General features: G+C 60.8%; 93 protein-coding genes, 1 tRNA gene and 2 riboswitches (1 of these 96 running past the window's edge). Of the genes, 70 read left to right on the top strand and 24 right to left on the bottom strand.

Translation table 11 applies throughout. The annotated features are described in order from the left end of the window. The 44 genes from tuf (NCCP436_RS05835) to bfr all read left to right on the top strand — a co-directional run. Positions 1-1,179, top strand: a 1,179-nt coding sequence (gene tuf / locus NCCP436_RS05835; protein ID WP_220802906.1) for an elongation factor Tu, incomplete at its 5' end; no start/stop codon positions are given. Between the two features lie 53 nt (positions 1,180-1,232). After that, positions 1,233-1,308 (top strand) — tRNA-Trp (locus NCCP436_RS05830). 44 nt (positions 1,309-1,352) lie between these two features. Continuing rightward, positions 1,353-1,721 carry a preprotein translocase subunit SecE gene (gene secE / locus NCCP436_RS05825; RefSeq protein ID WP_220802905.1) on the top strand — a complete coding sequence of 123 codons (369 nt, stop codon included), beginning with the start codon at positions 1,353-1,355 and terminating at the stop codon, positions 1,719-1,721. Between the two features lie 9 nt (positions 1,722-1,730). After that, positions 1,731-2,264: a transcription termination/antitermination protein NusG gene (gene nusG, locus NCCP436_RS05820; RefSeq protein ID WP_024309662.1), complete on the top strand. Its 534-nt coding sequence runs from the start codon at positions 1,731-1,733 to the stop codon at positions 2,262-2,264. Between the two features lie 116 nt (positions 2,265-2,380). Further along, the gene (gene rplK, locus NCCP436_RS05815) at positions 2,381-2,812 is read left to right on the top strand and encodes a 50S ribosomal protein L11 (RefSeq protein WP_220802903.1); all 432 of its coding nucleotides are present in this window, start codon (positions 2,381-2,383) and stop codon (positions 2,810-2,812) included. Beyond that, positions 2,812-3,507 (top strand): 50S ribosomal protein L1, encoded by a 696-nt coding sequence (rplA, locus tag NCCP436_RS05810; RefSeq protein ID WP_220802901.1) that lies wholly within the window; start codon positions 2,812-2,814, stop codon positions 3,505-3,507. The genes rplK and rplA overlap by 1 nt, the downstream gene beginning before the upstream one ends. 214 nt (positions 3,508-3,721) lie before the next feature. Next, positions 3,722-4,222 carry a 50S ribosomal protein L10 gene (gene rplJ / locus NCCP436_RS05805; protein WP_220802899.1) on the top strand — a complete coding sequence of 167 codons (501 nt, stop codon included), beginning with the start codon at positions 3,722-3,724 and terminating at the stop codon, positions 4,220-4,222. An 80-nt stretch (positions 4,223-4,302) separates the two neighbouring features. Further along, positions 4,303-4,674 (top strand): 50S ribosomal protein L7/L12, encoded by a 372-nt coding sequence (gene rplL / locus NCCP436_RS05800; RefSeq protein WP_220802897.1) that lies wholly within the window; start codon positions 4,303-4,305, stop codon positions 4,672-4,674. Positions 4,675-4,894: 220 nt separating this feature from the next. Continuing rightward, positions 4,895-8,968, top strand: a complete 4,074-nt coding sequence (gene rpoB, locus NCCP436_RS05795) for a DNA-directed RNA polymerase subunit beta (protein ID WP_220802895.1) — start codon at positions 4,895-4,897, stop codon at positions 8,966-8,968. A gap of 63 nt (positions 8,969-9,031) precedes the next feature. After that, positions 9,032-13,231: a DNA-directed RNA polymerase subunit beta' gene (gene rpoC, locus NCCP436_RS05790; RefSeq protein WP_220802893.1), complete on the top strand. Its 4,200-nt coding sequence runs from the start codon at positions 9,032-9,034 to the stop codon at positions 13,229-13,231. 140 nt (positions 13,232-13,371) lie between these two features. Beyond that, positions 13,372-13,743 carry a 30S ribosomal protein S12 gene (gene rpsL / locus NCCP436_RS05785; RefSeq protein WP_220802891.1) on the top strand — a complete coding sequence of 124 codons (372 nt, stop codon included), beginning with the start codon at positions 13,372-13,374 and terminating at the stop codon, positions 13,741-13,743. A gap of 101 nt (positions 13,744-13,844) precedes the next feature. Then, a complete protein-coding gene (gene rpsG / locus NCCP436_RS05780; protein ID WP_068830793.1) occupies positions 13,845-14,315 on the top strand; it encodes a 30S ribosomal protein S7 in 471 nt (156 codons plus the stop codon). Between the two features lie 30 nt (positions 14,316-14,345). After that, positions 14,346-16,481 carry an elongation factor G gene (gene fusA / locus NCCP436_RS05775; protein ID WP_220802889.1) on the top strand — a complete coding sequence of 712 codons (2,136 nt, stop codon included), beginning with the start codon at positions 14,346-14,348 and terminating at the stop codon, positions 16,479-16,481. Positions 16,482-16,511: 30 nt separating this feature from the next. Beyond that, the gene (gene tuf, locus NCCP436_RS05770; RefSeq protein ID WP_220802887.1) at positions 16,512-17,702 is read left to right on the top strand and encodes an elongation factor Tu; all 1,191 of its coding nucleotides are present in this window, start codon (positions 16,512-16,514) and stop codon (positions 17,700-17,702) included. Between the two features lie 207 nt (positions 17,703-17,909). Then, a complete protein-coding gene (gene rpsJ / locus NCCP436_RS05765) occupies positions 17,910-18,221 on the top strand; it encodes a 30S ribosomal protein S10 (protein WP_003243886.1) in 312 nt (103 codons plus the stop codon). A gap of 83 nt (positions 18,222-18,304) precedes the next feature. Beyond that, a complete protein-coding gene (rplC, locus tag NCCP436_RS05760) occupies positions 18,305-18,934 on the top strand; it encodes a 50S ribosomal protein L3 (RefSeq protein WP_220802885.1) in 630 nt (209 codons plus the stop codon). A gap of 13 nt (positions 18,935-18,947) precedes the next feature. Beyond that, the gene (gene rplD / locus NCCP436_RS05755; RefSeq protein WP_220802883.1) at positions 18,948-19,550 is read left to right on the top strand and encodes a 50S ribosomal protein L4; all 603 of its coding nucleotides are present in this window, start codon (positions 18,948-18,950) and stop codon (positions 19,548-19,550) included. Further along, complete coding sequence (gene rplW / locus NCCP436_RS05750; RefSeq protein WP_220802881.1) at positions 19,547-19,846, top strand: 50S ribosomal protein L23; 300 nt, start codon at positions 19,547-19,549, stop codon at positions 19,844-19,846. Before rplD ends, rplW begins: the two co-directional genes overlap by 4 nt. A 14-nt stretch (positions 19,847-19,860) precedes the next feature. Beyond that, on the top strand, positions 19,861-20,685 hold the full coding sequence (gene rplB / locus NCCP436_RS05745; protein ID WP_220802879.1) for a 50S ribosomal protein L2: 825 nt from the start codon (positions 19,861-19,863) through the stop codon (positions 20,683-20,685). 16 nt (positions 20,686-20,701) lie between these two features. Then, positions 20,702-20,977: a 30S ribosomal protein S19 gene (gene rpsS, locus NCCP436_RS05740; RefSeq protein ID WP_220802878.1), complete on the top strand. Its 276-nt coding sequence runs from the start codon at positions 20,702-20,704 to the stop codon at positions 20,975-20,977. 12 nt (positions 20,978-20,989) lie between these two features. Continuing rightward, positions 20,990-21,322 carry a 50S ribosomal protein L22 gene (gene rplV / locus NCCP436_RS05735; protein WP_015475325.1) on the top strand — a complete coding sequence of 111 codons (333 nt, stop codon included), beginning with the start codon at positions 20,990-20,992 and terminating at the stop codon, positions 21,320-21,322. A 13-nt stretch (positions 21,323-21,335) separates the two neighbouring features. After that, positions 21,336-22,022: a 30S ribosomal protein S3 gene (rpsC, locus tag NCCP436_RS05730; protein WP_003243898.1), complete on the top strand. Its 687-nt coding sequence runs from the start codon at positions 21,336-21,338 to the stop codon at positions 22,020-22,022. Between the two features lie 12 nt (positions 22,023-22,034). Continuing rightward, complete coding sequence (gene rplP / locus NCCP436_RS05725; RefSeq protein ID WP_220802876.1) at positions 22,035-22,448, top strand: 50S ribosomal protein L16; 414 nt, start codon at positions 22,035-22,037, stop codon at positions 22,446-22,448. Continuing rightward, positions 22,448-22,639 (top strand): 50S ribosomal protein L29, encoded by a 192-nt coding sequence (gene rpmC / locus NCCP436_RS05720; RefSeq protein ID WP_220802874.1) that lies wholly within the window; start codon positions 22,448-22,450, stop codon positions 22,637-22,639. The genes rplP and rpmC overlap by 1 nt, the downstream gene beginning before the upstream one ends. Positions 22,640-22,641: 2 nt before the next feature. Continuing rightward, positions 22,642-22,908 (top strand): 30S ribosomal protein S17, encoded by a 267-nt coding sequence (gene rpsQ / locus NCCP436_RS05715; protein ID WP_220802873.1) that lies wholly within the window; start codon positions 22,642-22,644, stop codon positions 22,906-22,908. Between the two features lie 23 nt (positions 22,909-22,931). Continuing rightward, positions 22,932-23,300 carry a 50S ribosomal protein L14 gene (gene rplN / locus NCCP436_RS05710; protein ID WP_045484118.1) on the top strand — a complete coding sequence of 123 codons (369 nt, stop codon included), beginning with the start codon at positions 22,932-22,934 and terminating at the stop codon, positions 23,298-23,300. A gap of 11 nt (positions 23,301-23,311) precedes the next feature. Continuing rightward, positions 23,312-23,626: a 50S ribosomal protein L24 gene (rplX, locus tag NCCP436_RS05705; protein ID WP_220802871.1), complete on the top strand. Its 315-nt coding sequence runs from the start codon at positions 23,312-23,314 to the stop codon at positions 23,624-23,626. Between the two features lie 19 nt (positions 23,627-23,645). After that, the gene (rplE, locus tag NCCP436_RS05700; protein ID WP_220802870.1) at positions 23,646-24,185 is read left to right on the top strand and encodes a 50S ribosomal protein L5; all 540 of its coding nucleotides are present in this window, start codon (positions 23,646-23,648) and stop codon (positions 24,183-24,185) included. A gap of 14 nt (positions 24,186-24,199) precedes the next feature. Next, positions 24,200-24,505, top strand: a complete 306-nt coding sequence (rpsN, locus tag NCCP436_RS05695) for a 30S ribosomal protein S14 (protein ID WP_220802868.1) — start codon at positions 24,200-24,202, stop codon at positions 24,503-24,505. 184 nt (positions 24,506-24,689) lie between these two features. Then, positions 24,690-25,082: a 30S ribosomal protein S8 gene (gene rpsH / locus NCCP436_RS05690; protein ID WP_220802866.1), complete on the top strand. Its 393-nt coding sequence runs from the start codon at positions 24,690-24,692 to the stop codon at positions 25,080-25,082. Between the two features lie 14 nt (positions 25,083-25,096). Next, the gene (rplF, locus tag NCCP436_RS05685; RefSeq protein WP_220802865.1) at positions 25,097-25,630 is read left to right on the top strand and encodes a 50S ribosomal protein L6; all 534 of its coding nucleotides are present in this window, start codon (positions 25,097-25,099) and stop codon (positions 25,628-25,630) included. An 11-nt stretch (positions 25,631-25,641) separates the two neighbouring features. Next, positions 25,642-25,992, top strand: coding sequence for a 50S ribosomal protein L18 (gene rplR / locus NCCP436_RS05680; protein ID WP_220802864.1), 351 nt, complete (start codon positions 25,642-25,644; stop codon positions 25,990-25,992). A gap of 3 nt (positions 25,993-25,995) precedes the next feature. Next, positions 25,996-26,496 carry a 30S ribosomal protein S5 gene (gene rpsE, locus NCCP436_RS05675; RefSeq protein ID WP_220802863.1) on the top strand — a complete coding sequence of 167 codons (501 nt, stop codon included), beginning with the start codon at positions 25,996-25,998 and terminating at the stop codon, positions 26,494-26,496. Positions 26,497-26,498: 2 nt separating this feature from the next. Further along, positions 26,499-26,678, top strand: coding sequence for a 50S ribosomal protein L30 (rpmD, locus tag NCCP436_RS05670; protein ID WP_159973761.1), 180 nt, complete (start codon positions 26,499-26,501; stop codon positions 26,676-26,678). A 2-nt stretch (positions 26,679-26,680) separates the two neighbouring features. After that, positions 26,681-27,115 (top strand): 50S ribosomal protein L15, encoded by a 435-nt coding sequence (gene rplO, locus NCCP436_RS05665; RefSeq protein WP_220802862.1) that lies wholly within the window; start codon positions 26,681-26,683, stop codon positions 27,113-27,115. Continuing rightward, entirely contained in the window at positions 27,116-28,444 is a 1,329-nt protein-coding gene (secY, locus tag NCCP436_RS05660; protein ID WP_220802861.1) for a preprotein translocase subunit SecY, read from the top strand. It begins immediately after the preceding gene. Between the two features lie 28 nt (positions 28,445-28,472). Continuing rightward, a complete protein-coding gene (gene rpmJ, locus NCCP436_RS05655) occupies positions 28,473-28,589 on the top strand; it encodes a 50S ribosomal protein L36 (RefSeq protein WP_220802860.1) in 117 nt (38 codons plus the stop codon). 133 nt (positions 28,590-28,722) lie between these two features. Further along, the gene (gene rpsM / locus NCCP436_RS05650) at positions 28,723-29,079 is read left to right on the top strand and encodes a 30S ribosomal protein S13 (protein ID WP_220802858.1); all 357 of its coding nucleotides are present in this window, start codon (positions 28,723-28,725) and stop codon (positions 29,077-29,079) included. Between the two features lie 30 nt (positions 29,080-29,109). Then, a complete protein-coding gene (rpsK, locus tag NCCP436_RS05645; RefSeq protein ID WP_003243933.1) occupies positions 29,110-29,499 on the top strand; it encodes a 30S ribosomal protein S11 in 390 nt (129 codons plus the stop codon). 17 nt (positions 29,500-29,516) lie between these two features. Further along, the gene (gene rpsD / locus NCCP436_RS05640) at positions 29,517-30,137 is read left to right on the top strand and encodes a 30S ribosomal protein S4 (protein WP_220802856.1); all 621 of its coding nucleotides are present in this window, start codon (positions 29,517-29,519) and stop codon (positions 30,135-30,137) included. Positions 30,138-30,159: 22 nt separating this feature from the next. Next, a complete protein-coding gene (locus NCCP436_RS05635; RefSeq protein WP_220802854.1) occupies positions 30,160-31,161 on the top strand; it encodes a DNA-directed RNA polymerase subunit alpha in 1,002 nt (333 codons plus the stop codon). A 43-nt stretch (positions 31,162-31,204) separates the two neighbouring features. Next, positions 31,205-31,591: a 50S ribosomal protein L17 gene (gene rplQ, locus NCCP436_RS05630; RefSeq protein WP_220802852.1), complete on the top strand. Its 387-nt coding sequence runs from the start codon at positions 31,205-31,207 to the stop codon at positions 31,589-31,591. Between the two features lie 225 nt (positions 31,592-31,816). Next, on the top strand, positions 31,817-34,033 hold the full coding sequence (katG, locus tag NCCP436_RS05625) for a catalase/peroxidase HPI (RefSeq protein ID WP_220802850.1): 2,217 nt from the start codon (positions 31,817-31,819) through the stop codon (positions 34,031-34,033). 122 nt (positions 34,034-34,155) lie between these two features. After that, positions 34,156-34,620 (top strand): bacterioferritin, encoded by a 465-nt coding sequence (gene bfr / locus NCCP436_RS05620; protein ID WP_220802848.1) that lies wholly within the window; start codon positions 34,156-34,158, stop codon positions 34,618-34,620. A gap of 47 nt (positions 34,621-34,667) precedes the next feature. On the opposite strand, the gene uvrA is transcribed toward bfr, so the two are convergent. Further along, positions 34,668-37,502, bottom strand: a complete 2,835-nt coding sequence (gene uvrA / locus NCCP436_RS05615) for an excinuclease ABC subunit UvrA (protein ID WP_220802846.1) — start codon at positions 37,500-37,502, stop codon at positions 34,668-34,670. 133 nt (positions 37,503-37,635) lie between these two features. Between uvrA and NCCP436_RS05610 the strand changes: the two genes are divergently transcribed. The 4 genes from NCCP436_RS05610 to NCCP436_RS05595 are packed head-to-tail and all read left to right on the top strand — an operon-like array spanning position 37,636 to position 41,344. Then, the gene (locus tag NCCP436_RS05610; protein WP_220802844.1) at positions 37,636-39,021 is read left to right on the top strand and encodes an MFS transporter; all 1,386 of its coding nucleotides are present in this window, start codon (positions 37,636-37,638) and stop codon (positions 39,019-39,021) included. A gap of 18 nt (positions 39,022-39,039) precedes the next feature. Next, positions 39,040-39,525 (top strand): single-stranded DNA-binding protein, encoded by a 486-nt coding sequence (locus tag NCCP436_RS05605; protein ID WP_220802842.1) that lies wholly within the window; start codon positions 39,040-39,042, stop codon positions 39,523-39,525. An 18-nt stretch (positions 39,526-39,543) separates the two neighbouring features. After that, the gene (locus tag NCCP436_RS05600) at positions 39,544-40,428 is read left to right on the top strand and encodes a sugar nucleotide-binding protein (RefSeq protein WP_220802840.1); all 885 of its coding nucleotides are present in this window, start codon (positions 39,544-39,546) and stop codon (positions 40,426-40,428) included. Next, on the top strand, positions 40,421-41,344 hold the full coding sequence (locus NCCP436_RS05595) for an NAD-dependent epimerase/dehydratase family protein (protein ID WP_220802838.1): 924 nt from the start codon (positions 40,421-40,423) through the stop codon (positions 41,342-41,344). Before NCCP436_RS05600 ends, NCCP436_RS05595 begins: the two co-directional genes overlap by 8 nt. Positions 41,345-41,416: 72 nt before the next feature. Here NCCP436_RS05595 and NCCP436_RS05590 read toward each other — a convergent pair whose 3' ends face one another. After that, on the bottom strand, positions 41,417-42,100 hold the full coding sequence (locus NCCP436_RS05590) for an OmpW family protein (protein WP_220802836.1): 684 nt from the start codon (positions 42,098-42,100) through the stop codon (positions 41,417-41,419). Positions 42,101-42,282: 182 nt separating this feature from the next. On the opposite strand from NCCP436_RS05590, the gene NCCP436_RS05585 reads away from it, so the two are divergent. From NCCP436_RS05585 to NCCP436_RS05560, 6 genes are read left to right on the top strand one after another with little or no spacing between them, the layout of a single operon-like run. After that, a complete protein-coding gene (locus NCCP436_RS05585; RefSeq protein ID WP_220802834.1) occupies positions 42,283-43,062 on the top strand; it encodes a DUF3450 domain-containing protein in 780 nt (259 codons plus the stop codon). Further along, positions 43,059-44,408 carry a MotA/TolQ/ExbB proton channel family protein gene (locus NCCP436_RS05580; RefSeq protein ID WP_220802832.1) on the top strand — a complete coding sequence of 450 codons (1,350 nt, stop codon included), beginning with the start codon at positions 43,059-43,061 and terminating at the stop codon, positions 44,406-44,408. Before NCCP436_RS05585 ends, NCCP436_RS05580 begins: the two co-directional genes overlap by 4 nt. Beyond that, the gene (locus NCCP436_RS05575) at positions 44,401-44,952 is read left to right on the top strand and encodes a MotA/TolQ/ExbB proton channel family protein (protein WP_220802830.1); all 552 of its coding nucleotides are present in this window, start codon (positions 44,401-44,403) and stop codon (positions 44,950-44,952) included. The genes NCCP436_RS05580 and NCCP436_RS05575 overlap by 8 nt, the downstream gene beginning before the upstream one ends. An 11-nt stretch (positions 44,953-44,963) precedes the next feature. Further along, positions 44,964-45,374, top strand: a complete 411-nt coding sequence (locus NCCP436_RS05570; protein WP_220802828.1) for a biopolymer transporter ExbD — start codon at positions 44,964-44,966, stop codon at positions 45,372-45,374. Continuing rightward, positions 45,374-46,066: an energy transducer TonB gene (locus NCCP436_RS05565; RefSeq protein ID WP_220802826.1), complete on the top strand. Its 693-nt coding sequence runs from the start codon at positions 45,374-45,376 to the stop codon at positions 46,064-46,066. Before NCCP436_RS05570 ends, NCCP436_RS05565 begins: the two co-directional genes overlap by 1 nt. Positions 46,067-46,068: 2 nt before the next feature. Further along, the gene (locus tag NCCP436_RS05560; protein WP_220802824.1) at positions 46,069-47,166 is read left to right on the top strand and encodes a hypothetical protein; all 1,098 of its coding nucleotides are present in this window, start codon (positions 46,069-46,071) and stop codon (positions 47,164-47,166) included. Positions 47,167-47,208: 42 nt separating this feature from the next. Here NCCP436_RS05560 and NCCP436_RS05555 read toward each other — a convergent pair whose 3' ends face one another. The 4 genes from NCCP436_RS05555 to NCCP436_RS05540 form a co-directional block, all read right to left on the bottom strand. Then, positions 47,209-47,730: a DUF3299 domain-containing protein gene (locus NCCP436_RS05555; protein WP_220802822.1), complete on the bottom strand. Its 522-nt coding sequence runs from the start codon at positions 47,728-47,730 to the stop codon at positions 47,209-47,211. A gap of 57 nt (positions 47,731-47,787) precedes the next feature. Further along, a complete protein-coding gene (locus NCCP436_RS05550) occupies positions 47,788-49,194 on the bottom strand; it encodes an FtsX-like permease family protein (protein WP_220802820.1) in 1,407 nt (468 codons plus the stop codon). Position 49,195: 1 nt separating this feature from the next. Then, entirely contained in the window at positions 49,196-49,903 is a 708-nt protein-coding gene (locus NCCP436_RS05545) for an ATP-binding cassette domain-containing protein (protein WP_220802818.1), read from the bottom strand. A 65-nt stretch (positions 49,904-49,968) separates the two neighbouring features. Next, positions 49,969-50,526 carry a DUF2796 domain-containing protein gene (locus NCCP436_RS05540; protein WP_220802816.1) on the bottom strand — a complete coding sequence of 186 codons (558 nt, stop codon included), beginning with the start codon at positions 50,524-50,526 and terminating at the stop codon, positions 49,969-49,971. Positions 50,527-50,636: 110 nt separating this feature from the next. On the opposite strand from NCCP436_RS05540, the gene NCCP436_RS05535 reads away from it, so the two are divergent. Further along, positions 50,637-50,978 (top strand): hypothetical protein, encoded by a 342-nt coding sequence (locus NCCP436_RS05535; RefSeq protein ID WP_220802814.1) that lies wholly within the window; start codon positions 50,637-50,639, stop codon positions 50,976-50,978. A gap of 27 nt (positions 50,979-51,005) precedes the next feature. On the opposite strand, the gene trxA is transcribed toward NCCP436_RS05535, so the two are convergent. The 3 genes from trxA to NCCP436_RS05520 are packed head-to-tail and all read right to left on the bottom strand — an operon-like array spanning position 51,006 to position 52,911. Beyond that, entirely contained in the window at positions 51,006-51,878 is an 873-nt protein-coding gene (trxA, locus tag NCCP436_RS05530) for a thioredoxin (protein WP_220802813.1), read from the bottom strand. Positions 51,879-51,931: 53 nt separating this feature from the next. Further along, positions 51,932-52,591: a methyltransferase gene (locus NCCP436_RS05525; protein ID WP_220802811.1), complete on the bottom strand. Its 660-nt coding sequence runs from the start codon at positions 52,589-52,591 to the stop codon at positions 51,932-51,934. Continuing rightward, positions 52,588-52,911, bottom strand: a complete 324-nt coding sequence (locus NCCP436_RS05520; RefSeq protein WP_259651446.1) for a hypothetical protein — start codon at positions 52,909-52,911, stop codon at positions 52,588-52,590. Before NCCP436_RS05520 ends, NCCP436_RS05525 begins: the two co-directional genes overlap by 4 nt. A 210-nt stretch (positions 52,912-53,121) precedes the next feature. On the opposite strand from NCCP436_RS05520, the gene nrdR reads away from it, so the two are divergent. The 11 genes from nrdR to NCCP436_RS05465 all read left to right on the top strand — a co-directional run bounded on the left by nrdR (position 53,122) and on the right by NCCP436_RS05465 (position 61,565). After that, complete coding sequence (gene nrdR / locus NCCP436_RS05515) at positions 53,122-53,586, top strand: transcriptional regulator NrdR (protein ID WP_220802807.1); 465 nt, start codon at positions 53,122-53,124, stop codon at positions 53,584-53,586. Next, a complete protein-coding gene (gene ribD, locus NCCP436_RS05510; RefSeq protein ID WP_220802805.1) occupies positions 53,586-54,698 on the top strand; it encodes a bifunctional diaminohydroxyphosphoribosylaminopyrimidine deaminase/5-amino-6-(5-phosphoribosylamino)uracil reductase RibD in 1,113 nt (370 codons plus the stop codon). The genes nrdR and ribD overlap by 1 nt, the downstream gene beginning before the upstream one ends. 90 nt (positions 54,699-54,788) lie before the next feature. Then, positions 54,789-55,046, top strand: a riboswitch (FMN riboswitch). A 122-nt stretch (positions 55,047-55,168) separates the two neighbouring features. After that, complete coding sequence (locus tag NCCP436_RS05505; protein WP_220802803.1) at positions 55,169-55,831, top strand: riboflavin synthase; 663 nt, start codon at positions 55,169-55,171, stop codon at positions 55,829-55,831. A 12-nt stretch (positions 55,832-55,843) separates the two neighbouring features. Beyond that, positions 55,844-56,923, top strand: coding sequence for a bifunctional 3,4-dihydroxy-2-butanone-4-phosphate synthase/GTP cyclohydrolase II (gene ribBA, locus NCCP436_RS05500; protein WP_220802802.1), 1,080 nt, complete (start codon positions 55,844-55,846; stop codon positions 56,921-56,923). A 153-nt stretch (positions 56,924-57,076) separates the two neighbouring features. Further along, complete coding sequence (gene ribE, locus NCCP436_RS05495) at positions 57,077-57,553, top strand: 6,7-dimethyl-8-ribityllumazine synthase (RefSeq protein ID WP_220802800.1); 477 nt, start codon at positions 57,077-57,079, stop codon at positions 57,551-57,553. After that, positions 57,550-58,029: a transcription antitermination factor NusB gene (nusB, locus tag NCCP436_RS05490; RefSeq protein WP_220802799.1), complete on the top strand. Its 480-nt coding sequence runs from the start codon at positions 57,550-57,552 to the stop codon at positions 58,027-58,029. Before ribE ends, nusB begins: the two co-directional genes overlap by 4 nt. A 57-nt stretch (positions 58,030-58,086) precedes the next feature. Then, the gene (thiL, locus tag NCCP436_RS05485) at positions 58,087-59,040 is read left to right on the top strand and encodes a thiamine-phosphate kinase (RefSeq protein ID WP_220802929.1); all 954 of its coding nucleotides are present in this window, start codon (positions 58,087-58,089) and stop codon (positions 59,038-59,040) included. A 15-nt stretch (positions 59,041-59,055) separates the two neighbouring features. After that, the gene (locus NCCP436_RS05480) at positions 59,056-59,583 is read left to right on the top strand and encodes a phosphatidylglycerophosphatase A (protein ID WP_220802797.1); all 528 of its coding nucleotides are present in this window, start codon (positions 59,056-59,058) and stop codon (positions 59,581-59,583) included. 180 nt (positions 59,584-59,763) lie between these two features. Next, positions 59,764-60,408 (top strand): TIGR02281 family clan AA aspartic protease, encoded by a 645-nt coding sequence (locus tag NCCP436_RS05475; protein ID WP_220802795.1) that lies wholly within the window; start codon positions 59,764-59,766, stop codon positions 60,406-60,408. Between the two features lie 120 nt (positions 60,409-60,528). Next, positions 60,529-61,146: a GTP cyclohydrolase II gene (gene ribA, locus NCCP436_RS05470; RefSeq protein WP_220802793.1), complete on the top strand. Its 618-nt coding sequence runs from the start codon at positions 60,529-60,531 to the stop codon at positions 61,144-61,146. Continuing rightward, complete coding sequence (locus NCCP436_RS05465) at positions 61,143-61,565, top strand: hypothetical protein (protein ID WP_220802791.1); 423 nt, start codon at positions 61,143-61,145, stop codon at positions 61,563-61,565. The genes ribA and NCCP436_RS05465 overlap by 4 nt, the downstream gene beginning before the upstream one ends. On the opposite strand, the gene NCCP436_RS05460 is transcribed toward NCCP436_RS05465, so the two are convergent. From NCCP436_RS05460 to NCCP436_RS05405, 12 genes are all read right to left on the bottom strand, one after another. Beyond that, positions 61,520-62,080, bottom strand: coding sequence for a hypothetical protein (locus NCCP436_RS05460; RefSeq protein WP_220802790.1), 561 nt, complete (start codon positions 62,078-62,080; stop codon positions 61,520-61,522). The two genes, NCCP436_RS05465 and NCCP436_RS05460, sit on opposite strands and share 46 nt — an antisense overlap. 4 nt (positions 62,081-62,084) lie before the next feature. Next, positions 62,085-62,813 (bottom strand): ABC transporter ATP-binding protein, encoded by a 729-nt coding sequence (locus NCCP436_RS05455; RefSeq protein WP_220802789.1) that lies wholly within the window; start codon positions 62,811-62,813, stop codon positions 62,085-62,087. Beyond that, complete coding sequence (locus NCCP436_RS05450; RefSeq protein ID WP_220802787.1) at positions 62,804-63,790, bottom strand: iron ABC transporter permease; 987 nt, start codon at positions 63,788-63,790, stop codon at positions 62,804-62,806. Before NCCP436_RS05450 ends, NCCP436_RS05455 begins: the two co-directional genes overlap by 10 nt. Next, on the bottom strand, positions 63,778-64,530 hold the full coding sequence (locus NCCP436_RS05445; RefSeq protein WP_259651445.1) for an ABC transporter substrate-binding protein: 753 nt from the start codon (positions 64,528-64,530) through the stop codon (positions 63,778-63,780). The genes NCCP436_RS05450 and NCCP436_RS05445 overlap by 13 nt, the downstream gene beginning before the upstream one ends. A 104-nt stretch (positions 64,531-64,634) precedes the next feature. Continuing rightward, complete coding sequence (locus NCCP436_RS05440; protein WP_220802783.1) at positions 64,635-66,542, bottom strand: TonB-dependent receptor domain-containing protein; 1,908 nt, start codon at positions 66,540-66,542, stop codon at positions 64,635-64,637. 105 nt (positions 66,543-66,647) lie between these two features. Continuing rightward, a riboswitch (cobalamin riboswitch) is annotated at positions 66,648-66,862 on the bottom strand. A gap of 65 nt (positions 66,863-66,927) precedes the next feature. Then, positions 66,928-67,476, bottom strand: a complete 549-nt coding sequence (gene cobC / locus NCCP436_RS05435) for an alpha-ribazole phosphatase family protein (protein ID WP_220802781.1) — start codon at positions 67,474-67,476, stop codon at positions 66,928-66,930. Continuing rightward, positions 67,461-68,237, bottom strand: coding sequence for an adenosylcobinamide-GDP ribazoletransferase (locus NCCP436_RS05430; protein ID WP_220802779.1), 777 nt, complete (start codon positions 68,235-68,237; stop codon positions 67,461-67,463). The genes cobC and NCCP436_RS05430 overlap by 16 nt, the downstream gene beginning before the upstream one ends. Beyond that, positions 68,234-69,280, bottom strand: coding sequence for a nicotinate-nucleotide--dimethylbenzimidazole phosphoribosyltransferase (gene cobT / locus NCCP436_RS05425; protein ID WP_220802778.1), 1,047 nt, complete (start codon positions 69,278-69,280; stop codon positions 68,234-68,236). Before cobT ends, NCCP436_RS05430 begins: the two co-directional genes overlap by 4 nt. Before the next feature lie 150 nt (positions 69,281-69,430). Continuing rightward, on the bottom strand, positions 69,431-71,320 hold the full coding sequence (gene dxs, locus NCCP436_RS05420) for a 1-deoxy-D-xylulose-5-phosphate synthase (RefSeq protein WP_220802775.1): 1,890 nt from the start codon (positions 71,318-71,320) through the stop codon (positions 69,431-69,433). Between the two features lie 222 nt (positions 71,321-71,542). Continuing rightward, positions 71,543-72,430, bottom strand: coding sequence for a (2E,6E)-farnesyl diphosphate synthase (gene ispA / locus NCCP436_RS05415; protein ID WP_220802773.1), 888 nt, complete (start codon positions 72,428-72,430; stop codon positions 71,543-71,545). Continuing rightward, positions 72,427-72,669, bottom strand: coding sequence for an exodeoxyribonuclease VII small subunit (locus tag NCCP436_RS05410; protein ID WP_220802772.1), 243 nt, complete (start codon positions 72,667-72,669; stop codon positions 72,427-72,429). Before NCCP436_RS05410 ends, ispA begins: the two co-directional genes overlap by 4 nt. Positions 72,670-72,757: 88 nt before the next feature. Beyond that, entirely contained in the window at positions 72,758-73,525 is a 768-nt protein-coding gene (locus tag NCCP436_RS05405; protein WP_220802771.1) for a sulfite exporter TauE/SafE family protein, read from the bottom strand. Between the two features lie 143 nt (positions 73,526-73,668). On the opposite strand from NCCP436_RS05405, the gene NCCP436_RS05400 reads away from it, so the two are divergent. Then, entirely contained in the window at positions 73,669-74,232 is a 564-nt protein-coding gene (locus NCCP436_RS05400; protein ID WP_259651444.1) for a nucleosidase, read from the top strand. A gap of 58 nt (positions 74,233-74,290) precedes the next feature. Here NCCP436_RS05400 and NCCP436_RS05395 read toward each other — a convergent pair whose 3' ends face one another. Continuing rightward, complete coding sequence (locus NCCP436_RS05395; protein WP_220802769.1) at positions 74,291-75,070, bottom strand: TatD family hydrolase; 780 nt, start codon at positions 75,068-75,070, stop codon at positions 74,291-74,293. A gap of 313 nt (positions 75,071-75,383) precedes the next feature. On the opposite strand from NCCP436_RS05395, the gene NCCP436_RS05390 reads away from it, so the two are divergent. Continuing rightward, positions 75,384-77,564, top strand: coding sequence for a hypothetical protein (locus NCCP436_RS05390; protein WP_220802768.1), 2,181 nt, complete (start codon positions 75,384-75,386; stop codon positions 77,562-77,564). Positions 77,565-77,613: 49 nt separating this feature from the next. Here the strand turns inward: NCCP436_RS05390 and cobB are convergent, their stop codons facing one another. After that, positions 77,614-78,321 carry a Sir2 family NAD+-dependent deacetylase gene (cobB, locus tag NCCP436_RS05385; protein ID WP_220802767.1) on the bottom strand — a complete coding sequence of 236 codons (708 nt, stop codon included), beginning with the start codon at positions 78,319-78,321 and terminating at the stop codon, positions 77,614-77,616. Between the two features lie 211 nt (positions 78,322-78,532). On the opposite strand from cobB, the gene NCCP436_RS05380 reads away from it, so the two are divergent. Both NCCP436_RS05380 and NCCP436_RS05375 read left to right on the top strand, forming a co-directional pair. Beyond that, a complete protein-coding gene (locus tag NCCP436_RS05380; protein ID WP_259651443.1) occupies positions 78,533-78,913 on the top strand; it encodes a hypothetical protein in 381 nt (126 codons plus the stop codon). Positions 78,914-79,112: 199 nt separating this feature from the next. Next, complete coding sequence (locus NCCP436_RS05375) at positions 79,113-80,456, top strand: DEAD/DEAH box helicase (RefSeq protein ID WP_220802766.1); 1,344 nt, start codon at positions 79,113-79,115, stop codon at positions 80,454-80,456. 201 nt (positions 80,457-80,657) lie between these two features. Here the strand turns inward: NCCP436_RS05375 and NCCP436_RS05370 are convergent, their stop codons facing one another. Next, a protein-coding gene (locus NCCP436_RS05370) for a DUF1631 domain-containing protein (RefSeq protein ID WP_220802765.1) crosses the window boundary here: on the bottom strand, positions 80,658-80,869 show its 3' end. The gene runs 2,077 nt beyond the window's last position; only the last 212 of its 2,289 coding nucleotides appear in the window; the start codon falls outside the window, past its right edge; the stop codon is at positions 80,658-80,660.

The raw sequence follows: 80,869 nt of genomic DNA, 5'->3' as shown, positions 1-80,869 counted from the left end.
AAATTTGAACGTAACAAACCGCACCTCAACGTTGGCACCATCGGTCACGTTGACCACGGTAAGACCACTCTGACCGCTGCCATCGCGACCGTCTGCGCCAAGACCTGGGGCGGTGAGGCCAAAGGTTACGACCAGATCGATAACGCGCCGGAAGAGAAGGCTCGTGGTATCACCATCAACACCTCGCACGTAGAATACGACTCCCCTGTTCGTCACTACGCGCACGTTGACTGCCCCGGCCACGCCGACTACGTGAAGAACATGATCACCGGTGCTGCCCAGATGGACGGTGCGATCCTGGTTTGTTCGGCTGCTGACGGCCCCATGCCGCAAACTCGTGAACACATCCTGCTGTCCCGTCAGGTTGGTGTTCCGTACATTGTCGTGTTCCTGAACAAGGCCGACATGGTTGACGACGCTGAGCTGCTGGAGCTGGTCGAGATGGAAGTTCGCGACCTGCTGAGCACCTACGACTTCCCGGGTGACGACACCCCGATCATCGTGGGTTCGGCTCTGAAGGCTCTGGAGGGTGACGAGTCCGAGATCGGTGCTCCGGCCGTGCGTAAGCTGGTCGAGACCCTGGATTCCTACATTCCTGAGCCGGAGCGCGCCATCGACAAGCCGTTCCTGATGCCGATCGAAGACGTGTTCTCGATTTCCGGTCGCGGTACTGTGGTAACCGGTCGTGTCGAGCGTGGCGTGATCAAGGTTCAGGAAGAGATCGAAATCGTTGGTCTGCGCGACACTGCCAAGACTACCTGTACTGGCGTGGAAATGTTCCGCAAGCTGCTGGACGAAGGGCGTGCTGGTGAGAACTGCGGTATCCTGCTGCGCGGCACCAAGCGTGACGAAGTAGAGCGTGGTCAGGTTCTGGCCAAGCCGGGCACCATCAAGCCGCACACCAAGTTCGAAGCAGAAGTGTACGTGCTGTCCAAGGAAGAAGGTGGTCGTCACACCCCGTTCTTCAAGGGCTATCGTCCGCAGTTCTACTTCCGTACCACTGACGTGACCGGTAACTGCGAACTGCCGGAAGGCGTAGAGATGGTAATGCCGGGTGACAACATCAAGATGACTGTCACCCTGATCAAGCCGATCGCCATGGAAGACGGCCTGCGCTTCGCTATCCGCGAAGGTGGTCGTACCGTTGGTGCTGGCGTGGTAGCCAAGGTTATCGAATAAGGTCTTGATCTGTTTCTCTCAGGCCGGCATAATGGTCGGCCTGATTCCCCTCTAGGTCAGTAGCTCAATTGGCAGAGCGGCGGTCTCCAAAACCGCAGGTTGGGGGTTCGATTCCCTCCTGACCTGCCATTTTCTTAAACGAATCTGGCGTGTCTTTCACAGGATCCACTCGCATGAATGCTAAGGCTGAAGCCAAAGATTCCCGCTTTGATCTGTTCAAGTGGCTGCTCGTTGCTGTTCTGGTCGCGGTAGGTGTCGTTGGTAATCAGTACTTTGCTGCTGAGTCGGTGCTCTATCGTGTCATTGGTGTTCTGGTGCTTGCTGTTGTGGCTGGGGCGGTCGCTCTGCAGACGGCTCGCGGTCAGGCATTTGCCGTTCTGTTGAAAGAAGCGCGTGTAGAGATTCGTAAAGTTGTTTGGCCGACCCGTCAGGAAACCAGTCAGACAACTTTGATTGTTGTGGCTGTAGTCCTGGTAATGGCGCTGCTGTTGTGGGGGCTTGATTCCCTGCTTGGTTGGCTTATTTCCCTGATTGTTGGTTGAAGGTGTCTCGTGGCTAAGCGTTGGTACGTGGTGCATGCATACTCTGGTTACGAGAAGCATGTAATGCGCTCGCTCATCGAGCGCGTCAAGCTGGCTGGTATGGAAGACGACTTTGGCGAGATTCTCGTTCCCACTGAGGAAGTGGTCGAGATGCGCAATGGTCAGAAGCGCAAGAGTGAGCGCAAGTTCTTCCCTGGCTACGTCCTGGTACAGATGGAGATGAACGAGGCGACTTGGCACCTGATCAAGGATACGCCGCGGGTCATGGGCTTCATTGGTGGTACTGCCGACAAACCGGCACCTATCACAGAGAAAGAAGCTGAAGCCATTCTGCGTCGCGTTGCTGATAGTGGCGACAAGCCAAAGCCGAAGACTCTGTTTGAACCCGGTGAAATGGTTCGCGTGATCGATGGCCCTTTTGCCGACTTTGGTGGCGTTGTCGAAGAAGTAAATTACGAAAAGAGCCGGATTCAGGTTGCGGTGACCATTTTTGGTCGCTCAACCCCGGTCGAGTTGGAGTTCAGTCAGGTCGAAAAGGCGTAGCTGAAATAGGCATCCCATACCCCGCAGCCGCAGGTTGCGGGGTTTTGTTGTCACTGGGATAAAGGCGTAATAACCGGGGAGCCGTCAGGCGTTGGAACCCGAAACTGGAGTAGCTAATGGCTAAGAAAATTCAGGCTTATATCAAGCTGCAGGTCAAGGCTGGTCAGGCCAATCCGTCGCCACCCGTTGGCCCGGCTCTGGGTCAGCATGGCGTGAACATCATGGAGTTCTGCAAGGCGTTCAACGCCAAGACTCAGGGCGTCGAGCCCGGTCTGCCGACTCCTGTGATCATCACCGTTTACAGTGACCGCAGCTTCACTTTTGAAACCAAGAGCACCCCGGCTGCCGTACTGCTGAAGAAGGCTGCTGGCCTGGCCAGTGGTTCTGCACGTCCGAACACCGTTAAGGTTGGTACCGTTACCCGTGCTCAGTTGGAAGAGATCGCCAAGACCAAGCAGGCTGATCTGACTGCCGCTGATCTGGAAGCGGCCGTGCGCACCATCGCCGGCTCCGCTCGTAGCATGGGCCTGAACGTGGAGGGTGTGTAATGGCTAAGTTGACCAAGCGCCAGAAGGCTATCGCTGCCAAGGTAGAGGCCGGCAAGGCCTATTCGTTCGAAGATGCAGCCAAGCTGCTGGCCGAACTGTCCGCTGTCAAGTTTACCGAGTCGTTCGACATCGCCGTGAATCTGGGTGTTGATCCGCGTAAATCCGATCAGGTCGTGCGTGGTGCTACCGTTCTGCCGAACGGTACCGGCAAAACCGTTCGTGTTGCCGTGTTCACCCAGGGGCCGGCTGCCGAGGCCGCACTGGCTGCCGGCGCCGACAAGGTCGGTATGGACGATCTGGCAGCTGAGATGAAGGCTGGCGATCTGAACTACGACGTAGTCATCGCTTCCCCGGATGCCATGCGTGTCGTCGGTCAGCTGGGCCAGGTGCTCGGTCCGCGGGGTCTGATGCCGAACCCGAAGGTTGGCACCGTGACTCCGGATGTGGCCACCGCTGTGAAGAACGCCAAGGCTGGTCAGGTGCGTTTCCGTACCGACAAGAACGGTATCATCCACACCTCCGTTGGCAAGGTGGGTTTCGAACCTGCTGCGCTTAAGCAGAACGTGGAAGCCCTGTTGGCTGACCTGAAGCGCTTGAAACCGTCCACCTCGAAAGGTGTGTACGTCAAGCGTGTGACCCTGAGCACCACCATGGGCCCTGGTCTGCTCATCGATCAGGCTTCGCTCGACGCGTAACAAATTAGGCCGGTGGTGGAAGGCTGCCGGCCTTGCAGATTGGGGTCCCTGCCTGGCGGGGGCTGTCCAAGACCGTAGGCGACAGTGCTCTTAAACCTAGGGAAGCGATTCTCTGGAGCCTACGCAGATGGTGCTCCCGATTCGTTACCGAATCAGACACCAAAACGCCGCCGGGCTATGGCTCGGCGAAACGGTAAAATCCAGGAGTAAACCCGTGGCAATTAAACTCGAAGACAAGAAGGCCATCGTCGCTGAAGTCAACGAGGCTGCCAAAGCCGGTCTGTCCGCTGTCGTGGCTGATGCCCGTGGCGTGACCGTCGGCGCAATGACCGGACTCCGTAAAGAGGCCCGTGAAGCTGGTGTGTACGTGAAAGTCGTGCGTAACACCCTGCTCAAGCGCGCTGTTGAAGGCACTCAGTTCGACGTGCTCAACGACGTGTTCAAGGGCCCGACCCTTATCGCTTTCTCCAATGAGCACCCGGGCGCTGCTGCTCGTCTGTTCAAGGAGTTTGCCAAGGGTCAGGACAAGTTCGAGATCAAGGCAGCTGCGTTCGAGGGCAAGTTCCTCGCAGCAAACGAGATCGACGTACTGGCAAGCCTGCCGACCCGCGAAGAGGGCATTGCACAGCTGATGAGCGTGATTCAGGGCGCCACCAGCAAGCTCGCCCGTACGCTGGCGGCCATTCGCGATCAGAAAGAAGCTGCTGCTGCCTGAGGCTGCATAGGCGCTTTCGAATTCACATGTTTAATTTGATGGCCGTATAAGCCATCACCCCAATACAGGAATTGATAGTCATGTCTCTGACTAACGAGCAAATCATCGAAGCGATCGGCCAGAAATCCGTAATGGAAATCGTTGAACTGATCAAGGCGATGGAAGAAACCTTCGGCGTGACTGCTGCCGCCGCCGTTGCTGCTGCCCCGGCTGCCGGCGCTGCTGCCGCTGCTGAAGAACAGACCGAGTTCAACATCGTTCTGGCCGAAGCCGGCGACAAGAAAGTAAACGTGATCAAGGCTGTTCGCGAGCTGACCGGTCTGGGCCTGAAAGAAGCCAAGGCTCTGGTCGACGGCGCTCCGAGCGTAGTCAAGGAAGGCGCTTCGAAAGAAGAAGCCGAAGCTGCCAAGAAGGCACTGGAAGAAGCAGGCGCCAAGGTCGAGCTCAAGTAAGTTCGTCCCTTGCGTCAACAGCCCGCGCTACTCGCACAAGGCTGACGGCTGGTGGCTTTTGCCACCGGCCTTTTTCCGTTCTAGGTCGATGAATGTCACGCAGGCCTGGAACCGAAAGATCCCGTCCCGAGGACGGCTGCAAACACAAGGTTTGCAAGATTTTCTGGTCGTCGCCGCCGGCGTTGACCAAACAAGCAGGTGACCAAGCTGGGGAACGCTGATGGCTTACTCATACACTGAGAAAAAACGTATCCGCAAGGACTTTAGCAAGTTGCCGGATGTCATGGATGTGCCTTACCTCCTGGCCATCCAGCTGGATTCGTATCGTGAATTCCTGCAGCAAGGGGTGAGCAAGGAGCAGTTCCGCGATGTCGGCCTGCATGCGGCCTTCAAATCGGTATTCCCGATCATCAGCTATTCCGGTAACGCTGCCCTGGAGTACGTCGGCTATCGCCTGGGCGAGCCGGCTTTCGATGTCAAGGAATGCGTTCTGCGCGGTGTGACCTATGCCGTGCCGCTGCGAGTCAAGGTGCGCCTGATCATTTTCGACAAAGAATCGTCGAACAAGGCGATCAAGGACATCAAAGAGCAGGAAGTCTACATGGGCGAGATCCCGCTCATGACCGAGAACGGTACCTTCATCATCAACGGTACCGAGCGTGTGATCGTTTCCCAGCTGCACCGCTCCCCGGGTGTGTTCTTCGACCACGACCGTGGCAAGACCCACAGTTCGGGCAAGCTGCTGTACTCCGCCCGTATCATTCCCTACCGCGGCTCCTGGCTGGACTTCGAGTTTGATCCGAAGGATGCTGTATTCGTGCGTATCGACCGTCGCCGCAAGCTGCCGGCATCGGTACTGCTGCGCGCACTGGGCTACAGCACCGAAGAGGTGCTGGATATCTTCTATGACACCAACGTATTCCATGTGAAGGGTGAGACCCTGACCCTGGAATTGGTGCCTCAGCGCCTGCGTGGCGAAGTTGCGGTTCTCGACATCAAGGATGCCAGCGGCAAGGTCATCGTCGAGCAGGGCCGTCGTATTACCGCTCGCCACATCAACCAGTTGGACCGCGCCGGTATCAAAGAGCTGGAAGTGCCGCTGGACTACGTTATTGGCCGTACCACTGCCAAGGCAGTGGTGCATCCGTCCACCGGTGAGATCATCGCCGAGTGCAACACAGAACTGACCGCCGAATTGCTGGCCAAGATGGCCAAGGCCAATGTCGTGCGTTTCGAGACGCTCTACACCAACGACATTGACTGCGGTCCGTTCATCTCCGATACCCTGAAGATCGACAGCACCACCAATCAGCTGGAAGCGCTGGTCGAGATTTACCGCATGATGCGTCCTGGCGAGCCGCCAACCAAGGATGCCGCCGAGACCCTGTTCAACAACCTGTTCTTCAGTGCCGAGCGTTACGATCTGTCCGCAGTTGGCCGCATGAAGTTCAATCGTCGTATCGGTCGTACCGAAATCGAAGGTTCCGGCGTGCTGTCCAAGGAGGACATCGTCGATGTACTGAAGACCCTGGTCGATATCCGTAACGGCAAGGGCATCGTCGACGACATCGACCACCTGGGTAACCGCCGCGTGCGTTGCGTCGGCGAGATGGCCGAGAACCAGTTCCGTGTTGGCCTGGTGCGCGTTGAGCGCGCGGTCAAGGAACGTCTGTCGATGGCAGAAAGTGAAGGCCTGATGCCGCAGGATCTGATCAACGCCAAGCCGGTTGCGGCGGCAGTGAAAGAGTTCTTCGGTTCCAGCCAGCTTTCGCAGTTCATGGACCAGAACAACCCGCTCTCGGAAATCACCCACAAGCGCCGCGTCTCCGCACTCGGCCCAGGCGGTCTGACCCGTGAGCGTGCCGGCTTTGAGGTGCGTGACGTACACCCGACCCACTACGGTCGTGTGTGCCCGATTGAAACACCTGAGGGTCCGAACATCGGTCTGATCAACTCGCTGGCCGCCTATGCCCGCACCAACCAGTACGGCTTTCTGGAAAGCCCGTACCGCGTGGTCAAGGCAGGCAAGGTGACCGACGAAATCGTCTTCCTCTCCGCCATCGAAGAAGCCGATCACGTGATTGCCCAGGCTTCCGCTGCGCTGAATGAGAAAGGCGAGCTGGTCGACGAACTGGTGGCTGTGCGTCACCTGAACGAATTCACCGTGAAAGCGCCGGAAGACGTCACCCTGATGGACGTTTCGCCCAAGCAGGTGGTTTCCGTTGCGGCTTCGCTGATTCCGTTCCTTGAGCACGACGACGCCAACCGTGCACTGATGGGTTCGAACATGCAGCGTCAGGCTGTACCGACTCTGCGTGCTGACAAGCCGCTGGTGGGGACCGGCATGGAGCGCAACGTTGCCCGTGACTCCGGCGTCTGTGTGGTGGCCCGCCGTGGCGGCGTGATCGACTCGGTCGATGCCAGCCGTATCGTTGTGCGCGTCAATGACGATGAAGTTGAAACCGGTGAAGCCGGTGTTGATATCTACAACCTGACCAAGTACACCCGCTCCAACCAGAACACCTGCATCAATCAGCGTCCGCTGGTGAAGAAAGGTGATCAGGTAGCGCGTGGCGACATCATGGCCGACGGTCCGTCCACCGATATGGGCGAGCTGGCGCTGGGTCAGAACATGCGCGTGGCGTTCATGCCGTGGAACGGCTTCAACTTCGAAGACTCCATCTGTCTGTCTGAGCGCGTGGTACAGGAAGACCGCTTTACCACTATCCACATCCAGGAGCTGACCTGTGTGGCCCGTGACACCAAACTCGGCCCGGAGGAAATTTCCTCGGATATCCCGAACGTTGGTGAGGCTGCGCTGAACAAGCTGGATGAGGCCGGTATCGTCTACGTCGGTGCTGAAGTAGGTCCGGGCGACATCCTGGTTGGCAAGGTCACGCCGAAGGGCGAGACTCAACTGACTCCGGAAGAGAAACTGCTGCGCGCGATCTTCGGTGAGAAGGCCAGCGACGTGAAGGACACCTCCCTGCGCGTGCCGACCGGCACCAAGGGTACTGTCATTGACGTGCAGGTGTTCACTCGTGATGGCGTGGAGCGCGACAGCCGCGCCCTGGCCATTGAGAAGCAGCAGCTCGACGAGATCCGCAAGGATCTGAACGAAGAGTTCCGCATCGTCGAAGGCGCTACCTTCGAGCGTCTGCGTTCGGCTTTGGTCGGTGCTACTGCCGAAGGCGGTGCCGGCCTGAAGAAGGGCACTGTGATCACTGACGAGATCCTCGATGGTCTGGAGCGGGCTCAGTGGTTCAAGCTGCGCATGGCCGACGACGCGCTGAACGAGCAGTTGGAGAAGGCTCAGGCCTATCTCTCCGACCGCCGTCAGTTGCTCGACGACAAGTTCGAGGATAAGAAGCGCAAGCTGCAGCAGGGCGACGACCTCGCTCCGGGCGTGCTGAAGATCGTCAAGGTCTATCTGGCCATCCGCCGTCGCATCCAGCCGGGTGACAAGATGGCCGGGCGTCACGGTAACAAGGGTGTGGTCTCGGTGATCATGCCGGTCGAGGACATGCCCTATGATGCCAACGGCACGCCGGTGGACATCGTGCTGAACCCGTTGGGCGTACCGTCGCGTATGAACGTCGGTCAGATCCTCGAAACCCACCTGGGTCTCGCGGCCAAGGGGCTGGGTGAGAAGATCAACCGCATGCTCGAAGAGCAGCGTAAGGTTGCCGAACTGCGTCAGTTCCTCAACGAGATCTATAACGAGATCGGTGGCCGTCAGGAAAACCTCGACGAGCTGTCCGACAACGAGATTCTCGAGCTGGCGAACAACCTCAAGGGCGGTGTGCCGATGGCCACGCCGGTCTTCGATGGTGCCAAGGAGAAAGAGATCAAGGCCATGCTCAAACTGGCCGATCTCCCGGAGAGCGGCCAGATGCGCCTGTTTGACGGCCGTACTGGCAACCAGTTCGAGCGTCCGACCACTGTCGGCTACATGTACATGCTCAAACTGAACCACCTGGTGGACGACAAGATGCACGCGCGTTCCACTGGTTCCTACAGCCTGGTTACCCAGCAGCCGCTGGGTGGTAAGGCGCAGTTCGGTGGTCAGCGTTTCGGGGAGATGGAGGTCTGGGCGCTGGAGGCCTATGGTGCTGCCTACACCCTGCAGGAAATGCTGACTGTGAAGTCGGACGATGTGAACGGCCGGACCAAGATGTACAAGAACATCGTGGATGGCGATCACCGCATGGAGCCGGGCATGCCCGAGTCCTTCAACGTGCTGATCAAAGAAATCCGTTCGCTCGGCATCGACATCGATCTGGAAACCGAATAACACGACGTGAATCGGCAGCGGGGCTAGTCCAGCTCGCTGCCTGCTCCGCCAGGAGGAAAGGCCTTGAAAGACCTACTGAATTTGCTGAAAAACCAGGGTCAGATCGAAGAGTTCGACGCCATCCGTATCGGACTGGCTTCGCCCGAGATGATCCGTTCGTGGTCGTTCGGTGAAGTTAAGAAGCCGGAAACCATCAACTACCGTACCTTCAAGCCTGAGCGTGACGGCCTGTTCTGCGCCAAGATCTTCGGCCCGGTGAAGGACTATGAGTGTCTGTGCGGCAAGTACAAGCGCCTCAAGCACCGCGGTGTGATCTGCGAGAAGTGCGGCGTGGAAGTTGCGCTGGCCAAGGTGCGCCGCGAGCGCATGGCTCACATCGAGCTGGCCTCGCCGGTCGCCCACATCTGGTTCCTGAAGTCGCTGCCGTCCCGTATCGGCCTGCTGATGGACATGACCCTGCGTGATATCGAGCGCGTGCTCTACTTCGAGAGCTACGTAGTGATTGATCCGGGCATGACCACCCTCGAGAAGGGCCAACTGCTGAACGATGAGCAGTACTTCGAAGCCCTTGAAGAGTTCGGTGACGACTTCGATGCCCGCATGGGCGCCGAGGCCGTGCGTGAGCTGCTGGCGGCGATCGACCTGGATCACGAGATCGCCCGTCTGCGCGAGGAGATTCCGCAGACCAACTCCGAGACCAAGATCAAGAAGCTGTCCAAGCGCTTGAAGCTGATGGAAGCCTTCAAGGACTCCGGCAACCTGCCGGAGTGGATGGTGCTGACCGTTCTGCCGGTTCTGCCGCCGGATCTGCGTCCGCTGGTTCCGCTGGATGGTGGCCGCTTTGCGACCTCGGATCTGAACGATCTGTATCGCCGCGTGATCAACCGTAACAACCGTCTGAAGCGCCTGCTTGATCTGTCTGCGCCGGACATCATCGTACGCAACGAAAAGCGCATGCTGCAGGAAGCTGTCGATGCCCTGCTGGATAACGGCCGTCGTGGCCGTGCCATTACCGGCTCGAACAAGCGTCCGCTGAAGTCGCTGGCCGACATGATCAAGGGCAAGCAGGGTCGTTTCCGTCAGAACCTGCTCGGCAAGCGCGTGGACTACTCCGGTCGTTCCGTAATTACCGTGGGCCCGACCCTGCGCCTGCACCAGTGCGGTCTGCCGAAGAAGATGGCCCTGGAGCTGTTCAAGCCGTTTATCTTCGGCAAGCTGGAAGCCCGTGGCCTGGCGACCACCATCAAGGCCGCCAAGAAGATGGTTGAGCGCGAGCTGCCCGAGGTCTGGGACGTTCTCGCCGAGGTGATTCGTGAGCACCCCGTGCTGCTCAACCGTGCGCCGACCCTGCACCGTCTGGGTATCCAGGCGTTCGAACCCGTACTGATCGAAGGCAAGGCCATCCAGCTGCATCCGCTGGTGTGCGCCGCATACAACGCCGACTTCGACGGTGACCAGATGGCCGTGCACGTCCCGCTGACCCTCGAGGCCCAGCTGGAAGCGCGTGCGCTGATGATGTCGACCAACAACATCCTCTCGCCGGCAAACGGTGAGCCGATCATCGTGCCGTCGCAGGACGTGGTTCTGGGGCTGTACTACATGACCCGCGAGGCAGTGAATGCCAAGGGCGAGGGGCGTGTATTCGCTGACCTGCAGGAAGTCGACCGGGTATTCCGTGCCGGTGAGGCCTCCCTGCATGCCAAGATCAAGGTGCGTATCAACGAGACCATCAAGCACAAGGACGACAGCATCGAGAAGCGCACGCGCATCGTCGATACTACTGTCGGCCGTGCACTGCTGTTCCAGATTGTTCCGGCCGGCCTGCCGTTCGATGTGGTCAATCAGCCGATGAAGAAGAAGGCGATCTCCAAGCTGATCAACCAGACCTACCGAACTGTGGGTCTGAAAGACACCGTGATTTTCGCCGACCAGCTGATGTACACCGGCTTTGCTTACTCGACCATCTCCGGTGTTTCGATCGGCGTGAACGACTTCGTCATTCCGGATGAGAAGGCGCGCATCATCGACGCCGCCACCGAGGAAGTGAAGGAGATTGAGTCGCAGTATGCTTCCGGTCTGGTAACCCAGGGTGAGAAGTACAACAAGGTGATCGACCTCTGGTCGAAGGCCAACGACGAAGTTTCAAAAGCGATGATGGCCAACCTCTCCAAGGAGAAGGTGGTTGATCGTGACGGTAATACCGTCGAGCAGGAGTCGTTCAACTCCATGTACATGATGGCGGACTCCGGTGCGCGTGGTAGCGCCGCGCAGATTCGTCAGTTGGCTGGTATGCGTGGTCTGATGGCCAAGCCGGACGGCTCGATCATCGAGACTCCGATCACGGCGAACTTCCGCGAAGGTCTGTCGGTTCTGCAGTACTTCATCTCCACCCACGGTGCTCGTAAGGGTCTGGCGGATACCGCACTGAAGACCGCGAACTCCGGTTACCTGACTCGTCGTCTGGTGGACGTGGCCCAGGATCTGGTCGTGACCGAAACCGACTGTGGTACCGAGCAGGGTCTGCTGATGACTCCGCACATCGAAGGCGGCGACGTGGTCGAGCCGCTCGGCGAGCGTGTGCTGGGTCGAGTGATCGCCAAGGATGTGTTTAAGCCGGGTACTGATGAGGTTATCGTGCCGGCCGGTACTCTGATTGATGAGAAGTGGGTTGAGTTCATCGAGCTCAACAGCATCGACGAAGTCGTCGTGCGTTCGCCGATCACCTGTGAAACCCGCTACGGTATCTGCGCCAAGTGCTATGGCCGCGATCTGGCCCGTGGTCACCAGGTCAACATTGGTGAGGCGGTCGGTGTTATTGCTGCCCAGTCCATTGGTGAGCCGGGTACCCAGCTGACCATGCGTACCTTCCACATCGGTGGTGCTGCCAGCCGGACTTCGGCTGCCGATAGCGTCCAGGTGAAGAACGGCGGGGCAGTGCGCCTGCACAACCTGAAGTATGTCGAGCGTGTCGACGGTAACCTGGTGGCCGTATCGCGTTCCGGCGAACTGGCAGTGGCCGACGAGTTCGGTCGCGAGCGTGAGCGCTACAAGCTGCCATACGGTGCCGTGATCTCGGTGAAGGAAGGCGATAAGGTTGAGGCTGGCGCCATTGTGGCCAAGTGGGATCCGCATACCCACCCGATCGTGACCGAGATGAAGGGTACCGTGACCTTCGTCGGCATGGAGGAAGGCATCACCATCAAGCGTCAGACCGACGAACTGACCGGCCTGACCAACATCGAAGTAATGGATCCGAAGGATCGTCCGGCTGCCGGCAAGGACATTCGTCCTGCCATCAAGCTGGTCGACGACAGCGGCAAGGAGCTGCTGCTGCCGGGTACCGACGTACCGGCCCAGTACTTCCTGCCGGCTAACGCTCTGGTTGGTGTGGCTGACGGTGCGCAGATTGCGGTTGGCGACGTTATCGCCCGTATCCCGCAGGAAACTTCGAAGACCCGCGACATTACCGGTGGTCTGCCGCGCGTTGCCGACCTGTTCGAAGCCCGTCGTCCGAAAGAGGCTTCGATCCTGGCAGAAGTCAGCGGCACCATCAGTTTCGGCAAGGAGACCAAGGGCAAGCGTCGTCTGGTCATTACCCCGAACGATGGCAGTGAGCCGTACGAAGAGCTGATTCCGAAATGGCGTCACCTGAACGTGTTCGAAGGTGAGCAGGTCAACCGCGGTGAGGTAATCTCCGACGGTCCGAGCGATCCGCACGACATTCTGCGCCTGCTGGGTGTCAGCGCGCTGGCCAAGTACATCGTCAACGAGATCCAGGACGTGTACCGCCTGCAGGGCGTGAAGATCAACGACAAACACATCGAGACCATTCTGCGTCAGATGCTGCGCAAGGTGGAAATCACCGAGGCGGGTGATTCGTCCTTCATCAAGGGCGATCAGGTTGAGTTGACTCAGGTGTTGGTTGAGAACGAGCGCCTGGCTGAAGAGGACAAGTTCCCGGCCAAGTACACCCGCGTACTGCTGGGTATCACCAAGGCCTCGCTGTCGACCGAATCGTTCATCTCCGCGGCATCCTTCCAGGAAACCACCCGCGTGCTCACCGAAGCAGCGGTTACCGGTAAGCGTGATTACCTGCGCGGCCTGAAGGAAAACGTGGTGGTGGGGCGTCTGATTCCGGCTGGTACCGGCCTGGCCTATCACAGCGAGCGCAAGCGCAAGCGTGATGCCGACAAGCCGGTTCGTGTCAGCGCCAGTGAGGTGGAAGCCGCGCTGACCGAAGCCTTGAACTCAAGCGGAAATTGAGTCGAAGCCCGTCAGGTGACTGGCGGGCTTCGCCTTGACTGGGGGCTTGAGTCTCTTTAGACTCATGCACCCCTAAATTTGGCAGGGCGTTTGGCTCTGCCATCTTTGTTTATGTCGAAAGACAACAGTGGAGCTAGTAGATGGCAACTATCAACCAGCTGGTGCGTCAGCCGCGCAAGCGCGTCGTCGACAAGTCCGACGTGCCTGCGCTGCAGAACTGCCCGCAGCGTCGTGGCGTGTGCACCCGCGTGTACACCACCACGCCGAAGAAACCTAACTCGGCACTGCGTAAGGTGTGCCGTGTGCGTCTGACCAACGGTTACGAAGTTTCTTCGTACATCGGTGGTGAAGGCCACAACCTGCAGGAACACAGCGTGGTGCTGATCCGTGGCGGTCGTGTAAAAGACCTTCCGGGTGTGCGTTACCACACCGTGCGTGGTTCGCTGGATACCTCCGGCGTCAAAGACCGTAAGCAGGGTCGTTCCAAGTACGGTACCAAGCGTCCGAAATAAGGCCGTTTGATTCTTTTATTCTGTTGAGTCGATAAGAGTAAGGTCGGGCGCGGCATGGTCGTTGTCCCGGGCTAACCTGAAGACCGTTTGAGGGCTTATCAATGCCAAGACGTCGTGTAGCAGCAAAGCGTGAGATTCTGGACGATCCGAAGTATGGATCTCAGATTCTCGCCAAATTCATGAACCACGTGATGGAAAGCGGCAAGAAGGCCGTAGCCGAGCGCATCGTTTACGGCGCTCTGGAGACGGTTAAGGCACGCAAGAACAGCGATCCCCTGGAGATCTTCGAGAAAGCTCTCGACGCCATCGCTCCGCTGGTCGAAGTCAAGTCCCGCCGTGTAGGCGGTGCTACCTACCAGGTTCCGGTCGAGGTTCGTCCGTCCCGTCGTAACGCCCTGGCCATGCGCTGGCTGGTGGACTTCGCTCGCAAGCGTGGTGAGAAGTCCATGGCTCTGCGTCTTGCGGGCGAGCTGCTGGATGCTGCTGAAGGCAAAGGTGCTGCGGTCAAGAAGCGTGAAGACGTTCACCGTATGGCTGAAGCCAACAAGGCTTTCTCGCACTACCGCTTCTAATCTCAGCGACATTAACCTTGCGAGGGCTATATGGCTCGTACTACACCGATCAATCTCTACCGTAACATCGGTATCTGCGCGCACGTGGATGCAGGCAAGACCACGACCACCGAGCGCGTGCTGTTCTATACCGGTGTTAACCACAAGATGGGTGAGACCCACGATGGCGCTTCGACCACCGACTGGATGGTTCAGGAGCAAGAGCGTGGTATTACCATTACCTCTGCTGCTGTAACGGCCTTCTGGGCTGGTTCGCAGAAGCAGTACAAGAACCACCGCATCAACGTCATCGACACTCCCGGCCACGTTGACTTCACCATCGAAGTAGAGCGCTCCCTGCGCGTGCTCGACGGTGCCGTCGTTGTGTTCTGTGGTACTTCCGGTGTTGAGCCGCAGTCCGAAACCGTATGGCGTCAGGCCAACAAATACGGCGTTCCGCGTATCGTTTACGTGAACAAGATGGACCGTCAGGGTGCCAACTTCCTGCGCGTTGTCGAGCAGATCAAGAAGCGCCTTGGGCATACTCCGGTTCCGCTGCAGCTGCAGATCGGTTCCGAAGAGAATTTCGTAGGCCAGGTCGACCTGCTGCGCATGAAGGCCATCTACTGGAACGAAGACGACAAGGGCATGACCTTCCGCGAGGAAGAGATCCCGGAAGAGCTGCGTGACCAGGCTGAAGAGTACCGCTCGAACATGGTTGAGGCTGCTGCCGAGGCCAACGAAGAGCTGATGAACAAGTATCTGGAAGAGGGCGACCTCTCTCTGGAAGAAATCAAGGCGGGGCTGCGTCAGCGCACCATCGCTTGTGAGATCGTTCCGGCCGTTCTGGGTTCCTCCTTCAAGAACAAGGGTGTTCCGCTGGTTCTCGATGCCGTTATCGATTTCCTGCCGGCTCCGACTGATATCCCGGCGATTCAGGGTGTCCATCCTGATCACGTGGAACAGGGTGATGATGCGCCGAAAGTCGAGCGTATTGCTTCGGATGATGAGCCGTTCTCAGCTCTGGCATTCAAGATTGCCACCGACCCGTTCGTTGGTACTCTGACCTTTACCCGTGTTTACTCCGGTGTTCTGGCTTCGGGCGACTCCGTGCTGAACTCGGTCAAGGGTAAGAGAGAGCGCGTTGGTCGTATGGTGCAGATGCACGCCAATCAGCGTGATGAGATCAAGGAAGTGCGTGCGGGTGATATCGCGGCTCTGATCGGTATGAAGGATGTGACCACTGGTGACACCCTGTGCGATCACGAGAAGCCGGTTATCCTCGAGCGCATGGACTTCCCGGAGCCGGTTATCTCGGTGGCTGTTGAGCCGAAGACCAAGGCTGACCAGGAGAAGATGGGCATTGCGCTGGGGCGTCTGGCTCAGGAAGACCCGTCGTTCCGCGTCAAGACCGACGAGGAAACCGGTCAAACCATCATTTCCGGTATGGGTGAGCTGCACCTGGACATCATCGTCGACCGCATGAAGCGTGAATTCGGCGTTGAGGCCAACATCGGCAAGCCGCAGGTTTCCTATCGTGAGACCATCACCAAGGACAATGTCGAGATCGAAGGTAAGTTCGTTCGTCAGTCCGGTGGTCGCGGTCAGTTCGGTCACTGCTGGATCCGTTTCTCGGCTCCGGACGTGGACGAGAAAGGCAATATCACCGAAGGTCTGGTATTTACCAGTGAAGTCGTAGGTGGTGTGGTACCGAAGGAATACATTCCGGCTATCCAGAAGGGTATCGAAGAGCAGATGAAAAACGGCGTTGTTGCCGGTTATCCGCTGATCGGCCTGAAGGCTACCGTGTTTGATGGTTCCTACCACGACGTCGACTCTAACGAGATGGCGTTCAAGATTGCCGCCTCCATGGCTACCAAGCAGCTGGCCCAGAAGGGTGGCGGCAAGGTGCTTGAGCCGATCATGAAAGTGGAAGTTGTGACCCCCGAGGATTACATGGGTGACGTGATGGGTGACCTGAACCGTCGTCGTGGTCTGATTCAGGGTATGGAAGATTCGGTTTCCGGCAAGGTTATTCGTGCCGAAGTTCCGCTGGGCGAGATGTTTGGTTACGCTACCGACGTCCGTTCCATGTCCCAGGGTCGCGCCAGCTACTCCATGGAATTCTCCAAGTACGCAGAAGCTCCGTCGAACATCGTCGAAGCACTGGTTAAAAAACAAGGCTAATCCCGCCCTTTAAGTAAGAGGTTTACTGTCGTGGCTAAGGAAAAATTTGAACGTAACAAACCGCACCTCAACGTTGGCACCATCGGTCACGTTGACCACGGTAAGACCACTCTGACCGCTGCCATCGCGACCGTCTGCGCCAAGACCTGGGGCGGTGAGGCCAAAGGTTACGACCAGATCGATAACGCGCCGGAAGAGAAGGCTCGTGGTATCACCATCAACACCTCGCACGTAGAATACGACTCCCCTGTTCGTCACTACGCGCACGTTGACTGCCCCGGCCACGCCGACTACGTGAAGAACATGATCACCGGTGCTGCCCAGATGGACGGTGCGATCCTGGTTTGTTCGGCTGCTGACGGCCCCATGCCGCAAACTCGTGAACACATCCTGCTGTCCCGTCAGGTTGGTGTTCCGTACATTGTCGTGTTCCTGAACAAGGCCGACATGGTTGACGACGCTGAGCTGCTGGAGCTGGTCGAGATGGAAGTTCGCGACCTGCTGAGCACCTACGACTTCCCGGGTGACGACACCCCGATCATCGTGGGTTCGGCTCTGAAGGCTCTGGAGGGTGACGAGTCCGAGATCGGTGCTCCGGCCGTGCGTAAGCTGGTCGAGACCCTGGATTCCTACATTCCTGAGCCGGAGCGCGCCATCGACAAGCCGTTCCTGATGCCGATCGAAGACGTGTTCTCGATTTCCGGTCGCGGTACTGTGGTAACCGGTCGTGTCGAGCGTGGCGTGATCAAGGTTCAGGAAGAGATCGAAATCGTTGGTCTGCGCGACACTGCCAAGACTACCTGTACTGGCGTGGAAATGTTCCGCAAGCTGCTGGACGAAGGGCGTGCTGGTGAGAACTGCGGTATCCTGCTGCGCGGCACCAAGCGTGACGAAGTAGAGCGTGGTCAGGTTCTGGCCAAGCCGGGCACCATCAAGCCGCACACCAAGTTCGAAGCAGAAGTGTACGTGCTGTCCAAGGAAGAAGGTGGTCGTCACACCCCGTTCTTCAAGGGCTATCGTCCGCAGTTCTACTTCCGTACCACTGACGTGACCGGTAACTGCGAACTGCCGGAAGGCGTAGAGATGGTAATGCCGGGTGACAACATCAAGATGACTGTCACCCTGATCAAGCCGATCGCCATGGAAGACGGCCTGCGCTTCGCTATCCGCGAAGGTGGTCGTACCGTTGGTGCCGGCGTGGTAGCCAAAGTTATCGAGTAATCGACTGATACTTTGGAAGGAAAGGGGCCCTTGAGGCCCCTTTCTTTTTACCTGTCTGTTTTGTCTGGTGCGCTAGGGCAAATGCGGGCGGTGATTTTTTGATCTGGTTAAAAGTTGACACCCCCGGGGGGCGTCCGTACAATTGCGCCTCCCTTGAGCGGGCGTAGTCCGTCCGGGGGAATTAGCAGCTTGGAATCTGAGGTCAAAATGCAAAACCAACAAATCCGCATTCGGTTGAAGGCTTTTGACCATCGCCTGATCGATCAATCTACCCAGGAAATCGTGGAAACCGCGAAACGTACTGGTGCTCAGGTGCGTGGTCCGATTCCTCTGCCTACTCGTAAGGAGCGGTACACCGTACTGATCTCTCCGCACGTCAACAAGGACGCGCGTGATCAGTACGAAATCCGCACTCATAAGCGTGTTCTGGACATCGTCCAGCCGACGGACAAAACCGTTGACGCGCTGATGAAGCTGGACCTTGCGGCAGGCGTGGAAGTGCAGATCAGCCTCGGCTAAAACCTGGCGGTTTTGGTCGTGTAACGCTCTGAAATGGGCGGCCATAGCGGGTGAAAGCCCCGTACACTCATGAGGTTTAAAACATGGCTATTGGTGTAGTCGGTCGTAAGTGCGGCATGACCCGCATTTTCACCGAAGATGGTGTCTCCATTCCGGTTACGGTCATCGAGATCGAGCCGAATCGCGTCACCCAGTTCAAAAGCGAGGAGTCTGATGGCTATCGCGCAGTGCAGGTCACTGTTGGCGAGCGTCGTGCTTCCCGAGTCAACAAGGCGCAGGCCGGTCATTTCGCCAAGGCGAATGTCGCGGCAGGTCGTACCGTTCTGGAGTTTCGTCTTGAAGAAGGCGAATACAAAGCTGGTGATCTGATCAACGCTGAAATTTTCCAAGCTGGTCAGCTGGTGGATGTCACCGGTCAGTCCAAGGGTAAGGGCTTTGCCGGTACCATCAAGCGTTGGAACTTCCGCGGTCAGGACAACACTCACGGCAACTCCGTCTCCCACCGTGTTCCGGGTTCCATTGGTCAGTGCCAGACCCCGGGTCGCGTATTCAAGGGCAAAAAGATGTCCGGTCACCTGGGCGCTGAGCGTGTAACCGTCCAGTCCCTGGAAATCGTGCGCGTAGACGCCGAGCGTAATCTGCTGCTGGTCAAGGGTGCCGTTCCTGGCGCTACTGGCGGTGACGTTATCGTTCGTCCGGCAGTCAAGGCGTAAGGGAGATTCTGAGATGCAATTGAATGTAAATGGCGCTCAGGCAATCGAAGTGTCCGATGCGACCTTTGGTGGCGAGTTCAATGAGACCCTGGTTCACCAAGCAGTCGTGGCCTACATGGCTGGCGGTCGCCAGGGCACCAAGGGGCAAAAGTCCCGTGCTGACGTTTCCGGCGGTGGTAAGCGTCCGTGGCGCCAGAAGGGTACCGGTCGTGCCCGTGCTGGTACCACTCGCGGTCCGATCTGGCGTGGCGGTGGCGTGACCTTTGCTGCGACCACTCGCAATCACGAGCAGAAGCTCAACAAGAAGATGTACCGCGCTGCACTGCGCTCCATCCTTTCTGAGCTGGTTCGTACCGATCGCCTGGTTGTAGTTGAGGACTTCTCCGTCGAGGCTCCGAAAACCAAGGCGCTGTTGAGCAAGCTCAATGGGCTGGGTCTGAACGATGTGCTGATCGTGTCCGACGCTGTCGATGAGAATCTGTATCTGGCTGCTCGCAACCTGCCGCACGTTGATGTTCGTGACGTCCAGGGTTCCGATCCGGTCAGCCTGATTGCGTACGAGAAGGTGCTGGTCACCGTTTCGGCCGTGAAGAAATTCGAGGAGCTGCTGGGATGAACCAGGAACGCGTATTCAAAGTGCTGGTTGGCCCGCACATCTCCGAGAAGGCCACGCTTCTGGCTGACAAGCAAGGTCAGTTCGTTTTCAAGGTCGCGACCGATGCGACCAAGCTGGAAATCAAGAAGGCTGTCGAAAGTCTGTTCGGCGTGAAGGTTGAGCGTGTTACTACCCAGAATGTTCTGGGCAAGAGCAAGCGCACCGCTCGCGGTCTGGGCAAGCGTAACGACTGGAAGAAGGCGGTTATTTCCCTTCAGCCGGGCCAAGAACTCGATTTCACCAGCAGTGCTGAGTAAGGAAGGGGAGCATCATGGCAATCGTTAAATGCAAGCCGACTTCCTCGGGCCGCCGTTTTGTGGTCAAGGTGGTCAGTCAGGAGCTGCACAAAGGCGCTCCGTACGCTCCGCTGCTCGAGAAGAAGTCGAAGTCCGGCGGTCGTAACAACAACGGCCGTATTACTACCCGTCACGTTGGTGGCGGCCATAAGCAGCACTATCGTCTGATCGATTTTCGCCGCAACGACAAGGACGGTATTCCGGCCATCGTCGAGCGTGTCGAGTACGATCCGAACCGTACTGCTCACATCGCCCTGCTGAAATATGCTGACGGCGAACGTCGTTACATCATCGCGCCCAAGGGCGTGGTGGCCGGCGATCAGCTGGTTTCGGGCAACATGGCGCCGATCAAGGCGGGTAACACCCTGCAGCTGCGCAACATTCCGGTCGGTTCGACCGTTCATGGTGTTGAGCTGAAGCCGGGTAAAGGTGCTCAGATCGCTCGTTCCGCTGGTGCTTCCGCTCAGCTGGTTGCGCGCGAAGGTGCTTATGTGACCCTGCGTCTGCGTTCCGGCGAGATGCGCAAAGTGCTGGCCGAGTGCCGTGCTACCCTGGGTGAAGTCTCGAACTCCGAGCATAGCCTGCGTTCGCTGGGTAAGGCCGGTGCCAAACGCTGGCGCGGTGTTCGTCCGACCGTTCGTGGTGTTGCCATGAACCCGGTTGATCACCCGCACGGTGGTGGTGAAGGTCGTACCTCCGGTGGTCGTCATCCGGTGTCGCCATGGGGCTTCCCGACCAAGGGTGCGAAGACCCGTGCCAATAAGCGCACCGACAACATGATCGTCCGTCGTCGCAAGTAAATAGAGGGATACGACAGTGCCACGTTCTCTGAAAAAAGGTCCTTTTATCGATCTTCACCTACTGAAGAAGGTCGAGGCGGCGGTGGAAAAGAACGATCGCAAACCGGTTAAAACCTGGTCGCGTCGTTCTATGATCCTGCCGCAGATGGTCGGTCTGACCATCGCTGTGCATAACGGTCGTCAGCATGTCCCGGTTCTGGTAAGCGAAGACATGGTCGGCCACAAACTGGGCGAATTTGCCGGCACCCGTACCTATCGTGGTCACGTGGCCGACAAGAAAGCCAAGCGCTAAGGGGTCAAGGAAATGGAAGTAGCCGCTAAGTTGTCGGGCGCTCGCATCTCCGCCCAGAAAGCCCGCTTGGTCGCCGACCAGATCCGCGGGAAGAAGGTGGGCGACGCGCTCAACCTCCTGGCTTTCAGCAACAAGAAAGCCGCCGAGATCATGAAGAAAGTGCTGGAGTCGGCCGTTGCCAACGCCGAGCACAACGAAGGCGCAGACGTTGATGACCTGAAGGTCAGCACCGTTTTCGTCAACGAAGGGCGTTCGCTTAAGCGCATCATGCCGCGTGCCAAGGGCCGTGCTGATCGCATCGTCAAGCGGTCTTGCCATATCACTGTCAAGGTTGCGGACAAGTAACGGAGTCGATCAGATGGGTCAGAAAGTACATCCCGTTGGCATCCGCCTGGGAATCGTCAAGGATCACACTTCGGTCTGGTACGCAGATGGTCGCAATTACGCCGACTACCTGAATGCCGACCTGAAGGTTCGTGCATACCTGCAAGACAAACTAAAAAGCGCGTCCGTTAGCCGTATCGATATCGCTCGTCCGGCTCAAACCGCACGCATCACCATCCACACCGCCCGTCCCGGTATCGTGATTGGCAAGAAAGGTGAAGATGTTGAGAAGCTGCGTCAGGACCTGACCAAGCAAATGGGTGTGCCGGTGCACATCAACATCGAAGAGATCCGCAAGCCGGAGCTCGACGGTATGCTGGTTGCGCAGAGCGTAGCTCAGCAGCTGGAGCGTCGCGTTATGTTCCGTCGCGCCATGAAGCGCGCTGTACAAAACGCCATGCGCATTGGTGCCAAGGGCATCAAGATCCAGGTGAGTGGTCGTCTCGGCGGCGCTGAAATTGCCCGTACCGAGTGGTATCGCGAAGGTCGTGTGCCTCTGCACACCCTGCGTGCCGATATCGATTACGCCACCTACGAAGCGCACACCACCTATGGTGTGATCGGCGTCAAGGTTTGGATCTTCAAGGGTGAGGTCATTGGTGGCCGCACAGAAGAGCTGAAGCCGCAAGCGCCCGCTCCTCGTAAAGCTGCTAAGAAATAAGGAGTACGCATCATGTTGCAACCAAAGCGTACGAAGTTCCGCAAGCAGATGACCGGCCACAACCGTGGTCTGGCTCAGCGCGGTAGCAAGGTCAGCTTCGGCGAGTATGCGCTGAAGTCCGTATCCCGCGGTCGTCTCACCGCCCGCCAGATCGAGGCCGCTCGTCGTGCCCTCACTCGTCACGTGAAGCGTGGCGGCAAGATCTGGATTCGCGTCTTCCCGGACAAGCCGGTTACCAAGAAGCCTCTTGAAGTGCGTATGGGTAAAGGTAAGGGTGGCGTTGAATACTGGGTAGCCCAGATCCAGCCAGGCAAGGTTCTGTACGAGATCGAGGGCGTTTCCGAAGAGCTGGCGCGTGAGGCTTTCGCCCTGGCTGCTGCAAAGCTGCCGCTCGCCACCACCTTTGTTAAGCGGACGGTGATGTGATGAAAGCGACCGAACTTCGTGAAAAAACAGCAGAGCAGCTGAACGAGCAATTGCTCGGCCTGCTGCGCGATCAGTTCAACCTGCGCATGCAGAAGGCAACTGGTCAGTTGGGGCAGTCTCACCTGCTCTCGCAAGTCAAGCGCGACATCGCTCGCGTGAAGACCGTGCTCAACCAGCAGGCAGGTAAGTGATCATGGCTGAAGTTGAAAAGACTGTCCGTACGCTGACCGGCCGTGTTGTCAGCGACAAGATGGACAAGACCATCACCGTTCTGATCGAGCGTCGCGTTAAGCACCCGATCTACGGCAAGTACGTGAAGCGTTCCACCAAGCTGCACGCTCACGACGAAAACAACCAGTGCAAGATCGGCGACAAGGTTTCCATTCGTGAAACCCGTCCGCAGTCCAAGACCAAGTCCTGGGCTCTGGTTGAAGTCGTTGAACGCGCCGTAGAAGTCTAAGAGCTAAGGGTCGGAGAAATTTTATGATTCAGACTCAATCCATGCTCGATGTGGCTGATAACAGCGGTGCACGTCGTGTCATGTGCATCAAGGTGCTGGGCGGCTCGCATCGTCGCTATGCCGGCATCGGCGACATCATCAAGGTGACCGTTAAGGAAGCAATTCCGCGCGGCAAAGTGAAGAAAGGTCAGGTCATGACCGCGGTGGTTGTTCGTACCCGTCACGGCGTTCGTCGTGCCGACGGCTCGATCATCCGTTTCGATGGCAACGCTGCTGTTCTGCTGAACAACAAGCAGGAGCCCATCGGTACCCGTATTTTCGGCCCGGTGACCCGTGAACTCCGTGGTGAGAAGTTCATGAAGATCGTCTCGCTCGCCCCTGAAGTGCTTTAAGGAGATCCGACATGCAAAAGATTCGTCGTGACGACGAGATCATCGTGATCGCCGGCAAAGACAAAGGTAAGCGTGGCAAGGTGCTGAAGGTTCTTGCTGACGACCGTCTGGTTGTCAGCGGGGTCAACCTGGTGAAGCGCCATACCAAGCCGAACCCGATGGCTGGCGTTCAAGGCGGTATCGTTGAGAAAGAAGCGCCTCTGCACGTTTCCAACGTTGCCATCTTCAACCCGGAAACCAGCAAGGCTGACCGCGTTGGCTTCAAGGTCGAAGACGGCAAGAAAATTCGTGTCTTCAAGTCCACCCAAAAGCCGGTTGGCGCTTGAGAATCCGTAGGTAAATACCATGGCACGACTGAAAGAGATTTACCGGAAGGAAATCGCGCCCAAGCTGAAGGAAGAACTGAAGCTGGCGAACGTGATGGAAGTTCCGCGCATCACCAAAATCACCCTGAACATGGGCCTGGGCGAGGCGATCGGTGACAAGAAAGTCATCGAGAACGCTGTTGCCGACCTCGAGAAGATCACCGGCCAGAAGGCTGTTGTGACTCACGCTCGTAAGTCCATCGCGGGCTTCAAGGTTCGTGAGGGCTGGCCGATTGGCGTCAAGGTCACTCTGCGTCGCGAGAAGATGTACGAGTTCCTGGATCGTCTGCTTTCCATCTCCCTGCCGCGCGTACGTGACTTCCGCGGTCTGAATGCCAAGTCCTTCGACGGTCGCGGCAACTACAGCATGGGTGTGAAAGAGCAGATCATCTTCCCGGAAATCGATTACGACAAGATCGATGCGCTGCGTGGTCTGGACATTACCCTGACCACCACTGCCCGTACCGATGATGAAGGTCGCGCGCTGCTGCGTGCCTTCAACTTCCCGTTCCGCAACTGACCGGAGTCTGGAAAATGGCTAAAACGAGCATGAAAAACCGTGAGCTGAAGCGTCAGCAAACGGTAGCCAAGTACGCCAAGAAGCGTGCCGAGCTGAAAGCGATCATCGCCAACCCGAACTCCACTCCGGAAGCTCGCTGGGAAGCGCAGATCGCTCTGCAAAAACAGCCCCGTGACGCCAGCCCTTCGCGCCTGCGCAACCGCTGCCGCGTAACGGGTCGTCCGCACGGCGTCTACCGCAAGTTCGGCCTCTCGCGCAACAAGCTGCGCGAAGCTGCCATGCGCGGCGACGTGCCGGGCCTGGTGAAAGCCAGCTGGTAAGAAGCAAGCAAAGCCGGCCTAGTGCCGGCTTTGTCTTTCATGATCAAGCCCCCTTTGGGGCTTGATTCATTTTTGAACGATCTCTAGAATGTCCGGCTCTCCTGAGCCCGACATTTTCGTGTCGAGCTTTGGGAAGATCCCACAGCCTTCGGGCTGTTCTATTTGTATCAGGAGCGTCTAGCCCATGAGTATGCAGGACCCGTTAGCGGACATGCTAACTCGTATCCGTAATGCCCAGATGGCTGAAAAGTCTGTCGTAAGCATGCCGTCTTCCACTCTGAAGGTGGCTGTAGCCAAGGTTCTGAAGGACGAAGGTTACATTGCGGGTTATGAAGTAAACGGCGAATCCAAGCCGCAGCTGTCGATCGAGCTGAAGTACTTCGAAGGCCGTCCGGTCATCGAGGAAGTCAAGCGCGTCAGCCGTCCCGGTCTTCGTCAGTACAAATCCGTCGATGAACTGCCGAAGGTTCGTGGCGGTCTCGGTGTTTCCATCGTCTCCACCAACAAGGGTGTGATGACGGATCGTGCTGCACGCGCTGCCGGTGTCGGTGGTGAAGTGCTCTGCACCGTGTTCTAAGGGGGGGGATAGGCATGTCTCGCGTTGCTAAGAACCCCGTCGTGCTGCCTGCCGGTGTCGAGGTCAAACTCGCTGGTCAGCAGCTTTCGGTCAAGGGCGCCAAGGGCGCTCTGGAGCTGAATGTTCATCCCTCCGTTGAGGTGATCCAGGAAGGTAGCGAGCTGCGCTTCGCTGCCCGCAATGGCGATCAGCAGAACCGTGCCATGGCCGGTACCACCCGTGCTCTGGTCAATAACATGGTCATCGGCGTCAGCCAGGGCTTTGAGCGTAAGCTGCAATTGGTAGGTGTGGGCTATAAGGCTCAGGCCAAGGGCCAGGTGCTGAACCTCGCGCTGGGCTTCTCTCACCCGATCGACTACGAACTGCCAGCAGGCGTCGTAGCTGAGACCCCGAGCCAGACCGAGATCCTGATCAAGGGTATCGACAAGCAATTGGTGGGTCAGGTGGCTGCGGAAATCCGTGACTTCCGTCGTCCTGAACCTTACAAAGGCAAGGGCGTTCGTTACGCGGATGAAGTTGTCCGTCGTAAAGAAGCCAAGAAGAAGTAAGGGGCTGAGAAATGACCGACAAAAAACTTACTCGTCTGCGTCGCGCGCGCAAGGCACGCTTGAAAATGCACGAGCTCGAAGCCGTGCGTCTGTGCGTGCATCGTTCTTCGCAGCACATCTACGCCCAGGTCATCTCGGCCGACGGCGGCAAGGTTCTGGCCAGTGCCTCTACCTTGGACAAAGCACTGCGTGATGGCGCCACCGGCAACGTCGACGCGGCCAAGAAAGTTGGTGCGCTGGTTGCCGAGCGTGCGAAAGCTGCCGGCGTTACTCAGGTAGCATTCGACCGTTCTGGCTTCAAGTACCACGGCCGCGTCAAGGCGCTGGCTGATGCTGCTCGTGAAGGCGGGCTGGAGTTCTAAGTTATGGCAAATAACGACCAAAAGCGCGACGAAGGCTACATCGAGAAGCTGGTTCAGGTTAACCGCGTCGCCAAGACCGTAAAGGGTGGCCGTATCTTCACTTTCACCGCGCTGACCGTGGTTGGTGATGGCAAGGGTCGCGTCGGCTTTGGCCGCGGCAAGTCCCGTGAAGTGCCGGCAGCCATCCAGAAGGCGATGGAAGCTGCGCGTCGCAACATGATTCAGGTGGATCTGGACGGTACTACTCTGCAGTACCCGATCAAGTCGGCTCATGGTGCCTCCAAGGTGTACATGCAGCCGGCCTCCGAAGGTACCGGTATCATCGCAGGCGGCGCCATGCGTGCCGTTCTGGAAGTTGCAGGCGTGCAGAACGTTTTGGCCAAGTGCTACGGCTCGACCAATCCGGTGAACGTGGTTCATGCCACTTTCAAAGGTCTGCAGGCCATGCAGTCCCCGGAATCCGTGGCGGCCAAGCGTGGCAAGAGCGTCGAGGAGATTCTCTAACCATGGCTAATACCGTCAAAGTGACTCTGATCAAGAGCACCAATGGCCGTCTGGCCAATCACAAAGCTTGCGTCAAGGGCCTTGGTCTGCGTCGCATCGGTCACACCGTCGAAGTTCAGGATACTCCTGAAAACCGCGGCATGATCAACAAGGCTTACTACCTGCTGAAGGTGGAGGGTTAATCATGCAACTGAACGATCTGCGTTCCGCGCCGGGTGCCCGTCGCGAGAAGCACCGTCCGGGCCGTGGCATCGGTAGCGGTCTGGGCAAGACCGGTGGCCGCGGCCACAAGGGTCAGACCTCTCGCTCCGGTGGCTCCATCGCTCCGGGCTTCGAGGGTGGTCAGCAGCCGCTTCACCGTCGTCTGCCGAAGTTCGGCTTCGTTTCCCTGAAGGCTCTGGATCGTGCGGAAATCCGTACTTCCGAGCTGAACAAGGTTGAAGGCGATGTCGTGACCCTGCAGGCGCTGAAGGATGCCAATCTGGTCGGCCGTAACGTACAGCGTGTAAAAGTCATGCTGTCCGGTGAGGTCACCCGTGCGGTCACCCTGAAAGGTATCGCTGCCACCAAGGGTGCGCGTGCGGCTATCGAAGCAGCTGGCGGTAAGTTCGAGGACTAAATGGCTAAGCAAGGTGCTCTCTCAGCGCTGGCAGGTGGCGGGTTGTCCGAACTCTGGGCTCGTCTGCGCTTCCTGTTCCTGGCGATCATCGTCTACCGGATAGGTGCGCACATCCCGGTTCCAGGCATCAACCCGGACCGTCTGGCGGATCTGTTCCGGCAGAATGAGGGGACCATTCTTAGCCTGTTCAACATGTTTTCCGGCGGCGCGCTGGAGCGGATGTCGATCTTTGCACTGGGGATCATGCCGTATATCTCGGCCTCGATCATCATGCAGCTGATGACCGCTGTCAGCCCGCAGCTGGAACAGTTGAAGAAGGAAGGTGAGGCTGGTCGTCGCAAGATCAGTCAATACACCCGCTACGGCACTCTTGTCCTGGCGTTTGTTCAGGCCATCGGCATGTCTGTTGGTCTGGCCAGTCAGGGCGTGGCGTTCTCGGTCGATTTCGGCTTCCACTTCGTGGCGGTCACCACTTTCGTGGCGGGCGCGATGTTCATGATGTGGCTGGGCGAGCAAATCACCGAGCGTGGTGTCGGCAACGGTATCTCGATGCTGATTTTCGCGGGCATCGTCGCCGGTCTGCCGTCGGCAATCGGGCAGTCGTTCGAGTCCGCCCGTCAGGGCGACATCAACATCTTTGCCCTGATCGCCATCGGCATGCTGGCAGTGGCGATCATTGCTTTCGTGGTGTTCATCGAGCGTGGCCAGCGCCGTATTGCGGTGCACTACGCCAAGCGTCAGCAGGGCCGCAAGGTCTTCGCTGCGCAGACCAGTCACCTGCCGCTGAAGGTGAACATGGCGGGCGTAATCCCGGCCATCTTCGCCAGCAGTCTGCTGCTGTTCCCGGCCTCGCTGGGAACCTGGTTCGGTCAGTCCGAGGGTCTGGGCTGGCTGCAGGACATCTCGCAGGCGATCGCTCCCGGCCAGCCGTTGAACATTCTGCTGTTTAGTGCAGGGATCATCTTCTTCTGCTTCTTCTACACGGCGCTGATGTTCAACCCGAAAGACGTAGCGGAAAACCTGAAGAAGTCCGGTGCCTTTATTCCGGGTATCCGTCCGGGCGAGCAATCCGCGCGCTATATCGATGGCGTGCTGACCCGCTTGACCATGTTCGGTGCTCTGTACATGACGGCCGTTTGCCTCCTCCCGCAGTTCCTGCAGGTGGCTGCCAACGTTCCGTTCTACCTTGGCGGGACCTCGTTGCTGATCGTGGTTGTGGTTGTGATGGACTTCATGTCCCAGGTGCAATCTCACCTCGTGTCTCACCAGTACGATTCCCTGATGAAGAAAGCCAACCTGAAGGGTTACGGCAGCGGCATGCTCCGCTGATCCGCCCGTAAGGTTCGAGGAGTTGGTAATGAAAGTTCGTGCATCGGTGAAAAAACTGTGCCGTAACTGCAAGGTTATTCGTCGCGACGGTATCGTGCGGGTGATCTGCAGCGCAGAGCCGCGTCACAAGCAGCGCCAAGGCTGAGTGTGAACCACGCGTGATGAGCCCGGCAGCTAGTGCGCTGTCGGGTTGATTATTTGTTTTTACAGCGTTAATATCTCGCGCCCTATTTCTTGGCTTCCGGGGCGTAGGTAGCTGTCAATTGGAGTTCCACTGAATGGCCCGTATTGCAGGCGTTAACATTCCGGATAACAAGCACACTGTTATCTCGCTGACCTACATCTACGGTGTTGGTCGCACCACTGCACAGAAAATCTGTGCTGCTACCGGCGTGAATCCGGCGGCGAAAATCAAGGATCTGACTGACGAGCAGATCGAACTGCTGCGTGGCGAAGTAGCTAAGGTGAATACCGAAGGCGACCTGCGTCGTGAAGTGAATATGAAGATCAAGCGCTTGATGGATCTGGGCTGCTACCGTGGTCTGCGCCACCGCCGTGGCCTGCCGGTTCGTGGTCAGCGTACCAAGACCAATGCTCGCACCCGTAAGGGCCCGCGTAAGCCGATCCGCAAGTAATCGCATTCGCGAATCGACAGGAATCTAGTCATGGCAAAACCTGCTGCTCGTACTCGTAAGAAAGTCAAAAAGACGGTGGTTGACGGCATCGCCCACATCCATGCGTCGTTCAACAACACCATCGTGACCATCACGGATCGTCAGGGCAACGCCCTATCCTGGGCTACTTCCGGTGGTTCGGGCTTCCGTGGCTCGCGTAAGTCCACTCCGTTTGCTGCCCAGATCGCCGCCGAGCGCGCTGGTCAGGCTGCTCTGGAATACGGTCTGAAGAACCTCGACGTCAACGTCAAGGGCCCGGGCCCGGGTCGCGAATCCGCTGTGCGTGCTCTGAACGCCTGCGGCTACAAAATCGCCAGCATCACCGACGTGACGCCCATCCCGCACAACGGATGCCGTCCGCCGAAGAAGCGTCGCGTGTAAACAGGAGACAGTGAAATATGGCTCGTTACATTGGTCCCAAGTGCAAACTGTCTCGCCGTGAAGGCACCGACCTCTTCCTGAAGAGTGGTGTTCGCGCGCTTGAATCGAAGTGCAACATCGAAGCAGCCCCGGGCATTCACGGCCAGCGCCGTGGCCGTCAGTCCGACTACGGCACCCAGCTGCGTGAGAAGCAGAAAGTCCGTCGTATCTACGGCGTTCTGGAGCGTCAATTCAGCGGTTACTACAAGCAAGCTGCCAGCAAGAAGGGCGCCACTGGCGAAAACCTGCTGCAACTGCTGGAGTGCCGTCTGGACAACGTGGTTTACCGTATGGGCTTTGGCGCTACCCGTGCCGAATCCCGTCAGCTGGTTTCGCACAAGGCTATCAGCGTCAACGGTCAGACCGTAAACGTACCGTCCTACCAGGTTAAGGCCGGCGACGTGGTTGCTGTTCGCGAGAAATCGAAGAACCAGCTGCGCATCGCTCAGGCTCTCGAGCTTAGCGCCCAGCGCGGCCGTGTCGAGTGGGTTGAAGTGGACGTCGAGAAGAAGTCCGGTGTGTTCAAGAGCGTACCGACTCGCGGCGATCTCTCCGCTGACATCAACGAGAGCCTGATTGTCGAGCTCTACTCCAAGTAAGGGCTAGAAAATAGGTGCATCCATGCAGATTTCGGTAAATGAGTTCCTGACCCCCCGTCACATTGATGTGCAGGAGGTCAGTCCGACCCGCGCCAAGATCACCCTCGAGCCTCTCGAGCGTGGTTTTGGTCATACCCTGGGCAACGCGCTGCGTCGCATCCTGTTGTCCTCCATGCCTGGCTGTGCAGTAGTCGAGGCCGAGATCGACGGCGTACTCCATGAGTACTCCGCCATTGAAGGTGTTCAGGAGGATGTCATCGAGATCCTGCTGAACCTGAAAGGTCTGGCGATCAAACTGCACGGTCGCGACGAAGTGACCCTGACTCTGTCCAAGAAGGGCCCAGGCGTCGTTACCGCTGCCGATATTCAGCTGGATCACGATGTCGAAATCGTCAACGGCGACCACGTGATCGCCAACCTAGCCGATAACGGCTCGCTGAACATGAAGCTCACCGTGGCTCGTGGTCGCGGCTATGAGCCGGCTGATGCGCGTCAGAGCGACGAAGACGAAAGCCGCAGCATTGGTCGCTTGCAGCTGGATGCTTCGTTCAGCCCTGTGCGCCGGGTTGCTTACGTGGTGGAAAACGCTCGTGTCGAGCAGCGCACCAACCTGGACAAACTGGTCATCGATCTTGAAACCAACGGCACCCTGGATCCTGAAGAGGCCATCCGCCGTGCCGCGACCATCCTCCAGCACCAACTGGCTGCCTTCGTTGATCTGAAGGGCGACAGTGAGCCGGTAGTGGTCGAGCAGGAAGACGAGATCGATCCGATTCTGCTGCGTCCGGTTGATGACCTGGAACTGACCGTCCGTTCGGCCAACTGCCTGAAGGCAGAGAACATCTACTACATTGGTGACCTGATCCAGCGCACCGAAGTAGAGCTGCTCAAAACCCCGAACCTGGGCAAGAAGTCTTTGACCGAGATCAAGGACGTTCTGGCTTCGCGCGGTCTGTCCCTCGGTATGCGCCTCGACAACTGGCCGCCGGCAAGTCTGAAGAAAGACGATAAGGCTACTGCCTGATCGTCATCATCACCGAACTTGAAGTTTGGTAAGGAATTGAACCATGCGTCATCGTAAAAGTGGCCGTCACCTCAGCCGCACCAGCGCTCACCGCAAGGCCATGTTCCAGAACATGGCGGTCTCGCTGTTCGAGCACGAGCTGATCAAAACTACCCTGCCGAAAGCCAAGGAACTGCGTCGCGTAGCCGAGCCGCTGATCACCCTGGCCAAGGAAGACAGCGTAGCCAACCGTCGTCTGGCTTTCGACCGTACCCGTTCGAAAGCTGCCGTCGGCAAGCTGTTCAACGACCTGGGCAAGCGCTATGCCACCCGCAATGGCGGCTACCTGCGCATCCTCAAGTGCGGTTATCGCGCTGGCGACAATGCTCCGATGGCTTATGTCGAGCTGGTTGACCGTCCGGTTGGTGGTTCGGTAGAAGCTGCCGAGTAAGTTGCTGGTTGTATAGAGAACCGGGCCTTGTGCCCGGTTTTTTATTGCCTGCAATTTATCGGAGGGTTCCTTGGTTTTCTCTATTTTTGAACCTTATCCGGAAGATTTTATCTATCGCTTTCTTGCACAGGCTAAATTGGCCCGGTTAGAGCGCTCCGTCTAGCCTTGTCTCATCGCCGTCAGCCAGAGGGCCAGGCGTGATCAAATCCAGAGAAGGAGAGCAGCATGTCGAATGAATCCAAATGTCCGTTCCATCAGGGGGGCGCAGGGGGTACCAGCAACCGTGACTGGTGGCCAAACCAATTGCGGCTGGATCTGCTGAACCAGCACTCGTCGCGCTCCAATCCTCTGGGGGAAGAGTTTGACTATGCTGAAGCGTTCAAGCAGCTCGACTATCGGGCGCTCAAGGCCGACTTGCACAAGCTGATGACCGACAGTCAGGACTGGTGGCCGGCAGACTTCGGTAGCTACGTTGGCCTTATGATCCGCATGGCCTGGCACAGCGCCGGTACCTACCGTAGTGGTGACGGCCGTGGTGGCGCCGGTCGCGGTCAGCAGCGTTTCGCGCCACTCAACTCCTGGCCGGACAACGTCAGCCTGGACAAGGCCCGGCGTCTACTGTGGCCGGTCAAGCAGAAGTACGGCCAGAGTATCTCCTGGGCCGATCTGATGGTTCTTGCCGGTAACGTTGCCCTGGAGCATTCGGGCTTCCGCACCTTTGGTTTCGCTGCCGGCCGCGAGGATACCTGGGAGCCAGATCAGGACGTCTACTGGGGGCGTGAGACTACCTGGCTGGGTGGTGACAAGCGTTATGCCAAGGACTCCAATGATGTCTCCAGGGGGCAGAACAGCAGCGTTCAGGTAAGTGAGGACGATACCGGCGGCAGGGAACACTCGCGTAGCCTGGAAAATCCGCTGGCAGCGGTGCAGATGGGGCTGATTTACGTCAACCCGGAAGGCCCCGATGGCAACCCGGACCCCTTGCTCGCAGCTCATGACATTCGCGAAACCTTTGCTCGCATGGGAATGAACGACGAGGAAACCGTTGCACTGATCGCCGGCGGTCACACGCTGGGCAAAACCCATGGCGCAGGCCCGGCGAGTCATGTAGGGGCTGATCCGGAGGCCGCCGATCTAGAGATGCAGGGGCTTGGCTGGGCCAACAGTTTCGGCAGCGGCAAAGGGGCTGACACCATCACCTCCGGGCTCGAAGTGACCTGGACCAGCACTCCGGCGCAATGGAGCAATGACTTCTTCAAGTTCCTCTTTGACTTTGAGTGGGAGCTGAGCAAGTCCCCGGCCGGTGCCCATCAATGGGTGGCAAAGGATGCCGAGGCCATCATTCCCGGGCCAGCTCCGGATTCGCCCAGGCGCAAGCCGACCATGCTGACTACGGATCTGGCGCTGCGTTTCGATCCGGAATACGGGCGCATTTCCCGGTATTTTCGTGACGACCCGCAGGCTTTCGCCAATGCTTTCGCCCGCGCCTGGTTCAAGCTGACCCACCGCGATATGGGGCCGAGGTCCCGTTACCTGGGGCCGGAAGTGCCGGCTGAAGAGCTGATCTGGCAGGATCCGCTACCCAAGGCTACACACAAGCCAGCGCCGCTGGATATCGCTGAAGCCAAGGCGAAGATCACAGCGCTGGGGCTGTCGGCAGGTGATCTGGTATCGCTGGCCTGGGCCTCGGCTTCCACCTTCCGCGGTGGTGACAAGCGCGGCGGGGCCAACGGCGCTCGTATTCGTCTGGCACCCCAACGCGATTGGCAGTCCAACCAGAGGGCAGTGCAGGTTCTTCCGAAGCTGGAGGCGATTCAGGCGGAGTCCCGACTGTCGCTGGCGGATCTCATTGTTCTGGCTGGCGGTGTCGGCATCGAACAGGCTGCCCGGGCAGCCGGCTTTTCTGTCGAGGTGCCATTCGCTCCAGGTCGGGTCGATGCGATTGAGGAGCAGACTGATGTGGAGTCCTTCAGCTTCCTAGAGCCGTTTGCCGACGGTTTCCGCAACTACCTGAAAGGGCCGAGTGCAATTCCGGCTGAGCATCTGCTGGTGGATAAGGCTCAGTTGCTGACCCTTACCGCTCCGGAAATGACTGCGCTGGTCGGCGGGTTACGGGTTCTGGATGCCAACTGGGACGGTAGCCGTCATGGTGTGTTTACGGAGCGTCCCGGTACTCTGAGCACTGACTACTTTGTCAACCTGCTGGACATGGGGACCGTGTGGAAGCGTGCCGGTGAGCTCTTCGAGGGACTGGATCGCAAGACCGGCATCAAGAAATACACCGCCACTCGTGTCGATCTGGTGTTTGGCTCCAACTCGGTGCTGCGCGCACTGGCCGAGGTCTACGCTCAGGCGGACGGGGCTGAACGTTTCGTACGGGATTTCGTCGCCGCCTGGACCAAGGTGATGAACCTGGATCGCTTCGATCTGCGCCAGGGTTGATGCTCTGATCCATGGCAATTAAGCACAACGCCTCCATCGGAGGCGTTGTGCTTTTTGCTTGACCGTATCTCGACGCAGGGGGAGCATTGAACCCTGCTGTGGACGCAACAAGGAATGCCGGCATGAAAGGCCATATCGAAGTCATCGACTATCTCAAACAGTTGCTCAAGGGCGAGCTGGCTGCCCGCGATCAGTATTTCATCCATTCGCGACTGTATGAGGACTGGGGCTTCAGCAAGCTCTACGAGCGCATTAATCACGAGATGGAGGAGGAAACACAGCACGCCGATGCCTTGCTCAAGCGCATTATTTTTCTCGAAGGCGTACCGGACATGACTCCGGAGCCCTTCGTGTTCGGCCAGACCGTGCCAGAGGCCCTTAAGCTTGATCTAGATCTGGAGTACAAGGTGCGCGGGGCTCTGAGCAAGGGTATCTCGCTGTGCGAGCGGCATCAGGACTATCAGAGTCGTGACATCCTGCTGGCGCAACTGAAGGACACTGAGGAGGACCACGCCTATTGGCTGGAGATTCAGTTGCAGCTGATCGACAAGCTGGGACTGGAGAAGTACCTGCAGAGTCAGATGTAAGCTGACTTGTCAAAGTAAGAGCCCCGCATGTGCGGGGCTCTTTCGTTTCAGCTGCGATCGCGCTCCAGCAGTGGCTTGAGGAAGTGGCCGGTGTGGGATGCCGGATTGGCAGCGACTTCTTCCGGGGTGCCGGTGGCGATGATCTGGCCGCCCTTGGAGCCACCTTCGGGACCAAGGTCGACGATCCAGTCGGCAGTCTTGATCACGTCCAGGTTGTGCTCGATCACTACCACGGTGTTGCCGTGGTCGCGCAGGCGGTGCAGCACGTCCAGCAGCTGCTGAATATCGGCAAAGTGCAGGCCGGTGGTGGGCTCGTCGAGAATGTACAGGGTCTTGCCGGTATCGCGTTTGGACAGCTCGCGGCTGAGCTTGACCCGCTGTGCTTCGCCACCGGACAGCGTCGTCGCGCTCTGGCCCAGTTTGATATAGGACAGGCCCACGTCCATCAGTGTCTGCAGCTTGCGGGCGATGGCCGGTACGGCATCGAAGAAGGAGCGGGCCTCTTCGATGGTCATGTCGAGCACCTCGGTGATGCTCTTGCCCTTGTACTTCACCTCCAGGGTCTCGCGGTTGTAGCGCTTGCCCTTGCACACGTCGCAGGGCACGTAGATGTCCGGCAAAAAGTGCATTTCCACCTTGATCACTCCGTCGCCCTGGCAGGCCTCGCAGCGTCCACCCTTGACGTTGAAGCTGAAGCGCCCCGGGCCGTAGCCGCGCGAGCGCGATTCCGGCACGCCGGCGAAGAGTTCGCGGATCGGCGTGAACAGGCCGGTGTAAGTGGCCGGGTTGGAGCGCGGCGTACGGCCGATGGGGCTCTGGTCGATGTCGACCACCTTGTCCAGGTGCTGCAGGCCGTCGAACGAGTCGTAGGGCGCAACCTCCAGGCTGGTGGCTCCATTCAGCGCGGTGGCGGTGATGGGGAACAGGGTGTTGTTGATCAGCGTTGACTTGCCCGAGCCAGACACGCCGGTGACACAGGTCAGCAAGCCGACCGGAATCTCCAGATCGACCTTGCGCAGGTTGTTGCCGCGTGCTCCTTTGAGTTTCAGCAGACGCTTCTTGTCGCGCGGAGTACGCTGGCTTGGCACCTCGATCTTCACCCGCCCCGACAGGTATTTGCCGGTCAGCGAGTCCGGGTGCTGCATCACCTCGTCCGGAGTGCCTTCGGCGACAATGCGCCCACCATGCACGCCGGCACCCGGGCCAATGTCCACCACATAATCGGCCAGGCGGATGGCGTCCTCGTCGTGCTCGACCACTATCACCGTGTTGCCCAGGTTGCGCAGGTGGGTGAGGGTGGCCAGCAGGCGCTCGTTGTCACGCTGGTGCAGGCCGATGGAGGGTTCGTCAAGGATGTACATGACGCCCACCAGACCGGCGCCGATCTGGCTGGCTAGGCGAATGCGCTGTGCCTCGCCGCCGGACAGGGTGTCGGCGCTGCGATCGAGGGTCAGATAGTCGAGGCCAACATTGACCAGGAATTGCAGGCGCTCGCGGATTTCCTTGAGGATCTTCTCGGCGATCTCTCCGCGGCGACCGGTCAGGTGCAGACCGGCGACATAGTCGCAGGCTTCGCCCACCGGCAGGCCGGTGACGGCCGGCAGGGTCTTGTCTCCGACCCAGACGTGGCGTGCCTCGCGGCGCAGGCGGGTGCCACGGCAGTCGGGGCAGGGCTGGGTGCTAAGGTACTTGGCCAGTTCCTCGCGCACGGTGGCCGACTCGGTTTCGCGATAGCGCCGCTCGAGATTGGGGATGATGCCCTCGAAGGGATGAGAGCGCTTGACGATATCGCCGCGGTCATTGAGGTACTTGAAATCCACGCTTTGCGTGCCGCTGCCGAACAGAATCACCTTCTGGTGCTCGGCGGCAAGCTCGTCGAAGGGTACTTCCAGGCTGAAAGCATAATGAGCGGCCAGTGAGCCGAGCATCTGGAAGTAGTAGACGTTGCGCCGATCCCAGCCGCGAATGGCACCTTCGGCCAGGGTCAGCTCGCCGTTGACCAGGCGCTTGGCGTCGAAGAACTGCTTCACCCCCAGGCCGTCGCAGGTCGGGCAGGCGCCGGCCGGATTGTTGAAGGAGAACAGCTTGGGTTCCAGCTCGCTGATCGAATGGCCACAGTGCGGGCAGGCGAAGCGTGCGGAGAAGATGATCTCGTCACCTTCCTCATCGTCCATCGGCGTCACCAGAGCGATGCCGTCGGCCAGGCCGAGGGCGGTTTCGAAGGATTCGGCCAGGCGCTGCTGCAGGTCTTCGCGTACCTTGAAGCGATCCACCACCACGTCGATGGAATGCTTTTTCTGCTTGTCCAGCTTGGGCAGTTCGTCCAGCTCGAACAGCTTGCCGTTGACCCGGGCGCGGACGAAGCCTTGCGCGCGCAGCTCTTCGAATACCGATAGGTGCTCACCCTTGCGCTCGCGCACCACCGGGGCCAGCAGCATCAGCTTGCGGCCTTCCGGCTGAGACAGGACCTGGTCGACCATCTGGCTGATGGTCTGCGCCTCCAGCGGCACATCGTGATCCGGGCAGCGCGGAATGCCGACGCGGGCGTAGAGCAGGCGCAGGTAGTCGTAGATCTCGGTGATGGTGCCGACGGTCGAGCGCGGGTTGTGCGAGGTGGACTTCTGCTCGATGGAGATGGCCGGGGACAGGCCCTCGATGGTATCGACGTCGGGCTTCTCCATCATCGACAGGAACTGTCGGGCGTAGGCCGACAGGGACTCGACGTAGCGGCGCTGGCCCTCGGCGTAGAGGGTGTCGAAGGCCAGCGACGACTTGCCCGAGCCGGACAGGCCGGTGATCACGATCAGCTTGTCGCGCGGCAGCGTCAGGTCGATGTTCTTCAGGTTATGGGTGCGCGCACCCCGGATGAGGATCTTGTCCACTGGCAACGGCCTCGCTTGGCGAGCGGAAACGATCGATTATACGGGGCGCGTCAAGCCTGCGGCAAAGTGCGTGCCTGTGCCGTCGGCGTTGTGGCTGTTAGAATCGCCGGCTGGTTTTTCTGAGGCTTCAGCGATGCATGATTCGCAAACTGAGCGGATGAGCGGGGCCGAAACCCGTGCGGCCGGTGGCCTGGCACTGGTGTTCGCCTTCCGCATGCTCGGCATGTTCATGGTGCTGCCAGTGCTGGCTACCTACGGCACGGAGCTGGCTGGCAGTACGCCGGCTCTGATAGGCCTGGCCATAGGTGCCTACGGTCTGACTCAAGCCGTGCTGCAGATTCCCTTCGGTATGCTCAGCGACCGCATTGGTCGTCGGCCGGTGATCTACGCTGGGCTGCTGATCTTTGCTGCTGGCAGCGTGTTGGCAGCCAATGCCGACTCCATCTGGGGCGTGATCGGTGGGCGGGTGTTGCAGGGCGCCGGAGCGATTTCCGCGGCGGTGATGGCGCTGCTATCTGACCTCACTCGCGAGCAGCACCGCACCAAGGCCATGGCCATGATCGGCATGAGTATCGGCCTGTCGTTTGCCGTGGCCATGGTGGTCGGGCCGTTGCTGACCCGGGCCTTCGGCCTGGATGGGCTATTCTGGGCAACCGCCGCTATGGCTTTGCTGGGCATGTTGATTGTAGCCGGACTGGTGCCCAAGAGCGCAGGACCGTTGCAGCACCGTGAATCCGGCGTGGCGGCTCAGGCCTTGTGGCCGACGCTGAAGAATCCGGATCTGCTGCGTCTTGATTTCGCCATTCTGGCTCTACATGCGGTGCTGATGGCAAGTTTCGTTGCCCTGCCGTTGGCGCTGATGGAGCAGGGCGGGCTGGCTCGTGACGAGCACTGGTGGGTGTACCTGACTGCGCTGCTGATCGGCTTCTTTGGCATGGTGCCGTTCATCATCTATGGCGAGAAAAAGCGCCAGATGAAGCGGGTGTTGAGTGGTGCGGTGCTGGCGTTGCTGCTCTGCGAGCTGTATTTCGCCACGCTGGGGAACAGCCTGCAGACGCTGGTGTTGGGCTTCGTACTGTTCTTTACTGCCTTCAATCTGTTGGAAGCTTCGTTGCCCTCACTGGTGAGCAAGGTGGCTCCGGCTGGTGGCAAGGGCACTGCGATGGGGGTATACGCCACCAGCCAGTTCCTTGGTGCTGCGTTGGGCGGCATCCTGGGTGGCTGGCTGTATCAGCACGTGGGGCTGAATGGCGTGTTTATCGGCTGCGCCGTGCTCTGTACGATTTGGCTGGTCATTGCTGTTACTATGCGCGAACCGCCGTATGTCACCAGTTTGCGCCTGCCGCTTGATGTCACGGCACTGGCCGATGGCGGACTGGTCGAACGCCTGAAGGCAATGCCAGGAGTGGCGGATGCCGTGGTTGTGAGCGATGAAGCGGCCATCTATATCAAAGTGGACACCCAACAAGTGGATCGAACGACACTGGAGCGCCTGATCGCAGCGGCGCCGGTGGCGTGACGAGCCTAGGAGAACGTTATGGCCCGTGGGGTTAACAAAGTCATTCTGGTCGGCACCTGCGGTCAGGATCCGGAAACACGCTACCTGCCCAATGGCAATGCGGTCACCAACCTGAGCCTGGCTACCAGCGAGCAGTGGACGGACAAACAGAGCGGCCAGCGCGTCGAGCGTACCGAATGGCACCGCGTCGTGCTGTTCGGCAAGGTTGCCGAAATTGCCGGCGAGTACCTGCGAAAGGGTTCGCAGGTGTACATCGAGGGCAAACTGCAGACCCGCGAGTGGGAAAAGGACGGTATCAAGCGCTATACCACCGAAGTCGTGGTTGACATGCAGGGCACCATGCAGCTGCTCGGTGGCCGTCCGGGGGCTGACGATGGCGCTCCACGCCAGTCGCGTCCGGCTCCGCAACGTGAGCCGCAACCCGCGCGCCAGGAACGTCCGGCTCCGCAGCAGAGCCAGCCGGCTCCTGACTACGATAGCTTCGACGACGACATCCCGTTCTGATCTGACGGGAACCGGTCTATGCGAATGCGGCTGATGCTGCTGGGCGGCGGGAGTGCCCTGGGGCAAGCGCTGATCCGTCTCGGCGCCGAGGAGGACATCGGCTTTCTCGCCCCACGCCCGCCAGAGAGCGGCTGGGACGCGGCGAGCCTGACGGCCCTGCTTGATGATACCCGGCCGGATGCACTGATCAATCTGGCTTACTATTTCGACTGGTTTCAGGCCGAGTCGGTAAGCGAGGCTCGGCTGGCCATGCAGGAACAGGCTGTCGTGCGGCTGGCCGAACTCTGTCAGCACCACGAGATCATGTTGGTGCAGCCATCGAGCTACCGCGTGTTCGATGGTGCGCGCGCCACAGCCTACAGCGAGAAGGATGAACCCTTGCCATTGGGGGGGCGTGGCCAAGCGCTCTGGCGTCTGGAGCAAAGCGTTCGGACGTACTGCCCGAGGCATGTGTTGCTGCGCTTTGGCTGGTTGATTGATGACAGTCCGGAGGGGGTGCTCGGACGTTTCCTGCGCCGGGCCGAGCGTGACGAGGCGCTTTACCTGGCCGATGACCGGCGGGGCAACCCGACTCCGGTGGACGATGCGGCACGAGTTATCCTTGCGGTACTCAAGCAGCTGGACTGTGCCTCGCCGCTTTGGGGGACCTATCACTACGGCGGTCATGAGGCGACCACCTCACTAAGCCTGGGGCAGGCGGTGCTGGGCGAAGCGCATCAATACCGCAGCCAGCTCGTCGGAGAGGTTCTGCCGCAGGCTCATGCCGCGCGCCCGGACGCGGCAGACGAGCCCCAGCATGCGGTGCTGGTCTGCAAGAAAATTCTCCATACCTTTGGCATCAAGCCGCGAGCCTGGCGCTCCGGAGTGCCGGCACTACTGGATCGTTACTATCGTCATGGCTGAAGTTCTTGTGACCGGCGGGGCCGGCTTTATCGGCTCACACCTGGTCGACGCACTGCTGGCTGCCGGCTGGCGGGTACGCGTGCTGGACAACCTGTCCATGGGGCGGCGCAGCAACTTGCCGTCGGAGCACCTGCAGCTGCGTTTCATTGAGGGCGATGTGGCCGATGCGGCACTGGTGGCGCAGGCTGTTGCCGGCTGCCAGGCGGTAGTGCATCTGGCAGCAGTGGCCTCGGTGCAGGCTTCGGTCGAGGATCCGGTAGCTACCCACCAGAGCAACTTTATCGGCACCCTGAACGTCTGTGAGGCAATGCGTCAGCATGGTGTGCGGCGTGTGGTCTATGCCTCCAGCGCTGCGGTTTACGGCAACAATGGCGAAGGTGTGGCCATTCGTGAAGATGCGGCCAAGGCGCCACTGACACCCTATGCGGCGGACAAGCTGGCCAGTGAGCACTATCTGGAGTTCTATCGCCGTCAGCACGGCATTGAGCCGGCGGTTTTTCGCTTCTTCAACATCTTTGGCCCGCGTCAGGATCCCTCCTCGCCGTACTCGGGAGTGATCAGCATCTTCACTCAGCGAGCCCTGCGAGGCGAGCCGATCAATGTCTACGGCGATGGCGAACAGACCCGTGACTTCTTCTATGTAGGTGATCTGGTCGCTCTGCTGATGCAGGCACTGACAGCCGGTTCGGTCGAGTCACAGCCGGTCAATGTCGGCTGGAACCAGGCTGTCAGTCTCAATCGCCTGTTGGCGGAAATTGGTGAGCTGTGTGGCGCTCTGCCCGAGGTTGGCTATCTGCCGCCGAGGCCCGGAGATATCCGCCACTCGCGTGCCGATATTGCCCGTCTCAGCTCTCAGTACCGTTTGCCGGCGCAGACTCCGCTGCGTGAAGGACTTGCCCGATTGCTAGGCTTGTAGCGCCGCTGTCGCGTGCTGAGCGCAAATGCAGAAAAGCCGGCAGATGCCGGCTTTTCTGTTGTTCGGGAGGGCTTAGAACTTGTAGCCCAGACCCACCATGTAGACGAAGGGATCGACATCCACATCCACTTTGACCTTGTCACCGGCCAGGTAGGTAGTGCCGGTGGTCTCGATGTCGATATAGCGCACCTGGGCGTTGAGCATCAGGTTGTCGGTCAGCATGTAGTCCATGCCGATCTGGCCGGCCAGGCCCCAGGAGTCCTTCATGTCCAGGCCGCGGAAGCCCTTGCCTTCGGCTTCACTGCTCAGCTCGGTGTCGAAGAACCAGGTGTAGTTGATGCCGACGCCGACATAGGGCTGGAAGGCCGAGGTCTTGTCCAGCGGGTAGTAGACCGCACTCAGGGTCGGTGGCAGGTGTTTGAGGCTGCCGAGCTTGCCATTGAGGCCGGCGAATGCGCCGGGCATGCCCTTGACGCCTACGTCATGGCTGAAGGGGGTGGCGGCCAGCAGCTCGATGCCGAAGTGATCAGTCACCATGTAGGCGAAGTTCAGGCCCAACTGAGTATCGCTGTTCAGAGTCGCGCCGCTGCCGGCAACCTTGCCCAGCACTGCATGGTCGATATTGCCGCTGTCTTCACGCGGGTCGACGGTAATGGCTCCGGCACGGATGATGATGTCGCCGGCCTGGTGAGCCTGAGCGGCGGGGGCGGCGATGGCGAGGGCCAGCAGGGAGGCAGTGAACAGGGACTTGTACATGGCGTGCTCCAGTCGAGAGAGGTGTTTGGCTGGGTTAAATACTAAGCCATGCAACGATTGAGTTTTTGACCTGGCTCAATGCTTGTGCGAGCTGTTGCCATGAATTGCGCATTGCCTCGAATGCGGTTGTAGATGATAATGTTTCTCTTTTTGAGAATGCATCTGTCGAGGTTTCTTCGCGCATGAATCGCTTTTCACTTCGCGCCCTGGCCGTCGCCCTGACCCTGGCCAGCGGTTCGCTGATGGCCGCGCCGCTGGATGAGGCGCTGGACGAAAGTCAGCGCCTGGCAGCCGAGGCCAAGGCCTCTCAGGGACGTGTTGCGCAACTGGACGACGATAGCCGCGAGATGCTCAGTGAATACCGCAACGCCCTGCAGCAGGCTGAGGCGCTGAAAGGCTACAACAGCCAGTTGCGCGAACTGGTGGCCGCTCAGCGCGAGGAATTGGAAAGTTATCGGAAGCAGTTGGACGGCATCGAGCGTACCGAGGAAGCGGTAAGCCCGCTGATGGTGCGCATGGTCGATGTGCTCGGTCAGTTCATTGCTGCGGATCTGCCATTCCTGGCGGAGGAGCGCGAGGATCGCCTGGCCCAACTGCAGGATCTGTTGCCCCGTGCCGATGTCAGTGTGGCTGACAAATACCGCCGCATCATCGAGGCCTATCAGATCGAGAGCGACTACGGTCGCACCCTTGAGGCCTGGCGTGGTCAACTGCCTGCAGCCGAGGGGGAGAGTGACGGTCGCAGTGTCGAGTTCCTGCGCCTAGGGCGCAGCATGCTTTATTACCAGACGCTCGATGGTCACGAAAGCGGCTGGTGGAGCCCGCAGGCCCAGGCCTGGCAGGTGCTTGACGGTAGTGCCCGTCGTCCGCTGAGTCAGGCCATCGCTATTGCCCGCCAGCAGCAAGCTCCTGACGTACTGAATCTACCAATCAAGACCCTGGCCAAGGAGTCAGCCCAATGACTCGTCGTTTCATTGCCATCATGGCGCTCAGCCTGCTGCCGGGCGTGGTGACCTTTGCCGAATCCCTTACGCCTGATCAACTGCTGCAGCGTATCCGCAGCGAGCGAGCCGCCGAGACCAGTGCCATGCAGGAGCGCGAGCAGGCGTTTCTCGCGCGGCGCGGCGAGCAGGCCCGTCTGCTGGCCACGGCGCGGGCCGCGTTGAGCGAGCAGAAAGCCGAGGCTGAAAGGCTGAAGGCCGAATTCGACCGCCAGGAGGTGGAGCTGGCCGAGCAGGAGAAGTTGCTGGCGCAGCGTGTTGGTCATCTGGGGGAATTGTTCGGTGTGGTGCGCCAGAGTGCCGGCGACACTATTAGCCAGTGGCAGGACAGCCTGCTCAATGTGCAGTATCCCGAGCGTATGAAGCAGCTCAAGACCCTGGCCGAAAGCCGTAGCCTGCCTTCGGCAGAGGATCTCGACAGCTACTGGATGTTGCTGCTGGAGGATCTGGCTGCCAGCGGTCGAGTCGAACAGGTCGCGTTGCCGGTAGTGGCAGCCGATGGCCGGCGTAGCGAGCAGAACGTACTGCGCGTCGGCACTTTCGCGGTATTTGGCGAAAATGCCTTCCTGCGTTACGACACCGATGCTGGCGAGTTGATCGCGCCACTACGTCAACCTTCCGGCTTTGCCCAGGTGCGCGATTATCTTGGTAGCAGCGCCGCACTGGCGAGCCTGCCGATCGATCCGAGCCGGGGCACCCTGCTGGCGCAGCTTCAGCAGAAGCCGACTCTTTGGGATCGCCAACAGCAGGGCGGCCTGGTGGGCTGGGTGATCATTGCCCTGGGCGTGCTCGGCGTACTGATCGCGGCCTGGCGCATGATCTACCTCAGCCGTATTGCGCGCGGGGTCAAGGCCCAGATGAGCGACCTCGGTACGCCGCGTGACGACAACCCGCTGGGTCGAGTGATCGGCGTGCTGGGGGCGAAGCCGCAGCTTTCGGATCTGGAAACTCTGGAACTTAAGCTGGACGAGGCGATCCTGCAGGAAACCCCGCCGCTTGAAAAAGGGCACGGTCTACTCAAGCTGCTGGCGGCCGTGGCGCCGCTGCTTGGTCTGCTCGGCACTGTGACTGGCATGATCATTACCTTCCAGGCTATTACCCAGGGTGGTAGCGGCGACTCGCGGCTGATGGCCGAAGGTATTTCCCAGGCGCTGGTGACCACCGTGCAGGGGCTGATAGTGGCCATTCCGATGCTGTTCCTGCATGCCTTGCTGACCAGTCGCAGCAAGGGCCTGATTCAGATCCTCGAACAGCAGAGCGCCGGTCTGATTGCTCTGCATCTGTCTGGAGCCCCGCGCCGTGACTGATCTCTACGCGTTCTGGTTGCGTGCGGTCGACAGCGCCTATGCGCTGCTCGACTTCATGACCACCGGGGGTGTAGTGATGTGGGCCCTGGCCGGTCTCTGCGTGCTGTTCTGGACGTTGATGTTCGAGCGCTTCTGGTTCCTGCGACGGATTTTCCCGCGCTGGGTGCGTGAGCGACGCGAAGCCTGGCAGCAGGTGCTGGGTGACGCAGGGATCGGCAGTTGGCAGCGTGCAGTGCGCGATGCCTGGCTGGCCCAGGCCCGGCAGCAGTTGGCTGCACCTTTGCGGCTGGGCAAGGCGCTGGTGGCGCTATGCCCGCTGTTCGGCCTACTGGGCACAGTGACGGGGATGGTGGCCGTTTTCGATGTGCTGGCCATGAGCGGCAATGGTGACCCACGCGGAATGGCTGCCGGGGTTTGGCGGGCGATTTTGCCAACCATGGCCGGCATGTTGCTGGCGATTACCGGATTGTTCAGCCTGGCGCGCCTGGAACGGGATTCGCGCCGGGCGCTTGAGCGGCTGGCCGACCAGCTGCGGCACGATTGAGAGTCTTTGAAATGAGAATGCGCCGTCATCACCAGCCGGAAGAGGATACCAGCATCGATCTGACGCCGATGCTCGATGTGGTCTTCATCATGCTGATCTTCTTCATTGTCACCAGCTCCTTCATCAAGGAGGCTGGTGTCGAAGTGCAGCGTCCGCAGGCGGAAACCGCCAGCCCACAGGACAAGGGCAACATCCTGATTGCCGTGACCGCCGATGGCCAGGTATGGCTGGACAAGAAGCCGGTAGACATACGTAGCGTACGGGCCCACGTCGAGCGCATGCGGGTCGAGCAGCCCGATGGCGCGGTGGTGGTACAGGCGGATCGTGATGCGCGTACCGGTCTGGTCGTTCAGGTCATGGATCAGGCACGTCTGGCCGGCGTACGGGACGTGGCGCTGGCCGCTTCCAGCGGAGTCAACTGATGCGCGTGGCCGTGTCCTTCGTCTGTGCCTGCCTGATGGCGCTGGCGTTGTTTGCCCTGATGCTGTACATGGTTACGCCGCCTCGTGCGTCGCTCCAGCAGGAGCCGGTCAGTGTGGCCAACTTTGTGCGTATGGACGGCAATGCCAGCGAAACCTCCAGTCGTACACGGCAGCAGGCGCCACAGCCTCCGCAACCTCAGACCCCGCAACCACCAACCCCGCCCACTCCGATGGCGGCCAGCCCCAGTGCGCAATTGCCGGTGCTGGATATTCAACTGCCTAGCCTGGCAGGCGGTGTGACGGTCAATGCTGCTCCCGCACCAAGCCTGGCGGGTCTGGCACCCGGAGCCCCAGCCTCGGCGCCTGTTGCGGCAGTAACGGACGCTGGTGAGTCCGGCGGGCTGGCAGGCGGCATGGAAAGTGAAGTGGTACCGCTCAATGATGTGCGTCCGGACTATCCGCGCTATGCACTTCAGCGGGGTATAGAAGGTTTCGTCAAACTGGCTTTTACCATCAATCGCGCCGGCAACGTGGAGAATATCCGTGTGCTGGAGGCCAAACCGAGCAACGTGTTCGAGCGTGAGGCGCGCCGTGCTGCTGCCCGCTGGCGCTTCTCGCCACGCACCGAGGGCGGTCTGGCGGTAGATCGCGAGGCGGTGAAAACCCTCTACTTTCGTCTGGAAAGGAGTTGACCATGTACCGCTGGTTGCTGCTCGTGATGCTGAGTGTTGCTGCTGCGCCGGGGATGGCTCAGCAGACCGTCGACCCGACCGTATTCCGTGGCCTCAACGCGGCACAGGCTGCCCAGCAGAAGGGTGATCACGCCGCTGCAAGGCAGGCTCTGGATGCGCTCAACCCGATTCCCGGCAGTTTCGAAGAGGCGCTGGTCTGGCGTAGCAGGGCTTATCTGGCCTGGTCGGCAGGACAGATGCCGCAGGCTATCGACTGGCTGGACAAGGCCGTGCGCAGTGGCAAGCTGGATGAGTCAATGCTGGCTGAGGAGCGGCTCAACCTGGCTCGCATGAACTTGGGTGAGCGTCGCTATGCCAAAGTGGTCGAGCTGCTGTCGTCCAGGCAGGGACAGGCTTCGGAAGAAGTGCTGCAGATGCTGGTGCAGGCCTATCAGGGTTTGAATCAGCCGGCCAAGGCGTTGCCGCTGGCCGAACGCTATGTGCAGGCCAATCCGGCTGCGGCGGATGTCTGGCTGCAGTTCCTGGTGGGAGTCAATGCCGATCTCAAGCGTTATGCCCAGGCCGAGCGATGGCAGCGGCTGCTGCTCAAGCGCAAGCCTGACGAGATCGAACGCTGGCGACAGCTGGCCGCTTTGCAGCAGTTGGCCGGCAGCCATGACAAGGCTTTGGCCACCCTGCGTGCCGCGCATGCCAAGGGCTTGCGCTTCAAGGAGACGGAACTGGACAACCTGGTGCTGCTGGCTGGCGCGGCCGAGCAGCCGTGGCAGGGGGCCAAGCTGCTGGCCGGTATGCTTGATGGCGGCCTGTTGAGCAGCACTGAAGCGCGCCAGGAAAGACTGGGTCTGCTCTGGTGGCAGGCGCGCGAGCGGGCAGCTGCGGTGAAGGTGCTGCGGCCTCTGGCCGAACGTAGCGGTGCCGGCAAGCACTGGTTGTATGTGGCCCAGCTGGAACTGGAGCAGGCGCGCTGGAGAGCTGGTCTGGATGCACTGGTACGGGCTGAGCGTGGCGGTGCCGAGCGTGCCAAGATCCGTGCATGGCGGCAGTGGGCGGAAAGTGAGCTGCGTTTCGAGCGTGAGCACCAATTGGCCAGCCGTGGCTGAGCGAGATCACAGGCCGAACCTCCGGGTTCGGCTTTTTTCTGCTCAGCCGTCGCTCAATTCGTAAGGGTAGATCTTCTCGGCTTCCATCTGGTAACCGACCTCCGCCAGCTCGCTGCTGACGTGTTCAACTTTCAGCGGCCCCTCCACCCAAAATGGCTGGTACAGCGCATCGAGCAGCACGCCCAGTTCACTGGTGATATGGATGATCTGGTTCGATGGTGGCGGCGGTACATGAATGCAGGCACCGAAGTAGGGCACCAGCAGGAACTCTACCACCCGGCCTTCCTCGGTTACGTCCAGCGGCACGATATAGCCAGGCAGCTTCACCTGTTGACCATCGAGCGCCTTGACCACCGGCGCTGCCGGTGACTGCTGCACGGCCGCCGGGCCGGCTTCGGACAAGGCGTCGGCCAGTTGCGACAGGTCGTGGATAGGTGTCGGGTCGATCTTCTGCGGCGGTGCGTCCGGTGGAATCAGATCGGACCAGGTGATTTCGCGCACCTCGGCGGCAGACAGCGGCAGGCACAGCGTCAGCAGCAGGGTGGCGAGCAGGTGGCGTGACATGGGATACCTCGTTGAAGAAGCGCCCGCGCAGTCTACGCGAGGCGCTCCGTTCTTGCCTTACAGGCGAATCGACAGACCGTCGGCCAGCGACTGTCGATAGGCGCGCCAGGCCGGCACGCTGCCCATTGCCACGGCCGCGAGGAGAATGCTGCCCAGCAGTTTCCACTCGTAGCCGGATGGGGCATTGAGTGCCAGATACAGGCCGTAATTGGCCTGTACGAAGCCCTGGCTGGCGGCGATGCCCAGGTACAGCAGCGCGACGCCGAAAACCACGCCGGCCAATGCCAGAGCGAAGGCTTCCAGCACCAGCAGGCTGGCGATATGCCAGGGGCGTGCGCCCACCGAGCGCAGGATCGCCATCTCCCGGCGGCGTTCGTTGAGGCTGGTGAGAATTGCCGTGAGCATGCCGATCAGGCCAGTCAGCACGACGAACAGCGAGACCACGAACAACGCCTGCTCGGCAGTGCCCATCAGGCTCCACAACTCCTGCAGAGCCACGCCCGGCAGGATCGCCAGCAGTGGCTCGCCGCGAAATTCGTTGATCTCGCGCTGCAGGCTAAAGGTGGCGATCTTGCTGTTGAGGCCCAGCATAAAGGCGGTGATCTGCTTAGGCTGCAGCGCCTGTCCACAAGCTACTGCGCTTGACGCTGCTGCGTTGAAAGCGGGCTCGGAATGCTCATTGAGACTCGACTCAACTGCGCTTCCTCGCCCGCTTTCGCCTTGCCCCGTCTGCGCTCGCGACGCTTGTGAACAGGCGCTTGCCCACTCTCGCACCTGATCCGCGCTGACCTGCGCCGCGCCGCGTGCCGGCATGCCGTTGTGCCAGTCGATATGCAGCGCCTCCATCCCGGCCAGGGAAATGTGCAGGGTGCGATCCACCGGCGTGCCGGTGCGTTCGAGGATGCCGACCACGGTGAAGGGCTTGTCGTCGTGCTTGATCAGGCTGATGGTGGCAACGCCATGAGCCAGGACGATCTTCTCGCCAAGGCCGTAGCCCAGTGCCTGGGCCACTTCCGCACCGAGTACCACTTCGAAGGGATCGTCGGCGAAGGCGCGCCCCTGAGCCAACTGCAGCGTTTGGCTGCGGGCGTAGCGGTAATGCTCGAAATAGGCGGTGCTGGTGCCCATTACCCGGTAGCCGCGGTGCGAGTCGCCGAGGGAAATGGGGATGGCCCATTTCACCTGACGATGCTCGGCGAAGCGCTCGAAGCTGTCCCAGCGGATGTTGTTGGTGGCATTGCCGATGCGGAAAACCGAGTACAGCAGCAGATTCACGCTACCCGAGCGTGCGCCGACGATCAGGTCGGTGCCGCTGATGGTGTTGGCGAAGCTGGCGCGTGCCTCGGTTCGCACGCGCTCTACGGCCAGCAGCAGACAGACCGACAAGGCGATGGCAAATACCGTGAGTAGCGCAGTGAAGCGGCGGTTGGCCAGGCTGGCCAGGGCGATGCGGACCAGGTGCATGTCAGGCCTCGACAGGCTTGGCGGCGCGGTTGAGTTCGGCCAGTGACAGGTTGCGGTCGAACAGTGGAGCCAGACTCTGGTCGTGACTGACGAACAGCAGGCTAGCACCGGCAGCACGGCACTCGGCGAAGAGCAGTTGCAGGAAGGCCTCGCGGGCATCGAAGTCCAGGGCCGAGGTCGGTTCGTCGGCGATCACCAGTTCTGGTTGGCCTATCAGGGCTCGGGCGGCGGCGACGCGCTGTTGCTGGCCGATGGAGAGCTCATCGGCACGGCGATCAAACAGTTCGGCGCTCAGACCCAGATGCTCCAGCAGCGAGGAAGCGGCAGCAGCGATGCTGCCGTGACGCTGGCGAGCGCGTTCGGCGCGCAGGCGCGAGAAACGGCAAGGCAGTTCGACGTTCTCGCGCACCGAGAGAAAGGGCAGCAAGTTGAATTGCTGAAAGATGTAGCCAGTGTGGTCGACCCGGAAACGGTCGCGGGCGCCGGCTGAGAGCCGGCCCAGATCTTCTCCGAGCAGGCGGATGTGCCCCTGCTGGGCGAGCTGCACGCCGCCGAGCAAGCCGAGTAGAGTGGTTTTGCCACTGCCGCTGGGCCCCTTGAGAAACAGGGTTTCTCCCCATGCCAGGGTGAAGCTGGGAATATCCAGCAGTTTCGCCTGGCCGGGCCAGGCAAAACCGAGGTCGGCAAGTTCTAGCAGAGGTTGGGTCATATCGGCGGCGTATGTGATGTTGCGTTGGTATGAGCGCGGCGACCGCGGCCGCGCCCCGATTTGCTTCAGAAGCTCAGGCGCGGCTGTGACGGCGTCAGTATGAGGCCTTGCTGGCCTGCCGGGCCGATTAGTTGTACCTGAACTTTCTCGGTGGCGGGGAAGCGTTTGAACAGTTCCGCCAGGCTCAATTGTTTCAGTTCGTTGGTGCATTCGAACTGGTAGTGAGCATGGATTTCGCTGTGTTCATCGTCGTGCCCGTGGCTGTGGTGGTGCTCATGGACGCCTTCGTAGAACAACGGGCTGTGCAGCTCGATCCGGGTATTGCGGCAGTTGTTAGAGGAGAGGGCGAACAGCGTCAGTGGCTTTTCCAGCTCACGCCTGGCGTTTTCGAGCTGGGCCTTGTCCGCTTCGCTGCGGGCTGCATGCTCAAAGCCGATCAGGTTCATCGCCGGGCTTTCCAGCTGCACTTCCAGCTGCTTGCCATCCAGGGCTATGTTGAGGTTGGCGACACCATGCTCGTGGGCGCCGAGGCTACCGTGCTCGGCATGTTCGTGAGCATGATCATGGGCCTGGGCAATCAGTGGTAACCAGACAAAGGGTAGGGCAAGGAGCAAATGGCGCATGGGGGTTCTCCGGCAGGATGTTGTTTGTAATGTTATAACAATTTTTTTGTTGAGCTGGCCAGTGCGCTGATGGCATGGGAGTATGCGCGCAGCAAAACAGGAGGCGGAACATGGTGCGCATACGCGGACGGATCGGCGATTGGCCGGTGGATCTGACGGTTGAGCTGGAGCCGGAGGATTGGGCTTGTCTGGCCGCACATCTATCCGTCGAACCAGTGATTTCGACTGCCGCCACAGAGGCGCAGAGTGCTGCAGGGGATGCGTTGTGGCAGGCTGCACTGAAATTGGTACGGGAGGCTGGTGCAGTGGAAGGGCCGCAGCTGCTGGTGCAGTTGGCAGGACTGGCCGGCAGCGAGGCAGCGGGCAAGCGCTTGCTGGTGCGCCTGCGCCACTGCCCGCAGATTCGCATGGAAACCAGTACCGATGCGCCGGTTTATCACTGGGTCGGCTGAGCGCTGGGATAGCGTGCCGGCTGGCTGTCAGTAGATGGCCTGGTACAGCTTGCGACGGTAAGTGGTGACCAGCGGGTGGTCGTTGCCGAGCAGGTCGAATACCTGCAGCAGGGTCTTGTGCGGCAGGCCGTCGGCATAGCTGCGGTTGCGTACGAACAGCTTGAGTAGCCCGTCCAGCGCTGCTTCGTACTGCTGGCGCGCCAGTTGCTGCACCGCCAGTTGGTAGGCGGCTTCGTCATCATGCGGGTTTTGCGCCAGGCGGCTTTTCAGTTCGGCGACCTCCGGCAGGTCGGCGACCTGACGCAGGAAGGTCAGTTGTGCCCGGGCACCAGCCAGCGCCTGCTTATGCTCGTCGCCCTTCACTGCGTCGAGAACGACCTGTGCTTCACCCAGCTCGCCGCGTTCAGCCAGGCAGCGTGCGTAGAGAATCAGAGCTTCGGCGCGTTCGTTATCTTCCGTCAGAATCTGCTTGAGCAGTGCTTCGGCTTCGGCGAAACGTCCCTCGACGAACAGCGACTTGGCGGCTTCCATGGGATCGGCGGCAGCCGGTGCCGGTTCGGCAACATGCGGCTTGAGCATCTCGCGAATGGCCGCTTCCGGTTGGGCGCCGGCGAAGCCATCCACCGGTTGGCCGTCCTTGAACAACACCACGGTGGGCAGGCTGCGGATGCCGAAGCGCATCACGATGTCCTGCTCGATGTCGCAGTTGACCTTGGCCAGCAGCAGTTCACCGGAATATTCCTCGGTAATTTTCGCCAGCAGCGGCATCAGTGCCTTGCACGGCGCGCACCACTCGGCCCAGAAGTCCACCAGCACCGGCTTGTGGAAGGAGTTTTCAATCACCAGTTGTTCGAAGCTGGCGGCACCGGATACGTCAAAGATGTAGGGAGAGTCGCTCATGTTCGTCTCTAAAGGTAGGACAATGCTCTATTAATGCGGGCGGAAGGATGCACTTACAAGGGGCGCGCCGCGTGGTAAAGGCTGACCTGACGGAATTCTGCCGGCTCGGCCAGATCCGGCCAGGTGCAGCCCTCGAGCAGCGCCAGGCGCCGGTACAGCGGATGGCGGAAATCGCGAACCCGTGAGTCCGCTACCAGCGCTTCGCGACCGCGGCCGAGAAATTGATCGAGCAATGGCAGGTTGGTACGGTCGTAGAGCACATCGGCCACCAGGATCAGATCGTAGCGGTCGGTTTCGGCGAAGAAGTCTGTGGAGTAGCCCAGGCTCACGCCATTGAGCTCGGCATTGGCACGGCAAGCATCCAGGGCTAGTGGGTCGAGATCGCAGGCTATCACTTCGGCCGCGCCAGCGCGGGCAGCGGCAATGGCGGCAATACCGGAGCCGGCACCAAAGTCCAGTACCCGCCGGCCGCGCACCCACTCCGGGTGCTCAGCCAGCCAACGTGCCAGTACCAGACCGCTGGCCCAGCAGAAGCACCAGTAGGGAGGCTCTTCGAGAATGCGTCGGGTTTCCTCCGGATCGAAGGCACGCTGCATGTTTAGAGGGTCGATCAGCCAAAGGGCGATGCCTGTCCCGGGGAGCTGCTGACTGATCAGGCGGGCGTCACTGATGCACTCGCCGAGTGCCTGTTGCAGGGAATATGGTGCTGTCATGGCGCAGTCACCAGTGGCAGTGAGCCGAGATCCTGAGGCTGCGCGGCGGTGGCGATGGGGCGTGCCGGCAGGCGCTGCACCAGTTGTCCGGAAAGGCTGGCCCGGCCACGCAGTTCCAGGCTCAGTCCGGCGGCTGTGTCCGCTTTCACCAGTGGCAGATTGAAGGGTAGCGGGGTGCCATTGCCGCGCAGCTGCACCTGACTGAGCACTGCCCGTGGGCGGCCCCGGCTGTCGACGGCCAGCAGCGCCAGCTCGACCTCGGTGCCAGGCATTACTCCCAGCAGTTGGCCGCTGAGACCGGGGGACGTTGACGCAGCCACCGGTGCATCCTCCGGGACGGAGGCGGGAAGAGTGGTTTCAGGCTGGCCGGCGCAGGCTATGAGCAGACTGCAGAGCAGTAGAGGCAGGAGAGACTGATATCGTGGCATGAGCGTTCGATGGGCTTCGGCGGATGAGTCTATAGCTTAATTTGTCTTGGCATCGCTATGCGCTAACATGACGGCTTTATTGCCCGATAGCCAGCGCCTGCCATGCATTGCCCATTCTGCGACGCCAACGACACCAAGGTCATCGATTCCCGTCTGGTAGCCGATGGCGATCAGGTTCGCCGACGCCGCGAGTGCGTGGCCTGCGGCGAGCGTTTCACCACTTTCGAGACGCCCGAATTGGTCATGCCTAGGCTGATCAAGCAGGACGGCAGCCGTCAGCCGTTCGATGAGGAGAAGCTGCGCGCCGGGATGCAGCGGGCGTTGGAGAAGCGGCCGGTGAGTGTGGAGCGACTGGAGGAGGCCATTGCACGGATCAAGCAGCAGCTTCGTGCTACCGGAGAGCGTGAGGTCAAGTCGCTGGTGGTAGGTGAACTGGTGATGAACGAGCTGAGCAAGCTCGACGAGGTGGCCTATATCCGCTTTGCTTCGGTTTATCGGCGTTTCCAGGATCTCAATGAGTTTCGCGAAGAAATCGAAAGACTGGCGCGAGAGCCGGCGAAGAACTGATGGCCGGGCTCGATCACTCCTTCATGGCTCGTGCGCTGAAACTGGCGCGCAAAGGGCTTTATTCCACCCATCCGAACCCGCGGGTCGGCTGCGTCATTGTGCATGACGGCCGTATCGTCGGAGAGGGCTGGCATGCCCGGGCCGGTGAGCCGCACGCTGAGGTGCATGCCTTGCGTCAGGCCGGCGAACGGGCTCGCGGCGCCACTGCCTACGTTACCCTGGAGCCCTGCAGTCATCATGGGCGCACGCCTCCCTGCGCTGAAGCTCTGGTGGTCGCTGGAGTGCAGCGGGTGGTGGCGGCGATGCAGGATCCCAACCCACAGGTGGCCGGACGCGGCCTGGCCAGGCTGGCCGAGGCAGGCATCGAGGTCACCTGCGGCGTGCTGGAGAACGAGGCGCGCGAGCTCAACGCCGGATTCATCAAGCGCATGGAGCGAGGCTTGCCATTCGTGCGGGTCAAGCTCGCCATGAGCCTGGATGGACGTACCGCCATGGCCAGCGGCGAAAGCCAGTGGATTACCGGCCCGGCGGCGCGCTCCGAGGTGCAGCGCCTACGCGCTCGCTCCAGCGCGGTGATAACCGGCGCCGATACGCTGCTGGCCGATGATGCACGGCTGACCGTGCGTGCCGACGAGCTGGGGCTGGGGGCTGAGCTGACGGCGCTGGCGCAGTGTCGGCCGCCGCTGCGGGTGCTGGTGGACGGGCGTTTGCGGGTGCCGCTGGAGCGTGCCTTCTTCTGTGTTGGTCCGGCGCTGGTGGCGACCTGTGCCGCCGCAGCCGCCCGCGATCGCTATCTGGAGGACGGTCATGAACTGCTTGCCGTGCCAGGTAGCAATGGACACGTGGATCTGTCCCGACTGCTTCTGGAGCTGGCCGGGCGAGGCTCCAACGAGGTGCTGGTAGAGGCCGGGCCGCGTCTGGCCGGGGCCTTTGCCCGCGCCGGTCTGGTTGACGAGTACCGCATCTTTATCGCCCCCAAGCTGCTTGGCTCCGGAGCCCGTCCGCTTCTGGACTGGCCGATGAGCCGCATGGCCGAAGCTCATGAACTGCAGATTCTGGACATCAGGGCAGTGGGTGACGATTGGCAGGTTACGGCTGCACCTCGCCGCTAGCAGTGCTTGTGGTGATGGACGCGGGTAACTGCTGTCATGCAGCGAGGTTGCAAATGTGGTAAAACGCCGTGCAGCCACGGTAAGTGGCTGCAACGTTCTCAGGGCGGGGTGAAATTCCCCACCGGCGGTAATGGTAGCGAGAACCTTATATGGCGCGGCTGGATGTCGCCCATGCGGTGTCGAGACAGGATCCGGTTGTGTTGCGTCAGCGTACGACCAGCTCCGGATGCACCGATACAGCTTCTGCCTAGCCCGCGAGCGCTCGCCACGGCACCAGCCGCGCGAGGTCAAGCAGACCCGGTGGGATTCCGGGGCCGACGGTATAGTCCGGATAAAGAGAGAGCGGGATTCCCTCCCTGGGCAGGCTGCGTGCGTGCCTTAGAAATCCCTATCGATCGACATTGCCCTGTTTTTGCTCAAAACAGGAGATTGTCCATGCTGTGCAACTATATCCAAGATTCGGAGGGCGCATGTTCACCGGCATAATCGAAGCCATTGGCAGCATTCGCGCAATGACGCCCAAGGGCGGCGACGTGCGCCTTTACGTCGCCACCGGCAAGCTCGACCTGGGCGACGTCAAACTCGGCGACAGCATTGCCGTCAATGGCGTGTGCCTGACTGTCGTGGAGCTTCCCGGCGACGGTTTCTGGGCCGATGTCAGTCGCGAAACACTGGCGCGTACTGCCTTTGTCGAACTCAAGCCTGGCTCCGCGGTGAACCTGGAAAAGGCCCTGACACCTAGCAGCCGTCTTGGCGGCCACCTGGTCAGTGGCCATGTCGATGGTGTCGGCGAGATCATCTCGCGGGCCGATAATGCCCGTGCCGTCCAGTTCAAGGTACGTGCCCCGCGCGAGCTGGCCAGGTACATCGCCCATAAGGGGTCGATCACCGTCGATGGCACCAGTCTGACTGTCAATGCGGTCGATGGCGCCGAGTTCGAGCTGACCATCGTCCCGCACACCCTGGCGGAAACCATCATGGCCGACTACCGCCCCGGGCGCCGGGTCAACCTGGAGGTGGATCTGCTGGCACGTTATCTGGAACGTCTGCTGCTGGGCGACAAGGCAGCCGAACCCCGGGCCTCGGGACTGACTGAGAGCTTTCTGGCCGAACACGGCTACCTGAAGAATTGAGGAGACGCCCCGATGGCGCTCAATACCGCTGAAGAACTGATCGAAGACATTCGCGCCGGCAAAATGGTCATTCTCATGGATGACGAGGATCGCGAAAACGAAGGCGACATCATCGTCGCCTCAGAATGCATTACCGCCGAACATATCAATTTCATGGCCCGCTTCGCCCGTGGCCTGATCTGCATGCCGATGACCCGTGAGCGCTGTGAGCTGCTCAACCTGCCGCTGATGGCGCCGCGCAACGGCTCCGGCTTCGGCACTAAGTTCACTGTCTCCATCGAGGCGGCCGAAGGTGTCACCACCGGCATCTCCGCTGCCGACCGAGCACGTACCGTGCAGGCCGCAGTGGCGAAGGATGCGGTGGCCGAGGATATCGTCAGCCCCGGCCACATCTTCCCGCTGATGGCTCAGCCGGGCGGCGTGCTGGCCCGTGCCGGGCACACCGAAGCAGCCTGCGATCTGGCACGTATGGCAGGTTTCGAACCGTCCGGGGTGATCTGCGAGATCATGAACGACGACGGCACCATGGCCCGTCGCCCGGAGCTGGAGAAATTCGCTGCTGAGCATGGACTGAAGATCGGCACCATCGCCGACCTGATCCACTATCGGCTGATTCACGAGCGAACCGTCGAGCGTGTCAGTGAACAGCCGCTGGACACCGAACTGGGGCAGTTCAACCTGGTGACCTACCGTGACGGCGTGGAAAACACCGCGCATATGGCCCTGACCCTCGGCACTATCAGTGCTGATGAGCCGACTCTGGTTCGGGTACATAACATGGATCCGCTGCGCGACCTGTTTCTGGTCAAGCAGCCCGGCCGCTGGAGTATGCGTACGGCCATGGCCGAGGTGGCCAAGGCAGGCAGTGGCGTGGTGCTGCTGCTTGGCAACCCGCTGACCGGGCCGGAGCTGCTGGCTTTGGCCAGCCGCCAGCAGCCTGCCAGCCAGACCACCTACAGCACAGTCGGAGCCGGTTCGCAGATCCTGCGCGATCTCGGTGTGCGCAAGATGCGCCTGATGAGTTCGCCGATGAAGTTCAACGCGATATCCGGCTTCGATCTCGAGGTTGTAGAATACCTGCCGGCTGACTGATAGCGACCTGCAGGGCGCGTCTGCCAACCCTCTTCCCATGGCGGTAGAGGGGAGGAGCTGGTCTTCTGCCTGTGGCAGAGGCTATGTTGATCAACGAACCCTATTTTTTCGGGGCGCAGGCGCCCCGGCTCTTTAACCCATGTGAGACCCGTCATGACCCTGAAGACCATCGAAGGTACCTTCATCGCCCCGCAGGGCAAATACGCCCTGGTGGTAGGCCGTTTCAACAGCTTCGTCGTCGAGAGCCTGGTCAGCGGAGCCGTTGACGCGCTGGTGCGTCACGGCGTGAGTGAGAACGACATCACCATCATCCGTGCGCCGGGTGCTTTCGAGATCCCGCTGGTTACCCAGAAAGTAGCTCAGCAGGGTGAGTACGCGGCCATCATCGCCCTTGGCGCCGTCATCCGCGGAGGCACTCCGCACTTCGAATACGTTGCCGGCGAATGCACCAAGGGGCTGGCCCAGGTCTCCATGGAATACGGTGTGCCGGTCGCCTTTGGCGTGCTGACCGTTGACTCCATCGAACAGGCCATCGAGCGTTCTGGCACCAAGGCCGGCAACAAAGGTGCCGAGGCGGCCCTGTCGGCTCTGGAAATGGTCAGCCTGCTGGCACAACTGGAGGCCAAGTGAGCAACTCAGGTAACGGCCAGCCGGCCAAGAAGGCCCCGGGCGGGAAGGTTCTAGCGCGACGCGAGGCGCGTACCCTGGCCATGCAGGCACTGTATTCCTGGCACATTGCCGGGCAGTCGCTGAACGAGATCGAGGCGCAGTTTCGTGTCGACAACGATTTCAGCAAGGTCGATGGCGCCTACTTCCACGAGATTCTGCATGGCGTACCGCGGCAGAAGGGTGAGCTGGACGGGGCTTTTGCGCCGCTGCTCGACCGCCCCCTGGAAGAGGTGGATCCGGTGGAGCTGGCGATCCTGCGTCTGGCTACCTACGAGCTGAGCAACCGTGTCGATGTGCCGTATAAGGTAGTGATCAACGAGGCCATCGAACTGGCCAAGGTGTTCGGCGCAACCGACGGACACAAGTTCGTCAACGGCATCCTCGACAAGCTGGCGCCCAGTCTGCGCTCGGCCGAGGTCGGCGCCAGGCGGCGCTGAGCCGTTTGCATGGCGTTTCTGCAGACCGGGCCGGAAGGCAGCCGGGAGTGCCCGTCCATGGGTGAGTTCGAGCTGATTCGCCATTACTTCGCCACGGCGCCCTGTGCACAGGGCGGCGACGGCGTGGTATGCGGCATAGGCGATGACTGTGCGTTGCTGGCACTGGTAGCAGGCGAGCAGCTGGCGGTGTCGACCGACACGCTGGTGGCCGGGGTGCACTTTCCCGAATCCTGCGATGCCTTCTTGCTCGGCCAGCGTGCTCTGGCCGTCGCGGCCAGTGACCTGGCAGCGATGGGCGCTGCGCCGCTGGCCTTTACCCTGGCACTGACCCTGCCGGTGGCCGACGATGCCTGGCTGGCGGCATTCGCTCGTGGCCTGCAGCAGATGGCCGGGCTTTGTTCGCTGGCGCTGGTCGGAGGCGACACCACGCGCGGCCCGCTCAGTCTGACGCTTAGCGTATTCGGTCGGGTTTCGGCGGGACTGGCTCTGCGCCGTGACGGGGCGCGGCCCGGTGATCTGCTTTGCGTTGGTGGTGAGTTGGGCGATGCCGCCGGCGCTTTACCGCTGGTGCTGGGGCAGCGTGATGCGCAAGATGGTATCCGCGAGGCATTGCTGGCGCGTTACTGGTCGCCACAACCGCAGTTGGCCCTGGGGCAGGCGCTGCTCGGCCGTGCCACGTCTGCCCTGGATATTTCCGACGGGTTGCTGGCTGACTGCGGGCATATCGCGCGTGCTTCACAGGTCGAATTGCAAGTCGAGCTGGAGCGGTTGCCGCTTTCTGCAGCCTTGCTTGCCTTCGCCGGCAGGGAACAGGCACAGCTTTGCGCGCTGGGGGGCGGCGATGACTACCGCCTAGCCTTTACCCTGCCGCCGCAGCACCTGGCGGCCTTGCAGATTGAATGGCCTGACGTGCGGGTCATCGGCCGGGTGGTGGCTGGTGCTGGTGTGACGCTGCTGGATGCTGCCGGCCAATCGGTTGAGCCGCCGCGTGGCGGCTACCAACATTTCTGACAGGACACAATGCGCGTGACCGATCACTCCAAGCAGATTCCCGCCGAGTATGTGCCGCCTTCGATCTGGCGCAATCCCTGGCATTTCATTGCCTTCGGTTTTGGCTCCGGCACCCTGCCCAAGGCACCCGGCACCTGGGGCTCACTGGTCGCACTGCCTTTCGTGCCGCTGTGGCAGATGCTGCCGGACTGGGGTTACTGGCTGATGCTCGGGCTGACCATGCTGTTCGGCTTCTGGCTGTGCGGCAAGGTCGCCGACGACCTGCGTGTACACGACCATGAAGGTATCGTCTGGGACGAGATGGTCGGCATGTGGATCACTCTGTGGCTGGTGCCGGAGGGATGGATCTGGTTGCTGCTGGGCTTTGTCATGTTCCGCCTGTTCGACATCCTCAAGCCCTGGCCGATTCGCTGGATCGACCGGCATGTGCACGGTGGTGTCGGCATCATGCTGGACGACATTCTGGCCGGGGTCTTCGCCTGGCTGGCAATGCAGGGACTGGTCTGGGGCTGGGGGCAGTACGGACTGACGCTACTGGGTTGAGCGGGCTGTCTGCTGCGGGGAATGTCGGTGAATGTGCGCAACTGCCGCGACCCGTCTCGCCGACGCGGTATCCTCGACAGGTTTCCCTGAGGTGCGCGGGCAGAAGGCTGCGTGTCGCCTCGAGTCAGGAAGGACGTCATTTCGGCGTTTTTCTTCGTTAGTGCCAGGAGGCCGTTTCCCATGCAGCTTCGTTATTGTCTTGCCGGCCTTGTTCTACTGGTCTCGGGCTATTGTTGGTCGGCCTCTCAGGTTCAGGTGGTCGGTTTGTTTCCGGGAGCCGCGGTGCTCAGCGTCGATGGCCAGCGCAAGCTGGTGAAGGAAGGGGGCACCGGTCCTGGCGGGGTTCGGGTTATCAGTGTGGATCGCCAGGGGGCGTTGCTGAATGTCGACGGTGTGGAGCGTCGTTATGGCTTGAGCCGTGAGTACAGCGCCGGCTTTGCCGAGCCGCAGGTGAAGACCCTGAGCATTGCTCGCGGGATTGGCGGGCACTACTGGGTGGCCGGTTCCGTGAATGGCCAGACGGTGCAGTTTCTGGTCGATACCGGCGCCACTTCGGTGGCACTCAACGAGGTACATGCCGGTCGATTGGCTATCGATTACCGGGTTGTCGGCAAGCCACTGCAGGTGAGCACTGCCAGTGGCATCAGCCGCGGCTGGAAAGTGATGCTCGACCGGGTCAAGATCGGCGATCTGGAGGTGCTCGGCGTCGAAGCCGTGGTGCTTGAGGGGGGCGCTCCGCACGAGGCGCTGCTGGGCATGAGTTTCCTTGGTCGCGTGCGCTGGCGCGAGGAGCAGGGCATGCTGGTGCTTGAGTCCAAACTTTGAGGTGTAAGCCCGTCGGTGGTGTCAGGCTGATTCACTCAATAGCTAATTCCGACTGACCCGCAGCCGGAGGCTGCTGATACAATACCGCCCCTGTTTCGTACTCACTGCTAGGAGTATCCGGTGTCCGTCGTGTTCGTCGCCGCCTCCCAACTGCCCACACCCTTCGGTGTGTTCACCATGCATGGTTTTCTCGACGAGGCCACAGGCAAGGAACACGTTGCCCTGACTTTTGGCGATGTGGCCGATGGTGCTCCGGTGCTGGGGCGCCTGCATTCCGAATGTCTGACCGGCGATGCCTTGTTCAGCTTGCGCTGCGACTGCGGCGCCCAGCTCGAAGCGGCGCTAAAGGCCATTGCCAGAGAAGGTCGTGGCGTGCTGCTGTACCTGCGCCAGGAAGGCCGTGGTATTGGCCTCTTGAACAAGATCCGGGCCTACAAGCTGCAGGATGGCGGTGCCGATACAGTGGAAGCCAACGAGCGCCTGGGGTTCCGGGCTGATCAGCGGGACTACTCCATCTGTCTGCCGATGCTTGAGCACTTGGGCATCCACAGTCTCAAACTGATGACCAACAACCCGCGCAAGGTCAAGGCGTTGGGTGAGATGGGTATTTGCGTGGATCATCGTGTGCCGCTGCAGATTGCCCGCAATCCCTACAATGAACGTTATCTGGCTACCAAGGCCGGCAAACTCGGCCATATGCTGGGTGAAATACATCAGGGTGAAGCCAAAGAATCATGACGCGTAGCGGGGAAAGGCAGCGGCTGAATCGTTTCTGGTGGCTTGGGGTGGCGGCTTGCTTCCTGCCCTGGATCCTGCTGGGCGCTATCGACTTCAACCTCGGTTTGCCGCCCTTCGCGATATTCATTACTGGCCTGCTCGCCTTGTTTCCAAGCCTCAAGGCGTTTTCCTCGTACAAGCGAGCTCTCTTCGCGATGCGGGAGCAGGACAAAGCCGGTGAGCGCGAGCGTTGGGTCACCTTGCAACGTGCGCAGCTTGTGGGGATGTATTGTGCAGCGCTGCCGGCGTGGTTCGCGGCGTTGGGTTCGTTGTCGGGGCTTGAGGCTGTGGCCTGCCTTCTGCTGGTATCGGGCAGTCTGATGACCCTGACTCTCTATCGTGTCCCCAAACAGGTACTGGTCTCTCGGCTTGAGCCGTAACTCTTGCTGACGAAAGGCACCTCGTTGATTCCGCGGCGCTGGTTGATTACCAGCGTCAGCACAAAGAAGTAGTTCACCATCATGTTGCATAGGCGCGGCAGGATCACCGGCACTTCGAGGCCTTCCTGATCCACCCGAACCATTGCGCGTATGGCTTTTTTCGCGCAGGAACGGGCGTGGTGAAGTTGCGGCACCGGTGCGCTTCCCCGTGGTAACACGAACCCCTTCAGACGTTCGCTTACCTCTTGTTTGTAGTGGCCTAGGCGTTCCTGCAGCCAGGCCAGATCCGTTTCCTCCACGGCCAGTCGGCCGCGAATCGAGCCGTTCACATGAAAGGCCAAAGGTTGCAACCGTTCCAGATCAGCCCGCAGATCATCGAACGGTGTTAGTTCGATGATCTCACCGATATGGCCACACAGCTCATCGGTGAGCACTTCGAAATCGCAGAGCACCGAGGCTTCCAGAATGAAGGGGTAGCAGACCTCGTCGAGGTTCTTGCTCATTTTCAATGCCATGAATTCACCTCGGCTGGATGATGGGTGGGGTGACGCTGAAGTCCACGTGAACCTCGACGTTAAACACCTTGGCCAGATGTTCGGGCTTCAGCACCTTTTGCGTTGTGCCGGACTGGTAGATGCGGCCCTGGTGCATCAGGCACAGGCGATCGCAATAACGCGCGGCAAGTGTCAGATCGTGGATGGATACCAGCACGCCGCGTCCTTCGCTGGCATACGCGCGCAGCAGATCCAGAATGTGCCGCTGATAATAGAGATCGAGGCTGGCTACCGGCTCGTCGGCAATCAATACGCGGGGTTCTCCGGCCAGTACACGGGCCAGCCAGACGCGGGTCTGCTCACCACCGGAGAGCTGATCGATACGCCGTTTACGCCACTGCCAGATGCCAGCCTGATGCATGGCATGGTGAATCTTGTCGATGTCCTCATCGCCCCAGGGCAACCGGCCCAGGGTGACAATATTTTCCACGTTCAGCGCCCAGGCGCTCTGACTCGATTGCGGCAACAGCGCAACCTGTCGCGCTCGTTCTTTGGCGTTCAGATGCTTCTCGGGCTGGCCGCCGATAAGTACCTGCCCGTGATGAGCCTGGACACCAGCCAGGCAGTTGAGCAGGGTGGATTTGCCTGAGCCGTTGGGGCCGATGATGCCTATCACTTCGCCCGCGTTCAGGTTTAGGTCAACGTCTTGCAGGCGTTCTTCCACGCCCACGCCGACAGCTCGAATCAGCTCCATTTCTGCCGCTCCCGCCACACCAGCCAGATGAACAGCGGTGCGCCAATCAGTGATGTCAGCACCCCCAGTTTGAGTTCACGTCCCGGCGGCAACAGCCGCACCAGCAGGTCGGCACAGAGCACCAGCGTGGCGCCGGCGAACATGGCTGGAACCAGTAACCGATCCGGGCGATGCCGCACCAGTGGACGGATGAGGTGCGGCACGATCAGGCCGACAAAACCGATGGCTCCTGCCACGGCGACCGCTGAGCCCACCAACATCGCGGCCCCCAGCACAACCAGCCGGCTGCCGCGCTTGACGTTCAGGCCAAGGCTCTGTGCGGTGTGTTCTCCCAGGCTGAGGCCGTACAGAAGCGGGCGCTGGCGCAAGATCAGCATGCTGCCGATCAGCAGGGCGGGCAACAGGAGGCGCAGATGATCCAGGCCGCGCTCGGCCACCGAGCCCAGCAGCCAGAACACCAATTCCTGCATGGCATAGGGATTGGGCGCGAAATTCAGCACCATCGCCAGCATCGCGCCACTGACGGTGGAAATGGCGAGCCCGGCCATGATCACCATAGAAGGGCGTGAGGAACCGGCCAGTGCCAGCATCAGAACCAGTGCGATGCTGGCGCCAATCAGCCCGGCCAGGGCTGGGGCCATTTCGCCGGCAAACGACAGCAAACCGAAATAAAACACGGCTGCCGCACCCAGCGCCGCACCCTGGCTGACACCGATAAGGCCAGGGTCAGCCAACGGATTGCGCAATAGCCCCTGCAAGGCAGCTCCGGAAAGCCCGAGAGCTGCTCCGACGCAAATGGCCAGCAGGGTACGCGGCAGACGGATATCGCCGATCACGATGGCGGCGAGTGTATCCGCGCCGCGCAGCCAGTCGAGCAGTCCGTCGAGAACATTCACGGTAGCCGAGCCCAGGCTCAGCGAGAGCAGGGTCGCGATCAGCAGCAGAGCGCCGAGTAGGGGCGTGATCAGTCGAGCCATTGGTGCAATTGTCCTATCAGTTCCCAGGTCCAGGGGCCCGGGCATTGCCAGCGCCAGTAGTCGGTAACCAGCCAGCGCTCGGCAGGCACGGCCCTGGCCAGCGCCGGATGTTCAGCGAACTGGTTGGCTAATGCACGATGTTCCGGGGCGGCCCACAGGATCGCATCAGGAGGATCGCTGACCACCTGCTCCAGATCGAGGCGTTGATAACCTGGCTCGCGGAGGTAGTTGGTCCAGCCGGCATGTTCGAGAATTTCATGCTCCAGCGTGCCGGAGCCGGTGCCGATACCGTTGGAGCCGAGCAGCAGCAGGCGCTGCGTCCTGGTGGGGCGTGGTAGTGGCGGCGGAACTTCACTGGCACGGGATTCCGGCAGATTCAGATGCCACAGGAACTGTTTTTCGTAGTCCACTACCTGGGACAGGGTGGATGGCAGCGGCAGTACTGCCACGCGCATGCCCAGGCTTTGCAGGCGCTGGCGCAACATGATCGCGGCGAACTGGCCGACCAGTACCAGATCCGGTTGCAGCGCATAGACCCCCTCTAGGCTGCCGTCGTGCAATGGCCAGTCGGCACCGATCCAGTCGATGGGGTAGCGCTTTTGCAGGGGCGAAAGTGCCACGACCTTTTGCCGTTCAGCATGATGGGCAAGCAGCCAGTCCAGGCATAGGTCGAGGGAGAGAATGCGCTGAGGCGTGGCTGCATGAACCCGGCCTGAAAGCGTCAGGAGAAGGATCAGCATTAAGGGCGCCAGGCGCAGCATGGAGAAAGACCTTGTCGGAGTAGGCCCTGGCGTTTTACCAGGGCGGGGTCGTGGTTACCCGCTTTGCGGGGAACCACGACATCTTACAGTTGAGGTATCCAGGTCATGCCAAGCATCACGGTTGCAGGAGTTTCCTGATAGCCATGGTGCTGGCCTTGGTATTGGTAGAGCAGGCGGCTGTAGTCCTTATTCAGGACGTTGGCCCACTTCAGGTCGAACGCCAGATCGCTGCTGGCCTGCCAGGTCGCGCGCAAATCCAGCGTGCCGTAACCGGGGAGTTTCGTGGCAGTCGCGCCGGCGTACTGGACGCTGTCGCTGACGGCGGTAAAGGTCGCCCCCAGTCCGATGCTGCCGAACTGGCGATCCAGATTCAGGTTAAGCGTACGCTTGGCACGGTTGGGCAGCAGGCGGCCATTCTCGCGGTTGCGCGGATCAATGATGCTGACGCCCAGATCGCCGTGCCAGCCGAACAGCTCCTGCTTGAGGGTTGCCTCGAAGCCGTTAACCCGCGCCCGGTTGATGTTGTCCACCGTGCTCCAGTCGGCTGTGGTGGCGATCAGGTCGCGGAAGTCGGTGCGATACAGTGAGGCTTCCAGCTGGGTGCTTGGGGTGAGCTGGCTGCGCCATTGCAACTCGTAGCTGCGGGATTTTTCCGGCTTGAGATCCGGGTTGCCCTGGTAGAAGCCGTCGAATGGCCAGTACAGGTCGGCGAAGGTCGGTACGCGGAAGCCTTCGGAGTAGGACAGAATCAATTGGTTGTCCGCATCGAGCTGGTAGCTCAGTGCGCCATTGAACGTGTTCTCGGTGCCGAACTGCTCGTTGTCATCATGACGCATGCCCAGCTCGGTGCCGAATTGCTCGCCCTGGAAGCTGTGCTGGATGAACACGGCCTTGTTGTCGCGGTTTTCGACCGCAAATTCGTTGCTGCTGCGAACCTTATCCTTCAGGTAGTCCGCGCCCAGGCGCAGGCTGTGGCCGTTGCCGAGTGTCAGGGTATTGAGCCAGTTCAGCGAGTCGCGATAGGTATTGTTGACGGTGCTGCCGGGGAATAGCTTGTCGAAGTTCTCCTGTTTGTCCTCACTGTGACCGAGTTCGATACGGCTGCGCCAGATGTCGTTGATACGCCCGTCCAGCCATAGGGTGCTGGTGCTGATGCGGTATTCGTCGTATGGCTCGGCCGGAACGGAGGCGCCCCAGGGACCAGCCGTTGCGTCCCAACGGCCGAACGGGTTGTCGATTTCAGTTTTGCCGCGTTGATCCAGAACGGTAAAGCCTGCTTCCAGAGCTTCGTTGACGCGATGGCTCAGGCTGAGGGCCAGGGATCGGTTGCGGTAGGCATCGTGGTCTGCGTCACTGCCGAATGAGTTGCGGGTACGGTCGATGCCTGCGGTTTCATCCAGCCCGGCGGAGAGGTTGAAACGCGTGCGTTCATCCCCTCCGGAAAGGCCCAGGGTGCGTTCCCAGGTGCTGTCGCTGCCGCCGGCGAGGCGTACATAGGGGCGCAGACCTTCGCCTTCACCGCGGCGGGTGAAAATCTGGATCACGCCGCCCATGGCGTCGGCACCGTGGATGGCAGAGCGCGAGCCGCGCAGTACCTCGATACGCTCGATCTGATCCACGCTGAGAAACTGCAGTGCGGCGCCGCCAGCAGTGGCGGAGCCGGCCCGAACCCCATCAATCAGAATCAGAGTTTGGGCTGTGCTGGTGCCGCGGATGAAAAGACCATAGGCCGCGCCACGACCGCCATAGTTGGCCACTTGCACGCCGGGCACCTGAGCCAGCAGTTGAGGCACGCTGGAAGGACGCAGTCGCTCGATATCCGCGCGCGTGAATACGGTACTGGCTGCGCTGCTGTTGCCGCGCTGCTCAACATCGCGATTGGCAGTGATCAGGGTGTCGGACAGTTTCAGTGCGTCCTCGTGGGACGGCGTTTGAGCAAGTGCAAGGCTCGGCATCAGGGCGATGGCCAAAGCCAAAGGGGACAGTTTCATCGTGATAAATCCTCAAAAGATCGAAGCGCTTTTGAGGAGGGCAGGAACAAGCGGGAAAACCGGGAAGTGCAGGCTGCCGCGCTTGACGGTGCTGCCCTCCGCAACACCAGTCGAATCCGCTCAGGCCGGTCTCCGGGCTCTCGACTCTCATCGCACTCGCCTTCCCGTGTCGAAACACAGTGGCTGTTGAGCGGACGGCGATCACAAGGGTCGCGGTCGATTACCGTTGCGGGGGCAGCGCCGGAATTGTTCCATTGAACGCACCGGCTTCCCGTTTAATGCACGCCTTGCAGCAGCACACCTGAATGGAAAACGCGCGCACCATAGCCGGCAGGGCGCTGGTTGGCAATGACAGATGTTCAGAATGCGGGGTTCTGACCAACCCTTAGTGCTTCTCGTGCAAAGCCTGATCCAGAGGCAGAGTGAGCAGGTGGCCATGGTCTACGGGCCTTGCAAAGGCTTTATCCAGTGACTCGCCGACGACCAGGTGATGCAGCGCGCGAATCGGCCCGGCATGTGTGATCAACAGGACGTCACTGTGCGGGATGCTGCCGAGAAAACTCTGTAGTCGGGCAAGCAGCTCCGGCAGCGACTCCCCGCCAGGTGGTGCTGCGCTCTGCCAATGGTCGGCCCAGTGGCGGGCTTGCGGCGAGTCCAGTTCGGCCCAGGTGCGCCCCTCCCAGAGACCGAAGTTCAGTTCCATCAAGCGTGGATCGACCCGGTAGGGCACCAGCAGTGCATCGGCCAGAGCGCGGCAACGCTGGCTGGGGCTGCTCCATACCGGTGGCAGGCCCGCAGGGAACCGCACGGCCAGGCTTTCCCGCACAGCGTGCGCCTCCTCGGCAAAGCTCTTCGCCAGCGGCACATCCAGCTGGCCATAGCACAGGCCTGGCGCACAGCCGACGCGGGTATGGCGGATCAGATAAAGCGACACAGCGCGACGACACCCAGCAGGAAAGTCAGCTCACTCAATTGTTGCAGTGCGCCCAGGCAATCACCGGTGAAGCCGCCGATCCACTTGCGCAGCCAGCGGGCGAACCAGAAACGCAAGGCAACCAGCGGGAGCAGGGCCAGCCAGAACAGGTTCGGTAACTCGATCCAGATAAAGGGCAACAACGCCAGGGTCGCTGCAATCAGCAGCCCCGTAGGGGACATCTGAACTGCCAGTGGTTTCGCCTTGCCGTCCGGGCGGGCATAGGCCTCGGTGAGCATCATGCTGGCTGCATTGAGGCGGCTGACGGCATGGGCGAGGATCATTGCCGGGATGATCAGTGTGGGAGGCAGGGCGTTAAGCAAGAGAAACTTGCCGGCGAGGGCGCCGATCAGCGCAGTAGCTCCGTAAGTGCCCAGACGCGAATCCTGCATGATGGCCAGGATGCGTTCACGATCCCAGCCGCCACCCATGCCGTCCATGCAGTCGGCCAGGCCATCTTCGTGGAAACAGCCGGTCAGCAGCAGGCTGAATACCATGCTCAGCAAAATCGCGATCGGCACCGGCCAGAGCATAGACGCACCCCAGTAGACCTGTGCGCAGAGCATGCCGATCAGGGTGCCGATCAGCGGGAAGTAGACCGCTGCCTGGTTGAGTTCGCTTTCCGAGTAGGGCACGCGGGCCGGAATCGGAATGCGCGTGAAGAATTGCAGTGAGAGCAGGAAACGATCGGTTTCCCGGCGCAGGGCGGAGCGATCGCTCATCGGTCGGATACTCCGGCAGACTCGAACGAGGCCATTTCGTTGAGGAAACCGCAGGCGGCCTGTAGCAGCGGCCAGGCCAGTACGGCGCCGCTACCCTCGCCCAGGCGCAGGCCCAACTGCAGCAGGGGAGTGGCCTGCAGATGCGCCAGCAACAACGGGTGACCGCCCTCCTGGGAGCGATGACCGAACACGGCATAGTCACGCACTGCAGGGGCGATCTGCATGGCGGTCAGCAGCGCTGCCGTCGCGATGAAACCGTCCACCAGGATCAGTGCGCCTTTCTCTGCTGTGCCGAGCATGGCGCCGGTCATCATCGCCACTTCAAAACCGCCGACCTCGGCGAGCACCGTCAGAGCATCGTGTGGGCCTGGGCCGACTCGTTCGGCCACCGCCTGCAGAATAGCCACCTTCCGCGCCAGGCCTTCGTCATCCAGGCCGGTTCCGCGTCCGGTGCAGGCAGCGATCGGCAGGTTGGTCAGCAGGTGGCTGAGCAGCGTGGCAATGGAGGTGTTGCCGATGCCCATCTCGCCGAAAGCCAGTACATTGCTGCCCTGGGCCACTTCTTCATGGGCGATGCGTCGGCCGGTCTCCAGGCATTGCAACGCCTGCTCGTGGCTCATGGATGGCCCTTCCAGGCAGTTGGCGGTGCCGTGGGCGATCTTTTCATGACGCAATGGCAGGTCGTTCGGGAAGTCGAAATTCACGCCGGCATCCACCACCTGAAAAGCGAAACCGTGCTGGCGTGCGAAGCTGTTGGTGGCGGCGCCGCCGGCGAGCAAGTTGTAGACCATCTGCGCGGTCACCTCGGCCGGGTAGAGGCTTACTCCTACACGGGTCAGGCCGTGGTCGGCGGCAAAGATGGTCAGGCTCGGGCGTCTCAGCTCGGGGCTCAGGGTCTGTTGTACCCAGCCGATCTGCAGCGCCAGGGCCTCCAGTTGACCAAGGGCACCCAGGGGTTTGGTCTTGCGGTCGATCTTATGGCGTAGCGCCGTGAGGATGGCGGAGTCAGGAGCGGAAATACTGAGGTGGGGAAGGGAAAACATCAAAGTGCTCGATAGCGCCGATGAGTCTCGGCCCGGAAGAATGGATAAAGGGAGGTTGCTGCGGTGAACCAGCGAGGGACAAGCGTACAGGTCGCCGAATCTCCACTCCTCTCATGAGAGGGAGTGGAGATGCGCAGGGGAGGGGCAATGTTACAGTTTTTCCAGTCGCGCCCGTACGGCAGCTTCGATTCCTGCCTGATCCAGCCCGCATTCGGCCAGCATTTCGCTTGGTTTGGCGTGTTCGACGTAGTAGTCGGGCAGGCCCAGGTGCAGCAGGGGCACCTGGCGGTTCTCGGTGGCGAGAAATTCGCCCACGGCACTGCCGGCACCGCCCATTACGGCGTTCTCTTCGAGGGTGACCAGCAACTCGTGGCTGTCTGCCAGTTCACGCAGCAGGGCTTCGTCGAGGGGCTTGACGAAGCGCATGTCGATTACCGTGGCATCGAGCCTCTCGGCTACCTGCAAAGCGTCACTCAGCAGTACCCCGAAGGCCAGCAGGGCAACCCGCCGGCCCTGGCGGCAGAGACGTGCCTTGCCGATTTCCAGTGGTTCCAGGCCTGGCTCCAGAGGGACGTTGGGGCCGCTACCGCGCGGGTAGCGCACCGCCGCCGGGCCGTTGTACAGGTAACCGGTGGTGAGCATGCGGCGCATCTCGTTCTCGTCGCTGGGCGCCATTACCAGCATGCCGGGAATGCAGCGCAGGTAGGACAGGTCGAAGCTGCCGGCGTGGGTCGGGCCGTCCTCGCCGACCAGGCCGGCGCGGTCGATGGCGAACAGTACGTCCAGGTGCTGTACCGCTACGTCGTGGATCAGTTGGTCGTAGGCACGCTGCAAGAAGGTGGAGTAGATCGCTACCACCGGCTTGGCGCCTTCGCAGGCCATGCCGGCTGCCAGGGTTACGGCATGCTGCTCGGCAATCGCCACGTCGAAATAGCGCTCCGGGAAGCGTTCGCTGAATGCCACCAGATCCGAGCCTTCCTTCATCGCCGGGGTGATGCCCATCAGGCGCGGATCGGCTTCGGCCATGTCGCACAGCCACTGGCCGAAGACGTTGGAGTATTTCGGGCCGGCGGGTTTCTTCGGTGCGGCTTGCGGCGTGACCGGTTCCAGCTTGGTGATCGCGTGGTAGCCGATGGGGTCCAGTTCGGCCGGAGCGAAGCCCTTGCCCTTCTTGGTCACCACGTGAAGGAACTGCGGGCCATCGAGGTCACGCATATTGCGCAGCGTGGCCAGCAGTGTCGGCAGGTCGTGGCCGTCGATCGGACCTACGTAGTTCCAGCCCAGCTCTTCGAAGAAGGTGCTCGACAGCAACATGCCCTTGGCGTGCTCCTCGACGCGGCGGGCGATTTCCCAAGCGCCTGGCAGGCGCGAAAGGATCTTCTTGCTACCTTCGCGCATGCTCCAGTAGGTACGGCTGGAGATGATCTTGGCCAGATAGTTGGACAGGCCGCCGACGTTCTTGGAAATCGACATGTCGTTGTCGTTGAGGATCACCAGCATGTCGGCGCCGACGTCGGCTGCATGATTGAGTGCCTCGAAGGCCATGCCGGCGGTCATGGCACCGTCGCCGATCACCGCCACGCTCTTGCGCTTCTCGCCCTTGAGCCGAGCAGCGATGGCCATGCCCAGGGCAGCGCTGATGCTGGTGCTGGAGTGGCCGACGCCGAAGGTGTCGTACTCGCTCTCGCTACGCCGCGGGAAGGCGGCCAGGCCGTCCTTCTGGCGTAACGTGTTCATGCGCTCGCGACGACCGGTGAGGATCTTGTGCGGATAGGCCTGATGCCCCACGTCCCACACCAGGCGATCCTCGGGGGTATCGAATACGTAGTGCAGAGCGATGGTCAGCTCGATTACACCGAGACCGGCACCAAAGTGTCCGCCGCTCTGGCCAACGCTGTAGAGCAGATACTCGCGCAGTTCGTCGGCGAGAGTTTCCAGGTCCGCTTCGGCCAGACGACGCAGTTCGTCCGGCGTGTTGGCGCTGTCGAGCAGCGGCGTCAGCGGGCGCTCGCGGGGGATCTCATGGAAAGTGGTCGGCATCAGGCGAATCGTTATAGGCACAAAAAGAGGCGACAGTTTACCTGATTGCCGGGGGAACGGCTCAATCGGCTGTCTGCTGCCGCTTATCGCTATTGTGGCTAATCAGCAGGGCAGGGGAAGTATTGGGTGGGGCTCCAATACCTGTGATTATGGAGCCCGTCTGGGGCGTTAAAGCAGGCCTGATGTGGTGATCATGGCGCCATACAGACAAATGATGATGGTCTAGCTGCGCCTTTCGACGATGTAGCGGGCCAGCTTGCGCAGCGGTTCGGCACTGTCGCCGAACGGCTGCAGGGCTTGCAGGGCTTGGTCACGCAGTTCCAGCGCGTAGCGCTTGGCCGCGTCAAGGCCAAGCAGGGCGGGATAGGTGGGTTTGTGGTTGGCCTCGTCCTTGCCTTGGGTCTTGCCCAGAGTGGCGGTATCGCTTTCCACGTCGAGGATGTCGTCCTGCACCTGGAAAGCCAGACCTATGGCCCGGGCATACTGCTGCAGAGCCTGATGTGCGGTGCTGTTGCGGTTGCCGCTGGCCAGCGCGCCGAGGCGTACACTGGCCTCGATCAGTGCGCCGGTCTTGTGCCGGTGCATGATCTCCAGTGCCTGCTGGTCGAGCTGCAGGCCAACCGAACCCAGGTCGATGGCCTGACCGCCGACCATGCCTGCCGGGCCAGCCGCCTGGCTCAGGAGTTCGATCATCTGCAGGCGGATCTCGGCGTCCTGCGGGTTGCTGCGATGTGTGCTGAGTACGCCAAACGCAAGGCTCTGCAGGGCATCGCCGGCAAGAATGGCGCTGGCTTCGTCGAATGCCTTGTGGGTGGTCGGCTGGCCGCGACGCAGGTCGTCGTCGTCCATGGCCGGCAGATCGTCATGTACCAGCGAATAGGCGTGGATCAGTTCTACTGCGCAGGCTGCTCCGTCTGCTTGTCCGAGGTTGCCTTCGAGGGCCTCGCAGGCGGCGTAGACCAGAAGAGGGCGCACGCGTTTGCCGCCGTTCATGACGCTGTAGCGCATGGCCTGGTAAAGCCGCTCAAGCTCCGCGTGCGGTGCCTGGAAGAGAGGCTCGAGGGATGCATCGACGCGAGCTTGGCAGCGCTTTTGGTATTCCAGGATCATGCCGGTTCGTCCGTGTCGAAGGGGGCGGCCTGCAGTTCGCCGTCGCGTTCCAGCAGAATCTGAACCTTCTGCTCGGCCTGGGCCAATGCAGCCTGGCATTCGCGGGTCAGGCCGATACCCTGTTCGAAGGCGCTCAGCGATTCTTCCAGCGACAGCTCGCCGCTCTCCAGGCGTTCGACCAGCGTTTGTAGCTGGGCCAGGGATTGTTCGAAGTCGGGGACGGCTTTCTTGCGGGCCATTGGGCGGTGTCTCGCTGGTTCCGGAACGGCGCGACACTAGCAGAGCCGCGCCAGACGGGCAAATCAGAGGGCCTCAGGCGGAGCCTGGCTAGGCAAGGTAGGTGTTCCAGAAGTAGTACAGGGTCATGCTGCTGCCCACCAGGATGACAAAGCCGCGCAGCAGTGTAGGGGGTAGTTTTTCGCCCAGGGCTCCGCCAGCGTAGCCGCCAAGGGTGGCGCCGGTCAGCAGGATTGCCAGCTCGTGCCAACTGACTCGTCCGGCGATGATGAAGGTGAGCGTGGCGATGCTGTAGATCACCGCCGAGATGAGATTCTTCAGCGCGTTGGCGCGGGTCAGCGGATGGCCTTCGATGGAGAAGGCTGCCAGTTGCAGAATGCCCATGCCGGCACCGAAGTAGCCACCATAGACCGAGACGCCGACATGCGCCGCCAACGACAGTGGCGTGTGCGGCGGGTGCTCGGCCTCGCACCGACGTGCGGCCAGCCAGGCACCCAGCCAGGGGCTGGCGGCGAACAGTGCGGTGGCAGCCAGTAGCAGCCAGGGAATCAGTACACGAAACATGTCATCGCCACCGGCCAGCAGCAACAGGCCGCCAAGCAGGCCGCCGGCCAGTCCGGCCAGTAGCAGTGGAATCAGGTAGCGGCCTAGTGGGCGCAGCGAGGCGCGCGCCGCCCAGGCGCCGGCCAGGCTGGCTGGCCACAGCGCCACGGCATTGGTGGCATTGGCGGTCACCGGCGGCAGGCCGGTGGCCAGCAGAGCAGGAAAGGAAAAGAAGGTGCCGCCGCCGGCCAGGGCATTCATGCCTCCAGCGGTAAAGCCGGCAGCCAGCAGCAGGGCGATAGCCGTTGCATCCATGATCCGCACCAGACAGTCAAAGGCTCCCGAGCATAGGGCTGTGCGCAGCGGGTGCCAAGGCTTGAGTCCCGGAGGTTGGCTTGGAATGACCGAAAGATTGCTTTCTAATGCCGCTTTTTAGCGAACTGGACAGCAGGTGTGGCGTGAGCGACTTTCCTCTGATCATGGCGTTGCCTGGTGAATCCAAGGGCTTGTTCGAGCAGGCCGGCATCCCGGTGCATTACAGCGGTATTGGCAAGATCAATGCGGCCTTCAAGGCCTTTGAGGTGATCCGGGCAACCGGCTGCAGCACTCTGCTCAATCTGGGGACTGCTGGCAGCAGCCGCTTCCCCGCTCATTCGCTGGTGGAAGTCACGCGCTTCGTGCAGCGCGATATGGATGTCTCACCGCTGGGCTTTGCCGTGGGCGTTACGCCGCTGGAGACGGACTGCCCGGCGGATATCGAATTGGAGCCTTATTTCGAGCACCTGTCTCATGGCTGCTGCGGCACTGGCGACAGCTTTGAAACCGCGGCGCCGAAAGTGCCCTGCGACCTGGTGGACATGGAGGGCTACGCCCTGGCCAAGGTCTGTCGACGCCTAGGGGTTCGACTGATTTCGGTGAAGTACATTACCGATGGCGCCGACGACAGCGCTCCCATGGACTGGGAGGAAAACCTGCTGCTGGGCGCACGCAAACTGCTGGCGCTGTACCAGTCGATTCGCTGAGGTTGCCATTTCGGTACCGGCTTGAACCCGGGCTGGGCGCCGAATCAATGCGGTCGCTTTAGCGCCAGCGGAAAAGAACTTCGGCATTGCGGCTGCTGGCCTCGGCCAGCGCTTGCGGAGACATGTCGCGCAAGGCCGCCAGTTCGCGGCAGATGTCGGGCAAAAATTGCGGGCTGTTACGCTGGTGCGGATGCATGGCCGGAGCCATGTCCGGTGCATCGGTTTCCAGCACTATGGCCTCCAGCGGCAGAGCAGCAACCACCCGGCGCAGCCGGTTGGCCTGGGGCCAGGTGGCAGCACCGCCCAGTCCCAGACGAAAGCCCAGGCGGATGTACTCGCGCGCTTCCTCCAGGCTGCCGGCAAAGGCGTGGATGATGCCACCACGGGGAGGACGAATGCGTTTGAGCGTGGCGATGGTGGCTGCATGAGCACGACGTACATGCAGTAGCGCTGGCAGATCAAATTCCACCGCCAGTTGCAGTTGCGCCTCGAACAACTCCTGCTGGCGTTGGCGGTCGAGCTGCTCAAGGAAGTAATCCAGGCCGAACTCACCCACCGCGCACAACCTGGGGTGACCAGCCAGCCGCTCCAGCCAGTGACGTAATGCCTCAATATGCGCAGGGTGGTGGCTGTTCAGGTAAACAGGATGCAGGCCCAAAGCGGCATGCAGACATTCGCTGGCCTCCACCAGTTGCCAAAGTCGCTGCCAGTGGCCCTGATCCACTCCCAGCACCACCATCTGTTCGATGCCCAGCTTCTGGCTCTGTGCCAGTACTGCAGCGCGATCGGCATCGAACTCGGGAAAATCCAGGTGGGTGTGGGTGTCGATCAGGCGCATGGGCGGCTCCATAGCTTGTCTGTGGCCAGGGTAGAGGCTTTTGTATTGGCGGCCAGTCTCCATTGAACCATGGGTACAAGTATTGGTCTTGTGCGCTTGCCACTGATGCATGTGCAACAGTGAGCGAGCTTTGCCGCCATAACCGAGTAGGCCGTTGCAGCGCCAGGAACGTGCGTCTGTCGCTGGCTCGGTTAAACTGCCGGGAACGGCGCCTGGTGGGCAGGAGTCCGGGTGCCTAGCTTCTGCTTGCAGAAGCGGATCATGGCCGGCTTCCGGGCGCGGTCGCCCTCTTTCATGAAAGGATCTTCCGTAGATGACTCAAGCTCTCGCGCATCGCTGGCGTTTTTTCCGCGCTGGCGGCTTCGATCAGGTACAACTGGATACCCCGGCCGATCTGGCGGCCCTGCGCGGCCTGGATCAGAAGCTCTGGGCCAGCCTGGCCTGCCCGGTGAACAATCTCGAGCTGGATCGGCGCATGCTCGACTATATCGACCAGAATCGGGATGGCCGCATTCGTGCGCCGGAAGTACTCGATGTGGTCGACTGGACGCTGGCACGTCTGGCCGATCCGGCCGTGCTGTTTGAGGATGGGCCGCTGCAGCTTGCTTCACTGACCGAGGATGCCGAAGGCGCCCGCCTGCGCCTGGCCGCGCGGCGCCTGCTGACAGTGCTTGGGCGTCCCGAGGCCGACAGCCTGACGCCAGCCGATACCGATGAGCTGGCTCTGCTGTTTCCGCCTCACGAATCCAACGGCGATGGCCTGGTGCCGGCGACACTGACCAGTGATCCGCAGTTGCAGGCCGCCATTGCAGACATCATCGCCTGCCTGGGCGCACAGACCGACCGCAGCGGCGAGCCGGCCATCGGCTCCGAGCAAATCGCTGCCTTCTTCGATCAGGCGCGGCAACTGCACGGTTGGCATGCCCGAGCGGCGGAGCAGGGCCTGAGCGCCTTTGGCGAGGGCACCGTGGCAGCGGTCGAGGCCTTGGGTGCAGTGCAGGACAAGATCGACGATTACTTCACGCGTGTGGCCATGTCCGAGTTCGACCCACGCGCCTCGGCATTGATGAATGCACAGGAAGAGGAGCTGGTGCGGCTGGCGGCACGTTCCCTGGCTGATGCCGGAGAAGTGGCGGAGCTGCCGCTGGCAGTGGTGCAGCATGGCGGCGAGCTGCCGCTGCGGCAGGGACTCAATCCGGCCTGGCGGGGCGCCATCGAGACTTTCCGCCTGCAGGTGGTGGTGCCGGTATACGGTGAACTGGACAGCCTGTCGCGTGAGCAGTGGCAGCATCTGGTCGGACTGTGCAGCAACTACCTGACCTGGCGTGCCGAGATGCCGGCTGTGGCAATTGCCGATGTGCTGGATCGTGCACGTATTCTTGAGCTGGTAGAGCAGGACGTCGAGGCTCGCCTGATGGCGCTGGTAGCGCAGGATCTGGAGGTGGCCGAGGCCGCAGACGGTCTTGTCGAGCTGGACAAGCTGATCCGTCTGCGGTACGGCCTGGTGCGTCTGCTGCGCAACTTCATCTCCTTCCAGAACTTCTACGCCCGCAAGGAAAAGGCCGTGTTCCAGGCCGGGATGCTGTATATCGACGGTAAAAGCTGCGAACTGGTAGTGGAGGTCGGTGATGTTGAAGCGCATGCCGCCGTCGCTGCCGCCAGCGACTGCTTCCTGCTGTACTGCAACTGCACTCGCCGCGGCGAGCCGGTGCGTGGCCGGGAAACGCTGAACATCGTGGTAGCGGTCACCGCCGGCAGCGAGGGCAACCTGCAGGCCGGCCGCCACGGACTGTTCTACGACCGTGACGGCAACGACTGGGACGCCACGGTGGTCAAGGTGGTGCAGAATCCGATCAGCATCCGCGAAGCCTTCTGGTCGCCTTATCGCCGTGTTTCCACTCTGGTTTCCGAGCAGATCCAGAAGTTCGCTGCCAGTCGCGATGCCGATATGGTCAACCAGACTGCTGCCCGGGTGGGGGAGGCCGGTGCCGCTCCGGCAGCGACTCCGGCTCCGGCCTTCGATATCGCCAAATTCGCCGGTATCTTCGCAGCCATCGGCCTGGCGGTGGGCGCACTGGGTACCGCCCTGGCGGCGGTGGTCACCGGCATTCTGTCACTGGCCTGGTGGCAGATCCCGCTGCTGCTGATCGGCGTGCTGCTGGCGATTTCCGGGCCGTCCATGCTGTTGGCCTGGTTCAAGCTGCGGCGCCGCAGTCTGGGGCCAATCCTCGATGGCAACGGCTGGGCGGTGAATTCCCAGGCAAGAATCAGCATTCCGTTCGGCACCGCATTGACGCAGATGGCCGCGTTACCCAGCGGCAGCGACCGCGCCCTGCACGATCCCTACGCCGACAAGCCGATGATCTGGCCCTGGGTGCTGGCTCTGCTGCTGGTGCTGGTGCTGGGTTACTACGCCTGGGATCAGGGTATGTTCAATCCGCAGCCGCCGGTTCCGGCCGAGACTGCGACAGCTGGCGAGGCGGCTGCCGACTAACAGGGCCTGCTGGAGCCGTTGCCCTGGGCGCGGCTCCAGCCCTCAGCTATCAGGTGGACAGTTGCTCCGCCACCCAGCGTGGCACCTGTTCGCTGGCCAAGCCATAGCGCCTCTCGGCAAACAGCGAATGGCCCTGACTGGGCTCCAGATTGATCTCCAGCGTGTGCGCACCAGCGCCCCGCGCCACCTCCACGAAACCTGCCGCCGGGTAGACATGGCCGGAAGTGCCGATGCTGACGAACAGCGCACAGCGCTCCAGTGCCTGATAGATACGTTCCATGTGATAGGGCATTTCACCGAACCAGACGATATCCGGGCGCAGCGTGCCGGCTTGGCCGCAGCAGGCGCAGGGCTGATCATCCGGCAGATCGCCAAGTAGCGGGAAGCGCTGTCCACTACGGCTACAGAGCATCGATTGCAATTCTCCATGCATGTGCAGCAGGCGTCGGGAGCCGGCGCGTTCGTGCAGGTTGTCGACATTCTGTGTTACCAGTAGAAAATCGCCTTGCCAGTTCGTCTCCAGCTCGGCCAGTGCCAGGTGGCCGGCATTCGGCGCAATGGCCGGGTCGAGCAGCTGGGCGCGGCGCATGTTGTAGAAGCGCTGTACCAGCTCCGGGTTGCGTGCGAAAGCTTCGGGCGTGGCGACATCTTCGATGCGATGCTCCTCCCACAGGCCGTCGGAGGCGCGAAAAGTGCGGATGCCGCTCTCGGCGGAAATACCGGCACCGGTGAGTATGACAAGATTCGGGTGAGGCATATTGGTAACTCACGGGGTGAACACAGTACCCGGATCCTAACGCTTTCGGCGTCGGATGCATCCACGGGCTTTGCTGCGGGAGCGGTCTATCCCGTTGGCACGTCGCTCCGCATTGTCAGATGCCGATGGTGCATGCATGGCGACATTCGTAGTATCTGGTACCAGGCTCGACAGCAGATGCTCTGAATGGAGAGCCTGAGGAGTTTTCCAAGTGGCAAGTGTTTTGACGCGCGATCAGCGTATTCGGTTGTGGTCGGCACTGTCGGATGCTTTTGTCGACAACGAAGTCGATTACAACCTCATAGCCCGGCAGTTGGCAGGATTTGACCTCGCCGCAATAGAGCGCGCCTTCTTCGAGGAGGTGGCTCCCGTTTGCTATTCCAACCTGCTGGCGCCTGTTCCTCCAATCTGGACGGCCTTTGAGAGCACGTGGCTTACCGAAACCATCGAGAGCACTTTGGGAGCCCGTCGCACCTCGACCTTTAGACGTCTGCGCGATCAGGTCTTCGTGGCCTATCTGCGTTTTCGACTCGGGGACGAATGGCTAAGCATTAAGCGCGAGCTGGAGTGCCCTGGTGCTGGTAAACGTTAACGACTGATCGGCTACGGGCCGAGCCGATTATGGCTCGATGCATGTACCAGAACAGCTTTATATCGTTAAGGGGGATGCATTGCGTAGCGGTCTCTATCGGCGCAACCAGATGGTCAAGCTCAATGCCGTTTCGTAGGCAGGAAATGCCGGGCGCTTCAGGTAAACTGCACGCCTGTTTCCCTGTCGACCTGGTTGTCTCATGACCTTTGCTTCCCTTGGCCTGATCGAGCCGCTGCTGCGCACGCTCGCTGACCTCGACTACCAGACGCCGACGCCGGTTCAGAGTCAGTCCATTCCCGCCGTGCTCAAGGGCCGTGATCTGATGGCGGCGGCACAGACGGGCACTGGCAAGACCGCCGGCTTTGCCCTGCCGTTGTTGCAGCGTCTGACTCTGGAGGGCGCGCAGGTGGCGGGCAATTCGCTGCGCGCGCTGGTGCTGGTGCCGACCCGCGAGCTGGCCGAGCAGGTGTTGCAGAGCTTCCGGAGCTACGGCGCCAACCTGCCGCTGTCGAGCTACGCAGTATACGGTGGGGTCAGCATCAACCCGCAGATGCTGCGGCTGCGCAAGGGCGTCGACATACTGGTGGCCACTCCCGGGCGGCTGCTCGACCTGTACCGGCAGAACGCAGTGAGGTTTGCCCAGCTGCAGACTCTGGTACTGGACGAGGCCGATCGCATGCTCGACCTGGGTTTTGCCCGTGAGCTGGACGAGCTGTTCAGTGCTCTGCCGAAGAGGCGCCAGACTCTGCTGTTTTCCGCTACCTTCTCTGATGTCATCCGGCAGATGGCCGGTGAGCTGCTGCGCGATCCGCTGTCGGTGGAAGTCAGTCCGCGCAATACGGCGGCCAAAAGTGTCAGACAGTGGCTGATTCCAGTGGACAAGAAGCGCAAGAGCGAGCTGTTCCTGCACCTGCTGAAGGAGCGACGCTGGGGGCAGGTACTGGTTTTCGCCAAGACCCGCAAGGGCGTCGATCAGCTGGAGCAGGCACTGCGGGCGTCCGGCGTGGCGGCCGACTCGATCCATGGCGACAAGCCGCAGCCAGCACGCTTGCGCGCGCTGGAGCGATTCAAGGCCGGCGAAGTGCAGGTGCTGGTGGCCACCGATGTGGCAGCCCGCGGGCTGGACATCGAGGCTTTACCGCTGGTGGTCAACCTCGACCTGCCGGTCAACGCCGAGGACTACGTACACCGCATCGGGCGTACAGGTCGTGCCGGCAGTAGTGGCGAGGCGGTCTCGCTGGTTTGTGCCGATGAGGTGGAGCTGTTGGCCGCCATTGAACGACTGATACGCCAGGTGTTGTCGCGCCGTGAGGAGCCGGGCTTCATCCCGGATCACCGCGTGCCGCAGACCACCCTCGATGGCCAGATACTGAAGAAACCGAAGAAGCCCAAGCAGAAGCTGATTCCTGGCGCCGCCAAGTCAGGCAGCAAGGGCAATATCCATCTTGGTCGCTGGTTCGAGGAGGACGAGGCCAGGCCCAAGGTCAAGGCGGTACGCAAGGTGCCCAGTTTCGGTAGCAAACCGCAGGGTGGGAAGCGATAGGCCATGAGCGAAAAGTGGCTGTGCGTGAAGCCCTGTTTCTGAAGGCGCGTTGAATCCTGGTAAGCCGGATTGCGAGTGTATTGCCCGATGCTTGTCAGTTGCCGTCGCGGGGTTGGTTGCTTGCCATTTCCCGCCTTCAAGGCAACGACTTAAGCACAGCCTACGGTACGAAACCGCCTGATCCCCGTTGTGAGGCCGGGCTCAGGCGTTTTTCAGTCTGCGCAGGTTGCCGATAACCGACTCCAGCGCCCGGTCGAAGAGCAGGGCGTCGTCCAGTAGGCGAATGGCGTTGCGGCGAAACTCCACGGCCAGAGCGTTGCGGCTCTTCTCCAGGACCTTTATGCCGGTGCGGTTGACGAACACGTACTTGCCGGTGGGTTTGATGATCGCCGCCAGCTTGCAGCGTAGCCGGT

This window comes from Pseudomonas sp. NCCP-436 (genome assembly GCF_019656335.1).
In the GTDB taxonomy this organism is placed as follows: domain Bacteria; phylum Pseudomonadota; class Gammaproteobacteria; order Pseudomonadales; family Pseudomonadaceae; genus Aquipseudomonas.
The sequence above is the reverse complement of the archived record's forward strand: the minus strand, read 5'-3'. Positions and strand labels throughout refer to the sequence as shown.

What these genes read in the sequence shown, in the direction of transcription:
- secE (WP_220802905.1), top strand. Translation starts at nt 1,353, where the DNA reads ATGAATGCTAAGGCTGAAGCCAAAGATTCCCGCTTTGATCTGTTCAAG.
- rplK (WP_220802903.1), top strand. Translation starts at nt 2,381, where the DNA reads ATGGCTAAGAAAATTCAGGCTTATATCAAGCTGCAGGTCAAGGCTGGT.
- rplA (WP_220802901.1), top strand. Translation starts at nt 2,812, where the DNA reads ATGGCTAAGTTGACCAAGCGCCAGAAGGCTATCGCTGCCAAGGTAGAG.
- rplL (WP_220802897.1), top strand. Translation starts at nt 4,303, where the DNA reads ATGTCTCTGACTAACGAGCAAATCATCGAAGCGATCGGCCAGAAATCC.
- rpoB (WP_220802895.1), top strand. Translation starts at nt 4,895, where the DNA reads ATGGCTTACTCATACACTGAGAAAAAACGTATCCGCAAGGACTTTAGC.
- rpsL (WP_220802891.1), top strand. Translation starts at nt 13,372, where the DNA reads ATGGCAACTATCAACCAGCTGGTGCGTCAGCCGCGCAAGCGCGTCGTC.
- rpsG (WP_068830793.1), top strand. Translation starts at nt 13,845, where the DNA reads ATGCCAAGACGTCGTGTAGCAGCAAAGCGTGAGATTCTGGACGATCCG.
- fusA (WP_220802889.1), top strand. Translation starts at nt 14,346, where the DNA reads ATGGCTCGTACTACACCGATCAATCTCTACCGTAACATCGGTATCTGC.
- rpsJ (WP_003243886.1), top strand. Translation starts at nt 17,910, where the DNA reads ATGCAAAACCAACAAATCCGCATTCGGTTGAAGGCTTTTGACCATCGC.
- rplC (WP_220802885.1), top strand. Translation starts at nt 18,305, where the DNA reads ATGGCTATTGGTGTAGTCGGTCGTAAGTGCGGCATGACCCGCATTTTC.
- rplD (WP_220802883.1), top strand. Translation starts at nt 18,948, where the DNA reads ATGCAATTGAATGTAAATGGCGCTCAGGCAATCGAAGTGTCCGATGCG.
- rplW (WP_220802881.1), top strand. Translation starts at nt 19,547, where the DNA reads ATGAACCAGGAACGCGTATTCAAAGTGCTGGTTGGCCCGCACATCTCC.
- rplB (WP_220802879.1), top strand. Translation starts at nt 19,861, where the DNA reads ATGGCAATCGTTAAATGCAAGCCGACTTCCTCGGGCCGCCGTTTTGTG.
- rplV (WP_015475325.1), top strand. Translation starts at nt 20,990, where the DNA reads ATGGAAGTAGCCGCTAAGTTGTCGGGCGCTCGCATCTCCGCCCAGAAA.
- rpsC (WP_003243898.1), top strand. Translation starts at nt 21,336, where the DNA reads ATGGGTCAGAAAGTACATCCCGTTGGCATCCGCCTGGGAATCGTCAAG.
- rplP (WP_220802876.1), top strand. Translation starts at nt 22,035, where the DNA reads ATGTTGCAACCAAAGCGTACGAAGTTCCGCAAGCAGATGACCGGCCAC.
- rpmC (WP_220802874.1), top strand. Translation starts at nt 22,448, where the DNA reads ATGAAAGCGACCGAACTTCGTGAAAAAACAGCAGAGCAGCTGAACGAG.
- rpsQ (WP_220802873.1), top strand. Translation starts at nt 22,642, where the DNA reads ATGGCTGAAGTTGAAAAGACTGTCCGTACGCTGACCGGCCGTGTTGTC.
- rplN (WP_045484118.1), top strand. Translation starts at nt 22,932, where the DNA reads ATGATTCAGACTCAATCCATGCTCGATGTGGCTGATAACAGCGGTGCA.
- rplX (WP_220802871.1), top strand. Translation starts at nt 23,312, where the DNA reads ATGCAAAAGATTCGTCGTGACGACGAGATCATCGTGATCGCCGGCAAA.
- rplE (WP_220802870.1), top strand. Translation starts at nt 23,646, where the DNA reads ATGGCACGACTGAAAGAGATTTACCGGAAGGAAATCGCGCCCAAGCTG.
- rpsN (WP_220802868.1), top strand. Translation starts at nt 24,200, where the DNA reads ATGGCTAAAACGAGCATGAAAAACCGTGAGCTGAAGCGTCAGCAAACG.
- rpsH (WP_220802866.1), top strand. Translation starts at nt 24,690, where the DNA reads ATGAGTATGCAGGACCCGTTAGCGGACATGCTAACTCGTATCCGTAAT.
- rplF (WP_220802865.1), top strand. Translation starts at nt 25,097, where the DNA reads ATGTCTCGCGTTGCTAAGAACCCCGTCGTGCTGCCTGCCGGTGTCGAG.
- rplR (WP_220802864.1), top strand. Translation starts at nt 25,642, where the DNA reads ATGACCGACAAAAAACTTACTCGTCTGCGTCGCGCGCGCAAGGCACGC.
- rpsE (WP_220802863.1), top strand. Translation starts at nt 25,996, where the DNA reads ATGGCAAATAACGACCAAAAGCGCGACGAAGGCTACATCGAGAAGCTG.
- rpmD (WP_159973761.1), top strand. Translation starts at nt 26,499, where the DNA reads ATGGCTAATACCGTCAAAGTGACTCTGATCAAGAGCACCAATGGCCGT.
- rplO (WP_220802862.1), top strand. Translation starts at nt 26,681, where the DNA reads ATGCAACTGAACGATCTGCGTTCCGCGCCGGGTGCCCGTCGCGAGAAG.
- secY (WP_220802861.1), top strand. Translation starts at nt 27,116, where the DNA reads ATGGCTAAGCAAGGTGCTCTCTCAGCGCTGGCAGGTGGCGGGTTGTCC.
- rpmJ (WP_220802860.1), top strand. Translation starts at nt 28,473, where the DNA reads ATGAAAGTTCGTGCATCGGTGAAAAAACTGTGCCGTAACTGCAAGGTT.
- rpsM (WP_220802858.1), top strand. Translation starts at nt 28,723, where the DNA reads ATGGCCCGTATTGCAGGCGTTAACATTCCGGATAACAAGCACACTGTT.
- rpsK (WP_003243933.1), top strand. Translation starts at nt 29,110, where the DNA reads ATGGCAAAACCTGCTGCTCGTACTCGTAAGAAAGTCAAAAAGACGGTG.
- rpsD (WP_220802856.1), top strand. Translation starts at nt 29,517, where the DNA reads ATGGCTCGTTACATTGGTCCCAAGTGCAAACTGTCTCGCCGTGAAGGC.
- NCCP436_RS05635 (WP_220802854.1), top strand. Translation starts at nt 30,160, where the DNA reads ATGCAGATTTCGGTAAATGAGTTCCTGACCCCCCGTCACATTGATGTG.
- rplQ (WP_220802852.1), top strand. Translation starts at nt 31,205, where the DNA reads ATGCGTCATCGTAAAAGTGGCCGTCACCTCAGCCGCACCAGCGCTCAC.
- katG (WP_220802850.1), top strand. Translation starts at nt 31,817, where the DNA reads ATGTCGAATGAATCCAAATGTCCGTTCCATCAGGGGGGCGCAGGGGGT.
- bfr (WP_220802848.1), top strand. Translation starts at nt 34,156, where the DNA reads ATGAAAGGCCATATCGAAGTCATCGACTATCTCAAACAGTTGCTCAAG.
- NCCP436_RS05610 (WP_220802844.1), top strand. Translation starts at nt 37,636, where the DNA reads ATGCATGATTCGCAAACTGAGCGGATGAGCGGGGCCGAAACCCGTGCG.
- NCCP436_RS05605 (WP_220802842.1), top strand. Translation starts at nt 39,040, where the DNA reads ATGGCCCGTGGGGTTAACAAAGTCATTCTGGTCGGCACCTGCGGTCAG.
- NCCP436_RS05600 (WP_220802840.1), top strand. Translation starts at nt 39,544, where the DNA reads ATGCGAATGCGGCTGATGCTGCTGGGCGGCGGGAGTGCCCTGGGGCAA.
- NCCP436_RS05595 (WP_220802838.1), top strand. Translation starts at nt 40,421, where the DNA reads ATGGCTGAAGTTCTTGTGACCGGCGGGGCCGGCTTTATCGGCTCACAC.
- NCCP436_RS05590 (WP_220802836.1), bottom strand. Translation starts at nt 42,100, where the DNA reads ATGTACAAGTCCCTGTTCACTGCCTCCCTGCTGGCCCTCGCCATCGCC.
- NCCP436_RS05585 (WP_220802834.1), top strand. Translation starts at nt 42,283, where the DNA reads ATGAATCGCTTTTCACTTCGCGCCCTGGCCGTCGCCCTGACCCTGGCC.
- NCCP436_RS05580 (WP_220802832.1), top strand. Translation starts at nt 43,059, where the DNA reads ATGACTCGTCGTTTCATTGCCATCATGGCGCTCAGCCTGCTGCCGGGC.
- NCCP436_RS05570 (WP_220802828.1), top strand. Translation starts at nt 44,964, where the DNA reads ATGAGAATGCGCCGTCATCACCAGCCGGAAGAGGATACCAGCATCGAT.
- NCCP436_RS05565 (WP_220802826.1), top strand. Translation starts at nt 45,374, where the DNA reads ATGCGCGTGGCCGTGTCCTTCGTCTGTGCCTGCCTGATGGCGCTGGCG.
- NCCP436_RS05560 (WP_220802824.1), top strand. Translation starts at nt 46,069, where the DNA reads ATGTACCGCTGGTTGCTGCTCGTGATGCTGAGTGTTGCTGCTGCGCCG.
- NCCP436_RS05555 (WP_220802822.1), bottom strand. Translation starts at nt 47,730, where the DNA reads ATGTCACGCCACCTGCTCGCCACCCTGCTGCTGACGCTGTGCCTGCCG.
- NCCP436_RS05550 (WP_220802820.1), bottom strand. Translation starts at nt 49,194, where the DNA reads ATGCACCTGGTCCGCATCGCCCTGGCCAGCCTGGCCAACCGCCGCTTC.
- NCCP436_RS05545 (WP_220802818.1), bottom strand. Translation starts at nt 49,903, where the DNA reads ATGACCCAACCTCTGCTAGAACTTGCCGACCTCGGTTTTGCCTGGCCC.
- NCCP436_RS05540 (WP_220802816.1), bottom strand. Translation starts at nt 50,526, where the DNA reads ATGCGCCATTTGCTCCTTGCCCTACCCTTTGTCTGGTTACCACTGATT.
- NCCP436_RS05535 (WP_220802814.1), top strand. Translation starts at nt 50,637, where the DNA reads ATGGTGCGCATACGCGGACGGATCGGCGATTGGCCGGTGGATCTGACG.
- trxA (WP_220802813.1), bottom strand. Translation starts at nt 51,878, where the DNA reads ATGAGCGACTCTCCCTACATCTTTGACGTATCCGGTGCCGCCAGCTTC.
- NCCP436_RS05525 (WP_220802811.1), bottom strand. Translation starts at nt 52,591, where the DNA reads ATGACAGCACCATATTCCCTGCAACAGGCACTCGGCGAGTGCATCAGT.
- nrdR (WP_220802807.1), top strand. Translation starts at nt 53,122, where the DNA reads ATGCATTGCCCATTCTGCGACGCCAACGACACCAAGGTCATCGATTCC.
- ribD (WP_220802805.1), top strand. Translation starts at nt 53,586, where the DNA reads ATGGCCGGGCTCGATCACTCCTTCATGGCTCGTGCGCTGAAACTGGCG.
- NCCP436_RS05505 (WP_220802803.1), top strand. Translation starts at nt 55,169, where the DNA reads ATGTTCACCGGCATAATCGAAGCCATTGGCAGCATTCGCGCAATGACG.
- ribBA (WP_220802802.1), top strand. Translation starts at nt 55,844, where the DNA reads ATGGCGCTCAATACCGCTGAAGAACTGATCGAAGACATTCGCGCCGGC.
- ribE (WP_220802800.1), top strand. Translation starts at nt 57,077, where the DNA reads ATGACCCTGAAGACCATCGAAGGTACCTTCATCGCCCCGCAGGGCAAA.
- thiL (WP_220802929.1), top strand. Translation starts at nt 58,087, where the DNA reads ATGGGTGAGTTCGAGCTGATTCGCCATTACTTCGCCACGGCGCCCTGT.
- NCCP436_RS05475 (WP_220802795.1), top strand. Translation starts at nt 59,764, where the DNA reads ATGCAGCTTCGTTATTGTCTTGCCGGCCTTGTTCTACTGGTCTCGGGC.
- NCCP436_RS05465 (WP_220802791.1), top strand. Translation starts at nt 61,143, where the DNA reads ATGACGCGTAGCGGGGAAAGGCAGCGGCTGAATCGTTTCTGGTGGCTT.
- NCCP436_RS05460 (WP_220802790.1), bottom strand. Translation starts at nt 62,080, where the DNA reads ATGGCATTGAAAATGAGCAAGAACCTCGACGAGGTCTGCTACCCCTTC.
- NCCP436_RS05455 (WP_220802789.1), bottom strand. Translation starts at nt 62,813, where the DNA reads ATGGAGCTGATTCGAGCTGTCGGCGTGGGCGTGGAAGAACGCCTGCAA.
- NCCP436_RS05450 (WP_220802787.1), bottom strand. Translation starts at nt 63,790, where the DNA reads ATGGCTCGACTGATCACGCCCCTACTCGGCGCTCTGCTGCTGATCGCG.
- NCCP436_RS05445 (WP_259651445.1), bottom strand. Translation starts at nt 64,530, where the DNA reads ATGCTGATCCTTCTCCTGACGCTTTCAGGCCGGGTTCATGCAGCCACG.
- NCCP436_RS05440 (WP_220802783.1), bottom strand. Translation starts at nt 66,542, where the DNA reads ATGAAACTGTCCCCTTTGGCTTTGGCCATCGCCCTGATGCCGAGCCTT.
- NCCP436_RS05430 (WP_220802779.1), bottom strand. Translation starts at nt 68,237, where the DNA reads ATGAGCGATCGCTCCGCCCTGCGCCGGGAAACCGATCGTTTCCTGCTC.
- cobT (WP_220802778.1), bottom strand. Translation starts at nt 69,280, where the DNA reads ATGTTTTCCCTTCCCCACCTCAGTATTTCCGCTCCTGACTCCGCCATC.
- dxs (WP_220802775.1), bottom strand. Translation starts at nt 71,320, where the DNA reads ATGCCGACCACTTTCCATGAGATCCCCCGCGAGCGCCCGCTGACGCCG.
- ispA (WP_220802773.1), bottom strand. Translation starts at nt 72,430, where the DNA reads ATGATCCTGGAATACCAAAAGCGCTGCCAAGCTCGCGTCGATGCATCC.
- NCCP436_RS05410 (WP_220802772.1), bottom strand. Translation starts at nt 72,669, where the DNA reads ATGGCCCGCAAGAAAGCCGTCCCCGACTTCGAACAATCCCTGGCCCAG.
- NCCP436_RS05405 (WP_220802771.1), bottom strand. Translation starts at nt 73,525, where the DNA reads ATGGATGCAACGGCTATCGCCCTGCTGCTGGCTGCCGGCTTTACCGCT.
- NCCP436_RS05395 (WP_220802769.1), bottom strand. Translation starts at nt 75,070, where the DNA reads ATGCGCCTGATCGACACCCACACCCACCTGGATTTTCCCGAGTTCGAT.
- NCCP436_RS05390 (WP_220802768.1), top strand. Translation starts at nt 75,384, where the DNA reads ATGACTCAAGCTCTCGCGCATCGCTGGCGTTTTTTCCGCGCTGGCGGC.
- cobB (WP_220802767.1), bottom strand. Translation starts at nt 78,321, where the DNA reads ATGCCTCACCCGAATCTTGTCATACTCACCGGTGCCGGTATTTCCGCC.
- NCCP436_RS05375 (WP_220802766.1), top strand. Translation starts at nt 79,113, where the DNA reads ATGACCTTTGCTTCCCTTGGCCTGATCGAGCCGCTGCTGCGCACGCTC.